The sequence below is a fragment of the Acetanaerobacterium sp. MSJ-12 genome (assembly GCF_018917875.1).
Taxonomy (GTDB): domain Bacteria; phylum Bacillota; class Clostridia; order Oscillospirales; family Ruminococcaceae; genus Bittarella; species Bittarella massiliensis.
This window is the reverse complement of the sequence record NZ_JAHLPK010000004.1, coordinates 114,183-229,525: the sequence shown is the minus strand read 5'-3', so window position 1 is coordinate 229,525 and position 115,343 is coordinate 114,183. Positions and strand designations below refer to the sequence as shown.

Annotated in this window: 101 protein-coding genes, 1 CRISPR repeat array and 1 riboswitch (1 of these 103 only partly in view); of the genes, 80 read left to right on the top strand and 21 right to left on the bottom strand. The window is 64.2% G+C overall.

What is annotated here, in order from left to right:
- Positions 1-649 carry the 5' portion of a flavodoxin family protein gene (locus tag KQI11_RS06395; RefSeq protein WP_216401513.1) on the bottom strand. It extends 26 nt beyond the left edge of the window, so 649 of the gene's 675 nt are visible here — the first part of the coding sequence; the start codon lies at positions 647-649; its stop codon lies off the left edge, out of view.
- A gap of 114 nt (positions 650-763) precedes the next feature.
- Here KQI11_RS06395 and KQI11_RS06390 point away from each other — a divergent pair, with 114 nt between their 5' ends.
- On the top strand, positions 764-1,111 hold the full coding sequence (locus KQI11_RS06390) for a winged helix-turn-helix transcriptional regulator (protein WP_216401512.1): 348 nt from the start codon (positions 764-766) through the stop codon (positions 1,109-1,111).
- A gap of 143 nt (positions 1,112-1,254) precedes the next feature.
- Here the strand turns inward: KQI11_RS06390 and KQI11_RS06385 are convergent, their stop codons facing one another.
- A complete protein-coding gene (locus tag KQI11_RS06385) occupies positions 1,255-2,859 on the bottom strand; it encodes an amidohydrolase (RefSeq protein ID WP_216401511.1) in 1,605 nt (534 codons plus the stop codon).
- Between the two features lies 1 nt (position 2,860).
- The gene (locus KQI11_RS06380; RefSeq protein ID WP_216401510.1) at positions 2,861-4,315 is read right to left on the bottom strand and encodes an APC family permease; all 1,455 of its coding nucleotides are present in this window, start codon (positions 4,313-4,315) and stop codon (positions 2,861-2,863) included.
- A 93-nt stretch (positions 4,316-4,408) separates the two neighbouring features.
- A riboswitch (Lysine riboswitch) is annotated at positions 4,409-4,575 on the bottom strand.
- Between the two features lie 202 nt (positions 4,576-4,777).
- On the opposite strand from KQI11_RS06380, the gene KQI11_RS06375 reads away from it, so the two are divergent.
- The 6 genes from KQI11_RS06375 to KQI11_RS06350 all read left to right on the top strand — a co-directional run bounded on the left by KQI11_RS06375 (position 4,778) and on the right by KQI11_RS06350 (position 12,058).
- Positions 4,778-5,617 (top strand): DUF4352 domain-containing protein, encoded by an 840-nt coding sequence (locus KQI11_RS06375; RefSeq protein WP_216401509.1) that lies wholly within the window; start codon positions 4,778-4,780, stop codon positions 5,615-5,617.
- An 11-nt stretch (positions 5,618-5,628) separates the two neighbouring features.
- Positions 5,629-6,264: an HAD family hydrolase gene (locus KQI11_RS06370; RefSeq protein WP_216401508.1), complete on the top strand. Its 636-nt coding sequence runs from the start codon at positions 5,629-5,631 to the stop codon at positions 6,262-6,264.
- Between the two features lie 416 nt (positions 6,265-6,680).
- Positions 6,681-7,382 (top strand): ABC transporter ATP-binding protein, encoded by a 702-nt coding sequence (locus KQI11_RS06365; RefSeq protein WP_044993101.1) that lies wholly within the window; start codon positions 6,681-6,683, stop codon positions 7,380-7,382.
- 3 nt (positions 7,383-7,385) lie between these two features.
- Entirely contained in the window at positions 7,386-10,553 is a 3,168-nt protein-coding gene (locus tag KQI11_RS13455; RefSeq protein ID WP_216401507.1) for an FtsX-like permease family protein, read from the top strand.
- A 147-nt stretch (positions 10,554-10,700) separates the two neighbouring features.
- Positions 10,701-11,120 carry a GtrA family protein gene (locus tag KQI11_RS06355; RefSeq protein WP_243164209.1) on the top strand — a complete coding sequence of 140 codons (420 nt, stop codon included), beginning with the start codon at positions 10,701-10,703 and terminating at the stop codon, positions 11,118-11,120.
- Complete coding sequence (locus KQI11_RS06350) at positions 11,117-12,058, top strand: glycosyltransferase family 2 protein (protein WP_216401506.1); 942 nt, start codon at positions 11,117-11,119, stop codon at positions 12,056-12,058. The genes KQI11_RS06355 and KQI11_RS06350 overlap by 4 nt, the downstream gene beginning before the upstream one ends.
- A gap of 312 nt (positions 12,059-12,370) precedes the next feature.
- On the opposite strand, the gene KQI11_RS06345 is transcribed toward KQI11_RS06350, so the two are convergent.
- The gene (locus KQI11_RS06345) at positions 12,371-12,721 is read right to left on the bottom strand and encodes a DUF2200 domain-containing protein (protein ID WP_216401505.1); all 351 of its coding nucleotides are present in this window, start codon (positions 12,719-12,721) and stop codon (positions 12,371-12,373) included.
- Positions 12,722-12,843: 122 nt separating this feature from the next.
- Positions 12,844-14,166 carry an amidohydrolase gene (locus tag KQI11_RS06340; protein WP_216401504.1) on the bottom strand — a complete coding sequence of 441 codons (1,323 nt, stop codon included), beginning with the start codon at positions 14,164-14,166 and terminating at the stop codon, positions 12,844-12,846.
- A 327-nt stretch (positions 14,167-14,493) separates the two neighbouring features.
- Here KQI11_RS06340 and KQI11_RS06335 point away from each other — a divergent pair, with 327 nt between their 5' ends.
- The 5 genes from KQI11_RS06335 to KQI11_RS06315 all read left to right on the top strand — a co-directional run bounded on the left by KQI11_RS06335 (position 14,494) and on the right by KQI11_RS06315 (position 18,138).
- Positions 14,494-15,051, top strand: a complete 558-nt coding sequence (locus KQI11_RS06335; protein WP_185914673.1) for a DUF5317 family protein — start codon at positions 14,494-14,496, stop codon at positions 15,049-15,051.
- On the top strand, positions 15,052-15,516 hold the full coding sequence (locus KQI11_RS06330) for a hypothetical protein (protein ID WP_216401503.1): 465 nt from the start codon (positions 15,052-15,054) through the stop codon (positions 15,514-15,516).
- Between the two features lie 3 nt (positions 15,517-15,519).
- Complete coding sequence (locus KQI11_RS06325; RefSeq protein WP_216401502.1) at positions 15,520-16,173, top strand: accessory gene regulator B family protein; 654 nt, start codon at positions 15,520-15,522, stop codon at positions 16,171-16,173.
- Entirely contained in the window at positions 16,170-16,295 is a 126-nt protein-coding gene (locus tag KQI11_RS06320) for a cyclic lactone autoinducer peptide (RefSeq protein ID WP_044993103.1), read from the top strand. The genes KQI11_RS06325 and KQI11_RS06320 overlap by 4 nt, the downstream gene beginning before the upstream one ends.
- Positions 16,296-16,473: 178 nt before the next feature.
- Complete coding sequence (locus KQI11_RS06315; protein WP_216401501.1) at positions 16,474-18,138, top strand: bifunctional diguanylate cyclase/phosphohydrolase; 1,665 nt, start codon at positions 16,474-16,476, stop codon at positions 18,136-18,138.
- A gap of 78 nt (positions 18,139-18,216) precedes the next feature.
- Here the strand turns inward: KQI11_RS06315 and KQI11_RS06310 are convergent, their stop codons facing one another.
- Both KQI11_RS06310 and KQI11_RS06305 read right to left on the bottom strand, forming a co-directional pair.
- Complete coding sequence (locus KQI11_RS06310) at positions 18,217-18,747, bottom strand: GNAT family N-acetyltransferase (protein ID WP_286172590.1); 531 nt, start codon at positions 18,745-18,747, stop codon at positions 18,217-18,219.
- Positions 18,748-19,026: 279 nt separating this feature from the next.
- Complete coding sequence (locus KQI11_RS06305) at positions 19,027-20,352, bottom strand: amidohydrolase (RefSeq protein WP_216401500.1); 1,326 nt, start codon at positions 20,350-20,352, stop codon at positions 19,027-19,029.
- A 308-nt stretch (positions 20,353-20,660) separates the two neighbouring features.
- Between KQI11_RS06305 and ispD the strand changes: the two genes are divergently transcribed.
- From ispD to KQI11_RS06195, 22 genes are all read left to right on the top strand, one after another.
- The gene (gene ispD / locus KQI11_RS06300) at positions 20,661-21,362 is read left to right on the top strand and encodes a 2-C-methyl-D-erythritol 4-phosphate cytidylyltransferase (protein ID WP_185914678.1); all 702 of its coding nucleotides are present in this window, start codon (positions 20,661-20,663) and stop codon (positions 21,360-21,362) included.
- Between the two features lie 2 nt (positions 21,363-21,364).
- On the top strand, positions 21,365-21,889 hold the full coding sequence (gene ispF, locus KQI11_RS06295) for a 2-C-methyl-D-erythritol 2,4-cyclodiphosphate synthase (RefSeq protein ID WP_207721183.1): 525 nt from the start codon (positions 21,365-21,367) through the stop codon (positions 21,887-21,889).
- Between the two features lie 37 nt (positions 21,890-21,926).
- Positions 21,927-22,802: a diadenylate cyclase CdaA gene (cdaA, locus tag KQI11_RS06290; protein ID WP_216401499.1), complete on the top strand. Its 876-nt coding sequence runs from the start codon at positions 21,927-21,929 to the stop codon at positions 22,800-22,802.
- Complete coding sequence (locus tag KQI11_RS06285) at positions 22,799-24,064, top strand: CdaR family protein (protein WP_185914680.1); 1,266 nt, start codon at positions 22,799-22,801, stop codon at positions 24,062-24,064. Before cdaA ends, KQI11_RS06285 begins: the two co-directional genes overlap by 4 nt.
- A 38-nt stretch (positions 24,065-24,102) precedes the next feature.
- Complete coding sequence (locus tag KQI11_RS06280) at positions 24,103-25,695, top strand: NAD(P)/FAD-dependent oxidoreductase (RefSeq protein ID WP_216401498.1); 1,593 nt, start codon at positions 24,103-24,105, stop codon at positions 25,693-25,695.
- 40 nt (positions 25,696-25,735) lie between these two features.
- Positions 25,736-27,004, top strand: coding sequence for a M16 family metallopeptidase (locus KQI11_RS06275; RefSeq protein ID WP_216401497.1), 1,269 nt, complete (start codon positions 25,736-25,738; stop codon positions 27,002-27,004).
- A 12-nt stretch (positions 27,005-27,016) separates the two neighbouring features.
- Entirely contained in the window at positions 27,017-28,339 is a 1,323-nt protein-coding gene (gene yfmH / locus KQI11_RS06270) for an EF-P 5-aminopentanol modification-associated protein YfmH (protein WP_185914683.1), read from the top strand.
- A gap of 48 nt (positions 28,340-28,387) precedes the next feature.
- A complete protein-coding gene (gene lgt, locus KQI11_RS06265; protein ID WP_216401496.1) occupies positions 28,388-29,392 on the top strand; it encodes a prolipoprotein diacylglyceryl transferase in 1,005 nt (334 codons plus the stop codon).
- Positions 29,389-30,237, top strand: a complete 849-nt coding sequence (gene folD / locus KQI11_RS06260) for a bifunctional methylenetetrahydrofolate dehydrogenase/methenyltetrahydrofolate cyclohydrolase FolD (protein WP_216401495.1) — start codon at positions 29,389-29,391, stop codon at positions 30,235-30,237. Before lgt ends, folD begins: the two co-directional genes overlap by 4 nt.
- A gap of 161 nt (positions 30,238-30,398) precedes the next feature.
- A complete protein-coding gene (gene rplU, locus KQI11_RS06255) occupies positions 30,399-30,710 on the top strand; it encodes a 50S ribosomal protein L21 (protein WP_021659952.1) in 312 nt (103 codons plus the stop codon).
- A gap of 4 nt (positions 30,711-30,714) precedes the next feature.
- Positions 30,715-31,029 (top strand): ribosomal-processing cysteine protease Prp, encoded by a 315-nt coding sequence (locus tag KQI11_RS06250; protein WP_216401494.1) that lies wholly within the window; start codon positions 30,715-30,717, stop codon positions 31,027-31,029.
- Between the two features lie 4 nt (positions 31,030-31,033).
- The gene (rpmA, locus tag KQI11_RS06245; protein ID WP_021659950.1) at positions 31,034-31,312 is read left to right on the top strand and encodes a 50S ribosomal protein L27; all 279 of its coding nucleotides are present in this window, start codon (positions 31,034-31,036) and stop codon (positions 31,310-31,312) included.
- A 208-nt stretch (positions 31,313-31,520) separates the two neighbouring features.
- Positions 31,521-32,792 carry a GTPase ObgE gene (gene obgE, locus KQI11_RS06240; protein WP_216401493.1) on the top strand — a complete coding sequence of 424 codons (1,272 nt, stop codon included), beginning with the start codon at positions 31,521-31,523 and terminating at the stop codon, positions 32,790-32,792.
- A gap of 15 nt (positions 32,793-32,807) precedes the next feature.
- Positions 32,808-33,230 carry a Mini-ribonuclease 3 gene (locus KQI11_RS06235; protein WP_243147926.1) on the top strand — a complete coding sequence of 141 codons (423 nt, stop codon included), beginning with the start codon at positions 32,808-32,810 and terminating at the stop codon, positions 33,228-33,230.
- A gap of 18 nt (positions 33,231-33,248) precedes the next feature.
- Positions 33,249-33,980, top strand: a complete 732-nt coding sequence (locus KQI11_RS06230; protein WP_021659946.1) for a YebC/PmpR family DNA-binding transcriptional regulator — start codon at positions 33,249-33,251, stop codon at positions 33,978-33,980.
- Positions 33,981-34,160: 180 nt separating this feature from the next.
- A complete protein-coding gene (locus KQI11_RS06225) occupies positions 34,161-34,940 on the top strand; it encodes a 4Fe-4S binding protein (protein ID WP_216401492.1) in 780 nt (259 codons plus the stop codon).
- Positions 34,941-35,743: 803 nt separating this feature from the next.
- A complete protein-coding gene (locus KQI11_RS06220) occupies positions 35,744-36,208 on the top strand; it encodes a helix-turn-helix domain-containing protein (protein ID WP_216401491.1) in 465 nt (154 codons plus the stop codon).
- Positions 36,205-36,939 (top strand): ABC transporter ATP-binding protein, encoded by a 735-nt coding sequence (locus KQI11_RS06215; RefSeq protein ID WP_216401490.1) that lies wholly within the window; start codon positions 36,205-36,207, stop codon positions 36,937-36,939. Before KQI11_RS06220 ends, KQI11_RS06215 begins: the two co-directional genes overlap by 4 nt.
- Entirely contained in the window at positions 36,936-37,667 is a 732-nt protein-coding gene (locus KQI11_RS06210) for an ABC transporter permease (RefSeq protein ID WP_216401489.1), read from the top strand. The genes KQI11_RS06215 and KQI11_RS06210 overlap by 4 nt, the downstream gene beginning before the upstream one ends.
- Positions 37,668-38,155: 488 nt before the next feature.
- The gene (locus KQI11_RS06205) at positions 38,156-38,818 is read left to right on the top strand and encodes a hypothetical protein (protein ID WP_216401488.1); all 663 of its coding nucleotides are present in this window, start codon (positions 38,156-38,158) and stop codon (positions 38,816-38,818) included.
- Positions 38,819-38,910: 92 nt separating this feature from the next.
- The gene (locus KQI11_RS06200) at positions 38,911-39,546 is read left to right on the top strand and encodes a GyrI-like domain-containing protein (RefSeq protein ID WP_216401487.1); all 636 of its coding nucleotides are present in this window, start codon (positions 38,911-38,913) and stop codon (positions 39,544-39,546) included.
- Between the two features lie 279 nt (positions 39,547-39,825).
- Positions 39,826-41,499: a PASTA domain-containing protein gene (locus tag KQI11_RS06195; RefSeq protein ID WP_216401486.1), complete on the top strand. Its 1,674-nt coding sequence runs from the start codon at positions 39,826-39,828 to the stop codon at positions 41,497-41,499.
- A 439-nt stretch (positions 41,500-41,938) separates the two neighbouring features.
- Here KQI11_RS06195 and KQI11_RS06190 read toward each other — a convergent pair whose 3' ends face one another.
- The 6 genes from KQI11_RS06190 to KQI11_RS06165 all read right to left on the bottom strand — a co-directional run bounded on the left by KQI11_RS06190 (position 41,939) and on the right by KQI11_RS06165 (position 48,466).
- Positions 41,939-44,128: a bifunctional metallophosphatase/5'-nucleotidase gene (locus KQI11_RS06190; protein WP_216401485.1), complete on the bottom strand. Its 2,190-nt coding sequence runs from the start codon at positions 44,126-44,128 to the stop codon at positions 41,939-41,941.
- Between the two features lie 1,183 nt (positions 44,129-45,311).
- Positions 45,312-45,650, bottom strand: coding sequence for a 30S ribosomal protein S18 (gene rpsR / locus KQI11_RS13560; protein WP_216401484.1), 339 nt, complete (start codon positions 45,648-45,650; stop codon positions 45,312-45,314).
- Between the two features lie 18 nt (positions 45,651-45,668).
- The gene (locus tag KQI11_RS06180) at positions 45,669-46,121 is read right to left on the bottom strand and encodes a single-stranded DNA-binding protein (RefSeq protein WP_021660837.1); all 453 of its coding nucleotides are present in this window, start codon (positions 46,119-46,121) and stop codon (positions 45,669-45,671) included.
- 19 nt (positions 46,122-46,140) lie between these two features.
- Positions 46,141-46,431, bottom strand: coding sequence for a 30S ribosomal protein S6 (rpsF, locus tag KQI11_RS06175; protein ID WP_021660836.1), 291 nt, complete (start codon positions 46,429-46,431; stop codon positions 46,141-46,143).
- Between the two features lie 168 nt (positions 46,432-46,599).
- Positions 46,600-47,475, bottom strand: a complete 876-nt coding sequence (galU, locus tag KQI11_RS06170) for a UTP--glucose-1-phosphate uridylyltransferase GalU (RefSeq protein WP_216401483.1) — start codon at positions 47,473-47,475, stop codon at positions 46,600-46,602.
- 49 nt (positions 47,476-47,524) lie between these two features.
- Positions 47,525-48,466: an RING finger protein gene (locus KQI11_RS06165; RefSeq protein WP_216401482.1), complete on the bottom strand. Its 942-nt coding sequence runs from the start codon at positions 48,464-48,466 to the stop codon at positions 47,525-47,527.
- A gap of 297 nt (positions 48,467-48,763) precedes the next feature.
- Between KQI11_RS06165 and prfB the strand changes: the two genes are divergently transcribed.
- Positions 48,764-49,885 carry a peptide chain release factor 2 gene (gene prfB, locus KQI11_RS06160; RefSeq protein ID WP_216401481.1) on the top strand — a complete coding sequence of 374 codons (1,122 nt, stop codon included), beginning with the start codon at positions 48,764-48,766 and terminating at the stop codon, positions 49,883-49,885.
- Positions 49,886-49,960: 75 nt separating this feature from the next.
- Here prfB and KQI11_RS06155 read toward each other — a convergent pair whose 3' ends face one another.
- Entirely contained in the window at positions 49,961-50,659 is a 699-nt protein-coding gene (locus KQI11_RS06155) for a 5'-methylthioadenosine/S-adenosylhomocysteine nucleosidase (RefSeq protein ID WP_216401480.1), read from the bottom strand.
- A 1,011-nt stretch (positions 50,660-51,670) separates the two neighbouring features.
- Here KQI11_RS06155 and KQI11_RS06150 point away from each other — a divergent pair.
- Together KQI11_RS06150 and KQI11_RS06145 are read left to right on the top strand one after the other, a co-directional pair.
- Positions 51,671-53,104 (top strand): hypothetical protein, encoded by a 1,434-nt coding sequence (locus tag KQI11_RS06150; RefSeq protein WP_216401479.1) that lies wholly within the window; start codon positions 51,671-51,673, stop codon positions 53,102-53,104.
- 66 nt (positions 53,105-53,170) lie between these two features.
- Complete coding sequence (locus KQI11_RS06145) at positions 53,171-53,671, top strand: phosphatase PAP2 family protein (protein ID WP_216401478.1); 501 nt, start codon at positions 53,171-53,173, stop codon at positions 53,669-53,671.
- 123 nt (positions 53,672-53,794) lie between these two features.
- Here KQI11_RS06145 and KQI11_RS06140 read toward each other — a convergent pair whose 3' ends face one another.
- The gene (locus tag KQI11_RS06140) at positions 53,795-55,591 is read right to left on the bottom strand and encodes a DUF885 domain-containing protein (RefSeq protein ID WP_216401477.1); all 1,797 of its coding nucleotides are present in this window, start codon (positions 55,589-55,591) and stop codon (positions 53,795-53,797) included.
- Between the two features lie 239 nt (positions 55,592-55,830).
- Here KQI11_RS06140 and KQI11_RS06135 point away from each other — a divergent pair, with 239 nt between their 5' ends.
- The 3 genes from KQI11_RS06135 (at position 55,831) to KQI11_RS06125 (ending at position 60,496) form a co-directional block, all read left to right on the top strand.
- A complete protein-coding gene (locus KQI11_RS06135; RefSeq protein WP_216401476.1) occupies positions 55,831-57,918 on the top strand; it encodes a PTS sugar transporter subunit IIC/EAL domain-containing protein in 2,088 nt (695 codons plus the stop codon).
- Positions 57,919-58,070: 152 nt separating this feature from the next.
- Positions 58,071-59,990, top strand: a complete 1,920-nt coding sequence (locus tag KQI11_RS06130; protein ID WP_216401475.1) for an NAD(+) synthase — start codon at positions 58,071-58,073, stop codon at positions 59,988-59,990.
- A gap of 74 nt (positions 59,991-60,064) precedes the next feature.
- On the top strand, positions 60,065-60,496 hold the full coding sequence (locus KQI11_RS06125; RefSeq protein WP_021659943.1) for a PH domain-containing protein: 432 nt from the start codon (positions 60,065-60,067) through the stop codon (positions 60,494-60,496).
- A gap of 223 nt (positions 60,497-60,719) precedes the next feature.
- On the opposite strand, the gene KQI11_RS06120 is transcribed toward KQI11_RS06125, so the two are convergent.
- Positions 60,720-61,781 carry a LacI family DNA-binding transcriptional regulator gene (locus KQI11_RS06120; protein WP_216401474.1) on the bottom strand — a complete coding sequence of 354 codons (1,062 nt, stop codon included), beginning with the start codon at positions 61,779-61,781 and terminating at the stop codon, positions 60,720-60,722.
- Between the two features lie 330 nt (positions 61,782-62,111).
- On the opposite strand from KQI11_RS06120, the gene KQI11_RS06115 reads away from it, so the two are divergent.
- From KQI11_RS06115 to KQI11_RS06040, 16 genes are all read left to right on the top strand, one after another.
- Positions 62,112-62,948, top strand: a complete 837-nt coding sequence (locus tag KQI11_RS06115; RefSeq protein WP_216401473.1) for a triose-phosphate isomerase — start codon at positions 62,112-62,114, stop codon at positions 62,946-62,948.
- The gene (locus tag KQI11_RS06110) at positions 62,945-64,384 is read left to right on the top strand and encodes a lactate racemase domain-containing protein (protein ID WP_216401472.1); all 1,440 of its coding nucleotides are present in this window, start codon (positions 62,945-62,947) and stop codon (positions 64,382-64,384) included. Before KQI11_RS06115 ends, KQI11_RS06110 begins: the two co-directional genes overlap by 4 nt.
- A 91-nt stretch (positions 64,385-64,475) precedes the next feature.
- On the top strand, positions 64,476-65,543 hold the full coding sequence (locus KQI11_RS06105) for a BMP family lipoprotein (RefSeq protein WP_216401471.1): 1,068 nt from the start codon (positions 64,476-64,478) through the stop codon (positions 65,541-65,543).
- A gap of 13 nt (positions 65,544-65,556) precedes the next feature.
- Positions 65,557-66,561 carry a nucleoside hydrolase gene (locus KQI11_RS06100; protein WP_216401470.1) on the top strand — a complete coding sequence of 335 codons (1,005 nt, stop codon included), beginning with the start codon at positions 65,557-65,559 and terminating at the stop codon, positions 66,559-66,561.
- A 77-nt stretch (positions 66,562-66,638) separates the two neighbouring features.
- The gene (locus tag KQI11_RS06095) at positions 66,639-67,628 is read left to right on the top strand and encodes a nucleoside hydrolase (protein ID WP_216401469.1); all 990 of its coding nucleotides are present in this window, start codon (positions 66,639-66,641) and stop codon (positions 67,626-67,628) included.
- A gap of 77 nt (positions 67,629-67,705) precedes the next feature.
- On the top strand, positions 67,706-68,770 hold the full coding sequence (locus KQI11_RS06090) for a BMP family lipoprotein (RefSeq protein WP_216401468.1): 1,065 nt from the start codon (positions 67,706-67,708) through the stop codon (positions 68,768-68,770).
- 68 nt (positions 68,771-68,838) lie between these two features.
- Complete coding sequence (locus KQI11_RS06085) at positions 68,839-70,386, top strand: ABC transporter ATP-binding protein (RefSeq protein ID WP_216401467.1); 1,548 nt, start codon at positions 68,839-68,841, stop codon at positions 70,384-70,386.
- Positions 70,367-71,500, top strand: a complete 1,134-nt coding sequence (locus KQI11_RS06080) for an ABC transporter permease (RefSeq protein ID WP_216401466.1) — start codon at positions 70,367-70,369, stop codon at positions 71,498-71,500. Before KQI11_RS06085 ends, KQI11_RS06080 begins: the two co-directional genes overlap by 20 nt.
- Positions 71,493-72,422: an ABC transporter permease gene (locus KQI11_RS06075; RefSeq protein ID WP_216401465.1), complete on the top strand. Its 930-nt coding sequence runs from the start codon at positions 71,493-71,495 to the stop codon at positions 72,420-72,422. Before KQI11_RS06080 ends, KQI11_RS06075 begins: the two co-directional genes overlap by 8 nt.
- Positions 72,423-72,440: 18 nt before the next feature.
- On the top strand, positions 72,441-73,109 hold the full coding sequence (locus KQI11_RS06070) for a ribulose-phosphate 3-epimerase (RefSeq protein ID WP_286172611.1): 669 nt from the start codon (positions 72,441-72,443) through the stop codon (positions 73,107-73,109).
- A gap of 685 nt (positions 73,110-73,794) precedes the next feature.
- Positions 73,795-75,315 carry a D-alanine--poly(phosphoribitol) ligase subunit DltA gene (dltA, locus tag KQI11_RS06065; RefSeq protein WP_216401463.1) on the top strand — a complete coding sequence of 507 codons (1,521 nt, stop codon included), beginning with the start codon at positions 73,795-73,797 and terminating at the stop codon, positions 75,313-75,315.
- Entirely contained in the window at positions 75,312-76,487 is a 1,176-nt protein-coding gene (dltB, locus tag KQI11_RS06060; protein ID WP_216401462.1) for a D-alanyl-lipoteichoic acid biosynthesis protein DltB, read from the top strand. The genes dltA and dltB overlap by 4 nt, the downstream gene beginning before the upstream one ends.
- A gap of 63 nt (positions 76,488-76,550) precedes the next feature.
- Complete coding sequence (dltC, locus tag KQI11_RS06055) at positions 76,551-76,790, top strand: D-alanine--poly(phosphoribitol) ligase subunit DltC (protein WP_216401461.1); 240 nt, start codon at positions 76,551-76,553, stop codon at positions 76,788-76,790.
- Entirely contained in the window at positions 76,787-77,995 is a 1,209-nt protein-coding gene (gene dltD / locus KQI11_RS06050) for a D-alanyl-lipoteichoic acid biosynthesis protein DltD (protein WP_216401460.1), read from the top strand. The genes dltC and dltD overlap by 4 nt, the downstream gene beginning before the upstream one ends.
- Positions 77,961-78,122, top strand: coding sequence for a hypothetical protein (locus KQI11_RS06045; RefSeq protein ID WP_021661028.1), 162 nt, complete (start codon positions 77,961-77,963; stop codon positions 78,120-78,122). The genes dltD and KQI11_RS06045 overlap by 35 nt, the downstream gene beginning before the upstream one ends.
- A gap of 178 nt (positions 78,123-78,300) precedes the next feature.
- Entirely contained in the window at positions 78,301-78,954 is a 654-nt protein-coding gene (locus KQI11_RS06040; RefSeq protein WP_216401459.1) for a hypothetical protein, read from the top strand.
- A gap of 154 nt (positions 78,955-79,108) precedes the next feature.
- Here the strand turns inward: KQI11_RS06040 and KQI11_RS06035 are convergent, their stop codons facing one another.
- On the bottom strand, positions 79,109-79,621 hold the full coding sequence (locus KQI11_RS06035) for a P-loop nucleotide/nucleoside kinase family protein (RefSeq protein ID WP_216401458.1): 513 nt from the start codon (positions 79,619-79,621) through the stop codon (positions 79,109-79,111).
- A gap of 59 nt (positions 79,622-79,680) precedes the next feature.
- Positions 79,681-81,057 (bottom strand): UDP-N-acetylmuramate--L-alanine ligase, encoded by a 1,377-nt coding sequence (murC, locus tag KQI11_RS06030; RefSeq protein WP_021661025.1) that lies wholly within the window; start codon positions 81,055-81,057, stop codon positions 79,681-79,683.
- 388 nt (positions 81,058-81,445) lie between these two features.
- Here murC and KQI11_RS06025 point away from each other — a divergent pair, with 388 nt between their 5' ends.
- From KQI11_RS06025 to KQI11_RS05945, 17 genes are all read left to right on the top strand, one after another.
- Positions 81,446-82,309: a MurR/RpiR family transcriptional regulator gene (locus tag KQI11_RS06025; protein ID WP_073261153.1), complete on the top strand. Its 864-nt coding sequence runs from the start codon at positions 81,446-81,448 to the stop codon at positions 82,307-82,309.
- A 9-nt stretch (positions 82,310-82,318) separates the two neighbouring features.
- Entirely contained in the window at positions 82,319-83,560 is a 1,242-nt protein-coding gene (locus KQI11_RS06020) for a BaiN/RdsA family NAD(P)/FAD-dependent oxidoreductase (protein WP_216401457.1), read from the top strand.
- A 91-nt stretch (positions 83,561-83,651) separates the two neighbouring features.
- Positions 83,652-84,326, top strand: coding sequence for a (d)CMP kinase (gene cmk, locus KQI11_RS06015; protein WP_216401456.1), 675 nt, complete (start codon positions 83,652-83,654; stop codon positions 84,324-84,326).
- Complete coding sequence (locus KQI11_RS06010) at positions 84,323-84,928, top strand: lysophospholipid acyltransferase family protein (protein WP_216401455.1); 606 nt, start codon at positions 84,323-84,325, stop codon at positions 84,926-84,928. Before cmk ends, KQI11_RS06010 begins: the two co-directional genes overlap by 4 nt.
- Entirely contained in the window at positions 84,919-86,943 is a 2,025-nt protein-coding gene (locus KQI11_RS06005; protein ID WP_216401454.1) for a bifunctional 4-hydroxy-3-methylbut-2-enyl diphosphate reductase/30S ribosomal protein S1, read from the top strand. The genes KQI11_RS06010 and KQI11_RS06005 overlap by 10 nt, the downstream gene beginning before the upstream one ends.
- Before the next feature lie 1,543 nt (positions 86,944-88,486).
- Entirely contained in the window at positions 88,487-89,716 is a 1,230-nt protein-coding gene (gene spoIVB / locus KQI11_RS06000; protein WP_216401453.1) for a SpoIVB peptidase, read from the top strand.
- 162 nt (positions 89,717-89,878) lie between these two features.
- On the top strand, positions 89,879-90,658 hold the full coding sequence (gene spo0A, locus KQI11_RS05995; RefSeq protein ID WP_216401452.1) for a sporulation transcription factor Spo0A: 780 nt from the start codon (positions 89,879-89,881) through the stop codon (positions 90,656-90,658).
- 487 nt (positions 90,659-91,145) lie between these two features.
- Positions 91,146-91,841 (top strand): nucleotide-binding protein, encoded by a 696-nt coding sequence (locus KQI11_RS05990; RefSeq protein ID WP_353653934.1) that lies wholly within the window; start codon positions 91,146-91,148, stop codon positions 91,839-91,841.
- Between the two features lie 53 nt (positions 91,842-91,894).
- Entirely contained in the window at positions 91,895-92,101 is a 207-nt protein-coding gene (locus tag KQI11_RS05985) for a 4Fe-4S dicluster domain-containing protein (protein WP_044992901.1), read from the top strand.
- Positions 92,102-92,113: 12 nt separating this feature from the next.
- The gene (locus KQI11_RS05980; RefSeq protein WP_021660020.1) at positions 92,114-93,178 is read left to right on the top strand and encodes a 3-methyl-2-oxobutanoate dehydrogenase subunit VorB; all 1,065 of its coding nucleotides are present in this window, start codon (positions 92,114-92,116) and stop codon (positions 93,176-93,178) included.
- Positions 93,178-93,933, top strand: coding sequence for a thiamine pyrophosphate-dependent enzyme (locus KQI11_RS05975; RefSeq protein ID WP_216401451.1), 756 nt, complete (start codon positions 93,178-93,180; stop codon positions 93,931-93,933). Before KQI11_RS05980 ends, KQI11_RS05975 begins: the two co-directional genes overlap by 1 nt.
- Before the next feature lies 1 nt (position 93,934).
- Complete coding sequence (locus tag KQI11_RS05970; RefSeq protein WP_216401450.1) at positions 93,935-94,465, top strand: 2-oxoacid:ferredoxin oxidoreductase subunit gamma family protein; 531 nt, start codon at positions 93,935-93,937, stop codon at positions 94,463-94,465.
- A gap of 224 nt (positions 94,466-94,689) precedes the next feature.
- On the top strand, positions 94,690-95,295 hold the full coding sequence (locus tag KQI11_RS05965; protein ID WP_216401449.1) for a cytidylate kinase-like family protein: 606 nt from the start codon (positions 94,690-94,692) through the stop codon (positions 95,293-95,295).
- Positions 95,296-95,420: 125 nt separating this feature from the next.
- The gene (locus KQI11_RS05960) at positions 95,421-95,690 is read left to right on the top strand and encodes a helix-turn-helix transcriptional regulator (RefSeq protein ID WP_216401448.1); all 270 of its coding nucleotides are present in this window, start codon (positions 95,421-95,423) and stop codon (positions 95,688-95,690) included.
- Between the two features lie 21 nt (positions 95,691-95,711).
- Complete coding sequence (def, locus tag KQI11_RS05955) at positions 95,712-96,191, top strand: peptide deformylase (protein ID WP_216401447.1); 480 nt, start codon at positions 95,712-95,714, stop codon at positions 96,189-96,191.
- Positions 96,192-96,970: 779 nt separating this feature from the next.
- Positions 96,971-98,026, top strand: a complete 1,056-nt coding sequence (locus tag KQI11_RS05950) for a DUF3592 domain-containing protein (RefSeq protein WP_216401446.1) — start codon at positions 96,971-96,973, stop codon at positions 98,024-98,026.
- 346 nt (positions 98,027-98,372) lie between these two features.
- Positions 98,373-101,120: a bacterial Ig-like domain-containing protein gene (locus KQI11_RS05945; RefSeq protein ID WP_286172608.1), complete on the top strand. Its 2,748-nt coding sequence runs from the start codon at positions 98,373-98,375 to the stop codon at positions 101,118-101,120.
- A gap of 136 nt (positions 101,121-101,256) precedes the next feature.
- On the opposite strand, the gene KQI11_RS05940 is transcribed toward KQI11_RS05945, so the two are convergent.
- Entirely contained in the window at positions 101,257-102,441 is a 1,185-nt protein-coding gene (locus KQI11_RS05940) for an amidohydrolase family protein (protein WP_216401444.1), read from the bottom strand.
- A gap of 133 nt (positions 102,442-102,574) precedes the next feature.
- Between KQI11_RS05940 and KQI11_RS05935 the strand changes: the two genes are divergently transcribed.
- The 7 genes from KQI11_RS05935 to KQI11_RS05905 all read left to right on the top strand — a co-directional run bounded on the left by KQI11_RS05935 (position 102,575) and on the right by KQI11_RS05905 (position 109,899).
- Positions 102,575-103,465, top strand: coding sequence for a LysR family transcriptional regulator (locus KQI11_RS05935; protein WP_216401443.1), 891 nt, complete (start codon positions 102,575-102,577; stop codon positions 103,463-103,465).
- A 583-nt stretch (positions 103,466-104,048) separates the two neighbouring features.
- Positions 104,049-105,209 carry an SIS domain-containing protein gene (locus KQI11_RS05930; RefSeq protein WP_216401442.1) on the top strand — a complete coding sequence of 387 codons (1,161 nt, stop codon included), beginning with the start codon at positions 104,049-104,051 and terminating at the stop codon, positions 105,207-105,209.
- 18 nt (positions 105,210-105,227) lie between these two features.
- Entirely contained in the window at positions 105,228-105,638 is a 411-nt protein-coding gene (locus KQI11_RS05925) for a secondary thiamine-phosphate synthase enzyme YjbQ (protein ID WP_256136435.1), read from the top strand.
- Positions 105,639-105,662: 24 nt separating this feature from the next.
- A complete protein-coding gene (locus KQI11_RS05920; protein ID WP_216401441.1) occupies positions 105,663-106,823 on the top strand; it encodes an SIS domain-containing protein in 1,161 nt (386 codons plus the stop codon).
- Positions 106,807-107,220 (top strand): secondary thiamine-phosphate synthase enzyme YjbQ, encoded by a 414-nt coding sequence (locus tag KQI11_RS05915; protein WP_216401440.1) that lies wholly within the window; start codon positions 106,807-106,809, stop codon positions 107,218-107,220. Before KQI11_RS05920 ends, KQI11_RS05915 begins: the two co-directional genes overlap by 17 nt.
- 13 nt (positions 107,221-107,233) lie before the next feature.
- Positions 107,234-107,638, top strand: a complete 405-nt coding sequence (locus KQI11_RS05910) for a secondary thiamine-phosphate synthase enzyme YjbQ (RefSeq protein WP_216401439.1) — start codon at positions 107,234-107,236, stop codon at positions 107,636-107,638.
- A gap of 392 nt (positions 107,639-108,030) precedes the next feature.
- Complete coding sequence (locus KQI11_RS05905) at positions 108,031-109,899, top strand: polysaccharide biosynthesis protein (protein WP_185914738.1); 1,869 nt, start codon at positions 108,031-108,033, stop codon at positions 109,897-109,899.
- A 252-nt stretch (positions 109,900-110,151) separates the two neighbouring features.
- Positions 110,152-110,448: a CRISPR direct-repeat array (repeat unit 33 nt; unit sequence GTCGCACCCCGCGCGGGTGCGTGGATTGAAATA).
- Between the two features lie 172 nt (positions 110,449-110,620).
- Here KQI11_RS05905 and KQI11_RS05900 read toward each other — a convergent pair.
- Positions 110,621-110,797: a hypothetical protein gene (locus KQI11_RS05900; protein ID WP_216401438.1), complete on the bottom strand. Its 177-nt coding sequence runs from the start codon at positions 110,795-110,797 to the stop codon at positions 110,621-110,623.
- On the bottom strand, positions 110,784-114,389 hold the full coding sequence (locus KQI11_RS05895; protein WP_216401437.1) for a hypothetical protein: 3,606 nt from the start codon (positions 114,387-114,389) through the stop codon (positions 110,784-110,786). The genes KQI11_RS05900 and KQI11_RS05895 overlap by 14 nt, the downstream gene beginning before the upstream one ends.
- Between the last annotated feature and the right edge of the window lie 954 nt (positions 114,390-115,343).

Sequence of the window (115,343 nt, the reverse complement as noted above, 5' to 3'; positions counted from 1 at the left end):
CGCGAACCATCTCCATCCCTGCCGCCCGCGCCGCCGCCAGGTCGTGGGGGAACTGCTCCTGTCGCCGCCGCCATTTGGCGGCCTCGTCCCAGATGCTGGCCTCATAGAGGCTGTAATCGGAAAATTCCCAGGTGTCGCAGGCGTAGAGGAGGGCGGGCGGATGGCCGAACGTGTAGGAGAAGTACCCCTCGGTGGTGGCCAGGTTTTGCGGATAGCCCGCGGCCCGCATCTCCTCTTCGGTCACATTCATGGTGTAGATCATGGCCGAGCGCAGCGGCTTGGGGGCAAGGGTGGTCTCCCCGGCCCGGAAGGAGTGAAAGGGGAAGAAGAGCCGCTCCAGCAGTCCCCGCAACTGGGCGGTGATGTCGTGAAAATAAATAGGGGAGCCGCATACGATCCCGTCGGCGGCAGCGAGGGCGGCCAGCAGCTCCCGCGCCCCGTCGGGGTAGGCGCAGCGGCCGTAGGAGGGACCGCCCTTTCGCTTGCAGGCAAAGCAGCTGCGGCAGCCGGTATAGGACAGGTCAAAGAGATGGACCAGCTCGGTCTCTGTTTCGGCGTCGGCGGCTCGGGCCCCCTCTAAAAAGGCCTCTAGCATCTGATGGGTGTTCCACCCTTTGCGGGGGCTGCCGTTCAGGGCAATGATCTTCATGGTGCTGTCTCCTCTCCGCCCCTTTACAGAGGCTGTGTTTTGAGTTTACAATGAAAGGTGAAAAAAAGGAAGTACGCACCGGTTGGATGGGTACTATCAGAAAGGATAGTGAAGATGGCGGACAGGCTGCCCAAGATCGCCGATTCGGAGGACACCTCCTTTGGCTACACCCTCTCCCTGCTCAACGGCAGGTGGAAGTTGCTGATCCTCTACAACCTGGGCAAGGGGGAAGTGATCCGATTTAACGAGTTGCAGCGGCTGTTGGGGAGGATCACCTACAAGACCCTCAGCGCCAGCTTGAAGGAGATGGAGGCCGATGGCCTGGTGTTCCGGCGCGCCTATCCCCAGATCCCGCCCAAGGTGGAGTATGGTCTCACCGAGCGGGGCCGCTCCCTGCTGCCGCTCCTGCGGGAGATGTGCCGCTGGGGAGAGACACACCGCCCTGCCGCCCCAGGACAATAGACGCGCCTGCCCCGGCCTGCGTGCAGGGGAAAGGCCTCCTTTCGCGCAAAGGGGACAGCGGACAAGCGAGCAGAAGAAAAAGAGCGCCGGAACAGGGAAGACGGCCCTGTTCCGGCGCTCTCTTTTTTGCGGGGAAGCGCGAGCTAGCGCTCGTAGACGAACTCGCCGCCGAGGACGGTGGCGTCCACCACGGTGGTGAGCAGCTCGTCGGTGGGGATGGTGAAGATGTCCTGGCTGAGGATGGCCAGGTCGCCGTAGTAGCCGGGCTTGATGCGGCCCTTCACGCCCTCTTCAAAGCTGGCGTAGGCGCTGCCGGCGGTGTAGCCATCCACGGCCTCGTAGATGTCCATGCACTCGTGGGGGTAGAAGCCGCCCTCCGGCTTTTTGTCCAGGTTTTTGCGGGCCACGGCGCAGTAGAGGTTGTTCATGGTGTTCAGGTCCTCCACCGGGCTGTCGGTGCCAAAGGAGGTGTGGATGCCCAGCTTGTTCATGGTGTGGAAGGCGTAGCTGGTAGAGGCCAGCTCCTTCCCGACCCGGCTCTCCAGCACCGTCATGTCGTAGTGCAGGAAGATGGGCTGGATGTAGGCGAGGATGTCGTTTTCGCAGAAGCGCTCGACCAGGGGGGCGTCGGTGATCTGGCAGTGGACCACCCCGTGGCGGTGGGGGTTTTTGCCGTAGCAGACGGTGTCGTAGCTGTTGAGCACCTGCTCGATGGCCGCGTCGCCGATGGCGTGGACCGCCACCTGGCAGCCGTTCTCGTCAGCCAGCTTGACCATGGCGTCGGTCTGCTCCTGGGTCAGGGTCTGGATCCCCTGGGTGGAGGGGTCGTCGGCGTAGGGCTTTCTCATGGTGGCGGTGCGGGCGCCCAGAGAGCCGTCCACAAACAGCTTCAGGGGGCCGATCTTGTTGTAGCTGTCGCCGGCGCCGGTCTTGTGTCCCTCGTCCAAAAAGGCCTGGTAGCTGGCGGGGTCCATGAAGTTGCACTGGTGGTAGACCCGCAGGGTGGGGTGGCTGGACTGGATGTTTTCATACGCTTGCAGGGTCTCGCGCCAGCCCCCGGGGCGGACGTCCATGGTCTGCACCGAGGTGATGCCCCACTCGGCGGCGTGGGCCATGGCGGTGCGCAGGGTGTGCTCGATCTCCTCCACGGTGGGCTCGTGCTGCAGGGCCATCACCATGTTGGCCGCGGTCTCGCGGAAGATGCCGGTGGGCTCGCCGTTTTCGTCCACGTCGAAGTGGGCCCCCTCGGGCTGGGGGGTGTCCTTGGTGATGCCGGCCATCTCGATGGCCAGGGAGTTGGCGCTGACCGCGTGGCCGCAGGCCCGCTCCAGCACCAGGGGGTACTCGGTGGTGATCTCGTCCAGGTCGTGGCGGTCCATCATCCGGGCCTCGTCGGTGAAGTAGTCCTGGTTCCAGCCCGAGCCGTGGAGGAAGGTCCCCTTGGGCGGTTGGGTGCGGGCGATGAAGTCGCGGGCGATCTTTTTGACCTCGGCCATGGAGGTGCAACCGTGCACGTCGATGGACTCCAGGTTCTCCCCCACGAAGTAGAGGTGCATGTGGCTGTCGTTGAAGCCGGGCACCACGGTGCGGCCCTGGGCGTCGTACTCCCGGGCGCCGGCGGGGGCGGCAGCCCGGCACTCCTCATTGGTGCCAACGGCCTTGATGATCCCGTTTTCGATGCAGACGGCCTGGGCGAAGGTCTCCCGCTCCAGGTAGACCTTTCCGTTGACGATGACGCAGCTGTCCATGTTACGCTTCCTCCTTGTTGTCGGTGGCTTGGGCCTCGGCTTCCGCCTGCTGGGCGGCCAGCACGGCCTCGCGGCTCTTTTTAAACACCAGCTCGTAGAGCAGCAGCCCCACGGCGGGTACAGACAGGCCGATGATGGAGGTGACCGGGGATTCCACCAGGGTGTTGATGAGCAGGCCGATGGTGATGAGGATGACCAGCACCACCATCACCGGGTAGCCCCACACCTTGTAGGGGCGCTCCAGATCGGGGTATTTTTTGCGCAGCCGGATGACCGCGTAGAAGGTCATGGTGTTGAAGAACATCCCGCAGAAGGCCACCAGGCTGGTGAGCTGGCTGAGGTTTTGCATGCACACCAGGACGATGGAGACCACCCCGGAGAGGACGATGGCAAAGACCGGGGTCTTATATTTGGGGTGCAGCTTGGCCGCGCTCTTGAAGAAGGCGCCGTCGCGGGCCATGGCGTAGTAGGTGCGGGGGAAGACCATGACGCAGCCGTTGAGGGCGCTGAAGATGGCCACGATCATGGTGGAGCCGACGATGATCTTGCCGGCGCTGCCGAAGAGGGTGTTGGCCGCCGCGGTGCCCAGGAAGAGGTCGCCGCTGGCGAGCATGGCGGTGATGGTCTCATAGGGCAGGGTGCGGTAGATGGCGAAATTGAAGAGGACGTAGATGAGCATCACCCCGACGATGGAGAGGATGATGGCCAGGGGCAGGTTGCGCTTGGGGTTTTTGATCTCCTCGCTGATGGTGTTCAGGTTGGTCCAGCCCTCGTAGGCCCAGAGGGTGGCCACCACCCCAAAGGCCACCATCCCGCAGATCTTGAAGAGGGAGGGGGTACCGGCGATGGCCGGGTCGGGCACCAGCGAGAGGTTGGGGGTCTGCTGGCCCATGAAGATGCCGCAGACGATGATGAGGACGATGGGCAGCAGCTTGAGGACCATGAAGAAGTTCTGGATCCGGCTGCCCAGCTTGATGCCGAAGAGGTTGATGGCGCTGAGGAGCACGATCATCCCGATGGCGATGGCCTTGCAGGCCAGGGGGGAGAGGGGGACCAGGCTGGCGATGGCCTCGGGGAAGGCCACGGCCAGGGCGGCGATGGAGCCCGAGGAGCCGAGGATAAAGTTGGAGAACCCGCTCATAAAGGCCACCCGCTCGCCGTAGGCCTCCCGCAGGTAGACGTAGCCGCCGCCGGCCTTGGGCATCATGGCCCCCAGCTCGGCATAGCAGATGCCGGAGAAGAGGACCACCAGCCCGCCCAGGGCCCAGACCAGCAGGGCCAGCCCCATGCTCATGCCGCTGCGCTGGAGCACGATGCTGCCCAGGTAGAAGATGCCCGAGCCGATCATGATCCCCCCCAGCACCGACACGCCGCCGAAGAGGCCGACCTCCCGCTTGAGCTCGGTCTTTTCAGAGGCCAGCGCCTGGGCCTTTGTGGTGTTTGGTGTTTGATTCATCTGTGTAACTCCTTTCGGTGTCGTCCCGCCCGCCGGGGCGGACAAAAAGAAAAAGTTGCACCCCATCAGTGCAACTTTCAAACGAGCAAAGTTATCACCGATAGCGCCTCTGTTAAAAAACAGGAGTCAGGGAGATCTTCTCCCCCTGCCCAACAGCGGGGCGCACCCGCCCAGCCGTTTCGGCGGTTTGGCCTTTTGCCGGGTTCCCAGGGTGTCCCCTCCCGCCGGCTACTCATCCGCACCGCGCCTCTATCAACTTTGTCCTCAGGATACCACACCGGGCCGGACTTGTCCACCTTCTCTTTACAATTTGTTGCGACTTTTTTCACAATTCGACGCCTGGGAAGACCGGGGCAAATGAGACCTTTTTCGTTGACAAACCGGGCCCCGGCCGATACACTAAAACAGAAGAGAGAGAAGGGCGGGCAGTCTTGCCGCCCCGACGATGAGGAGGAGTTCTCTATGAACGGCTACTACACCCCCCCGACCCAGCCCTACGGCACCACCAGCTGCCCCCAGTGCCGCAACCGGATCCCCGTCGGCAGCCCGGTCTGCCCCTGCTGCGGCTGCCCGGTGGCGGCGGTGCGGGAGCGAAAGTACAAAAACCTGCGCAACACCATCATCGCCGTGGCCTCGGTGGCGGTGGCGGCGGTGCTGGTGGTGTTTTTGTGCTACGGGGCGGCGATCGCGGCGGTCTTTCGCGCCGCCCGCAACGACGGCGGCAGCAACTACGGGAACGGCTACCACCACTACCAGGGGGGCTGGGACGACGGCGACAACTACGACGACTACGACTACGGCGACGAGGGAGACGGCGGGAGCTACTTTGACCAGCAGTCCCCCAGCGGCTGGAACAGCGGCGACCACCAAAACCGCCGGACCCCTGACGCCACCCACTACGCGGTGGGACAGACCGCCAGCTGGGAGGAGATGGAGTTCACCGTCACCGGGGTGCGCGACGGCAGCGAGTACGGCCTGACCCCCGACGAGGACGACGAGTACCTGGTGGTGCAGATCAAGATCACCAACCGCTCGGGGGAGGACCGGCTGCTCTGGCGGCCCGACTTCATCCTGCAGGGGGGCGACGACCTCTTTGAGTTCTCCGAGGACGACGACGCCTACATCACCGACAGCCAGGGCAATCGCCAGGAACTCTTCACCACCCAGACCTTGGCCGCCGGGCGGACCATCGAGACCACCCTCTGCTACGAGGTGCCCAAGGGCTCGCAGAACCTGGAGCTTACCTACGACAACGACGACTACCTCTACAATCCGCAGCTGCGCTTTGACCTGGGCAGATAGGGGGAGAGACAGTGCAAAAAGACGGCATCCTCTTTGATTTGGACGGCACCCTCTGGGACGCGGCGGCCCGGGTGGTGGAGTCCTGGAACCTGACCCTGCGGCACTTTCCCGAGGTGGGCCCCATCACCGAGGCCCAGATGAAGGGGGTCATGGGCAAGACCCTGCCCAAGATCGGCGAGGCCCTCTTCACCGGCGTATCGGTGGCGCGGGCCCACGAGATCGTGGCCCGCTGTTGCGACGAGGAGAACGCCTACCTCGAGCGGACCGGCGGCACCCTCTACCCCGGGCTGGAGGAGACCCTGGCCGCCCTCTCGGCGCGCTGGCCGCTCTATGTGGTCTCCAACTGCCAGGAGGGGTATATCGAGGCCTTCTACGCCGCCCACGGGCTGGGGCACTACTTTGCCGGCAGCGAGAACGCCGGCCACACCGGGCTGCCCAAGTGGGACAACATCTCCCTGGTGGCCCGGCGGGAGGGGCTCTCCCGGGTGCTCTACGTGGGGGACACGGAGATGGACTGCGACGCCGCCCACCGGGCGGGGGTGCCCTTCATCCACGCCCGCTACGGCTTTGGCCGGGCCCCTGAGGCCGACTACACCATCGACACGCTGGCAGAGCTGCCCGCCCTGGTGGCGCGCATCTGGCAGTAAACGGCGGCGGCGCCCCCGGCGAGAGGGGGGCGCCGCCGCTCGGCGTTCCCGCGGTGCTGTCGCCTCGAGGCGGTGCAGCGCGCCCGCGCCGGTCTGCGCTGGCTGCTCTCGCCGCTGCCCCTTCCCCTAGGGCCCTCTGGCCGCCGGTTTTGATGCCCCTGCCCCAAAGGGGGCGGTGCAGGCCGCCGAAGAGGGGATTTTGATGCCGGTGGGCGAGGGGGGCGTTTTGCCCGGGCAAAATTATTTCTGTTAACAATTTTGCTATCATCGGGGGCGAAATATGGTGTACAATAAATCCGAATGGATGGATCTGGGATAAGATGCATAGAGATGGGATCGCGGGTGTTTCGCCGTCGGGCGGCCCCGCTCCCTTTTTCAAAATACAGGGCGCGCTGGCGCCCGCTGGGGGCAGAGAGATGGCATTTGTCGAGTTTCAGGACGTGGTCAAGGAGTACCGGATGGGGGAGGTGACCATCCGCGCGGCGGACGGCATCACCTTTTCCATCGAGAAGGGGGAGTTCTGCGTCATCGTCGGGCCCAGCGGCGCGGGCAAGACCACCGTCCTCAACATCCTCGGGGGGATGGACAGCTGCGACGGCGGCAAGATCTGGGTGGACGGCAAGGAGGTGAGCGCCTACTCCCGCAAAGAGCTCATCACCTACCGCCGCTACGACATCGGCTTTGTCTTTCAGTTTTACAACCTGGTGCAAAACCTCACCGCCAAGGAGAATGTGGAGCTGGCCTCCCAGATCTGCCGGGAGCCGGAGGACGCCGAGGAGGTGCTGCGCCAGGTGGGGCTGGGGGAGCGGATGAAGAACTTTCCCGCCCAGCTCTCCGGCGGGGAGCAGCAGCGGGTGGCCATCGCCCGGGCCCTGGCCAAGCGGCCCAAGCTCCTGCTGTGCGACGAGCCCACCGGCGCGCTGGACTACGAGACCGGCAAGAGCATTTTGAAGCTGTTGCAGGACACCTGCCGCAACACCGGGACCACGGTGGTGGTCATCACCCACAACACCGCCCTCACCCCCATGGCGGACCGGGTCATCAAAATCAAAAACAGCCGGGTGCGGAGCATGGAGAAAAACGACGCCCCCACCCCGGTGGAAAGAATTGAGTGGTAGACGGTGAAGAGACAGCGCAAGACCGCCCTCTGGAAGGACGCCTTCCGGGAGGTGCGCAAGACCAAGAGCCGGTTTTTCTCCATCTTCTTGATCGTGGCCCTGGGGGCCGGCTTTTTTGCGGGGATCAAGGCCACCGGGCCGGACATGAAGCTCACCGGCGACGCCTATTTTGACGAGCAGGATTTGATGGACATCAAGGCCCTCTCCACCTACGGACTCAACGGGGACGACATCGCCGCCCTGGAGGCCGATGAGATGGTCAAGGCGGTGGAGCCGGCCCACTCGGTGGACACCCTGGTGCACGACGGCGAGAAATCCAGCGTCATCAAGGTGCTGGGGCTGCCGGGAGAGGGGGGGATCAACGCCCCCCGGCTGATGGAGGGGCGGCTGCCCGAGGCGGAGAACGAGTGCCTCATCCAGTACGGCGGCCACCTGAGCCGGCGGCTGCAGATCGGCGACACGGTGACCCTCTCCCCCGGCAAGGAGGGGGAGGCGCTGTCGGACACCCTGCGGGAGAGCAGCTACACGGTGGTGGGGGTCGCCCAGTGCCCCCTCTACATCACCTTCTCCATGGGCACCACCAGCATCGGCAGCGGCACGGTGGACGACCTGCTGCTCATCCCCGATGAGGCCTTTGTCCTCGACTACTACACCGAGGCCTACCTGACCCTCAAGGGGGCGGCGGAGCTGGACTGCTTTGGGGAGGAGTACGGCCAGCTGGTGGCCGACGCCAAGACCCGCCTCGAGGGGGTGGGGGAGGCCCGCGCCCAGGCCCGCTACGACGAGATCTACGAGGAGGCCGCGGGCAAACTCGACGACGCCCAGGCCGAACTGGACCAGGCCAGGGCCGACGGGCAGGCCGAACTGGACGCGGCCAAGAAGAAGCTCGACAGCGCCGCCGCCGAGCTGCAGAGCGCCAAGAGCACCCTGGACGCCAGCGAGAAAAAGCTGGCCGACGCCAAGAGCCAAATCGCGGCGGGGGAGGCGGCCATCCCCCAAAACCAGGCCGCCTTTGACGAGAAGGTCGCCGCCGGCCAGGCCGAACTGGAGCAATCCCGCAGCCAGCTGGCCCAGTTGGAGCAGGGGATCGCCGCCCTGCAGGGCCAACTGGCCGCCATGGGCGACCCCGCCCAGCTGCCGCCGGAACTGCAGGCGCAGTACCAGGCCCTGGCCGGGCGGATACAGGGGATGCAGGCCCAACTGGACGGGGGCCGCGCCCAACTGGCCAAGGGGGAGGCCGCCCTGGCCGCCGCCAAAAAGGACGGCCAGGCCCAACTCGACCAGGCCCGGGCCGACCTGACAAAGGCCAAGAGCGACTACCAGCAGGGCCTGGCGAAATACCAGACCGGGTTGGCCCAGTACCAGCAGGGCCAGCGGGAGTACCGCAGCGGCGCCGCCGAGTACGAGAGCGCCAAGGCGAGTTTTGCCACCCAGATCGCCGACGGGCAGGAGGAGATCGACGAGAACCGGGCCAAACTGGCGGACATCGCCCTGCCCAAGTGGTATCTCTACGACCGGGACGGGAACGTGGGCTACTCCGGCTTTGCCGACGACGCCGACCGCATCGACGCCATCTCCCTTGTCTTCCCGGTGTTTTTCTTCGCGGTGGCGGCCCTGGTCTGCCTGACCACCATGACCCGGATGGTGGAGGAGCAGCGCACCCAGGCGGGCACCGTCAAGGCCCTGGGGTACGGCAGCGGCGCGGTCATCTGCAAGTACCTGCTCTACGCCGTGACGGCGGCGGTGCTGGGGGCGGTCTTCGGCATCGTGGGGGGGCTGCTCCTCTTCCCCAACGTCATCTTCAACGCCTATGCCATCATGTACCGAATGACAAAGGTCATCGCCCCCATCCGCCTCGACTACCTCCTCTGGATCACCCTGGGGTCGGCGGCCTGTGCGGCCCTGGCAGTGCTCTACGCCTGCGTCAAGGAGCTGCGGGAGACTCCCTCCCAGCTGATGCGGCCCAAGGCCCCCAAGGCGGGCAAGCGGGTGCTGTTGGAGCGGGTGGGCTTTGTCTGGGACCGGCTGAGCTTCATCGGCAAGGTGACAGTGCGCAACCTCTTTCGCTACAAAAAGCGCATCGCCATGACGGTGCTGGGGATCGCCGGCTGCACCGCGCTGATGATGGCGGGCTTTGGGGTGAAGGACTCCATCTCCGACATCGTCAGCATCCAGTTCGGCGAACTGGATGTCTACGACGGGCAGGTGGTCTTTGACGAGGACACCCTCGCCGAGGACCGAGAGGACTTCGATGTCCTCCTGGCCGGGCAGTTGGGGCTGGGGGCGCACCAGTACGCCCGCGAGAAGTCGGTCACCGCCGGCAGCGACAGCCGCCAGCTGGAACTGACCCTGGTGGTGCCCGAGGAGCCGGAGCGGCTGGGCGAGCAGATCGTGCTGCGCACCCGCAAGGGGCACGAGCCCATCCCCCTCACCGACGAGGGGGCGGTCCTCAGCGAAAAGGCCGCCAACCTGATGGGGGTCTCGGCGGGGGACGAGATCTTCCTGGTGGCCGACTCGGGGGAGCAGCTCCCGGTCAAGGTGGCCGCGATCACCGAGAACTACGCCTTCCACTACCTCTACCTCTCCCCCGCCTACTACCGGCAGGTCTTTGGGGAGGAGATGCGCCCCAACACCCTGCTCTTGCAGATGGACGACCCAGGGCAGGAGGGGCAGGATGCCCTTTCCGGGGCGCTGTTGGAGCACGACGGGGTGCTGATGATCAGCTACACCAGCGGCATCAAAAACAGCTTTGGCGACACGGTGACCAGCCTCAACTACGTGGTGCTGGTGCTCATCGTCTCGGCCGGGGCGCTGGCCTTTGTGGTGCTCTACAACCTCACCAACATCAACGTGGCCGAGCGGCTGCGAGAGATCGCCACCATCAAGGTGCTGGGCTTTTACGACAAGGAGGTCTCGGCCTACATCTTCCGGGAGAATGTGGCCCTCACCCTCATGGGCACCGTGGCTGGGCTTTTGGGGGGCATCTGGCTGCACCGGTTTGTCATCACCACCGCCGAGATCGACACCATCATGTTCGGGCGGACGGTGGCCCCCCTCAGCTACCTCCTCTCGGCGGCGCTGACCATCCTCTTCGCGGTGCTGGTCAACCTGGCCATGCACTTTCACCTGAAAAAGGTGGATATGGTGGAGAGCCTCAAATCGGTGGAATAGGGTTTTCGGCAGGGAAAAGGCGGTTGTGGAAACCGCCTTTTTTTGGTATAATGAACAGAAATTCTGGGAAGGAAAAGGGGGAGGTGACTCCCTTTTGGTGCTGGCGGTGCGGCTGGCTTCAATGCTGCCAATGAGGGGGATACTTGATTGAAAGACCTGCTGAAAAAGTACAAAGACGTTCTGCTCTACCTGATTTTTGGCGCCCTCACCACCCTGGTGAACATCGTCACCTACGCGGCCTTTACCCGGCTGGTGGGGATGGGGGAGATGGGGAGCAACGTCTGGGCCTGGGTGCTGTCGGTCCTCTTTGCCTATGTGACCAACAAGCTCTGGGTCTTTGAAAACCGGGATTTCGGGGCCCGTCATCTGGCGCGGGAATTCGGCTCCTTTGTGGCGGCACGGCTCTTCTCCGGCGCCCTGGACATGGGGATCATGTGGCTGTTTGTCACCCGGCTGGCCTGCCCCGACCTGGTCGTGAAGATCGCCTCCAATGTGGTGGTGATCGTCCTCAACTACCTGTTCAGCAAGCTGTGGATTTTTAAAAAGAAGGATGGAGAGACAGCATGAGCGAGATCACCGTACTGGTTCCCTGTTACAACGAGCAGGAATCCCTGCCCTATTTTTACCCGGAAATCTGCAAGGTGGCCGGGCGGATGAAGGCCGCCTACGGGGTGGATTTCTCCTTTATCTTTGTGGACGACGGCTCCAAGGACGGCACCCTGGGGGTGCTCAAGGAGTTGGCGGCGGGGGACGAGCGGGTGCGCTACCTCTCCTTCTCCCGCAACTTTGGGAAGGAGGCGGCCATCTTCGCCGGGCTGCAGCACGCCACCGGCGACTACGTGGCCATGATGGACGCCGACTTGCAGGACCCGCCCCAGATGCTCGAGGAGATGTATCGCGGCATCGCCGAGGAGGGGTACGACTGCGTGGGCACCCGCCGGGTCACCCGCAAGGGGGAGCCCAAGGTGCGCTCCTTCTTCGCCCGGCTCTTCTACAAGCTCATCAACAAGATTTCCGACACCGAGATCGTGGACGGCGCCCGGGACTTTCGGCTGATGACCCGGCAGATGGTGGATGCCATCCTCTCCATGAGCGAGTATAACCGCTTCTCCAAGGGAATCTTCAGCTGGGTGGGTTTCTCCACCAAGTGGTTGGAGTACGAGAATGTGGAGCGGGTCGCAGGGGAGACCAAGTGGTCTTTCTGGAAACTGCTGCTTTACTCCATCGACGGCATCACCGCCTTCTCCACCGCCCCCCTGGCCATCGCCTCCCTCATGGGGGTCCTCTTCTGCTTTTTGGCGGCCATCCTGATCGTGGTGGTCATCGTCAAGACCCTGGTCTGGGGCGACCCGGTGGCGGGCTACCCCTCGATGATGTGCTTTATCTTCCTCATCGGCGGCATCCAGCTGCTCTGTCTGGGCATTCTGGGGCAGTACCTCTCCAAGACCTATCTGGAGACCAAGCGCCGGCCGGTCTACATCCTCAAAGAGGACAACAAGAAATAAAAAAGAGGGGCGACAGCAATTTGCTGTCGCCCCTCTTTTTTTATAGCTTTAGCGCCCCACTCCCCAGCCCTTCCGGGGAAGTCATATTGCTTTCGCAGAGGGCTTCCCGAAAAAAAGCGCGTGAAGACGCAACAGGAAAAGCGATTTTGGGTTATAGATGAAGCGAAATAGTCCCCGGGGCTGCCGGGCTGCCGGTGGCAGCGCGCGGAATGCGGGACTGGGATTTCGGCGCTCCTTGCGGGGCTGGGCCTGTGCGGTGCCCTTTGAGGGCTGATGCCACAGCAGAGCAGCTCTTTGCCGGTGAGGCCTCTATCATGCCCGCAAAACGGCGTCCAGGGGCCGGCCTTTGGTCAGTTCGTCCACCAGTTTGTCCAGGCGGCGGATCTCCTGCAGGAGGGGGTCCTCCACCGCCTCCACCCGCACGCCGCAGACGGTGCCGCTGATTTTTTCCCGGTTGGGGTTCATCCGGGGCGCGTTCTCGAAAAAGGCGGCATAGCTGCCCTCTCCTGCGGCCAGCGCGTCGATTTCCCCCTGGCTGTACCCGGTCAGCCAGCGGATGACCTCGTCCACCTCGCCCTTGGCGCGCCCCTTTCTCACCGCCTTGTTGACGAGCAGGGGATAAATTTTGGAAAAGGGCATCTGCGCCGCCGTCTGCCGTCCCATCTGCCGCCCTCCTTCAAGAAGTTTGCCTGTGTCCCTCTCAGTTTGTCCGGGCGGCTTGCCAGTCATTCCCGCTGGGGGAGCGCCGTTTTTTGCAGTTGCCCGGCTCTGCGGGAAGGTGCGCCTTACTCCCCCACAAACTCCCGCCAGAACTGGAGGTAGCTCTCCTTGGTGTACTTGGGGACGAAGTTCTCCTTGACCCGCAGGGCCTCTGCCGCCCCGTCCCAGAGCAGGTCGACGGCGGTGGCGGCCATCATCTTGGCGGGGAGGATGTAGGCCATCTCCTCGTCGCAGATGGCGAAGTCCTTGGCGTGGGCGCTGCCGCAAAATCCCCCCGCCACCGGGTGGATGGCCGGGATCACGTGGCTGAGATCCCCCATGTCCGACGAGCCGGCCCCCATCTTGGGGCCCACGGTGGCGTCGATGACGTGCTCCTCCCCCAGCAGGGCGCGGGCATTTTGCAGGAATACCCGGTCCAGGTCGGGGTTTTGGCGCATGGGCAGGTAGCCGGGCAGCTCCTTGATCTCGCACCGGGCCCCCACGGCGTAGGCCCCCGCCTCCAAAGCGCGGTTGACCTTGGCGCTGGCCGCCACCACCGCGTCGGTGTCCATCCCCCGCACGTAGGTCTCGATGCGCACGTCGGCGGGGACGATGTTGACCAGGTCGCCCCCCTTGGTGATGATGGGGTGCACCCGGATGCCGTCGTCGTCTTTAAAGGTCTCCCGCTGGGCGTTGACGGCCATCAGCCCCAGCATGGCGGCGTTGAGGGCGTTGACCCCGTTTTCCGGCTCCACCCCGGCGTGGGCCTCTTTGCCGGTGTACTGCACGATCTTCCCCACAAAGCCGGAGGAGGGGGCCCCCACCACCGAGGAGCGGACGTCGGGGGAGCAGTAGGAGTGGACCATCATCGCCATGTCCACGTCGTCAAAGGCGCCCTCGGCGATCAGCTGCTGCTTGCCGCCCGCAAATTCCACCTTGCCCTCGTCCCGCAGCTTCTGGCGGTACTCCAGCTCCACAAACTCCTCGGCGGGGACGGCCAGAAAGGCCAGGTCCCCGTCCAGCTGCTCCATCGCCCCCGAGAGGCAAAGGCCCATGGCCGCCCCCAACATGGCGGCGATCTGGGCGTTGTGGCCGCAGGCGTGGGCCGCGCCGGAGCGCTCGTCGGCAAAGGGGTGGGTGGGGGAGACCACTGCGTCCAGCTCCCCCAGCAGGGCCACGGTGGCCCGGTGCTCCCGCCCGGCGGCCCGGGCCTTGACCCCTGTGAGTCCCAGCCCGGTCTGGTAGGGGAGGCCCAGCTCGGAAAAGACCGTCTGCACCAGCTCGCTGGCAAAGTGCTCCTTATACCCCAGCTCGGGGTGGGCGAAGATGGCCCTGCCCGCGTCGATGATCCGCTCCCGGTTCTCGTCAATGGTTTGCAATACCCGCTCTTTCAGCGCCCTGTTGTCCATGGGTGCGCCCTCCTTGTTAAAGCGGCTGCCGCCGCAATCGATGTCCGCCTTTTGGCCCCTCTATGATACCGCGTTTTGCGGGCGGGGGCAAGCGGAAAGCCGCAGTAAAGAAAGGGGCGATAGAGTGCCGCCAATTGGATGAACTTTATCGCATTTTTGAGGGAAACAGCGAAAACCGGTGATTTTGAAATTTTATTTGAAGGGAATCCCCCAATTTGTCTCATAAAGGGGATATTCGGGGGATTTTTGTTGACGGGGGCCTGGGGGACCGATATAATGAGAGGGTGAGAAACAGGGCCGGCAGTGCCGGGGAAAGGCGGGTTGAACGTGATCGAGACCATTCTTCTCGCCGTTTGGTGGGCCCGGCGCAAGGGCTATTCCCCGGCCGGCCTCAGGCGGGCGAAGCTCCTCTACCCCGCCTATCTGCTGGAACTCTGCACCATCGCCTTTCAGGTCTGCGTCTTCTGCGGGGTCTACACCTTCATCCCCTACGCCCCCATCCTCAAGACCAGCTACATGCTGGCCCTGGCCCTCCCCCTTATCGGCTACCGGCTCTGGGACGCGGGTCTCCTGAGCGCAGGGTGCGTCTTTCTGGGCAGCTTTTTAAACAACCTGGTCATGGGCCTCAACGGGGGGAAGATGCCGGTTTTTCCCACCCTCTCCTACCTGACGGGGTATGTCAACAGCCGCAACCTCAACCTGGGCGGCGGCATCCACGTGCTGGGGGACAGCGGCACCCGCCTGAAGGTGCTCGCAGACTACATCGACATCGGCTACAGCGTTCTTAGCATCGGGGACGTGCTGGTGCGGGTGATGGGCTTTTTGGCCGTCTACGCGACCCTGCGCCACCTCTCGCAGAAGGCCGCTTCAAAGGAGTTGGGATAGATGATCTTTTTGGTGGAACTCTTGCTGCGCGACATCCCGGAGGTGCTGCTGCTCCTCTTCGGGCTCTATGTCTTTGCCGGCCAGCCGGTGGAGAGGCGGCAGTACTTCCTCTCCGCCGGGGTGCTGGTGATCACCACCATCATCACCCGGGCCCTTCCCCTGAACAACGGCGTCTACATCCTCCTCAACGTCATCGTCCTCATCTCCCTGGCCACCTATCTCTGCAAGATCGACCTGCTCACCTCCATCAAGTCCAGCCTGATCGTCACCCTGATTTTGGCCCTGTTGGAGGCGGTCAACGTCTTTCTCCTTCAGCTCTTCTTCCACGGCGATCTGGGGGTGGTCTTTGAAGACCGCCTCTACAAGACCGTCGCCGGCCTGCCCACCGTGCTGCTGTTGACGGCAGTGCTGCTGGGCGCTTACGGCCTCAAGAAAAAGCGGGCCGGGCGCGCCCGGCGGGACTGACCGGTGGGCTGGCTGGAAGGGGCCGCCCAGCGGGCGGCCGGGCGGGTGGGCAGCGCCCTGTCCTACCCGCAGGAGCGCGTCGAGGTGCTGGCCTACGGCTTTTTCGGCCTCTTTCAGACGGCGTTTCTCCTGCTGGCGGTGGGCGCGCTGGGCGGCTTGAGCGGCCGCCTGGGGGAAGCGCTGACCGCCCTGGTGGGCGGCTCCCTGCTGCGGCGGCTCTGCGGCGGCGCCCACGCGCCCAGCCCCTTTCTCTGCGGGGCGGTGAGCGCCCTCTCCTGCTGGGGGATGGGCCTCCTCTCCGGCTGGGCCCTGCCCCTGTCTTTGCCCCGCCCCCTCTGGCTGGCGGGGGTGGCGGCCCTCTCCCTCCTCTCCATCCTGGCGATTTCCCTCTGGGCGCCGGTGGATCACCCCAACAAGCGGCTGCGGGATGCGCGGCTGCGGGCCGCCTTTCGCAGGCGGGGGGTGGCCCTGGCCTCCCTTTTGGCGGCCCTCTCCCTGGCCGGCGGCTTTGCCGGCGGCGGGTGGAGGAGCTGCGGGGGCGCGCTCTGCCTGGCGATCTGCTGGCAGGCGGCCTCCCTCACCCCGGCCGCGGTGCGGCTGGCAAAGCGATTGGCGGGCGCTCCGGCGCCCGCCGGGAAAGGAGGTGACATGACGTGAAAGGGAAGAAGTGGTATGCAGCGCTGGCGGCGCTGGCAACTGCAGCCGCGGCCCTGATGGCCTCTTCGGCTTGCCTGTGGTTTTTCTACCAGCCGAAGGAACCCGATTGCCTGAACAAGTAAGATGGCAAGGACTGCGAACCGCAAAAAAGAGCCGAAAGGCTCTTTTTTGCAGAACATCTGTCCTTGACAGGAGCACGCATCGGCCATACAATCGAGAGAGCAGCGACAAAAAACGACGGATGCCCGGACGACCTGTGCGCCCGGGCAGAAAGGGGGGCTGATGACAAGGATGGCAAACATGACAAACAAAAAGACAGATCGCCTCAACATACAGGATTTTCTGTTCTCGGTCCGGCTTCTCTCCCTCTTCTTTGCCGCCATCGCCTTTTTGCAGTTTGCCTACTGGCAGGTGGATGCGGGGGCGGAGTTTGCATCCTACGTCTGGTATGTCCCCCTGGCGGCCATTGCCATCGCCGCGTCCATCTACCTCTGCCTCTTCAACCTGCGCCGGGCCACCAAGCGGCAGCAGCGCTGGGGCAAGGCGCTGGAGTGCGGGCTGATGCTGGGGGTGTTCTTCTTCGCCATCGCCGTCACCGGCCTCTGGGAGAGCCAGTACAAGATCCTCTTTCTCTTCCTCATCATCAGCTACACCTTCGAGTCGGGGATGCGCGTCGGCCTGGGGCTGGCGGCCTTTTGCTCCCTGGCGATCGTGGCCATCGACGCGATCTGGGCCCCCACCCAGGGCGGGGTCAACCTGCAGATGCAAAACGACCTGCTCCTCTGCGGGGCCTTCATCGTCACCGCCTGGGCGCTGGGCTTTTACTCCCAGATCCGGCAGGAGTACATCGCCAGCTTGGAGAAGCAGGTGCGGGTGGACGGGCTCACCGGCCTTCTCAACCACCGCAGCTTTTACGACGCGGTGCAGGCGAGTTTTGAGCGGGCGGTGAAAGAGGACCAGCCCCTCTCCCTCATCTTTGCCGACGTGGACTACTTCAAGACCTATAACGACTGCCACGGGCACCAGGCCGGCGACACGGCCCTGGCGGCCATGGCGGGGCTCTTCACCCAACTGCTGGGGGGCGGGGAGCAGATTTTTCGCTACGGCGGGGAGGAGTTCTCCCTCATCCTCCCGGGGGTGGGGGAGGAGGAAGCCCGCGCCCTGGCCGAGCGGCTTCGCGCCGCGGTGGAGGAGCACCCCTTCCCTGGGGAGGAGGTGCTGCCCGGCGGGCGGCTGACCATCTCCTGCGGGGTGGCTGCCCGCACCCCCCAGCAGGCGGACTACAAGGAGCTGGTGCACAGCGGGGACGACGCCCTCTACCGGGCCAAGTTCTTCCGCAAAAACCGGGTGGAGGTCTACGTCTCGCTGCTGGAGCAGTTCCCCCGGGAGGGGAGCGAGGGGGTGGAGGAGGCTCTGGCCTCCATCAGGGCCCTCATCGCCGTGGTCAACTCCAGGGACATGTACACCTTTGGCCACACCGAGCGGGTGGTCTACTACGCCGACATGATGGCCCGGCAGCTGGCCCTCCCGCCGGAGGAGGCGGGGCAGTTGGTCTACGCCGCCTACGTCCACGACGTGGGGAAGATCAACATCCCCAAAGAGGTGCTGCTCAAGCCCATCGGCCTCACCGACGAGGAGTGGGGGGAGATGAAGCGCCACCCCGAGGAGGGGGCCTACATCCTGCAAAACCTGCCCAGTTTGGCCTTCACCGCCGAACTGGTCCGCCACCACCACGAGCGCTATGACGGCAGCGGTTACCCCGACGGCCTGAAGGGGGAGGAGATCCCCTATCTGTCGCGGGTGCTCACCCTGGTGGACAGCTTTGACGCCATCCTCTCGGACCGGCCCTACAAAAAGGGGCGCACCTTTGAGGAGGGGATCGTGGAGCTGGCGCGCTGCCGGGGCACCCAGTTTGACCCGGTCCTCACCGACCAGTTCATCGAGGCCCTGCGCACCGTGCGCTGATGGGGGAGATGCGAAGATCGCCCAAAAGAGAGAGGGGGGACGACTGGTCCCCCCTCTCTCTTTTTCATTCTCTGCCCCTCACCCCTCCTGGGGCGGGCGGCAGACGGCGTAGAGGTAGTGCAGCCGCTCGCCGCTGTAATAGCGGGTGAGAAAGGCCCGCTCCCGCTCCATCCCCAGGGCGCGGGCCACCCGGATGGAGGGCAGGTTGTCGGCTTTGATGACGGCGTGCACCTTCTCGGCCCCCAGGACCGTGAAGGCGTAGTTGACACAGGCGGCGGCCGCCTCCCGGGCGTAGCCCTGGTGCCAGCACCGGCGCTTGAGGAGGTAGCCCACCTCCAGCACCTCTGTCCCCTCGCAGGGCTGCCACGTCAGCCCTGCCTGGCCCACCATCTCGCCGCTGTCCTTTCGGCAGGCCGCCCAGAGGCCGTAGCCGTACCGGGCGTAGCGGCCCCGCTGCCGGTCCAGCCAGTCCTGCACCTCCTCGGGGGTGAAATCGTGCTCGTAGGCCAGCATCCCCTGCGGGTCCTGAAGCATCTGGGCCAAGTCGTCGAGATCCCCCTGCTCCATCTCCCGCAAAACAAGCCGTTCGGTCTCCAAAACAATGGCCATCCACCGCTTCCCCCTTCCAGTTTTGTCCGCCTATTTTACCAGTTTTTTGGCGGAGGGGCAAGGGCGGGGTGGACTGCGCTTGTCGGTGGGCCCCTCTTTCTGGGGGGAGGAAAACGCCCCGAGACGGGTCTGCCGCGGCCTTCGGGGTGGCCCTGCGGGCAGGGGCTTTTTCCCTGGTCTGCCCGCGGGGTCCTTCCCGGATCCCTGTACGCGCCCAAAAAGGCGCCCGTCGCCCCCCGAAAAAAGGGGGGCGGCGGGCGCCAAAGGGCGTTGGATGTTTTACTGGGCCTTGACGAATTCCCGCCAGAAGGCGAGGTATGTCTCCTTGGTGTAGGTGGGCTTGTACTCGGCCTTGACCTGGCAGGCGGCCTCGGCCCCATTGCAGAGCAGGTCGACCACAGTGCAGGCCATCATCTTGGCGGGGTTGATGTAGGCCATCTCCTCGTCGCAGACCAAAAAGTCCATGGCGTGGGCGGTGCCGCTGAAGCCGCCGGCCACCGGCTGGATGGTGGGGATGACCAGGCTCAGATCCCCCACGTCGGAGCTGCCGCCCCCGGCGGGGATGGCGCTGGCGTCCACCACGTTTTTCTCCCCCACCAGCGCGGCGGCGTTTTGCATGAACAGGGCGTCCATCTGGTGGTTGGTGTCGATGGGCAGGTAGCCGGGCAGCTGCACGATCTCCACCTCGGCCCCCACGGCCATGGCCCCGCCCCGCAGGGCCCGGTCCACCTTTTTGCTGGCGTCGACGATGGCGTCGATCCCCCGGCCCCGCACATAGGTCTCGATGCGCACGTCGGCGGGGACGATGTTGACCAGGTCGCCCCCCTTGGTGATGATGGGGTGCACCCGGATGCCGTCCTCGTCCTTGAAGGTCTCCCGCTGGGCGTTGATCCCCATCAGCCCCAGGCAGGCGGCGTTGAGGGCGTTGATGCCGTCGTGGGGGGCGGCCCCGGCGTGGGCCTCCTTGCCGCGGTATTTCACCAGTTTGCCCACAAAGCCCGAACAGCCCGCGCCCACGGCGGTGAACTGGGGGGTGGGGGCCCCGGGCATCGAGTGGACCATCATCGCCATGTCCACGTCGTCAAAGGCGCCCTCGGCGATCAGCTGCTGCTTGCCGCCCAAAAATTCGATCTTGCCGTCGCGCAGCAGCTTCTCCCGGTACTCCAGCTCCACAAATTCCTCGGCGGGCACCGCCATGAAGACCGCGTCCCCGTCCAGCTGCTCCATCGCCCCCGAGAGGCAAAGGCCCATGGCCGCCCCCAACATGGTGGTGATCTGGGCGTTGTGGCCGCAGGCGTGGGCCGCGCCGGTCTGCTTGTCGGCGTTGGGGTGCAGGGGGGAGACCACCGCGTCCAATTCCCCCATCACCGCGACGGTGGCACGGTGGTCCCGCCCGGCGGCCCGAGCCTTGACCCCGGTGAGGGCCAACCCGTTTTGGTAGGGCAGCCCCAGCTCCTCAAACATCTGCTGCACCAGGGCGCTGGTGCGGGTCTCCTTATAGCCCAGCTCGGGGTGGGCGAAGATGTCCTTGCCCAGGGCGATGAGCTTGTCCCGGTTTTGGTCGATGGCCGCGCAGACGGCCGCCTTGATCTGCTGTTTGTCCATTTGTCACTCGCTCCTTCTATCGGGCCGGCGCACAGCCGGCGAAATGGTCGCACAACAACACTATATCCGCCCGCGGCGGGGGCTGGCAATGGGGGCTTTGGCCAAAGTTTCGCCCCCTTTTTTGGCGGCGGGGTCATTTCGCCCAAGGAAGGGCCGCCGCTTTTGTGAACTTTTGGCGAACAGGAAAAATCAGGGGTTTAAACGACAGGGGTTTTATAGTATACTGTTAGGCGTATAGGAGCGTTTTGAGCCGCCCTTTTGCAGCCGGTTGGGCGGCCTCTTTTTTTCGCTTAGAGGAGGGGTGCGCCGTGGGGGAGAAGCGGCCTTTTGTGTCGGCCATCGTGGTGGCCGCCGGCAGCGCCAGCCGGATGGAGGGGATCGACAAGCAGTTTGCCCCGGTGGGGGGGATCCCCTGTCTGGCCCGCGCCCTGCTGTGCTTTGAGGAGTGCCGGGAGATCGGCGAGATCGTGGTGGTCACCCGGGAGGAGTCGATCGCCAAGGTGGCCGACCTCTGCGCCCGCTGGCGGCTGGCGAAGGTGAGCCAGATCGTCCGCGGGGGGGAGAGCCGCCAGCAGTCGGCGGCCATCGGCCTTGCCTGTCTCGACGGGCGCTGCCAGTACCTGGCCGTCCACGACGGGGCCCGCCCCCTCTGCGACAAGGCCCTCATCCGCCGGGTGCTGCGCGACGCCATCGCCCACGGCGGGGCGGCGGCCGCCGTCCCGGTGAAGGACACCATCAAGGTGCGGGGGGAGGACGGCTTCATCGACTCCACCCCCGACCGGGCCACCCTGTTTGCCTGCCAGACCCCGCAGATCTTCGAGGTGGGGACCTACCGCCGCGCCATGGAGGAGGCCCTCGCCCAGGGGCGGGATTACACCGACGACTGCCAGCTCTTCGAGAGCGCCGGACGGCGCGTTTACCTCTCGCAGGGAAGCTATCAAAACATCAAGATCACCACGCCGGAAGACCTGGCTCTCTGCGAGCAGATCCTGGCCGTGAGGGGGGAGTAGAGATGCAAGCGATCCGCATCGGGCACGGGTACGACGTGCACGCCTTTTCGCCGGGGCGGCAGCTGATTTTGGGCGGGGTGGACGTGCCCTGCGACCAGGGGCTGCTGGGCCATTCCGACGCCGACGTGCTGCTGCACGCCGCCATGGACGCCATCCTGGGCGCCCTGGCGCTGGGGGACATCGGCGCCCACTTCCCCGACACCGACCCCATGTACAAGGGCGCCGACAGCCGCGCCCTGCTGCGGGCGGTGCGGGAGATGATGAAGGAGCGCGGCTACAAGCTGGGCAACCTGGACTGCACCGTCATCGCCCAGGCCCCCAAACTGGCCCCATACATAGAGCAGATGCGCCGCAACCTGGCCGGCGACCTGCAGACCGAACTGGAAAACATCAGCGTCAAGGCCACCACCGAGGAGCACCTGGGCTTCACCGGCCGCCGGGAGGGCATTGCCGCCCACAGCGTCTGCCTGCTGCTGCCCATCGAGACCCCTCCCTCCCCCGACAGGGCGGGGGGACCCGCCCTGTAAACACCCTGTAACCTTTGCCATAGAAGGGGGCTTATCCATGCAAGCCATCACCACGTTTTTCGACTCGCTGGTCAGCGTCATCAAGACCATCACCGTCATGGATGTTCTGGACGTGGCCATCGTCTCTTACATCGTCTACGTCGCCTTTATCCTGGTGCGGGAGACCCGGGCGGCCCAACTCCTCAAGGGGGTCATCGTCTTTTTGGTGGCCTATGTGCTGGCCTCCCAGCTGGGGCTGGAATCGCTGAAATTCCTCCTCAACGCCATCCTCCAATTCGGGGTGGTGACGCTGGTGGTGGTCTTTCAGCCCGAGATCCGCCGCGCGCTGGAGAAGGTGGGCCGCACCAAGCTGCGCAGCCTGCGGTTTTTTTCCTCCGGCTCCACGGTGGACGAAGCCACCCGCAGAAAGGTGGAGAAGGCCATCGTCGTGGTCTGTGACGCCGCCGACATCCTCTCGGGCAAAAAGACCGGCGCCCTCATCGTCATCGAGCGGAAGACCAAGCTGGGGGACATCATCTCCACCGGCACCGTGGTGGACGCCGAGCCCAGCGTCGAGCTCTTCGGCAACCTCTTCTTCGTCAACACCCCCCTGCACGACGGGGCGGTGGTGATGCGCGACGGCCGCGTCTGCGCGGCGGGCTGCTTCCTCCCCCTCTCCCAAAACTTTGAGATCAGCAAGGAGCTGGGCACCCGCCACCGGGCGGCCCTGGGGGTCTCTGAAAACTCCGACGCGGTGGTGGTGGTGGTCAGCGAGGAGACCGGCCTCATCTCGGTGGCCTGCGACGGCCACCTCCACCGGGGCATCGAGCGCGACTACCTGCAGCGGCTGCTCTCCAACGAGCTGCTGCCCCAGGCCCCCGCCGCCGAGCAGAAAAAACGCCGCTTCCCCTTTGGCAGGAGGGAACACAGATGAAGAAACTCGATTTTCAGCGGCTGATGGACGACAGCCGCTTCATGAAGGTGCTCTCGGTGGGGGTGGCCATCCTCTTTTGGTTCGTGGTGGCCTTCACCATCAGCCCCACCATCACCACCACCGTCTCCGACGTGCCCATCACCATCTCCGGCAGCAACGAGACCCTGTCCTCGGTGGGGCTGGACGTGGTGGACGGGCAAAACCGCACCGTCCGCGTCAAGGTGGAGGGCCGCCGCGAGGTGGTGGGCTCCCTCAAGCCCTCCGACATCGTGGTCTACCCGGTGCTCACCAGCGTCACCGAGGCGGGGAAGTACACCTGCTCCCTGCGGGCGGTAAAGGCCGACTCGGCGGCCGACTTCACCATCCTCTCGGTCTCCCCCGAGCAGGTGGAGCTGACCTTTGACCGGGTCAAGACCCTCAAGACCGAACTGTCCGTCGCCGTTTCCGGCTACACCGCGGAGGAGGGCTACATCCTCGGCTCCTCCGCCGCCAACCCCAAGGAGATCACCGTCAAGGGGCCCGAGTCGGCGGTGGACCAGGTGGCCAAGGCCGAGGTCCGGCTGGACGGCAAGGACACCAAGTTGGCAAAGACCGCCAAGGTGGAGGCGGAGGTCCGCCTCTACGCCGCCGACGGCAGCGAGATCGAGCTGGGCAGCACCCTCTCTGTCGACACCCCCAAGGTGCAGGTGACCATCCCGGTGCTGAAAAAGGCCACCCTGCCCCTGAAGGTGGCATTCACCAACCTGCCCAGCGGGCTGGACGGCAGCGCCCTGCAGTACGACCTGAGCGAGACCGCCATCCAGGTGGCCGGCCCCGCCGAGACGGTGGACCGGATGACCGCCATCACCCTGGGCTACGTCAACGTGCTGGATTTCGACTACAAAAACGGCTACACCTTCCAGGTGCAAGACCAGCTGCCCACCGGCTTTGTCAACCTGGACGACTTCGACTCGGTGGCCGTCAGCTTCGGCAGCCGCTACGACGGCGGCAGCTTCACCGTCTCCAACATCAACGTCATCAACGCCCCCGAGAACTACGACATCTCGGTGGTGACCCGCCGCCTCTACGGGGTGAAGTTCGTGGGGCTGCGCGGCGACATCGACGCCCTGGAGGGGACCGACATCGTCGCCGAGGTGGACGGCTCGTCCATCGAGCTGAAAAACGGCCAGTACAACGTGCCGGTGCAGCTCTCCACCACCAGCGGGGCCATGGTCTGGCCCACCGGCAGCTATGAAGTAGTGGTGAAGGTGAGCGCCAAATAGGAAGCCCACAAGAGATTTTTGAGAGAGGAGGCCGCCCCTTGGCCATCTTGGTGCAGAATATCCCCGTCCCCCTGGGGGAGGACCCGGCCACCGCCTGCCAGAAGGCGCTCCGCCGCCTGGGGCTGAGACCCGCCCAACTGGCGGAGAGCCACCTGGCCAAGGTCTCCCTCGACGCCCGCCGCCGCGACCGGGTGCGCTATGTCTGCAGCGCCGAGTTGGCGCTGCGCGACCCCGCCCTGGAAGAGCGCCTCGCCGCCCGGGAGCAGGGGGTGCGCCTGGTGCGGGAGACCCCGCCCGCCTTCGCCCCCGCCGGGGCGCCGCTGGCCCACCGGCCGGTGGTGGTGGGCCTGGGCCCGGCGGGGATGTTCTGCGCCCTGGCCCTGGCGAGGCAGGGATACCGCCCCCTGGTGCTGGAGCGGGGCGCCCCGGTGGAGCGCCGGGTGGTGGCGGTGGAGCGGTTTTGGCGCACCGGAGAGCTGGACCCGGCCTGCAACGTCCAGTTCGGGGAGGGGGGCGCCGGCACCTTCTCGGACGGCAAGCTCACCACTCGCATCGGGGACGAGCGCTGCGGCTGGGTGCTGCGGCAGTTGGCCGCCTTCGGCGCGCCGGAGGAGATCCTGCACCGGGCCAAGCCCCACATCGGCACCGACCGGCTGCGGCAGGTGGTGCGGAATGTGCGGGGGGAGATCCTCCGCCTGGGCGGCGAGATCCGCTTCGACACCCGCCTGGAAGAAATCGAGATCGCCGGGGGCCGGGTGGTCTCCTGCACCGCCGGGGGGGAGAAGATCCCCTGTTCCCGGCTGGTGCTGGCAGTGGGCCACAGCGCCCGGGACACCTTTGCGCTGCTCTTTGACAAGGGGCTGCCGGTGGCGCCCAAACCCTTTTCGGTGGGGGTCCGGGTCGAACACCTGCAGGGGGACATCGACCGGGGCCTCTACGGCGACCTGGCCGGGGACCCCCACCTGCCGGTGGGGGAGTACCAGCTCTCCCGCCGGGTGGACGGGCAGGGGGTCTACACCTTCTGCATGTGCCCGGGGGGAACGGTGGTCCCCGCCGCCTCCGAAGAGGGGGGCGTGGTGGTCAACGGGATGAGCGAGTACGCCCGCAGCGGCCCCAACGCCAACAGCGCCCTGGTGGCCGGGGTGGACAGCCGGGACTTCGGCCAGGACCCCCGGGCGGGCATCGCCTTTCAGCGCCAGCTGGAGCGGGCGGCCTTTGCCCTGGGGGGCGGCGGTTACCGGGCCCCCTGCCAGAGCGCCGACGCCTTTTTGGCCGGGCGGCCGGGGGCGAATTTTGGCCGGGTGGCCCCCAGCTACGCCCTGGGGGTCGCCCCGGCCGACTTCTCCCGCCTCTTCCCGCCCCGGGTGTACGGGATGCTTCAGTTAGGGCTGCGGGACTTCGGGCGCAAGCTGCCCGGCTTTGACGCGGCCGACACCCTCCTCACCGGGGTGGAGACCCGCACCTCCTCCCCGGTGCGCGTCCTGCGGGGGGAGGACCTCTGTTCCCCGGCGGCCTTCGGCCTCTACCCCTGCGGGGAGGGGGCGGGCTACGCCGGGGGGATCGTCTCGGCGGCGGTGGACGGGGTCCGGGTGGCCCAGGCCATCATGGGCAGCGGCAGCCCGGCCCGGTGAGCGAATGGATTTGAGAAAGACAACGGAAGGACTGTCATACATGGAACGAAAAACCCTTGCCGAGGGGATCTCCCTCACCACCCTGGGGGACGGGCGCTACGTCTGCAACCGCATCTCCGTCAACCTCTGCTTCCCCCGCAGCGAGGAGGCGTCGGCCCAGGGGGCGATGCTCTCCTACCTGCTGCGGCGGGGGAGCGAGCGCTACCCCGGCTTTGCCCCCCTCAACCGCAAGCTCTACGACCTCTACGGGGCCTACTACGACTGCACCCTCGCCACCCTGGGGGGCTGTCAGGTGTTGAGCCTGGCGGTGCAGACCATCGACGAGGCCTTTGCCTGGAAGCGGGAGAAGATCAACGGCGAACTGGCCGACTTCCTCTGCGACATGCTGCTGCGGCCCAACGCCCCCGGGGGCGCCTTCCTCCCCGACGAGGTGGCGGTGGAGCAGAAAAACCTCTGCGAGGAGATCGACAGCGAGATCAACAACAAGCGGGCCTACGCCCTGGGGCGCAGCCGGGAGATCCTCTATGCGGGGACCCCCCTGGCCGGCTCCCGCCTGGGCACCAAAGAGACGGTCCTGGCCCTGGACGGGGCGGCCCTCTACCGGGCCCTGCAGCGGCTGCTGGAGAGCGCCCAGGTGGAGATCCTCTGCAGCGGCCGGGGCGACTTCTCGGGCGCGGCCGAGGTCTTTGCCCGGCAGTTGGGCGGCCTGCCGCCCCGCCCCGCCGTCTTCTCCCTCCCCCCGCTGCCCTCGACCGAGGGCCCCAGGGAGGTGGAGGAGGCCCTCTCGGTCACCCAGTCCAAGCTGGCCCTGACCTTCCTGCCCGCCCGCCGGTTTGCCCCCGGGCAGTACGGGGCGGTGCGGGCGGCCGTCGCCATCTTCGGGGGGGCGCCCTTCTCCCGCCTCTTTGCCAACGTGCGGGAGAAGCAGAGCCTCTGCTACTACTGCGACGCCCGCTTCAACCGGGTGACCGGGGTGCTGACGGTGGACTGCGGGCTGGACGAGAAGGACGTCCCCCGCGCCGAGGAGAGCATCCGCCGCGAACTGGCGGAGCTGGCCGCCGGCAACTTTACCGACGAGGAGTTGCAGGACGCCAAGGCCTACCTGAAAAACAGCATGACCGCCATGGAGGACTCCCTGGCCGAGCTGGACCCCTGGTACCTGGGCCAGGTGCTGGAGGGGGACGCCCAGTCCCCCCAGGACGCGGCCGCCCAGATCGAGGCCGCCACCCGGGAAGAGGTCATGGCCGTCTGCGCCAGCTTCTCCCAGCGGCTCCGCTACCTGCTCAAGCCCCGGCAGCGGGCGCTCTAGGGGGGCGGCGAGATGGAAGACAAGCGACTGTTTGCGAGAGGAGACGGGATGGATTTGGTTCGCACCGAGACGATTCGCGCCAAGGGGTTTGCAGGCGGCTACCAGAAGGCGGTCATGCCCTCTGGGCTGACGGTCCTGCTCTACCCCACCGAGGGGCTCTCCACCGCCCACTGCCTGCTGGGGTGCAAGGTGGGCAGTCAGGACTGCGCCTTTTTCGACGGGGAGGAGGAAGTGCACATCCCCGCCGGGGTGGCCCACTTTTTGGAGCACAAGCTCTTTGAGAGCGAGGAGGGCGACCTCTTTTTGAAGTTCGCCAAGACCGGGGCCAGCGCCAACGCCTACACCAGTTTTGACCGCACCTGCTACCTCTTCACCGCCACCCAGAACGTGGCCCAGTCGGTGGACATCCTCCTGGGGCAGATCGGCGCGCCCTACCTGACCGACGAGAACGTGGAGAAGGAGAAGGGGATCATCGCCCAGGAGATCAAGATGTACGACGACGACCCGGACTGGCGCTCCACCTTCGACCTGCTGGGCTGCCTCTACCACAACGACCCGGTGAAGGAGGACATCGCCGGCACGGTGGACTCAATCCAAAAGATCGACCGCGCCACCCTGGAGCGGGTGCACCGCCTCTTCTACGACCCCCGCAACATGGTGTTGGCGGTGGCCGGCAACATCGACCCGGACGAGGTGCTGGAGGTCTGCCGGCAGCGCTGCAGTCAGGCCCCCGAGGGACCCTTCTCCCTGCGCCGCGAGCGGGTCTACGAGCCGCGGGAGATCGTCAAGACCTACGCCGAGGAGAGCTTGCAGATCGCCGTTCCCCTGGTGACGGTGGGCTTTAAGGAGGCCCCGGTGGAGAGCCCCTTTGACCGGGTGGTGGACACGGTGATCCTGGAACTGCTCACCGGCGAGACCAGCGACTTCTACCGCGAGATGTACGAGGCGGGGATCATCGGCCCCACCTTCGGCTACGACGTGTTCAGCGGCGACAGCTACCACGCCCTCCTCTTTTCCTGCGAGACCCAGAAGACCGGCGAGTTCTCCTACTGCCTCTACGCGGCCATCGAAAAGGCCCGGCGGGAGGGCCTCCCCCGGGAGGATTTCGAGCGGATCAAAAAGGGCATCTACGGCCGCTATATCCGCACCTTCGGCCGGCCCGAGGCCATTGCCACCGCCCTGGTGGGGGCCCATTTCCAGGGCTGCACCCTGTACGACAGCATCGACTTCATCAAGTCCCTTCGCTTTGCCACCGTGCAGGCCCGGTTTGCCGAGATCCTGCGCCAGGAGCGCAGCGCGGTCTCCATCATCTGGCCCAAGAAAGAGGAGAGATAGCCGCCCGCGGGGCGGACCCACCACCCGACAAACAAGGAGGATTTTGCAATGGAAGTGCGTTTTCCCGGATTGGGGCTCGACCTGAAAATCAACGACGTGGCCCTCAAGATCGGCAGCTTTGAAATCTACTGGTACGCCGTGGTCATCTGCTTGGGGCTGGTGCTGGCGGTGCTCTACTGCTACCGCCGCTCCAAGCTCTTCGGGGTGAAGGGCGACGACTTTTTGGACGTGGTCTTTTGGGGCTTTTTCGGCGGCATCATCGGCGCGCGGGCCTACTATGTGGCCTACGCCTTTGACCAGTTCAAGGACAACCTCTGGCAGATCTTCAACTTCCGCACCGGCGGGATGGCCATCTACGGCGGGCTCATCGGGGCCATCCTGGTGGGGGCCATCGCCTGCCGGGTCAAGAAGATGAAGGTGCTGCCGGTGCTGGACCTGGCGGGGATGGGCTTTTTCATCGGCCAGGCCCTGGGCCGCTGGGGCAACTTTTTCAACCAGGAGGCCTTCGGCTCCAACACCACCCTCCCCTGGGGGATGTACTCCCAAAACACCGAGGCCTACCTCTCCCGCCACGCCACCGCCCTGGCCGACCTGGGGGTGGCGGTAGACCCCACCATGCCGGTGCACCCCTGCTTTTTTTACGAGTTCCTCTGGTGTTTGGCGGGCTTTTTGATCCTCCACTTCTACACCAAACACCGCCGCTTTGACGGCGAGATGTTCCTTATCTACATTGGCTGGTACGGCCTGGGCCGCTTCTGGATCGAGGGGCTGCGCACCGACAGCCTGATGATTGGCCGGCTGCGGGTCTCCCAGCTGCTGGCCGGGGCCTGCGTCGTCGCCACTCTGATCACCTGGCTGATCGTCAAGGGCAAGATCCGCGCCGCCCACGACGAGAGCTACCTGCGCCCCCAGGCCTGGCAGTTGGCCCGCGCCTCGGCGGCCGCCGAGGGGGAGGGAGGACCTGGACCGTCCGCCCCGGAAGAGGGCGAGGCGGGCCCCGCCGACCCGGCGCCCGAGGCCCCCGACGCCCCCGACGGGGAGGACGGCCGTTGAGCGCCGCCCTCATCGACGGCAAGGCGGTGGCCGCAGCCGTCCGCGCCCGGGTCGCCGCCGGCTGCCGCGCCCTGCGGGAGGAGCGCGGCGTCATCCCCGGATTGGCGGTGCTGCTGGTGGGGGAGGACCCGGCCAGCCAGATCTATGTGCGCAACAAGGAGCGGGCCTGCGCCGAGGTGGGCATCTCCTCCCAAGTCTACCGCCTCCCGGCGCAGACCAGCCAGGAGGAGCTGCTGGCGCGCATCGCCGCCCTGGGCGGCGACGGGTCGGTGCACGGCATCCTGGTGCAGCTCCCCCTGCCGCCGCAGATCGACGAGCGGGCGGTCATCGAGGCCATCCCCCCCGACAAGGACGTGGACGGCTTTCACCCCCAGAGCGCCGGCCGGCTGCTGGTGGGGGAGCCCGGCTTTGTCCCCTGCACCCCCGCGGGGATATTGGAACTCATCGACTCCACCGGCGTCTCGGTGGAGGGCAAGCACTGCGTGGTCATCGGCCGCTCCAACATCGTGGGCAAGCCGACCGCCCTGCTGCTGTTGGGGCGAAACGGCACCGTCACCGTCTGCCACTCCCGCACCCAGGGCCTGCAGGAGATCGCCGCCCGGGCCGACATCCTGGTGGCGGCGGTGGGGCGGGCGGGCTTTGTCACCGGCGAGATGGTGAAGCCCGGCGCCCTGGTGATCGACGTGGGGATGAACCGGGACGCCGCCGGCAAACTCTGCGGGGACGTGGACTTTGCCGCCGCCGCCCAAAAGGCCGCCTACATTACCCCGGTCCCCGGCGGGGTGGGGCCGATGACCATCGCCATGCTCATGCAAAACACCCTGCGCGCCGCCGGGGGGAGATAGGGGCGCAAAAACCGCGAAAAACGGCTTTGTCATGGGGATTTTCCCTTGACAGGGCGGGAGAAATTTGCTAAACTAGGGAAGCCGCATGTTCTGGGCAAACACAAGAGCGGGTCCCCCGCCGCCTATGTATACAGCGAGTCTAATGTAAAGCAGGTGCAAATATGTACGCAGTTATCCAGACCGGCGGGAAGCAGTACAAGGTTTCCCAGGGCGATGTCGTCTACATCGAGAAGCTCGACGCAGAAGACGGCGCCGACTACACCTTCGAGCAGGTCGTGGCCATCTCCGGCGACGACGGGCTGAAGGTCGGCACCCCCTTTGTCGAGGGCGCCAACGTCACCGGCAAGATCGTCAAGTCCGGCAAGGGCAAAAAAATCACGGTATTCACCTACCGCCCCAAAAAGGACTCCAAGCGCAAGATGGGCCACCGGCAGCCCTACACCAAGGTAGAGATCACCGCCATCAACGCGTAAGGAAATGATTCGCATCCGCTTTTGCCGCCGCGGCGGCGAGATCGTCGGGTTTCGAGTCAAGGGCCACGCCGGCTTTGCCGAGAGCGGACAGGACATTGTCTGCGCCTCGGTCACCTCTGCGGTGCAGATGGCGGCGAACGGCCTGACGGAGTGCGCGGGGCTGCCCGCCGACCTCTCGGTACACGAGGGGGACATCTCCCTTCGCTGCGAAGGGGGGGACGAGGGCGCCAAGCTGCTCTTTGAAAGCCTGTACCTGCAGCTGTCGCTGCTGGCGCAGGACTATCCCAAAAACATTGTCATAACCGATACGGAGGTGTAGAGGAATGCTGAAACTCAATATCCAGTTTTTTGCCCATAAGAAAGGCGTCGGTTCCACCCGGAACGGCCGTGACTCCGAGTCCAAGCGCCTTGGCGTGAAGCGGGGCGACGGTCAGTTCGTGCTGGCCGGCAACATCCTGGTCCGCCAGCGCGGCACCCACATCCACCCGGGTGAGAACGTGGGCCGCGGGTCTGACGACACCCTGTTTGCCAAAGTCAGCGGCAAGGTGAAGTTCGAGCGTGTCGGCAAAGACCGCAAAAAGGTCAGCGTCTACGAGGCGTAGAAAAGCGACCCGGCGGTTTTTCGCCCTTTGCAGATGAGCCTTTTCGGAAATCCCGGGCGAAAGCTCGGGATTTCCTTTTGAAAAAAGGCCGCCGCTCCCCCGCCTGCCCGCATGGGCCCCGGCAAACCGGGAAAAGGTAAGGGGGAGAGGCAGGGCGGGAGAACGCTCTCCGAGAAAGGCGCGCCAGCGGGCGCGAACGGGTGAACCGATGTTTGTCGATGTAGTGAAAATCAAGGTCAAGGCCGGCGACGGGGGGGACGGGGCCGTCTCCTTCCGCCGGGAAAAATATGTGGCCGCGGGCGGCCCGGACGGCGGCGACGGCGGCCGGGGTGGCAATGTGGTCTTTCAGGTGGACACCAACCTCTCCACCCTGGTGGACTTTCGCTTCAAGCGCAAGTTCGCGGCCGAGCGGGGCGAAAACGGCTCCGGCGGCAATCGCAAGGGGAAGAGCGGGCAGGACATCCTCATCAAGGTCCCCAAGGGCACCCTGGTGAAGGAGGCCGGCACCGGCAAGGTGATGGCCGACTTGTCGGGGGACGAGCCGGTGGCCGTGGCCCTGGGCGGCCGGGGCGGCGCGGGGAACGCCCGCTTCGCCACCGCCACCCGCCAGGTGCCCCGCTTTGCCAAGCCTGGCCAGCCGGGGGAGGAGTTCGAGCTGGTGCTGGAACTCAAGCTGTTGGCGGACGTGGGGCTGGTGGGCTTCCCCAACGTGGGCAAGTCCACCCTCATCTCGGCGGTGAGCGCCGCCAAACCGAAGATCGCCAACTACCCCTTCACCACCCTCTCCCCGGTCTTGGGGGTGGTCTCGGTGGAGGAGGGGCACTCCTTCGTCATGGCCGACATCCCCGGCCTCATCGAGGGGGCCAGTGAGGGGGTCGGCCTGGGACACGACTTCCTGCGCCACGTGGACCGCTGCCGGCTGATCTTGCACGTGGTGGACGTCTCGGGCCTGGAGGGGCGCGACCCCTGCGAGGACTTTGCCGCCATCAACCGGGAGCTGGAAAACTTCAGCAGTGAGCTGGCCCAGCGGCCGCAGATCGTGGCCGCCAACAAGTGCGAGCTGGCCAGCGACGAGCAGATCGCGCGCTTTGGCGCCTTTGTCCGCGAGCAGGGCTACCCCTTCTATGTGGTTTCCGCCGCCACCCGCCAGGGCCTGCGGGACCTGGTGAACGCTGTCAGCCGCGCCCTGGAAGAGCTGCCCCCCATCGTCCGCTACGAGAGCGATTTCGTGCGGGAGGAGGTAAAGCCCCTCGACTACAGCCAGTTCACCGTCCGCCGGGCCGACGACGCGGCCTACGAGGTGGTCTGCGACTGGGCCGGGGCCCTGCTGGGCTCGGTCAATATGGACGACTACGAATCCCTTCAGTACTTCCAGCGGGTGCTGCGCCAGAGCGGCGTCATCGACCGGCTGGAGGAGATGGGCATCCAGGAAGGGGACACCGTGCGGGTGGGCGATTTCGAGTTCACCTTTGTCTACTAAAAGAGGGGGATGCCTTTGGAACACCCAAAACAGCTCAGCCCGCTGACCCTGGCCTTTCTCGGCGACGGGGTCTACGAGTTGGCGATCCGCCGCTACCTGGTGGAGGCGGGGGGGAGCATGCCCCCCAAAAAGCTCCACAACCTCTGTGTGCAGCACGTGCGCGCCTCGGCCCAGTGCCGGGCCGTGCGCTACATATACGACCGCCTCACCGAGGAGGAGCAGCAGATCTACAAGCGGGGGCGCAACGCCAGCGGGGTGACCGTCCCCAAAAACGCCAGCCCGGCGGAGTACCGGGCCGCCACTGGGCTGGAAGCCCTGGTGGGCTACCTGGACTTAAAGGGCGAGACGGCGCGGCTGAACGAGCTCATCGCCGCCATCTTAGAAATGGAAGAGCGGGAGGGCCCCTGTGACCCCACCCCGCCCGGCGAACCAAAATAGGAAAAAGGAGGACACACCATGTCGGGACATTCCAAGTGGAACAACATCAAGCGCAAGAAGGAGAAGACCGACGGCGCGAAGGCCAAGATCTTCACCAAGTGCGGCCGGGAGATCTCGGTCGCCGTCAAAGAGGGCGGGCCAGACCCCGCCTCCAACTCCAAGCTGCGCGACGCCATCGCCAATGCCAAGGCCAACAACGTGCCCAACGACAACATCGAGCGGGTCATCAAAAAGGCCATGGGCGAGGGCAAGGACACCTATGAAGAGATCCTCTACGAGGGATACGGCCCCGGCGGCACCGCCTTTTTGGTGGAGACCCTGTCGGACAACCGCAACCGCACCGCGGCCAACATCCGCCACTATTTTGACAAGTTCGGCGGCAACCTGGGCCAGTCGGGCTGTGTCTCCTTCCTCTTTACCCAGAAGGGGGTCATCGACCTGAACGCCGACGGGGTGGACGAGGAGGCCTTTATGGAGGACGCCCTGGAAGCCGGGGTGGAGGACTACACCTTTGAGGACGGGGTGATCGAGTGCACCGTCGCCCCCGAGGGCTTCTCCGCCGCGCGGGAGTACTTTGACAAAAAGGGATTTGTCTTCTACTCGGCCGAGGTGGCCTATCTCCCCAGCACCACCACCCACCTGGACGACCCCGACCAAATCAAGAAGATCGGCCTGCTCATCGACCACCTGGAAGAGGACGACGACGTGCAGGACATCTGGCACAACTGGGACGAGGAGGACGGCGAGTAGCCGTTTGCTCACCCTCACCCCCTGTCGCTGCCGTTTTGGGCCCGCTTCGGCCCCTCCCCGCCTTTTGCGCGGAGGAGGCGCCGGCGGGCCCTTTTTGCACCTGTGAAGCGGCCCCCACTTGACAGGCCGTTTTCTTTGGGGGATAGTGGAGAAAAACCGAGAGAGAAAGAGGAGAACCAAATGAAGATCAAAAGCGCCCAGCTCATCTACTTCAGCGCCGCCGGCACCACCGAGCAAACCGCCCGCCTCATCGGCGAGGGGCTCGCCCTCCCCACCCAGGGGCGCAACCTCCTGCGCCAGCCCCTGACGGAGGAGTGGGCCCTTCCCACCGACTGTCTGGCGGTGGTCTGCGCCCCGGTCTACGCCGGGCGGGTGCCTGCCCTCTGCGCCGAGAGCCTGCGCCGCCTGAAGGGGGAGGGCGGGCCCGCCCTGGCGGTGGCGGTCTACGGCAACCGCGACTTTGACGACTGCCTGGTGGAGCTCTCCGACCTGTTGGAGGCGGGGGGATTTCACACGGTAGGGGCGGCCGCGGCGGTGGCCCAGCACTCCATCTTCCCCACCGTGGGCCAAGGCCGCCCCGACGGGGAGGATGCGGCCTTTCTCGCTCGCTTTGCCGCCGAGGGGAAGGCGGCGGCCGAGGCCCTTGACCCCGCCGCGCCCCTGGCCCTCCACCTGCCGGGCGGCCGCCCGTACAGGGAGGCGGGGTCCGTCCCTCTCCACCCCTCCGGCGACCGCCGCTGCACCGGCTGCGGGGCCTGCGCGGCCGTCTGCCCGGCCGGGGCCATCGACCCCGCCGTCCCCAAAAAGACCGACGGGGAGCGGTGTATCTCCTGCGCCGCCTGCATCGCCGTCTGCCCCACCGGGGCCCGCGCCTTTCGGGGCCCTGCCTACCGGTTGGCCCGGAAGGGCTTTGAAAAGAAGTGCGCTGCCCGCCGGGAGCCGGTCGCCTTTTTCGGGTGATCGCAGTCCAGTGCGGGCGGCGGGAGCCGATTGCGTTTTTGCCGGGGGAGAGGAGCTGGACCGTCTTTCGCCGTCCATCGTCTGCCGGAAGGGCGCTCACTCCGCTCCGCCCCGCACAGAGGGGCACGGCTGCCGCCCTTTCCCCAGCGGCTGCTCTCGAACCCGCCGACTTGGTGCCGGGAGGGCGCTCACTCCGCCCTGCCCCGCACAGAGGGGCACGGCAGCCGCCCTTTCCCCAGCGGCCGCCCTCGAACTCGCCGACTTGGTGGCGGGAGGGCGCTCACTCCGCCTCGCCCCGCACAGAGGGACACGGCTGCCGCCCTTTCCCCAGCGGCTGCCCCCGAACCCGCCGACTTGGTGGCGGGAGGGCGCTCACTCCGCTCTGCCCCGCATAGAGGGGCACAGCTGCCGCCTTTTCCCCAGCGGCTGCCCCCGAACCCGCCGACTTGGTGCCGAGAGGGCGCTCACCCCGCCCCGCACAGAGGGGCACGGCAGCCGCCTTTTCCCCAGCGGCCGCCTCGGACCCGCTGACTTGGTGCCGGGAAGTTTGAAGTCGGCGGCGCGGAAAGCCTCCCCCTGGCCGCAATCGCCCCTCCGGCGGGGGAAGCGAACGGGGGGATCTCACCGCCTGATCGCCCGTCCAATATGACCGCCGGTGGGGCCTGTTCCCCGCGAAGACGGCGCGGTTGCCCCCTTTGGGAGCTGGGGGAGGGGCAACTGAAACGAACACCCCCTGTCAGCCGCAATTGGTGGTTTTGGCCGCTGTGGTGGGGTAGAATACAGCCATAGGAGGTGTGAAAAGTATGATTCATGAGAATTTGCAGTTTCTGCGCCGGGCCCACGGCTACTCCCAGGAGGAGGTGGCCGAGCGCATCGGGGTCTCCCGCCAGGCCGTCGCCAAGTGGGAGAGCGGCGAGACCATCCCCGACCTCCCCAACACCCAGGCCCTGGCCACCCTTTACAACATCACCCTGGACGAACTGGTCAACCACCACGACAGCCAGGGCGGGGCGCTGCTCACCCCGAAAGGCAAGCATCTCTTCGGCCTGGTGCGGGTGGGTGAGCGGGGGCAGATCGTCATCCCCAAGCGGGCCCGGGAGGTGTTCTCCATCTCCACCGGGGACCAGTTGCTGGTTTTGGGGGACGAGGAGCAGGGGATCGCCATCGTCAAGGCCGACCTGGTGCAGTCCTTCGCGCACGAGCTGATGAAGGCCGCCCAGCGAGAGAAGGCCCCACCCCGCAGCGAGAGAGGGGGCGAGGGGGAGTGAACGCCATTGAGACCAAGGCCCTCACCAAGCGCTACCGGGACAAACCGGCCCTGGACAGGCTGGACCTGTGCGTCGGGCAGGGAGAGCTGTTTGCCCTGCTGGGGGTCAACGGGGCGGGCAAATCCACCGCCATCAAGCTGCTCTCCTGCCTGATCGCCCCCACCGCGGGGGAGGCCTGGCTGATGGGCCACAGCATCCTCCGGGAGAAGGAGCGGGTCAAGGCGGTCATCAGCCTCTCCCCGCAGGAGACGGCGGTGGCCCCCAACCTCACCGTCCGCGAAAACCTGGAACTGATGGCTGGCATCGGCGGCTGCAGCAGGGGAGAGGCCCGCGCCAAGGCGGCCCAGTCCATTCGGGAGGGGGGCTTTGCCCAGGTGGAGAGGAAACAGGCCCGCACCCTCTCGGGCGGCTGGCAGCGGCGGTTGAGCATCGCCCTGGCCCTCATCACCGACCCCCAGGTCCTCTTTTTAGACGAGCCCACCCTGGGCCTGGACGTCCTTTCCCGGCGGGAGCTCTGGCGGGAGATCCAGCGCCTCAAGGGCCGGGTGACGGTGGTGCTGACCACCCACTACCTGGAGGAGGCGCAGGCTCTGTCCGACCGCATCGGCATCCTGGTCGAGGGGCGGCTGCGCACCGTCGGCACCGCCGGGGAGCTGATGGCCCAGGCAGGTGCGTCCAGCTTTGAAGACGCCTTTGTCGCCCTGGCGGGGGAGAGGGGGGCTGCCCTGTGAACCGGACCCTTGCCTTTGCGGGCAGGAACGCCAAGGAGATCGTCCGCGACCGCATCAACCTGCTGTTTGGGATGGGCTTCCCGGTCATTCTCCTGCTGCTGCTCACCGCCATTCAGAAAAATGTCCCCACCGAGCTCTTTCCCATTGCCCGGCTGGCCCCGGGCATCGCGGTCTTCGGCCTCTCCTTCATCTCCCTCTTCTCGGGGATGCTCATCGCCCGCGACCGCACCAGCGCCTTTGTCCAGCGGCTCTTCACCTCCCCCATGCGGGCGGGCGATTTCCTGCTGGGGTACATCCTCCCCCTCTTTCCCATGGCGCTGGCACAGGGGGCGGTCTGCTACCTGACGGCCCTCTGCCTGGGGCTCCCCGTCACGGCAAACCTGCTGCCGGCGCTGGCGGTGCTGCTGCCGACAGCCCTTTTATTCATCGCCATCGGGCTGCTCTGCGGCAGTCTCTTTACCGACCGGCAGGTGGGCGGGCTCTGCGGGGCCCTCCTCACCAACCTCTCCGCCTGGCTGTCGGACACCTGGTTCGACGTGAGCCTGGTGGGCGGCGCCTTTGAGCGGGTGGCGGATGCCCTCCCCTTCATCCACGCGGTCAAGGCGGGGAGGTCCGCCCTGGCAGGGGATTGGGGAGGCATCTTCCCCCACCTCTGGTGGGTGGTGGGCTACGCGGTGGCGGTGCTGGCGGTGGCCGTCTGGGTCTTTCGCCGCAGGATGCGCGGCTGATGAAAGCGGGCCCTGCTTCTACCAAGAGGAGCAGGGCCCGCTTTTTTGGTTGCCGCCGCAAAAAAGGAGCGCAGAGGGGCGGCGCCTTGGCCCGAAAAAGGCGGTGCCCGCCACGGCCGCCGCGCGGTGGGAAAATGCGGCTTGTCTGTCGGTGGAAGGGGGAAAATCCCCGTCTGCAAACGGGCCGTTGAAACCGCCGGACGGCCGATGTGGAGGCCGCCCGCGGAGAGGGGAGAAGAGCTTCCCCCTCCTCTTTGCGGATGGGGAGGAGGGGTCCACTGAGTCGGGCGCACCCCTTGCCTCCGGGGCGGCAAGGGGGTTCCAAAAGGGGGGGGGCGCAGCGCCAATTCGGCGCGGCGGGCGCAGGACCGGCAGGGTGGGAAAGCTGCCCAAAATTTCCCCGCAAAAGAGGGCAGGTGGACGAATGTGGGCGGTTTTCCTAGGCAGCGCCCTGCCCTTCGGTGTATGATGGCAGTGAGGTGATGGAGATGAAAAAAAGCGCAGAGAGATGGTCCGGCATCCCCCTGGGGATCGCTTCCCTGTCCCTCCTTGTCTGGGGGGGAGAGGTGGCCTACCAAACGGGGATCGCCCGGGACGAATACGCCTTTTGGTACCAGGACAGCCTGCTGCGGAACGGGCTTCTCTACGCCCTTGTCCTCCTGCTGGCGGCAGCGGCCCTGGCCGCCGGCGCGGTGCAGTTTCTGCGCCGCAGGGGGCTGGGGCGCGGAGGGGTGGCCGCTCTGGCGGTCCTCTCCGGGGCCGCCCTGGCGGTGGTCGCCTACAGCGCCCACTACAATCGCACCCTCATCCGGGATCACCGGCCCGACGGCCCCTTCTCCCCCATTTCGGCAGAGGAGGTGGAGGCGCGGCTCCTCACCGCCGAGGGGAAGGGGGACCTCCTCCTCTACATTGCGGACGAGGGGGCCGGCGATGCGGCCGTAACGGCGGCCCTGCGCTCCTATTTGGAGGAACGGGACGCCCGGATTTTTCGCTACACCCCGCAGGGGGACGAGAGGGACACGGCCCTGCTGGCCAAACTGGGCGTCGAGGAGACGCCGGTGCTGCTGCGGGGGAGCAGCCTCAAACAGCAGTACAGGGGAGAGGAGATTTTGCGGGAGTTGATTGCGGGGGACCGGCTCCTGGCCGGGTGACGCGGCGTTTCCCCCATACCTGACAGACTGCTGTCCAGTTCTCCTTGCTATCCTGTAAAAAAAGAGAACACCCTTTACAGGAGGAATGAAACATGGCTGCACTGGACTACAAAAAAGCAGAGAGATCCCTTTATCTCCCCGGCGAGACGCCGTCCCTCATCGAGGTGCCGCCCCTCCCCTTTGTGGCGGTGGAGGGGCGGGGCGACCCCAACGAGGAGGGCGGCGAATTCTCCCGGGCGGTGTCCGTCCTCTACGCCGTCTCCTACACCATCCGCATGAGCGAGAAGGGCGGGCACCCCATCGATGGGTTCTTTGCGTACGTCGTTCCCCCGCTGGAGGGCTGGTGGTGGAGCGAGGGGGGCGCAGACACCGACTTTGGCGACAAGTCCTCCTTCTGCTGGCGGGCGGCCATCCGCCTGCCCGACTTTGTCACCGACCAGGTTTTTGCCTGGGCGAGGGAGGAAGCCGCCCGCAAGAAAAAGCTGGACACCAGCGCCGCTTTTCGGCTGACAGTGGACGAGGGGCTCTGCGTCCAGTGCCTGCACTGGGGCAGTTACGACGACGAGCCCCAGACCCTGGCCAGGATGCACGCCTACCTGGCAAAGGAGGGGTACCGCCCCGACTTGAGCGAGGGGCGCCGCCACCACGAAATCTACCTGGGCGACCCCCGCAAGACCCCGGTGGACAAGCAGAAGACCGTTCTGCGGCTGCCGGTGGCGCCCCTCTGACAGCACCCCTGTTTTGCCGGGGGCGGCCCTTCCCGCGGGGAGGGGCCGCCCCTTTTTCGTGTCCGGGAGGGGGTGGAAAAAATCTCCGCCTATTGGGGGGACAAAATGGGGGATCCAGCCCCCTCTGGCGCTTGCAACTGGGCGGGAAAAAGGGTATGATAAGATGAATGGCCGAGGGGGAAAAGCGCCCTGCGGGCCGCCCACCTCGGCAGAATTTGTCGATTTTGATCCATCTGTTTGCGCCCAGCGCCATCACACCACAGTAGGAGAGAACGCCAGATGAACATAGATACCAACCGCTGTATCCACTGCATGACCCCGCTGGAAGAGGGTCGCTGCCCCCGCTGCCACATCGACCAGAACACCCCTAACCCCCACCCGGCCCTGCCGGTCCACACGGTGGTGGCCGGCCGCTTTTTGCTGGGCCAGGTCATCCACATGGACGGCGAGGGGATCGACTACCAGGGCTATGATTGCCAGGAGGAGCGCCGCGTCACCGTGCGGGAGCTGTTCCCCACCGGTCTGGTGGACCGGGAGTTCAACGGTTCCGCCGGGGTGGCCGTGGGGGAGAGCATGCACTTTAAGACGGTGGTCGAATCCTTTGTCGACCTCTACAAGTCCCTCGCCCACATCGAGGCGGCCGAGGCCCTCTGCCAGGTCTACGGCGTCTGGAAGGACCGGGGCACCGTCTACGCCGTGACCGAGCACTTTGACGGCATCTCCCTCTCGGTGGTGCTCTCCCGCACCATCGGCGAGATCGACAGCGCCGCCACCCTCAACATCCTCAAGCCCTTTTTCAAGACCCTGCGGGAGATCCACAAGCTGGGGATGGTGCACGGCGGCATCTGCCCCGACAACATCCTGGTCAACGGGGAGGGGGAGGTCCGGCTGGTGGGCTTTGCCACCTCCGCCCTGCGCACCAAGGGCTCGGAACTGCAGTGCGAACTCTTTCCCGGCTACTCGGCGCCCGAGCAGTACAGCGTCACCGGCTGGCAGGGCTCCTGGACCGACATCTACGCCGTGGGGGCCACCATCTACCGCTGCATCACCGGCACCCGCCCCCAGAGTGCGGACGAGCGGCTCACCGCCGACGCCCTGCTCCCCCCGATAGAGGTCAACCACACGGTGGACAGCCGCCTCTCCCAGGCGGTGGCCGCCGCCCTGGTGCTCCCCTCCAAGGGGCGCATCCGCACCATTGAGGAGTTTGCCACCGCCCTGCTGCCCCGGCAAGTCCCCACCCCGTCGGAGGCCCCCACCAAGGAGGCAGTCCGCATCACCGACGAGGAGGAGTCCCGCCCCGCCGCCCAGTCACCCAAGAAGGGCGGGAAGGACTCCGGCGGCAACAAGAAGTTTATCTGGATGATTGCGGGGATCGCCGCTGCCCTGGTGATTGTCGGCGCGGCCATTGCCGTCTGGCTCTACACCCGGCCCACCGAAGACCCGGCGGGTGGCTCCTCGTCGCAGACCTCCTCCCAGTCCTCCTCCAGCGGGGAGAGCTCCTCTGCCGGCAGCTCCTCCGGGACCGCTTCCTCCAGCGGGTCGCAGGTGGGCGAGGTCAAAGTCCCCAGCGCGGTGGGCAAACCCCTCTCCGACTTCCAGAAGGACCATGCCGACATCCCCTACCGGGTGGTCACCGCCTACAGCAGCGAGTATGACAAGGATGTCATCTGCGATCTCTCCCCCAAGGCGGGCGAGACCCTCAAGGCGGGCGAAGTGCTCACCATCACCGTCAGCAAGGGCCCCGAAGATGTGGAGATGCCCAACATCGTCGGCAAGAGCTGGGCCAGTGTGAAGGGCGATTTGGATGCAAAGAAAATCAAGTACAATGTGATCCATGTCTATGAGGGGGAGGGCGCCAATGGTACCGTTCTCGCCACCGACCCCTCGGCCGGCACCAAGGTCACCCCCGGCAGCACGGTGGTCACTGTGCGGGTGCTGCAAAAACAGAGCTAGTCGATTTGAAACAGGATTGGTTGCAAAAAGGCGAAGGGAGCCATCCCCTCGCCTTTTTTGGTGTGTGGAGAAGGCGCTTTCGACAGTTTGCCGGGCGCCCCTTCGATTGGGTTGCCGAGGAAGGAGAGGGGGACGTTGACAGAGGATTCTCCTCCTGCCCTCTATGTATCGCCCTGTCTGGCGAAGGCGTGCAGAGACTGAGGAGAGAGCTTTACCGTGTATGGGGCACCAGTTTCAGTATAATTTGATATAAAATATACAAATTGGAAAGAATGAGAAGGGAAACCGGTTGAAAAAGATGAAGGTCCAGCCGGTATTTGCCGCTTTGCGGGGGAGCACCTCCTCGGGAAAAAAGCAAAAGATCAGAAAAAGGGAGCGCAGTCAGTCTGACTGCGCTCCCTCATCTTTTGGGAAAGGAGAGGCTTTGGTTAGGGGAAAACTAGTGTTTCCGCTTTTTCAGGGACAGGGCCGCCAGGCCGGAGATGGCCAGCGCCGAGAAGGCGATCAGGGAACCGGTGCTGTCGCCGGTATTGACCGAGTCGCCCTTTTCCTTGCCGTCGTCAGGGGTGGTGACGTCGGGGTCGGGGTTGGTGTCAGAGCCGCCGCCCTGGTTGACCACAGTGTAGTTGGCCTGCAGGGTGATGGACTTGTGGCCGGCGTAGTCGCTGACATAGTCGGCGGCGCGGCTGCCGTCCTCGGCGATGGCGCAGAGGTCGTGCAGGCCGTTGTCGATGCCGGGCACGGTGATGACGCCGTTCTCGTCGGCCGTGTACTCGCCAAAGGCCTTGCCGTCGATCTCCACCTTGGCCCAGGCGCCGGCGGCGGGGTTGCCCTCTTTGTCCAGCAGGCTGACGGTGGCGTCGTACTTGGTGGCGGTGTAGCCGGTGTTGATGGCCTTGATCCGCCCGGTCTCGCTGAGAACGCAGATGCCGTCCTCGTTCCCAGGTTGGCCCATCAGGTACTTGATGTAGTTGGTCAGGAAGACGTCGTTGGAGGTGTCGGCCCCCACCACGCTGACCTGCCCGTCGTTATAGTAAGCGGGGTCGCACATGTAGTAGCCGTCGCCGCCGCCCACTTCGTAGGAGCCGGTCATGATCAAAACGTACTTGTCGGTGGCGTTTTTGTCGATGGCGGTGCCGTCGTCCAGGGTGATCTTGGTGACCCGGTTGCCCATCTTCTTGGCTTCCGAATCGGTGGCGGTCTTGGTCGGGTCGTACTCGTAGCTAAAGCCGGAGGGGATGAAGAACCGGCCCTTGTTGCCGAAGATCTCGCCGGTGTTGGCGGTGTCCGCCCCCTCGGCGTTGACGGAGATCAGGCTGACGCCGTTCTCCACCATCTCCCACAGGGCTTTGTGGCTCATCTTCAGGTAGCGGGTCTCGCCGCCGAAGGGCAGCACGGTGATGATGTCCTTCTTGGTGATGTCCCCGGCGGGGATGGAGGCGCGCACGCCGCCACCGCCGGTGAAGCCGACGACCGGCAGGTTTTTCAGCTCATCCGGGGCGGTCTTCTGCCACTGCAGGGTCTGCCAGCGGTTGGCGTCGGCCACCAGGTCGGCCATGTTGCTCTCGGCGCGGCGGCAGATGGGGGTCCCGCCGTAGAGGCCGATCTTGGTCTTGCCGATGACCTCGGCGTACTTCTCGTTGACCTCTTTGGCGACTGCGTCGGCCACCGTCTTGACGGCGGGGTCGGGGGTGTAGCCGTTCTTCATCGACTCATTGGTGATGCCCTCGGACTTGATGTCCACAGTGCCGTCTTTTTTGACGGTGATGGTCACTTTGCCCACAAAGGCCAGGGCGGTGCCGGTGGAGACGATGGTGGTGTTGCCCTGTTTGATGGCGCCCTTGTTGTTCTTATCGTACTGGCCGGCAGTGCCCATCCGCTCCAGGTGGTCGTGGCCGTCCACGATCAGGTCGATGCCGGTGACATTTTTCGCCAGGTCGACAGAGGTCCACTTGTTGGAGGACTCGCCCAGGTGGCAGAGGGCGATGACCACGTCACAGCCCTGGTTGTTTTTCAGGTCGTTGACGGTGTTCCGGGCAACGGTTTCCAGGTCGCTGCCGTGGAAGTTGAGTTTGCCCACCTTGGCGGGCTGGCTCAACTCAAAGGTCTCGGGGGTGTCCAGCGCAAAGACGCCCACCTTGACGTTGTCGTAATTGAAGACCTTGGTCTTTTTCAGCTTGTTCAGCCCGTCGACGATGTTCTCGGGGTCGTCGATGTTGGTGTTGAGGATGTCGAACTTGGCTGCCTTGATGTTGGCGGAGATCTCGGCCAGGGAATAGTCAAACTCGTGGTTGCCCAGGGCGGCGGCGTCATAGCCGACCTCGTTCATGATTTTGATGGCGCTCTGTCCCTTGGAGTCGGCCACAAAGGGCGTCCCCTGGGAGTAGTCGCCGGCGTCCACCAGCAGCACCTTCTGGCCGCCAGCTTCCATGGCCTTTTTCATGCCGGCCAGGTAGTCCAGCCCGGCATGGGAATCGTCGCTCACCACAGCGCCGTGGACGTCGTTGGTGTGCAGTACAGTGATGACGGTATCCTCTGCGTTGGGGGTTGCAAACGCGGTAGCCGCCATGCTCACCGTCAGGGCCGCTGCCAAAACGGCAGAAAGTCCCTTCTTGAAAAGCGGTTTCATCGTGTGTTTTCCTCCTTCTTTCATTTCCAGAGCCACAGGATGCGGCCCTCCAATCGGAAAATCGCCCCGCTTCGGCCCGCTCCCTGCGGCCTTTCCCAATCCGCAGGTCCAGAAGAGCAGGGGGGAATAACAGTTCGATCCCCAGTCGAAACGGGAAACAATTTCCATATAGGTATTATACAACATTTACATATTTGTACAACAAAAAAAAAAAAAATGGATGCTTTGACGAATAACCAAAGTTTCTGTAAAAATTATGTAAAGTGTAGTGAAAGACAGAGAAATCAGGGGCAAGTGAGGGGGAGATTTTTCATCTTCCTTTAGAAACTGCAGGTTTTGACAGATTTTTTATGGGCTGGTTTCCACCGGGAGAGGGGAGGGAGCTGCTCCCTCTTTTTGCCAGCTGAAGAGCTGTGTCCGCCCGGTGGAGGAGAGGGGGCAAACACAGAGATTGCCTGCTGAACCGCTCCGGTCAAAGAAGCCAGGGGGAAAGGGCATTTGGCCGGGCAGTAGCTCATTTCGCGGCGCCGAGGCGGGGCAGCTCCTTGTTGCCTCTTTTTCCAGGCGCTGCTTCCGGGCGATTTTTGGAGAGAGAGGGGTGCAGCCGCCTTTTTTGCCAGGCGCTGCCGGGCCTGTCTGTGCGGGGAGCGCCCTTTTTGCAGCAAAGGGTCTCCGCCATGACGAGATGTAGGCAAGTCCGAGAAAAAGCGCCATTTGGCAGCGGCTGGGGCAAGTCTCGCCGGCCGCCCTTTTCGGGGCAGAGAGTATTTGCCGGCCGGAGAGAGGGGACCACCGCTGCTTTTTTGACCTGTTCCGGCCGTTTGATTGGCGGGGAGCGTCCACAGCGGCGGAGGGGAGATAGGTACAACCGCCGACAAAGCCGATGCCCTGATTCGGCCCTATGGGGGCTTGGCGCCGGCAGACGACCCAGGGCACACTGAAAAATTTTTTCGCCTGCCCTGCGGCTCGCAAACCGGCAAACTTGCCTTTCTGATCGTGTCCCCTCCTGACAGCAACTCCGCTGCCGACAGCTCGCCCTGTTCGATGGTCCCGGCGAAAATTTTTTCGGGGCGCTCCCCCCGGCAGGAGCGGAGAGAGGGGCGCTGACAACAAAAAGAGCGCCGACCCCCAAAAGGGTCGGCGCTCTTGACAGAGACAAGCAAAGTCCGGCTGCCTGATCAGTTTAGTCGTTGGTGTAGGGCAGCAGGGCCAGGTGACGGGCGCGCTTGATGGCGGTCGTCAGGGCGCGCTGGTGGAACGCGCAGGTGCCGGTCACGCGGCGGGGGACGATCTTTCCCCGGTCGGACAGGTACCGTCTGAGCTTGCTGATGTCTTTGTAGTCGATGGTCTCGGCCTTGTCGGCGCAGAAAGCGCAGACCTTGCGGCGGCCGCGTTTGCCGCCGCGGAACCCGCCGCCTCTCCGGTCGCGGTTGTACTCCCGGGGCTCGCGGTTCTCGCGGAGGGCCGGAGCGGTGCTGGAAGCAGCGGCAGGGGCCGCTGCGGTGGTGGTTTTCTCTTCCACGGTCGTTTCCTCCTTGTGTTAGAATGGGAGATCGTCGTCGCTGGCGATCTCTTCAAAGTCACCGGTGCTGCCCGACGAAAAGCTCATAACGTCGCTCTGGGGGGGCTGCTGCGGCATGGAGAAGGTCGTCCCGCCGCTCTGAGAAGCGGAGGATTTGCTCTCACAAAAATGCACGTTGTCGGCCACGATCTCAAAGGCAGTGCGGTTGTTGCCGTCGCGGTCCTGGTACTTGCGGGTCTGGATCGACCCGTTGACGGCGATCATATTTCCCTTTTTGAAGTAGCGGCAGACAAATTCGGCGGTGCTGCGCCAGGCCACAACGTTGATGAAATCGGTCTCGCGCTCCTGCCCTTGGCGGACAAAGGAGCGGGCCACCGCCACCGAAAAGCTGGTGACGGGCACGTTGTTGGGGGTGTGGCGAAGCTCCGGGTCGGCTGTCAATCTGCCCATGATGGCTGCGATGTTCAACATAAGCCGTTCCCCTTTCCGCTTACTGCTCTTTTTTGATGATCAGTGTGCGCAGGATGCCGCTGGTGATCTTGTAGACGCGGTCGAGTTCGGCGGGGAACTCGGGCTCGCAGCTGAAGTTGATCAGCACGTAGTAGCCCTCGTTCTCGTGGTCGATCTCGTAAGCCAGGCGGCGTTTGCCCCACTCGTCCACCGAGTCAACGGTACCGTTTTGAGCGATCAGGGTCTGGAATTTCTCGACGAGGGCTTTGATCCCCTCTTCCCCCTGTTTGGTGCTCAGCACGATCACGGTCTCGTAATTTACCTTTGCCATTTTGAATGCACCTCCTTTTGGACATTAGGTCCCCGCGAAGGGGACAAGGATGTTGCGAAGCGCAACAAAATAATTATACCAGAAAAAACCGCAAAGTCAACGGCGGGCTCGGTAGATCGCGCAAAAAAGCCGCGGAAAATCGGCGTTTCCACGGCTTTTGGGCGAGTTTTACAGCCGGCCGGCAAAGTCCTTGAGGTAGGCGCGGAAGTCCTCTCCGATCTCGGGGTGGTCGATCCCCACCTCGACGATGGCCTTTAGGACCCCCAGCTTGTTGCCCATGTCGTAGCGGGTGCCCACATAGTCGACCCCCACCATCCCTTCCGAGAGGGCCAGTTCCCGCATGGCGTCGGTCAGCTGAATCTCGCCGCCAGCCCCGGGGGCGGTGTGCTCGAGGATGTCGAAGATGTCGGGGGTGAGGACGCAGCGCCCGAGGATCGAGAAGAGGGAGAGCACCTCCGCCTCGGTCTGAGGCTTCTCCACCATGTTGTCGATGGCGTAGAGGTTCCCCTCCAGCGGCTTCACCGCCAGGGAGGAGTACTTGGAGATGTCGGCTGCCGGCACCTCTTTGATGCCCACGCAGGCCTTGCCGTAGGTCTCATAGGCCCGCATCAACTGGCCGCAGACCGGGTCTTTGGAGACGATGACGTCGTCGCCGTAGAGGACGGCGAAGGGCTCGTCCCCCACAAAGTTTTTGGCCTGCAGGATGGCGTGGCCCAACCCCTTTTGCTCCTTCTGGCGCAGGTAGGTGATGTTGGCGATCTCGGCGATGGAGACCACCTGGTCGTAGAGGGCCTTCTTCCCGCCGTCAAGGAGTTTCTGCTCCAGCACGGGGGAGCGGTCGAAGTGGTCCTCCATCACCCCTTTGCCCCGGGAGGTGATGATGAGGATCTCCTCGATGCCGGCGGCGGCCGCCTCCTCCACAATGTACTGGATGGCGGGCTTGTCCACAATGGGGAGCATCTCTTTGGGCATGGCCTTGGTCGCGGGCAGCACCCGGGTGCCCAGGCCGGCGGCGGGGATGACGGCTTTGCGAATTTTTTGCATCGTCTTTAGCACTCCTATCGTCGGTATGGTTGGTGTGTGGTCGGTGAAATCAGAACCCGGCGGCGGTCAACAGGGTGCCGACCAGGCTAGAAATCATCAGCAGCAGGCCCACGGTGAGGACCGCCCAGCGGCAGACCCCGCCCTTTTTGTGGTAGAGGCGCAGCGTCTCGGTGCGGTCGAGCCCCATGGCCTGGATCCGCTTGATCTTTTTGACCACCGAGCGCCGGTAGATGGCGTTGGCGAAGAGGCCGAAGAAGATCTGCACGGCCATCATCAGCAGGCTGGTGATGGTGTAGGCCACGGCAAAGGGGCCGGTGAGGAGGGTGTTGATTTGGGATTCAGGGGTCAAAAAGAAGATGATGCCGGGGATGTTGAGGGTGATGTTGAGCAGGATGGAGAGCAGGGCCACCGGCCAGACCTTGCGAAAGAGCATGTAGAGGGGGGTGATGAAGAACCCCGACCAGGAGAAGGAGAGCTTGCGCCCCCGCATGTCCATGTTTTTGAACTGGTAGAGGTAGTAGCCCGAGCTGGGGCCGATGAATTCGGCCATGTCCTCCACCCGGATGCCGTCGATGGTGTCTTCGGGGTTGACCCCGCCGTACTTGATGTTTTGCTGGTTCGCGGCCATCGGCCCAAACCCCGGCCCGGCGGCGTATTGCTGCTGCTGGCTCTCCAGCGGCTTGCCGCAGGAGATGCAGAAGAGGGCGCCCGGCGGGTTGGCGGCGTGGCAGTGGGGGCAGGGGCGGGAGAAGCCGTCCCCCTCCTGCCCGGGGGCCGCGCCCCCCTCGATCCCCGGCGCAGCGGCCGGGGCCTTTTTCTCCGGCTGCCAGGCAAAGTCCTTGCCGTGGTGCTCGGCATTGGCGCAGTGGCCGAGCTGAAAGTAGCAGTCCCGGTGGTGGGGGGTGCCGCACTCCGGGCAGACGACGATCTGGTCGCCGTCTGCAAACGCCTTGTGACAAACCGGGCATAATTCGCCCTTGTATGAAGCCAAGAAAGGTTCACCTCCGTAAAAAAGGGGCGGACGGCGACCGTCCGCCCCTCGGCCGCTGCCGGGGTGTAAAGGCCCGCCGGCGCGGCGTCTTTTTGCCCCGAAAGGGCAAAAAGAGATTCTTCTATATTATATCGCACCGCCCCCAAAAATCCAATAGATTGTGTGAAAGAATTGAAAACAGAGGGAAAATGAGGGGGCGCGGCGGTTGAAAAGCCGGGCGGCGGGTGGTAGAATACCCAGAGGACAGCGGCCATCGCCGCGCCCGCTCCACACTTGTTTTTTCGGAAGGGGACACCAATGTTATTGCAGATAGAAGAGCTCAAACAGCGCTTGGAGGGGCTGGAAACCCCTCTGAAAGAACTGGGGGTCTCCCTGGACTTGGAGGGGAAGGCCGCCGAACTGGCCCGGCTGGAGAGCCAGTCCGCCGACCCCGCCTTCTGGGAGGACATGAAGGCCTCCCAAAAGATCCTCAAGCAAATCAGCGACATCAAGGACGTGCTGGCCCGCTATCAAAAGCTGCAGGGCGCCTATGAGGACGCCGCCACCCTCATCGAGATCGCCCTGGAAGAGGGCGACGAGTCGATGACCGAGGAGATCTCCGCCGCCGTCGCCCAGGTGGAGGAGGAGCTGCAGAGCCAGCGGCTGTCCACCCTCCTCTCGGGCGAGTTTGACGGCAACAACGCCATCCTCACCTTTCACGCCGGGGCCGGCGGCACCGAGGCGCAGGACTGGGCCGAGATGCTCTACCGGATGTACGGCCGCTACGCCCAGCGCCACGGCTTCAAGGTCAAGGTGCTGGACTACCTGGACGGGGAGGAGGCCGGCCTCAAATCCGCCTCCATCCTCATCGAAGGGCAGAATGCCTACGGCTATTTGAAGGGGGAGAACGGGGTGCACCGGCTGGTGCGGGTCTCGCCCTTTGACTCCTCCGGCCGCCGCCACACCTCCTTTGCCTCGCTGGAGGTGGTGCCCGAGATCGCCGACGACCTGGACGTGCAGATCCGGGACGAGGACCTGCGGGTGGACACCTACCGCTCCAGCGGTGCGGGCGGCCAGCACGTCAACAAGACCGAGTCGGCCATCCGCATCACCCACCTGCCCACCGGCATCGTGGTGGCCTGCCAGAACGAGCGCAGCCAGCACCAGAACCGGGAGGTGGCCATGAAGATGCTCCTCTCCAAGCTGGTGAAAATCAAGGAGCAGGAGAATTTCGAGCGCATCGAGGACATCAAGGGCGACCAGAAGGAGATCGGCTGGGGCTCCCAGATCCGCTCCTACGTCTTCATGCCCTACACCATGGTCAAGGACCACCGCACCGGCTTTGAGGTGGGCAACGTGGGCGCGGTGATGGACGGCGACCTGGACGGGTTCATCAACGCCTATCTCACCGCCGCCAGCCTGGGCAAACTGGCCAAATAGCGCGTTTTGAAAAGAGAGGGCCGCACGTCAGGGTGCGGCCCTCTCTCTTTTGCGCCCTTGCGGGGCGAGGCGGGGTCAGAGACAGGCGATCTGCCCGAGCAGCCAGCGCTGCAGGTCGCCGGCCACCAAGTCGGTGAAGGGCTCGCCGGTGAGCTCGTTGTTGGAGATGACGCGCACCCCGATGCAGGGGACCCCGAAGCGGCGGCAGCACTCATAGGTGCCCACGCTCTCCATCTCCTCGCAGAGTTCGCCCTTTTTCTCCTGCATCCAGCGGATGCGGTCGATCTCCCGGCTGAAGAGGTCACCGCTCCCCAGCACCCCTGCCACCGCGCGGCCGTGCGGCCAGGGGACCTGGGTGAAGTGGCGCAGCAGTGCCTCGTCCGAGGGGATGGGCACCGAGCGGGGGTCAAAGACCCAGTCGAAGGGGGCGCAGCCCTCTCCCGCGGCCCGGGCGGGGCTCTGCATCCCGTGCAGGGCCACGGTGGCGGTGCCCACCACCAAATCGCCCACCGCCAGCTCCTCCACGTGGGCCCCGGCCAGCCCCTGGTTGATGACGGCCCGGGGGGCGTAGGCGCCAATGCCCACGGCGGTGGACAGGGCGGCGTTGAGGGTGCCGATCTGGGTCTCGCTCACCACCAGGGGGTGGCCCTCCACCGTCCCGGTGGAGAAGGAGAACCCGTGCAGGGTCTGGTCCTCCCGCCCCTCCAGGGCCTCGCGCAGGGCCGCTACCTCCACCGGCATGGCCCCCTGGATCAAAATGGGTTGCTGCTGCATCTCGTCTGCCTCCTTTTTTGCATTCCTGATTTTCCCCTCCCGCAAAGCGAAAGGAAAAACAGTATACGGCGGCGGCCGCCCGACTGTCAAGGGCGGCGGGAAACATTGTGCAATCCGGCAAAAAGAGGGCATGGATTTTGTCGAAAAGGCGGGCTTTATTTGATAAAAGGGGCGCAAACCGTGTCGATTTTCGCCCGGCGGTGATATAATAAAAAGCACAGGTAAACGAAAAGGCGAAGGGGGGCATTTTTCGCCCCTTTGCGCATTGTGGCACTTTCTCTCTCCTTTGCGCACCGCGGCACCCGGTGATAGAGAACGCGTGCGGACAGGAAAAGCAGAGGAGACGTTTTCCTCCCTTTGCGCACTGTGGCGCTCGGGGATAGAAAACGTGCACGGGCAGAAAAAATAGAGGAAGTGCTTTCTCTCCTCTTCGCACACCATGGCGCTTGGGGATAGAAAATGCGCGCGGATAGAAAAGATAGAGGAGGCGCTTTCTCTCCCCTTTCGCGCACTGTGGTGCTCGGGGATAGAGAACGCGTGCGGACAGGAAAAGCAGAGGGGACGTTTTCCTCCCCTTCGCATACTGTGGCGCTCGGAGATAGAGAGCGTGCACGGGCAGAAAAAATAGAGGAAGTACTTTCTCTCATCTTCGCGCACTGTGGCGTTTGGGGATAGAAAATGCGCGCGGATAGAAAAGATAGAGGAGGCGCTTTCTCCCCCCCTTTGCGCACTGTGGTGCCCGGGGATGAAAAGAGCGCCGTGCCATGGCGGACAGCGACCTCTGCGGGGGAGGGGCGGCCCCACTTTCGGGCGGGCAGCGGCAGGGGTGGAGAAAGCCGCCTTACAGGTTGCCGGGGGAGGGCCTCCTCCGCAGAGGTCTTTTAGAGGAGTGGCCAGGGGCCCACTGGCCGCGCTGGATTTTTGCGGGATGGGTCTCCCTCCCCTTTGCTCCCCTCTGCGAGGGGGCAAAAGAGAGCGGCCCTGCCCGGTGAAAAGAGAGGAGCACATCTCATGGAAAAGATCACCTGCCGCTACCCCCTGACACGGGAACTGCTCTGCCGGGCTTCTGACGTCCGCTACCGGGCGCGGGGAAGGTGGGTGCGGCTGGCCTGCGCCGCGGTGGGGGGGCTGGCGGGACTCTATCTGGCCCTCAGCGCCGCCGGATCCTTTCGCACCTACTTCTGGCAGCCCCCGCTGGCGACGGCCCTCCTGATTGGCGGGCTGACGGCGGCCCTCTGGGGCAACCGGCTCTTTCTCTGGCAGGGGATGCGGGGGCTGCGCCGCCCCTGCCGCCGGGGGGCGGAGGCGACCCTTACCCTCTCCCCCCAGGGGCTGGTGTGGAGCGCCCCCGGCCTGCAGGTGGAGGTGGGCCCGGGCGGGTGGCAGGTGCTGGAGACAGGGGAGCTGCTGGCCTTTTTGGTCGGCCGCCGCTGTATCCCCCTCCCCAAAGACGCCCTGCCCGCCCCACCGGAAGAGGCGTTGACCCGGCTGCGGCAGTGGAGCGGCGGCCGGTGGCGCAGATGCCCGGCCGCCCCCTGTCCCGCCCTCTGGCGGCGGTGGGAGGAGGGGTGGAGCCGCCGCTTTCCCCCGGGGGAGCCGCCGCCCTGGCGGGCTGCCCAGTTGCGTCCCTACGGCCGGGTGTTTCTCTGGGCTGCGCTGGTGCTGGGCGGGGGGCAGCTCTGCTACTATGCCGCCGTAGTGGGGGAGCGGGGGTGCCGCTATCTCTGGCCCTGGCTGGCCCCCCTCCTCAACGGGCTGACCTTGTTGGCGGCTCTGGGGGCCGCTCTCTGCCTGGCGCGGCGCAGCCGCCTCGGCCGGGCGCTGCTGGCCGCCTTTTTTGGGGCCCTGTTGGGGGTCAACGCGGTCTGTGTGGCGGCCGACGCCCTCACCACCCACCGGCTCATCGCCCCTTCGCCCGACTTTCGACAGGTGGCGGTCCTGCGGAGAAACACCGCCTCGGGGCGGATGATTTTTTACCGCTCGGTGGGGGGCGTTTTCATCCGCCCGGAAACCAGTTTGCAGGGCTGGCTGGAGGGGGGAGAAGTCAAGCTTCGGTGGCTGCGGGACGACGTCTGCGCGGTCAGCTACCGGGGGGAGGACCGCCAGCCCCACGCGGCCGTCTTCCTCTTTGGAGGGCGGGAGGGTCGCCCCCTCCTGGAGCGGCTGGAGGGCCGCTGGCAGAGCGATTCGGGCAAGTTTCACCTCACCTACGAGAGGGGGGTCTTTCAGCTTCGCCGGGGCGGAGGGGTCGAGACCTATTCCATCGCCAGCTGCAAAAAGATCGACCGGACGGCGGTGGCCCTTTTTGACGACAAGGGAGTTCCCCACTGGATCGTTCTCCCCCAAACCCCCGCCGACACGGGAGAGGGCCGGGCGGATGCCCTTCTCCTCTACCAGGTGGCCCTGGACGAGACGGAGCCGGTGGCCCTGTCGCCCCGGCCCTAGGGTTGCGCCCCCGCCCCCTCCTGTGGTAGGATGGAGACGCCGACAGGGAGAAGGGGGGATTTGGTTGTGACAGCGCCGCAGTACGAGCGGGTCCGCCGCTGGTTTTTGGCCCGGCCCGGCCGCCTGGCCGCCCTCAAAGCGGCCAACCGCTGGCTGCCCCGGCTGGTCTACTGCGCCTACCCCCTGGGTCTTTTGGCCCTGGTTTGGCGGCGGGATGCCCGCTTTTGGAAGGTGCTCTGGGTGCCGGCGGCCGGCTTTTTGCTGGTGAGTGTCTTTCGGCGGCTCCACAACGCCCCCCGCCCCTACGAGGCTCTGCCCATCGCCCCCCTCATCGGGCGGGAGAAGGCGGGCCGCTCCTTCCCCAGCCGGCATGTGGCTTCGGCCTTTTTGATCGGCTGCGCCTTCTGGTACCTCTCCCCCTGGCTGGGGCTGCCGGTCTTTCTCGCCGGGGCGGGGATGGCGGTGGTCCGCCCCCTGGCGGGGGTCCACTTTCCGCGGGACACCGTCGCTGGGGCGGCCTTCGGGCTCCTCTTTGGCTTTGCCTGTCTCTACGGCCTGCCGCTTTAGGCGGGCCTTTTTTGTTTGCCGCAGAAAAGAGAGGGCCGACCCCACAGGGGCCGGCCCTCTCTTTTGCGGGGCAGGGGGAAAGCGTTTGGGCAGGGGCGGTGTAAAGGAGGGCAGAGGAGAAAGTCAGGCCGCCTTCTGCGCCCCGCCCTTGGCGGTTTTGACGTAGCTGTCCACCTGCTGCTGCAGGATGTCCAGGCTGGCGGGCCCGGTCTCCAGCAGCACCCGGTTGAATTCCACCGGGGAGAAGCGCTCCCCCAGCTGTTCTTCCGCGCCGTCATACAGGTCCTGGTAGGCCATGCCAGTCAGGTAGTACTGCAGGTAGTTGGTGGGGGTCTCCAGGTTGAGGTAGAACTGGGAGCGGAGGACCTCGTCGTCCATCTCGTCGCCGAAATAGGTCTTTAAAAAGGCGGCAAACTGGTCGTAATTCCACCCGTCGTAGTGCAGCCCGATGTCCGCCAGGGTGATGACGCACTGGGTGTAGCGGTCGTTGTAGGAATAGAGCTCGGCCAGCTCCCGGTCCTCGGTGGCGTATTTGTAGCTGCTGTTTTCCACATAGGTGGCCCACCCCTCGGAGTAGCCGTTGTAGTCGATCATATAGCGGATGGTGGGCAGCTGCAGGTTTTGAAAATAGGTGTTTTGGTACATGTGGCCGGGGTAGCCCTCGTGGGCGATGGTGGAGAAGAGGTCGGTGCTGTATTCGCCGTTGATGTAGATCATCTGGGGGCTGCCCAGGGGCTTGTCGATCCGGCTTTTCAGGTAGGCGGCAGGGGAGAAGTTGTCCTTCATCGACTCGTCCACCGGGCGGATCTGGTAGGTGAGGTTTTCGGTGGCGGGAAAGTCCTGCAACATGGCCTCCCCCAGGTAGTCCAGCGTCTCCTCCACCGACGAGAAGCGGGAGTAGGCGGGGGTGGCCCCCTCCATCAGCTCCCGGTAGATGGCGGGGTCGCTCTTTTGCAATTCCTGCATCCGCTTGCCCATGTCGGTGGCGGCCTGGGCCATGTGGGTGTGCAGGAAGGTCTTGACTTCATCCATCTCCCAGTCGATGCCGGTGGTCTTTTGCAGCAGCGCCAGGTAGTAGTCCTTGCCGCCGGGCTGGTGGGCGAGGCCCAGCTCCTCCTCGGGGGCGTCGATCTGCGAGAGCTCCTCCGCCAGCTGGCGGTAGGCGGCCATCAGCTCCCCCTCCAGCAGCCGGCGGCTGGTGGCCTTGGCCTCGGCCTTCTCCCCCTCGCTCAAAAAGGCGCAGCCGTCGATCTTCTCGTCCATGATGGGCACCAGGTAGGGGGTCTCCTGGGCGGCGAAGGTCTCGCACTGCTCGATGACCTTGTCGAGGATGCTCTGGCACATGCCGCAGCCGTTTTCCTGGCGCGCCCGCTCGTTCTCGGCGTAGAGGTGGAAGGTCTCCCCGCAGGTGCGCAGGATATTAAAGTAGCTGTCCAGGTCGTTTTGCCGCTCGAAGTAGAAGTTTTCCAGCAGCATGGGCAGCTGTGCCTGAAAGCCGAGGAAGCTTCCCAGGTAGTTGTTGTCCAGGTAATAGTCGTCCAGGGTGAGGAGATTGCGCTGAAAGGAGTCCTTGAGGATCTGCAGCGTCAGCCGGGAGGAGGGGTCCAGCGACTGCTCGTCAAAGCCCTGCAGGGCCTTTAGGATCTCCTGGCAGGTGGCCTTGCTCTCCCGGTAGTCCTCGGCGTCGGCGTAGGGCAGCTGCAGCAGTTCCAGGGAGAAGCCGTGGGCCTCCGGGTCCTGAAACAGGTAGTTGACATCGAGGGAATCGCTGTCCAAGATGGCGGTGGGCAGGGTGGAGAGGTACTGGTCAAACCGGGCCTGCTCCCCCTTTTTGACGCAGCCGGAAAGGGAGAGGGCCAGGCCCAGGGCCAGTACCCCCGCCACAGCTCTGCGGGCCAGATGGCGACTTGTTTTTCTCACGGCAAAGAACTCCTTTTCACAGTGACTTGGCAGGGCGGTGACCCCCGAGGGGTGGGCGCCCTGCCCTTCAGTATACCACATCCCCCGCCCGGTGAGACCAAATTGCAGGAAAAGGCTGGAAATCTTCCCTTTTTGCGGCCAATGACCCGCCGCTTGTATTGTAAGTACCCATTCGGATATGTTACAATAATGACAAATTCCCTTTCTCCGCTAGGGAAGAAACGAGGGAACCGACCGCCATGGGAAAACGCGCAATGCGGGCGCTGTACGCGCTGGAGCAAAATCGGGTGCTCTCCTCCATCAAAAAGGGGTTTATCACCCTTGTCCCCCTGCTGATGGTGGGGGCTTTTGCGCTGCTCCTGCGCAGTTTTCCCCTGCCCGCGTTTCAGGCGGCCCTGCCCACCCTCTGGGGCGGCGCGCTGGACCGGTTCCTCGCCTGCGTGGGGGAGAGCACCTTCGGTCTGCTCTCCATCTTCGTGGCGGGGGCGGTGGGCTTTCACTACGCCGGTGCCTGCCGGGAGGGGGACCTGTTCACCCAGGTGACGGCCATGGCCCTCTCGGTGGCCTGCTTTGTGGCCACCTTCGGCCAGTCCGCCCCGGCGGAGCGGCTGGCGGGCTTTGGCTCCACCGGGGTGTTCACCGCCCTGCTGTGCGCGGTGGCGGGCACCAGGCTCTTTGTATTTTTGGGCGAGCACGCCCCCCGGCGCTTTCGCTTCTCCACCGCCGGGGCGGACGAGGGCTTTCGCGCCGCCATGGGGGGGATCGCCCCCGCCCTGCTCTGCGTGGCCGTCTTTGCCGCGGGCAACCTGGCGCTGGACTGGCTGGCCGGGGTGGCCAGCCTCAACGAGCTCATCACCGCCGGGGCCAGCGCCCTCTTCTCCCGCGCGGGCAACGACCTGTCCGGCGGCATCCTCTTCACCGCCCTGCAGGGCACCCTCTGGATGTTCGGCATCCACGGCGGCAACGCCCTTGACCAGGTGGCGACCCGGCTCTTTGTCCCCGCCAACGCCGACCCCACCGCCGTCGTCTGCAAGTCCTTCCTCGACAACTTCGCCCTCATCGGCGGCTGCGGCGCCACCATCTGCCTGCTGCTGGCGCTGCTGCTCTTCTCCCGCTCCAAGGACGACCGCCGCCTGGCCGGGGCCTCGCTGCCCTTCGGCCTCTTCGGCATCAACGAGATCTTGGTCTATGGCCTGCCGGTCATCTTGAACCCCATCTACCTCATCCCCTTTATCCTGGTGCCCATCTGCTCGCTGTGCATCGCCTATTTCGCCACCTGGGTGGGCTTTCTGCCGGTGGTGACCAAGACCGTCGCCTGGACCACCCCGGTCCTCTTCAGCGGCTACATCGCGGTGGACTCCTGGCGGGGGGCGGCGGTGCAGCTGGTGATCGTGGCGGTGGGCACCGCCATCTACGCCCCCTTTGTCAAGCTCTCCGACCGGGTGCGCTCCGGCCGCGAGCAGGAGATGCTGCGCGCCCTCACCGACGCCTTTCAGGCGGGGGAGCGGGCGGGGGAGCGGCCCCGCTTCCTCGACCGGGGCGGGCAGCTGGGGGCGGCGGCCAAACAGCTGGCCTCCCGCCTGCGGGCAGACTTACAGTCCGGCGCGGTCCCCTTTTGGTACCAGCCCCAGGTGGACGCCGACGGCCACGCCTTTGGCGCCGAGAGCCTGCTGCGCTGGCGCTTTGGCGGGCAGCTGGTCTACCCGCCCCTGGCCATCTCCCTGGCGCAGGAGGAGGGGGTCTACGGCCAGCTCACCGAGTTGGCGCTGCAGCGGGCCTGCCGCGCCGCCGGGGCCTTTCGGGCGGCGCTGGGGCGGCCCTTCTCGGTCTCGGTCAACCTGACGGCCACCCAGCTGGACGACCCGGCCCTGGTCGAGCAGATCATCGCCATGGCCCAGGGCGCGGGGGTGCGGCCCGGCGGCCTGGGGCTGGAGGTCACCGAGGAGACCACCCTCATCGACCGCGAGCACGTGTCGGAAAACATCGGCCGCCTCTGGGCGGCGGGGATCCCCGTCTCGGTGGACGACTTCAGCATGGGGCACACCTCCCTGCGCTATCTGCAGGAAAACCCCTTCCGCTACGTCAAACTGGACGGCTCCCTGGTGCGCCAGGTGACCGAGAACGCCCGCAGCCGGGAGATCGTCTCCTCCCTGGTGTCCCTGGGGACGGGGCTCTCCTTCGACACGGTGGCCGAACAGGTGGAGACCGCGCAGGTGCGCGACGCCCTCATCGCCCTGGGGTGCACCCGGTTTCAGGGCTACCTCTACAGCCCGGCGGTCCCCCTGGAGGAGTGCCTCGCCTTCTGCCGGGAGGAACCCTGGCGCTAGGTCTTGCAGACCGCTCTGCTCAGGAGTATAATATCAGCGAAAAGAGACAAAGACGTCTCGGAGAAAACCCTCTCCGAGACGCCTTTTTTCTCGCTGTTTGGCATCTGCCAGCTGCCCCCGGGGCAGACTGGCAGAGAGGGGAGTGAGGGATCTTGAGAGACGGATTTTTAAAGGTGGCGGTGGGCAGCCCCGACCTGCGGGTGGCCGACTGCGCCTACAACGCCGCGGCCAGTGTCCAGCTTCTGCGAGAGGCGGCGGCCCAGGGGGCCAAACTGCTGGTGCTGCCCGAACTGGGACTCACCGGCTACAGCTGTGGCGACCTCTTTTTGCAGCCGACCCTGCTCCAGGGGGCCGAGGCCGCCCTGGGGCGTCTGCTGCGGGCGAGCGGGGAGCTGGGCGACCTGGTGGCGGTGGTGGGGCTGCCGGTGCGGGCGGGGGGCAAGCTCTACAACTGCGCCGCCGTCTTGCAGGGGGGGCGGCTGCTGGGGGTGGTGCCCAAGCGAAACCTCCCCAACTACGGCGAGTTTTACGAGGGGCGCCAGTTCACCCCCGGCCCGTTTGGCGGGGAGGACCTCTCCCTCTGCGGGCAGCGGGTCCCCTTTGGGGCCGACCTGCTCTTTTGCTGCCGGGAGCTGCCCGACTGGGTGCTGGGGGTGGAGATCTGTGAGGACCTGTGGGTCCCCCTCCCGCCCTCGGTGGGACTGGCCCTGGCCGGGGCCACCGTCCTCGCCAACCTCTCGGCCAGCAATGAGGTGGCGGGGAAGGCCGCCTACCGCCGCCGGCTGGTGGTCGGGCAGTCTGCCCGCCTGCTGGCGGGCTACCTCTACGCCTCGGCCGGGGCGGGGGAGTCCACCGCCGATTTGGTCTTTGCCGGGCACAACCTCATCGCCGAAAACGGCGTTCTCCTGGCCGAGAGCCCGCTGCTCCAGGGCGGGCTTACCTGCGGCGAGCTGGATCTGCAGCGCCTGGCCTTTGCGCGCAGCCGGAGGGACGCCTTCCCCGCGCCGGAGAGGGGATACCGGCGGATCCCCTTTTCTGTTCAGACAGAGGAGACCGCCCTCACCCGCCCGGTGGAGCGGGAGCCCTTTGTCCCCGCCCCCGGGCCGGGGCGGGAGGAGCGGTGCGGGGAGATCCTCGCCCTGCAGGTGGCGGGGCTGGCGGGGCGGTTGCGCCACACCGGCTGCCGTCCGGTGCTGGGGGTCTCGGGGGGACTGGACTCCGCCCTGGCCCTGCTGGTCTGCGCCGGGACAGCCGACGCCCTGGGCCGCCCCCGCGCAGACATTTTGGCGGTGGGCATGCCCGGCTTTGGCACCACCCCCCGCACCCGGGGAAACGCCCGCAAACTGGCCCTCTCTCTGGGGGCCTCCTTTCGGGAGATCTCCATCTCCCGGGCGGTGGAGGGGCACCTGGCCGACATCGGCCACCCCCAGGGGCGCACCGATACCACCTACGAAAACGCCCAGGCGAGGGAGCGCACCCAGGTGCTGATGGACCTGTCCAACGCCGAGGGCGGCTTGGTGGTGGGCACCGGCGACCTGTCGGAACTGGCCCTGGGCTGGGCCACCTACGGCGGCGACCAGCTCTCGATGTACGCCGTCAACGCCTCGGTGCCCAAGACCCTGGTGCGCCACCTCGTCGCCTTTGCCGCCGACCGGGCGGGAGGGGAGTGCGCCGCCGCCCTGCGGGATATACTGGCCACCCCGGTCAGCCCCGAACTGCTCCCCGCAGAGGCCGGGGGCGAGATCGCCCAGCGCACCGAGTCGCTGGTGGGCCCCTACCAGCTGCACGACTTCTTTCTCTACCATGCCCTCCGCTGTGGCGAGCCGCCCCGCAAGGTCTACCGGCTGGCCTGTATCGCCTTTGCCGGGGCCTTTTCGACGGGGGAGATCCTGCGCTGGCTGCGCCTGTTCTACCGCCGCTTTTTCGCCCAGCAGTTCAAGCGCTCGGCCCTTCCCGATGGGCCCAAGGTGGGCGCGCTCTCCCTCTCCCCCCGGGGGGACTGGCGGATGCCCAGCGATTCCAGCGCCGCCCTCTGGCTGGAGCAGCTGGAGGGGTTGGAGGGCCGGGACTGAGCCCAGGTAAGGCGATTGCGTTTTTGCCCCTGCCCTGGTACAATGGAGAAAAGCCAGCCAAGGAGGACTGCCAGATGGTCAGTGAAGTGCCAATCGTTTGGAAAGACCGCAAGCGCATTTTGGGGATGCCCATCACCTTTACCCGCTACTCCATGTCCGAGGACCGCCTCTTTTTGGAGACCGGCCTCCTCAACACCCGGCAGGAGGAGGTGCTCCTCTACCGGGTGCGGGACATCAGTTTAAAGATCACCCTGGGACAGCGCATCTTCGGGGTGGGCTCGGTGCTGGTCCAGTCCTCGGACAAGACCATGCCGGTGCTGGAACTGAAAAACATCCGCCGCCCCCGCGAGGTCAAGGAGACCCTCCACCAGCAGGTGGAGAAGATGAAGCTCTCCCGCAAGATCCGGGTGGGCGAGCTGCTGGACGACGGCGGCCACGCCTGCGACGACGACTTTCACGACGGCGAGCAGACAGACGGGGAGGACTGGGAGGACGAGCGCCTCTAGCCCTGTTCCCCTGCCAAAACCGCGGGGCCCATCTCGCGGCATCGCCCCCTCCAACCAGAGGGAAGAGAAGCCCCTGGCGCGCCGGGGGCTTTTTTGCCGCCCTTTTGCGCCGCGCCCCTGCCCCAGGGATGCGCCCCGCCGCTCTACAGCCAAAAGCGCCCCCGGAGACCGCGGTCTCCGGGGGCGCTTTTGGTTTGCCGCCTGCGCGGCGGAAAGAGGGCAGCTACTCCCGCTCCCCCTTTTCCAGGGGGCGGCAGCTCTCCCGCACGATCAGCTTGCAGGGCAGTTCCACCTTCAGGGGCAGGGTGTGGCCCTTTTCGATGCGGTCGAGCAGCAGCTTTACCGCCACCTTCCCCAGCTCGTTTTTGGGCACGTCCACGGTGGTGAGGGAGGGGGTGGTGAACTGGCTCATGGCGATGTTGTCGATGGAGATGACCGAGATGTCCTGGGGGATGTGCAGCCCGAACTCCCGGATGGCCTTCACCGCCCCGATGGCGCTGATGTCGTTGGCGCAGAAGACCGCCGTGGGCAGCCGGGGGGAGGCGAACATCCGCTTGATGCCGAAATAGCCGTTTTCCATGGTCAGGGCCGACTCGTAGATGTACTCCTCTGAAAAGGGGAGCTCCCGCTCCAACATGAAGTCCATGTAGGCGTCAAAGCGCACCTCGTTTTTCACCTCACCCAGGTAGCCGATGCGCCGGTGCCCCTGCCGGTAGAGGTATTCGAGCACCTGGATGGCGGCCTTGTACCCGTCGCAGATGACCTGGTCGAAGTCGGCCCCGCCGGCGGCCAGCCCCACCACAATGACGTTGCGCAGCTTTTGCAGCCGCCCCAGCAGCTCCTTGCGGGGGCGGCCCAGCACCACCACGCCCCCCTTGTCCAGATTTTCCAGCATCCGGTCGGTCTTGAAGTCGCTTAGGTTGACCGCCGAGAAGGAAAAGCCCAGGGAGCAGCCCTGCACCATGGCTTCCTTCTCCACCGCCCGCAAGATCTCGGCGAAGAACTGGTCCGAGGGCATCATCTGGTCCTGAAACTGGCGGGAGAACATCTCGGTGCGGGCGAACACGCAGGAGATGGTCCGCCCCGCTGGCCGGGGGTCGGGCCCCCGGTCCCGGCTCTTGAGGGCCTTGGCCGCTTCGTTGGGGGTGTAGCCGGTGCGGCGGACGATCTCCCACACCCGCTCGGCGGCCTCGGGTGCGGCGGTGCGGTGGTTGGGGTCGTTGATGATCCGGGAGACGGTGGAGATGGAGACCCCTGCCTCCCGGGCGATTTCTTTGAGTGTCATGGCCGGTCACCTGTTTTGGGGCGTCCTGTGACAAGTGAGTGAAAACGATTGCAATATCTTTTTGAAAAACAGCCGCCAAACCTCTCTCGATTTTTTCTAAATTGTACACCGGTGGAACTGCATTTGCAAGATTAAGCAGAAGAAAAGAGGAATATTTTCCCTATATCCCGCTTTTATAGCAAGATGTACAATGAAAATCGGGAATTATAGGCAGGATAACGATGTGAAAACGTTTGCAAACATTTTTCTTTACAAACCCTGAAAATCGGCTATGATGTGGGTAGAAATTGGGCGGGATGCCCGAGAAGCAACAAGAGGGGGAGAGGGGATTTGACCCAGTACCTATTCGTCAACCTAAAGCGATTCGACATTCCTCGCGCGCTGGGGGGGATCAACGCCCAGTGCCCGCCGGCCCAGTGGGGCGAGACCCTGGTTCGCCAGAGCCGGGCCGCCCTGGCCGAGCGCCCGGGGGTGGAGACGGTCTTTTTCCTGCCGGAGGCCCACCTCCTCCCAGCGGCGGACGCGGCGACCGGGCCGGGGCCAGCGGTGGCCGTGGGCTGCCAGGGGGTCTACCGAAAGGACGTGGCCCCCGGGGGCAACTTCGGGGCCTTCACCACCTTTCGCACCGCCGCCGCCGCCCGCGCCCTGGGCTGCACCTGGGCCCTCATCGGCCACAGCGAGGAGCGGGCCGACAAGTTGGCCCTCACCGGCGACGCCGACGCGGTGGACGCCCTCCTCTGCGACGAGGTGCGCTGCGCCCTGGCAGCCGGGCTCAAGGTGCTCTTCTGCATCGGCGAGACCGCCGAGGAGATCCCGCTGCGCGAGGCCGTCCTCCGCCGCCAGCTCCGCCAGGGGCTGCCCGGGGTGGACGGGGCGCCCAACATCGTGTTGGGGTATGAGCCCATCTGGTCCATCGGCCCGGGCAAGCCGGTGCCCACCGCCGAGGAGGTGGGGCGGATCGCCGCCCTCATCAAGGGGATCGTCCGGCTGCCGGTGGTCTACGGCGGGGGGCTGAAGGCCGAGAACGCCGCCGCCTTCGGGGCCCTGCCCAACCTGGACGGCGGGCTGGTGGGGCTCACCCGCTTTGCCGGGGAGATCGGCTTCTACCCGGACGAGTTCGCCCAGATCGCTGCAGAGTACTTTGACGCCAAGGAGGAGATCGCATGAAACTGGAATTTGAGTACGGACAGGGGATGATGAGCGCCCAGCTGCCCGACGACACCGACGTCTTTACCCCCGGGGAGACGGTCCCCGACCCACCCTGCATCCCCGAGGAAAAGTTGGTGGAGGCGACCCGGGAATCCATCCTCCACCCCATGGGGATGCCCCCCCTCTCCCAGCTGGCCCACAAGGGCTCCAAGGTGGTCATCGTCTTCCCCGACCGGGTCAAGGGGGGCGAGCAGCCCACCGCCCACCGCAAGGTGTCCATCCCCATCATCCTGGAGGAGCTCTATAAAGCCGGCGTGGAGAAAAAAGACATCCTGCTGCTGTGCTCCAACGGGCTGCACCGCAAGAACACCGAGGAGGAGATCCACCGGGTGTTGGGGGATGAGCTCTTCTCCCAGTTCTGGCCCACCGGGCAGATCCGCAACCACGACAGCGAGGACTACGAGCACCTGGTGGATCTGGGCACCACCCCGCGGGGCGACCCGGTGCTGGTGAACAAATACGTCTACGACGCCGACGTGGCCGTCCTCATCGGCCACACCCAGGGCAACCCCTACGGGGGTTACTCGGGGGGCTACAAGCACTGCGCCACCGGCATCACCCACTGGCGCTCCATCGCCTCCCACCACGTGCCGGCGGTGATGCACCGGCCCGACTTCACCCCGGTGAGCAGCCACTCCCTCATGCGCCAGAAATTCGACGAGATCGGCCAGTACATGGAGGAGCGGATGGGCAAGAAGTTCTTCTGCTGCGACGCGGTGCTGGATACCCGCTCCCGCCAGATCGAGATCAACAGCGGCTGGGCCAAGGTGATGCAGCCAAAGAGCTGGGAGACCGCCGACCGGCGCACCTACGTCCACTGGGCCGAGAAGAAGTACGACGTGCTGGTCTTCGGCATGCCCCAGTTCTTCCACTACGGCGACGGGATGGGCACCAACCCCATCATGATGATGCAGGCCATCTCGGCCGAGATCATCCGCCACAAGCGGGTGCTCAGCGACCGCTGCGTGGTCATCTGCTCCTCCACCTGTAACGGCTACTTCCACGACGAGCTCTTCACCGGCTACCGCGAGATCTACGAGCTCTTTCAAAAAGACCACATGAACACCCTGCGGGACGTCAACCGCTACGGCGAGTACTTCGCCACCAACGAGGAGTACATCCGCCGCTACCGCTACTGCAACGGCTTTCACCCCTTCCACGGCTTCTCGATGATCAGCTGCGGCCACATCGCCGAGATGAACACCGCCGCCATCTACATCGTGGGGGCTGAACAGCCCGGCTACGCCCGGGGGATGGGGATGAAGACCCGGGCCACCTTTGAGGAGGCCCTGGCCGACGCCCAGAAGAAATATCTGGGAGAGCACCCCAACATCCTCGCCCTCCCCAAGGCGTTCACCACCGCGGCGGTGCACCTGTGCATGAAGGGGGAGTGAGCAGTCGGGGGAAGTTCGATTTCAACTGAACGGATTGCTGCGCGTTCCTTTGCCGCGCCTACACAGACCAATTTTTAAGGAGGGATCTCACATGTTCACAGGTAAATCGATCAAACGGATTCTGGCCGCCCTTCTCGCGGGCTGCCTCTGCCTCACCGCCTTCGCCGGCTGCGGCGACAAAAAGGAAGGGGGGGACGCAGGTAAAAAGGGGAGCGACATCAAGGCCGCCATCATCATCTCGGGCAGCTTCGGCACCCAGAGCTTTCAGGACGTGGCCCTCGCCGGCTGCCAGAAGGCTGCCGACGAGTTCGGGTTTGAGCTGACCAAGGTCGAGAATGTAAATTCCTCCGACGCCAGCAACACCATCCGCTCCCTCATCGGCCAGGGGGTCAACATGATCATCTCCCCCAACGACTTCTTCAACGACGCCATCGAGGAGCTGGCCCCCGAAAACCCCGATGTCTGCTTCATCAGCGGCGACGCGGCGGTTCCCGATCTGGAAAACGTGGCCTCCGCCTACTACCGGGAACAGGAGGCGGCCTTCCTGCTGGGCGCCCTGGCGGGGATGCTCACCGAGTCGAACAAGGTGGCCTTCATCGGCCACACCTCCAACGTGGTCATGGACCGGTTTGAGTACGGCTACCGGACCGGCGCTAGGTACGTCAACCCCAACGCCAGCGTCATCTCGATGTACACCGGCAGTGTCTCCGACGTCAACAAGGGCAAGGAGATGGCAGACCTGCTCTACAGCCAGGGGGTCGACTACATCGCCCCCGCCGCCGCGGCCTGTAACACCGGCGTCTTCCAGTCCTCCAAAGAGCACGGGGGCAACTGCTGGACCTTTGGTGCCGCCGACGGCCAGTTTCACCTGATGCCCGACCGCATCCTCGCCAGCCAGGTCAAGCGCATCGACAACGTCTGCTACCAGTTCCTCAAGGATGCGGTAGAGGGCAACTGGAAGGGCGGTCAGCCCCAGGAGATGGGCCTCAAAGAGGGGGGCGTCGACCTGCTCTACACCACCAACGAAGAGCTGGCGGCCACCATCCCTCAGGACGTGAAGGACCGGGTGGAGGAGCTGCGCCAGAAGGTCGTCAGCGGGGAACTCAAAATCCCTGCGACCAAGGACGAGTTCGCGGCCTTCTCCTTCCCCAGCAAATAGGGAGGGCGGCCAGTTGAGACAGATACCTGTGCTGCTGGACGTGGACACCGGCATCGACGACGCCTACGCCCTGATCATGGCCTGCGCCAGCGAGGCGCTGGACATCCGGGCGGTGACCACAGCGGCGGGCAACGCCTCCCTCTACCACACCACCCGCAACACCTGCAACCTCCTGCACCTGCTGGGCCGGGACGACATCCCGGTCTCCCAGGGGCTGCCGGCTCCCCTCCAGCGCCCGCTGTTGCGGGCCCCCGAGGTGCACGGGGAGAACGGCCTGCGGGGCTATCAGTTCCAGGGGGAGCACCTGGAGGCCCTCTCCCCCCTCACCGCCCAACAGCAGATGGCCCGGGCCCTCACCGAGAGCGAGGAGCCGGTGACCATTGTCGCCCTGGGCCCGGCCACCAACGTGGCGGCCTTTCTCCAGCAGTACCCCGAGCTTAAATCCCGCATCCGCCGCATCCTCTTCATGGGGGCCTCCTACCGCTGCGGCAACCCGACCATCGTCTCCACCTTCAACGTGCTGGTGGACCCCGAGGCCTTTGACATCCTTTTAAAGAGCGGGGTCGAGCTGCACACCCTCCCCCTGGACACCACCAGAAACGCCACCCTCACCCCCGAGGAATGCCGGCAGATCGCCGGCATTCCCGGCCCGGTGGCGAAGATGGTCTCCCGCACCCTGGCCGGCTACGGCGACCGCATCGGCCAGAAGGGGGGCTGCCTGGCCCAGAAGGACGGGGAGCGGGACTGGAACCAGGAGGGGCTGGCCCACCTGCCCGACCCGGCGGTGGTGGCCTACCTGCTGCGGCCCGACTACTTCACCCGCCAGAAATACTTCTGCCAGGTGGAGTGCAAGGGGGAACTCACCACCGGCTTCACCATCATCGACATGGAGGACTACTACGGCAAGTCGATGGAGGAGCGCAACCTCTGGTATGTGGACTCCATCGACCGGGCCGGTTTTGCCCAGCTGTTTCTCGAGAGCGTCCGCCACTTTTCCCCTGACTTGGCAAAGGGGTGAAAAAGTCGGCGTTCCCTGCAATCGGGATCAACGCCTAGCGTGTTTGGGAGGAAATGAAAGAAATAGGAGGAGAGATGATGAAGAAAATACCTGTGCTGATTGACGTGGACACCGGCATCGACGACGCCATGGCCCTCGTGATCGCCTGCGCGTCCGACAAGCTCGACATTCTGGGGGTCACCACGGTGGCGGGCAACGTGGCCCTCTGCCACACCACCCCCAACACCTGTAATGTGCTGCACCTGCTGGGCAGAGGGGACATCCCGGTGGCCCGGGGGGAGGAAAAGCCCCTGGAGCGCGAACTGGTGGACGCCGCCTATGTCCATGGGGACGACGGACTGCGGGGTTGGACCTTTGATCAGCTGCACGACGAGGCCCTTGTGGCCGCCCCCGCCTGGGAGTTCCTGCGGGATAAATTGCTCCAGAGCGAGGAGAAGGCCGCCATTTTGGCCCTGGGCCCGGTGACCAACATCGCCCTGCTGCTGCGCCGCTGCCCGGAGATCAAGGAAAAAATCGACAAGATCGTCTTTATGGGCACCAGTTACCGCACGGGAAACCCCATCCCCATCACCACTTTCAACGTCCTGGTGGATCCGGAGGGGTTCCGGGAACTGCTCTTTTCGGGGATCCCCATCTACGCCTGCCCGCTGGACACCACGAGGGAGGCCTATCTGCTCGCCGAGGAGGTGGAGGAGATCGCCCGCATCGACAACCCGGCGGCCAGAATGACCACCGCCATCCTCGGCGGGTACGGCAGAAACGCCAAGTCCGAGGGGCAGTCCGAATCCGCCCAGCAGGAACTCAAGGCCGGCCGCCGCTTCAAGGGGGTGGCCCGGCTGCACGATCCGGCCACCGTGGCCTATCTGACCGACCCCCAGCTCTTCACCGCCACCAAGTACTATTGCGATGTGGAGTGCAAGGGGGAAATCACCACCGGCTTTACCGTCATCGACATGGAAAACTACTACGGCAAGAGCGAGGAGGAGCGCAACCTCTGGTTTGTCGACTCCGTTGACAGGGAGGGGTTTGTGCAGCTCTTCCTCGACAGCCTGCGCAGTTATTCCTAGGGCTATTTTGTTCATCTTTTCAGTGATGGAGAGCGCTCAGCGCGCGATCTGTCCGCAAAAATAAGGAGGAAACTGAGATGAAAAATTGGGAATTGGGGAAGCGCATTCTCGCAGCTTCTCTGGCGGGCCTTCTCTGCTTGAGTGGCCTGACTGGCTGCGGAGGCGGCGAGGAGGCCAAGGGAGACGAGGAGAAGAAGGTTCAAATCAAGGCGGCCATCGTCGTCTCGGGCGGCTTTGGCACCCAGAGCTTCTCCGACGTGGCGCTGGCGGGCTGCCAGAAGGCGGCCGACGAGTTTGGCTTTGAGCTCAACAAGATCGAAAAAGTGTCGGCGGCCGACGCGGCCAACACCGCCCGCTCCCTCATCAGCCAGGGGATCAACGTCATCATCTTCCCGGCCGACACCTATCAGGACACCATCAAGGAACTGGCGCCGGAGTACCCGGACGTCTACTTTGTCAGCCCGGACTGCGCCATCCCCGACCTGGAAAATGTGGCGTCCGCCTTTTACCGGGAGCAGGAAGCGGCTTTCCTGCTGGGCGCCCTGGGAGGCAAATTGACCAAGAGCAACAAGCTGGCTTTCATCGGCTCCAACTCCAACGTCATCATGAACCGCTTTGACTACGGGTTCCAGGCTGGCGTCAAGTACGTCAATTCCAAAGCCACCGTCACCTCTACCCAGACCGGCAGCTACACCGACGTCAACAAGGGCAAGGAGATCGCCAACATGCTCTATGACCAGGGGGTCGACTACATCGCCCCGGCGGCTGCGGCCTGCAACGTGGGCGTCTTCCAGGCCTCTTCTGAGCGCGGCGGAAACTGCTGGACCTTCGGCGCTGCCGACGGGCAGTTCCATCTGATGCCCGACCGCATCGTCGCCAGCCAGGTCAAACGGGTGGACAACACCTGTTACCGCTTCCTCAAAGAGATTGCCGAGGGCAACTTCAAGGGCGGTACCCCGGTGGAGATGGGCCTGAAAGAGGAGGGCGTGGACCTGCTCTACACCACCAACGAGACCCTGAAGGCGACCATCCCCCAGGAGGCCATCGACCAGGTAGAGGCCCTGCGCAAGGATGTCATCGACGGCAAGATCAAAGTTCCGGCCACCAAGGAAGACTTTGACAGCTTCCAGTTCCCGGCGTAAATAGAACGGCGGACGGCGGCCTCGAAAAGGGCCGCCGTCCGGCTGCACAGAAAGGGCGTGAACCAGAGGTGCGGGAGAAGATCATCGAGCTAAAGGGAATCACCAAAATCTACCCCGGCGTGATTGCGAACGACCACATTTCGCTCGACATCGAACAGGGGGAGATCCACTCCCTGGCGGGGGAGAACGGGGCGGGCAAATCCACCCTGATGGGCATTCTCTACGGACTCAACCAACCTGACGAGGGGAGCATCTATCTGCGGGGCAAAGAGGTTCGCTTTCACTCCCCCAAAGACTCCATCGCCAGCGGGCTGGGCATGGTGCACCAACACTTTATGCTCATCCCCAAATTCACCGTCACCCAGAACATCATTCTGGGAATGGAAGTGGGCAGCCGGTTGAAAATCGACTACCCCAAAGCGGAGAGGGAGGTACGCCAACTCTCCGAACAGTACGGGCTGGGCATCGACCCCAGCGCAAAGGTCAGCGAGTTGTCGGTCACCATGCAGCAGCGGGTGGAAATTTTGAAGATCCTCTACCGCAAGGCAGAGATCCTCATCTTCGACGAGCCCACTGCCGTCCTCACCCCCCAGGAGATCGACGAGTTCTGCGACATCCTCATGCGGCTGCGGGACAGCGGCAAGACCATCATCTTCATCAGCCACAAGCTGGCCGAGGTGGAGAAGATATCCGACCGGGTCACCGTCATCCGCCGCGGCAAGGTGGTCTGCACCAAAGCCATGGCCGAAGTAAACCAGGCGGAACTGGCGCGGCTGATGGTCGGCCGAGAGGTGATCATGGGTGGCGGCGAGCGCGCCCAGGTGGACAACAGCGAGGTGCTGCTGGACCTGAAAAATCTCTCTTACAAGACCCGCCAGGGGGTTCAAAAACTCCATCAAATCGACCTGCAACTGCACCGGGGCGAGATCCTCGGCATTGCGGGGGTGGACGGCAATGGCCAGGAGGAGTTGGAGAACATCATCTGCGGCAAGCTGCACCCCAGCGAGGGAAGCCTCACCTTTAAGGGGGAGGACATCTCCCAGATGGGGGTCAAGGAAATCAAGAAAAAAGGGGTGGGGGTCATCTTCGAGGACCGGCACAAGGACGGCCTGGTGCTGGATTTCTCGGTCAAAGAAAACCTGGTTCTCGGGTTTCAAGACCAGCGCCGCTTCCTCAAGTACGGGGCCTTTCTAGACCGCAAAAAGGTCGACCAGAACGCCCAGAAGCTCCAGGAGGATTTTGACATCCGCTGCGGCAGCCTGGACGATCCCGCCGGCAAGCTCTCCGGCGGCAATCAGCAAAAGATCATCATTGCCCGGGAGATGAGCGCCAACCCCGAGATGATCATGGCCATTCAGCCCACCCGCGGCCTGGACATGGGGGCCATCTCCTTTGTGCAGGAAAAATTGGTAGAGGCGCGAAACGCCGGAAAAGGGGTTCTCCTTTTCTCCCTTGAACTCGATGAGATCCTCCAGGTCAGCGACCGCATTGCCGTCCTCTTTAAAGGGCGGGTCGTCAAGGTGCTGAAAAACAAAGGGATCACCAAAGAGCTCCTGGGGCAGTACATGCTGGGTGTAGACGGAGAGGAGGACATCGATGAAGCAGTCAACCGCTGAGCGGCCCCCTTCTTTGACAGGGAAGGAGAAACCCGCCAAAAAATTTAAGAAACCGAGCTCGGAAAAGCTGCGCGCAATGGGGTTGGAGTGCTCCATCTCCCTCATCGCCTTTGCGCTCTCCATTGTCACCGGCGGTATCATTCTGGCCATTTTGGGGGTCAATCCCCTCACCGCTTACGCCTCCCTCTTCAAGGGGGCGCTGGGTACCCCCAGCGCCATAGCGGGCACCGTCAACAGGATGATCCCCATCATCCTGGCCGGTCTGGCCATTGCCGTGGGCAGAAAGGGCTCGGTCTTCAACATCGGCGTTGAGGGCCAGCTCATCATTGGTGCCCTGCTGGGCTGCCTGGCGGGCATCTACCTCAAGCTGCCGGCGATCATCCACCTGCCGGTCTGTCTGCTCTGTGGCATGCTGGGCGGTATGGCCTGGGCCTTTATCCCCGCCTGGCTGCGGCTGAAAAAGAATGTGGGCGTGGTCTTTACCACCATCATGTTCAACTACATCGCCAAGTTCCTGCTGACCTATCTGGTCATCAGCGTCTTTGTCACCTCGGGGGGCCAGCTCTCGGCCACCGAGAAGATGCAGGACACCGCCCGCCTGCCCGCCCTCATCGGGCGGCCCTACAACATCAACTCCGGCATCCTGGTCGCCATCCTCGCTGTGATTGTCGTCTATATCTTTATCAATAAAACCAAGTGGGGCTATGAGATGCGGGCCACCGGCATCAACAAAGACGCCTCCGGCTCTGCCGGCATCAATGTCGACCGCAACATGTTCTTGGCCCTCCTCATCTCCGGCGCCCTCGCCGGACTCGGGGGCAGCTTGGAGATCCACGGCTCGGTTTTCCGGGTGTTTGCCGATTACTCGCCCGGCTACGGCCCCACCGGCATCGCCGTGGCCCTGCTGGCCAAGAGCAACCCCATCGCCGTTTTGCTCACCGCCTTTCTCTTTGGCGCCATGCGCAACGGCGCGGCGCTGATGCAGATGAGCACTGGCGTCTCCTCCGAATTCGTCTCCATCGTCCAGGGGCTGATCATCATCTTTGTCTGCTCCGAAAACTTTATCCGCTACCTCATGAAAAAAGCACAGAAGAGAGGTGTGGCACATGCTTAGCGCCCTGTCTTACATCGTTTTGGCCACCATTCGTCTGGGCACCCCCATCGCCATCACCGCCATGGGGGCCACCATCTCCGAGCGAACGGGCATCCTCAACATCGGCCTCGAGGGCATTATGAGTATGGGCGCCTTCCTGGCGGTGCTGGGCTCCTACTGGACCGGCAACCCCTGGTTTGGCGTTCTCCTGGCCGTCCTTGTCGGCGTGGTCATCTCGGCCATCCACGGCTTTGTCTCCATCGTCTGCGGCGGGGCGCAGGGGGTCTCCTCCCAGGCCCTGGTGCTGCTGGCCACCGGCTTTTGCTCGGTGGGGCTGCAGGCCATCTTCGGGCAAAAGGGTATGTCCCCCACCGTCAATACCATTGCCACCACCGAGTTTCTGCGCCCCATCCCCCTAGTGGGGAACATCCTGGCCGACTTTTCCCCCATCGTCTACATCGCCCTCATCCTGCTATTTGTCTGCAACTTTGTCCTCTTTAAAACCCCGCTGGGTCTGCGGATGTGCGCCTGCGGCGAACACCCCCGGGCGGCCGAGACCGCCGGCATCAACGTGGGGGCCATGCGCTTTCTGGGCGTTTTGATCTCCGGTTTCCTGGGTGGACTGGCCGGGGCCTTCCTCTCGGTGGGGCAGATGAACCTGTTCCAAGAGGGGATGGTGGCAGGCCGTGGCTACCTGGCCATGGGCGCCATCATCATGGGCCGCTGGACCCCCACCGGGGCCTTTGCCGCGGCCATGTGCTTTGGCTTTTTCGACGCGGTGCAGCTCTACATTCAAATCATCCCCAACTCCCCCATCCCCCACGAGTTCGTGCAGATGATCCCCTATGTGGCCAGCCTGATTGTTTTGGCCCTCACCATCAAGGGAGCCACCGGCCCTGCCGCCTCGGGGCAGCCCTACTCGAAGATCTCGGGCACCCGCTAGAAAGGGAGGGTGAACAGAATGGGTATCCTCACCGCCACTCTGGCCTGCGCCGACTGGCTCCACCTGGGCGACGACCTGCGCGCCCTGGAGCGGGGCGGCTGCGACTGGTATCACCTGGACATTATGGACGGCCACTACGTCCCCAACCTCTGCCTCAATTTTGACCTCATCCGGGCGGTCCGCGCCGCCTCGCCCCTGCCGGTGGACTGCCACCTGATGGTGGAAAACCCGGGGGACTACCTCTCCCAACTGGCCCAAAACCGGGTGGAGCGGGCGGCCTTTCACCTGGGCTGCCCGGTGGACACCGCCTCCCTCTTAAAGGAGCTGCGCCGGGTGGGGATCGCCCCCGGCCTGGCCCTGAACCCCGACGAGCCGGTGGGGGCCCTGAGCCCCTACCTGGAGCTCTGCGACTGGGTGCTCCTGATGGGGGTGAAACCCGGCTTTTCGGGGCAGAGCTTTCTACCCGGAACGGTGGAGCGGGTGGCCCGTTTGGCCGCTCTCCGCCGCACCCTGGGCCGCCCCCTCCTCATCGAGGTGGACGGGGGGATCGGCCCGGAAAACGGGTGCGCCTGCGCCGACGCCGGGGCCGACGCCCTGGTGGCTGGGGCCTTTGCAGTCTTCTCCCAGCCCGACGGCGTCGAGGCCGCCTGCCGCCGCTTTCGCGCGGCAGCCTTCCCCGGCGCATAGGCACCCATACCGATGGGGCGGGGGACGCCACCCCTCTTCCTGTCGGGCATACAATCTCCTCCCCATTTTCAAAAGGGCGCCGGTACATCCGGCGCCCTTTTGGCGGGTGCAGAGCAAAGGGAGGGGAGAGACCCGGCCTCCTCTCGGGCCGGCGCTTTTTGACCGCCCCGTCCAAAGCGGCGGGAAGGGCGGCTGCACGGATTGATGGGCTGCCCTCTTTGCGCTGCGCGCCAAAACGGGCGGGGGGACAGGCAAAACCACCTGCGCCGCAGAGCAGCTGAAAAAGGGGCGGGGACTGCAAATCGGCGCACCGGACAGAGCTGTGAGGGAAAAAACTGCTCCGTGCGCGGCACAAAAGGGGACACAGGCAGGGCAGTTTCGCCCATTTTTATGACGTGCAGCCCCGGAAACTGCTGAAGATTTTATGAATTTCTCGCCCCTCCTTTGGGGCGGGAAATTCGCCCTCTCCCCGCCGCGCCCCACCGCGGTGGGATTTGTCCCCCCAAAAATGGCGCTCGTATCCCATTTTTGCCCGCTCTCTCGCCGGTTGACAGGAAATTATCGCCATCCTATAATGGGAGACAACACCAGTGAAAAACAGCGGCCATCCCGCTGTTTTTCTGTGTTTTTGGGCTCTGCAATCGCTCGATAGCCAATTGCAGGGCCTGAGGAAGGGGAATCGCCGATGAACTTGTTGGACGCCATTGCCAGCCACGCCGCCGCCCGGCCGGAGGCCCTGGCCTACCGCTCTCCCCAGGGGGAGCTGACCTACCGCCAGCTGTGGGAGGGGGCGGGCCGACTGGCCGCCGCGCTGGATCGCCGCCTGGGGGAAAACCGCGCTCCCCTGGTGGTCTACGGGCACAAGGGCCCTCTGGTGCCCCTGTGCTTTTTGGCCTGCGCCCGCTCGGGCCGGGGCTACTGCCCGGTGGACACCTCCCTTCCCCCCGAGCGGGTGGCCCGCACCGTCGAGGCAGCCGACCCGCCGCTGGTGCTGACCGCCGAGCCGCTGGCCGACCCCTGCGGCCGCCCAGTGCTGGCCGCCGCTGAGCTGGCCGCCCTGGCCGAGGGTGGAGAGCCCCCTGTCGCTCTCCACCCGGTGGAGGGGGAGGACCTCTTTTACATCCTCTTCACCTCCGGCAGCACCGGCACCCCCAAGGGGGTGCAGATCACCGCCGACTGCCTCGACCACTTTTTGGACTGGTCCTCCCAGCTGGGGGAGGGCTTCCCGGCAGAGGCGCCCCGGGTCTTTCTCAACCAGGCCCCCTTCTCCTTTGACCTGTCGGTGATGGACCTCTACACCGCCTTTTACACCGGTGGCACCCTCTGGACCCTGCCCAAAGAGGTGCAGCAGGATGCGGCGGCCCTCTTTTCCTCTCTGGAGCGGTCGGGGGCCCAGGTCTGGGTCTCCACCCCCTCCTTTGCCGAGGTCTGCCTGGCCGACCGGCGCTTTGACAGCGCCCTGCTGCCCGACATGAAGCTCTTCCTCTTCTGCGGGGAGACGCTGCAAAACGCCACCGCCCAAAAGCTGCACAGCCGCTTTCCCGGGGCCAAGGTCATCAACACCTACGGCCCCACCGAGTCCACCGTGGCCGTCACCCAGGTGGAGATCACCCCCGCCCTGGCGGCCGCCGACGAACCCCTGCCGGTGGGGGCCCCCAAGCCGGGCACCTGGCTCTTGATTGCCGGCCCGGAAGGGGAGGACCTGCCCGAGGGGGAGCGGGGGGAGATCGTCATCGTGGGGGACACGGTGAGCAGCGGCTACTTCGGCCGCCCCGACCTGACCGTGCGCGCCTTTGGCACCCGGCGGGTGGCGGGGGGCGAGTACCGCCTCTACCGCACCGGGGACAAGGGCTATCTGCGGGGCGGGCAGCTGCACTACTGCGGCCGGCTGGACCTGCAGATCAAGCTGCACGGCTACCGCATTGAACTGGAGGACATCGAGCAGAACATCTGCCGGCTGCCGGGCGTTCGGGGGGCGGTGGTGCTGCCCCAGGAGCGGGACGGCGCCATCCGCAGCCTGACGGCCTACGTGGCGGCGGACTGGCCGGGGGAGCGGGGCTTTGCCGCCTCTCAGCGGGCCAGGGGGGAGCTGGCCCGGTTCCTCCCCGCCTACATGATCCCCAAGAAATTCGTCTTTCTGGACGCCCTCCCCATGACCGCCAACGGCAAGGTGGACCGCAAGGCGCTGGGAGGGCTGGCAAGGTGAGTTTTTACGGCGACCTGCGCTTCTTTTTGGCGCTGGCGGCGGCCCTGGTGCCGGCGGCGGTGTTGGGGCTGCGAGAAAAAACCCTCAAGGGGTACAGCTTCGCCCTCTCGCTGCTCTTCATCTGGCTGGTGTACGGCGGGCAGCCGGCGCAGCTGCTCTGGCTGGCGGGCTTTTACCTGCTGGAACTGCACGCCGTCAAGGGCTACCTGCTGCTGCGCCGCAAGTTCGGCCGCAACAGCGTGATCTACGGCCACTTCGTGGCCCTGGCCCTGGCGCCGCTTCTGCTCTACAAGTTCTCCGGCCTCTTTGGCAAGAGCGTGTTCGGCTTTTTGGGCATCAGCTACTTGAGCTTTAAGGTGCTGCAGGTCATCATCGAGATATACGACGGGGTCATCAAGGAGATGGGCGGGCTGGAGCTCTCCAGCTTCCTCCTCTTCTTCCCGGCCATCAGCTCGGGCCCCATCGACCGCAGCCGCCGCTTTCTGGCGGACTGGCACACCGTCTATCCCCGGGCGGAGTACCGCAAACTGCTGGGGACGGGGCTGCAGAAGATCGCCCTGGGGCTCTTTTACAAGTACGCCCTCTCCCAGCTGTTTTACCAGGTGATGGGCCGCTTTGCCCACCGCTACCGCCCCCTGCCGCTGGCGGGGTACGGGTACAGCTACGGCTTCTACCTCTTTTTCGACTTTGCCGGCTACAGCCTGATGGCCATCGGCGTCAGCTACATCCTGGGCATCCGCACCCCGGAGAACTTCGACAAGCCCTTTTTGAGCGTGGACATAAAGGACTTCTGGAACCGCTGGCACATCACCCTCTCCCACTGGTTCCGGGACTTTCTCTTCTCCCGCTTTATGATGAACGCCATCCGCAAAAAGTGGTTTTCCAGCCGCCTGAACGGGGCGGCGGCGGGGCTGATCGTGAACATGCTGGTGATGGGCCTCTGGCACGGGTTCACCGGCTGCTACATCGCCTACGGCCTCTACCACGGGGTGCTGTTGGCCCTCACCGAGATCTACCAGAAGAAGTCGGCCTTTTACAAGAGAAACCGGGACAAGGGGTGGTACAAGGCCCTCTCCTGGTTTGTCACCCTGCAGCTGGTGATGGTGGGGTTCCTCATCTTCTCGGGGGCCATGGCCGAGGCGGGAAGGGCCGTGTTGGCAAAACTCATCTGACCCCCGGGGGCAAAACCGCGCATCGCGCCGCTGGGGCGGCCATTATAGAAAGGAGCAACTGCAATGGAAGAAAACGTTTTGGAGATGTTGGTGAAACTCTGTGACGACGAGGTGGTGCGGGAGGACCTGGACGTGGAGCTCTTTGAGACCGGGCTCATCGACTCCCTGGGCTTTACCGAGCTGCTGGTGGACATTGAGGACCGCTTTGGGGTCGTCATCTCCCCCTCCGAGTTGGAGCGGGAAGAGATGAACACCCCCCGCAAGATCATCGCCCTCATCGCCCAGAGGAGCGCCCAGGCGTGAAGAGGGCAGCCGCCGCCCTGTTGGCCCTGGTGCTGGCCCTGGGCTGCGTCTGGGGGTCGGGGCGCTACTTCCGCGGCCAGTTGGAGGGCGACTTGCGGCGCCAGCTCATCTACGACACCAGCCTGGAGAAAAACTATTCGCCAAATGCCTTTTCCGCCCTTCGGGACGAGAGCAGTCTGTTGGTGCTGGGCTCGTCGGAACTGACGCTACACGAGGAGAGCACCCACCCCCAGCTGGTGTTTGGCAGCGGCAACTCCGACTTCAACACGGTGCTGCTGGGGGTGCCGGGGACCCAGAGCCTCAACCAGGCCATCAATCTGGCGGCCCTGTCGGATCAGATGGCCAACAAAAAGGCGGTCTTTATCCTCTCCCCTCAGTGGTTTTACAAACAGGGGGTCTACCCCGAGACCTTCGCCAGCCGGTTTTACCTGCAGATGTTTGACGCCTTCATGAAAAACGAGCGGGTGACAGACGAGACCAAGCGAAAGATCTTGCGCCGGTGCAAGGGGCTCCTCGTCAAGGACCCCGAGCGCAAAAAGCAGGTGGAGACCTACGAGAAGATCTACCTCACCGGGGATCTCGACCCCCTGGACTACCTGCAGCTGGGGGTGGGAAATCTCTTTTCGGGGCTGCAGTCGGACTACAATGTCTGGCGCACCCAGACATACCCCCACCAGCAGGCGGAACACCGCTATACCCCCTTTATCGCCTCGGTCAAGCCCAGCGAGACGACGGTCCGCGCCGGGGAGATCGACTGGGCAGCCCTGCGCCAGCAGGGGGAGGAGCAGGGAAAGAGCCTCTGCACCAACAACTCCTTTTACATGGAAGACGGGTATTACCAGGACCTGATTCGCGCCCGGGGCTACACCGCCCGCAACTCTGAACGGGATTCCAGCTTCAAGGTGTCCCCGGAGTACGACGACCTGCGGCTGTTCTTGCAGGTGGCCAAGGAGCTGGGGATCGAAATCATGCTGGTGAGCGTGCCGGTCAACGGCTACTGGTACGACTACACCGGGTTCCCCCAAGAGGACAGAAAGCAGTACTACCAAAACATCCGCAACATCGCCGAGCAAAACGGGGTGCGGTTGGTCGACTACTCCGACCGGGAATACGAGCCCTATTTTTTGAGAGACATCATGCACCTGGGCTGGAAGGGATGGGCGTATCTAGATGAACAGATTTACCAGTTTTATCAGGCGGATTAAGGGCAACCCCTGGCTCTCCTTCCTGGGGTGGACGGCCTTTTTCTTCCTCCTCTTCATAGGCATCTACATCGGGCTCCTCTGCACCGACTTCTCCACCGCCCCACAGTTCCTCTACAATCAGTTTTAAAAGGGGTGCTTTGCCGTCCGCGGCATTCGCCCTATTTCGACAGATTTCCCTTGTGCGAAGCGCTGCTTTTTGATCCCCTTTTTCGACAGACAGCACAAGAAGTGTGTTGCCCCCTGTTCCTTTTTCCGCCCTTCGACTATACTAGAGGGGGAAATTGGGCGGAAAGGGGGCGGTCTCTGTGAAGCGGATGGGACGGGTGTTGGCGGTGGCGCTGCTGTGCGCCCTTTTGGCGGGCTGTGCCCCCGCTGCCCCCAACCGGGCGGAGAGCAGTTCCGCCCCGGCGGGGGAGAGCTACTTTCCCGCCGATCTCAGCGAGAGCCAGGTGATCGATGTCTACCTGGACCGCTGCCGCTGGCTGGCGGCCGAGGCGCCCGACTGGACCAGCGCGGACCAGCTGTCCCCCGATACCCTGGTGGTGCTGGGCTACTACCTTCCCCTTTACCCCGACAACCGGGCGCCAGACCGCCCCTATTACAACTACGGGGCCGCGTCGGCGGACGAGCTCTCCGGCTACCTCTTTCCCCAGGACGAGGTGGAGGGGGTTTGCCAGCGCTACTTTGGGGTGCCGCCCCAGTGGGTGCGGGAGAGCGGGCGCTACCTGCCCGAGCGGGAGAGTTACGCCCTCATCTACCGCCCCGTTCCCCGCGAATACCTGTTTGCGCTGGACGACTGGCAGGTGGGCGGGTCGCTGATGAGCCTTTCGGTGAGCGTCTACGAGCGGACGGTGGACGGCGAGCGAGGGTCCCTCCTGCGCCGGCGGCGCATCTCCATCGAGGGGACCGGGGACGGGGACTTTCACTACGTGGGGGTCACCACCCTGCCCACCCAGTGACGGGGCCCTTGACCGGCAGAGCGAGATGCTAAGAACAAAGGCCCGGAAGGCGCTGCAGAGGCTGCTTTCCGGGCGCTTTTTTGCCTCTCCCGGTGGGGGGAGGCAGACGGAGAGGAAGGCCCGGCAGATCCTTCTGCCGGGCCTTCCTCTCCCTTTACCCGATGCAGTCGGGCAGCTTGTCGCCGGGGTGGATCACCCAGTCGGCCTCCCCCTCGGCGAGGGGTTCGAAACGGCTGTCGAAGAGGGCCTGCATCTCGGGGTCGATGCGGTATTCCCGCCCCTGGGCGGCGGCGTTTCGCCGCGCCAGCCGCCGGGCGCGCAGCTCGGCGGGGGCGGTGAAGAGGAGCAGCTTGACCGGCACCCCTGCTCTGGCGAACCGGGCCCGGGTCTCGGCCCGCTCCGCCGCGCTCCAAAAGCCAAAGTCCAGCAGCACGTCCGCCCCGGCCAGGGCGATCTCCTCCGCCCTCGCCAGCAGGTAGGTGCGGCACCGCTCCCAGACCGCCCGGTGGGCCTCCCCCAGGTACTCGGGGAAGAGGGCGAGCATCAGCTCGTCCACCGAGAGCAGGGCGGCCCCCCGCTCGGCCTGCCAGGTCCGGGCAAAGGTGCTCTTGCCGCTGCCGGTCTTGCCGCAGAGCAGGTAGACGGTGCCGGTGGGCTTTCCCTCCATCAAACTTCCTCCCTCCCATCAAAAAAGGCGCCCAGCAGCTGCTGCCGGGCGCCCCTCTGTCAGTTCTTTTTCTCTCCCAGCAGCAACTTGTCGATCTTGTAGACGTCGCCGCAGCCCAGGGTGAGCACCAGGTCGCCCGGCTCCACGTGTGCCAGCAGGTAGTCGGCCACCTCGGGGAAGGTGTCCAGCTGCACGCTGCCGGGCACCTTGTCGGCCAGGTCCTTGGCGTGGATACCGTAGGTGTTGATCTCCCTCGCGCCCATGATGGCGGTGATCACCGCCCGATCGGCGATCTGCAAGACCCGCGCAAAGTCGTCCAGCAGGATCGAGGTGCGGGAGAAGGTGAAGGGCTGAAAGACCGCCCACACCTTGTTGTAGCCCATCTGGGTGGCCACCTTGAGGGTCGCCTCCAGCTCGGCGGGGTGGTGGGCGTAGTCGTCGGCCACGGTGAAGCCGTTCACCTCCCCCAAAAACTCAAACCGGCGGCCCGCCCCGCCGAAGTGGGGCAAGTGCTCCTCCAGCTGGGCGGGGGTGACCCCGCACTGCAGCGCCGCCACGCAGACGGCTAGGGAGTTGAGGACGTTGTGCCGCCCCGGCACCCCCAGCCGGATCCGGCAGAGGGTCTCGCCCCGGTGGCAGAGGTCGTACTGGTAAAAGACCCCCCGCTCCACGGCGATGTTCTCGGCGGTGTAGTCGAGCCCCTCCTTGGTGCCGAAGGTGAGGATGGGTACCGTCACCCCGTCCAGGGATCTCATGGAGTTCTCGTCGTCCCCGTTGACGATGACCATCTTGCTGGCCATCTTGTTGAAGGCGTTGAAGGAGCGGATGATGTTCTCGAGATTTTTGAAGTACTCCAGGTGGTCCCGGTCGATGTTGAGGACCACCGAGACGTCGGGGCTGAGCTTTAAGAAGGTGTCCACGTACTCGCAGGACTCGCAGACAAAGGTCTCGCTCTTCCCCACCCGGCCGTTGCCGCCGATGCTGCGCAGCTTGCCGCCGATGACCGCCGTGGGGTCGGCCCCGCAGTCCAGCAGCAGCTGGGTGAGCATGGCGGTGGAGGTGGTCTTGCCGTGGGTGCCGCAGATGCAGACGGCGTTTGGATACTGGCGGGAGATGACCCCCAGCAGCACCGAGCGCTCGATGACGGTGGCGTTGGAGGCCTTGGCCGCCAGCAGCTCGGGATTGTCCTTCATGATGGCCGCGGTGTAGACCACCAAGTCGGCCCCCTCGATGTTTTTGGGGTCGTGGCCCAGGTGCACCGGGATCCCCAGCCCCCGCACCAGGGCAAGGGTGTCGGTCTCGTTGTTGTCCGAGCCGGTGATGAAATAGCCCTTGTCGTGCAAGATCTGGGCCAGGGGGAACATCCCCGACCCGCCGATGCCGATGAAATGAACGTGCTGTTTGCCCTTGAGCAAGTCCTCGTAGATAACTGCCATGTTGCGCACACCTCGAATATAGTCTCAGGGATGGGGGCGCAGGCCCCCGCGAAATAGGATGGGCGATGAGTTCCCATAGAATATACCACATTTCCCCTGCAAAATCCACGCCTTTGCCGGTTTTGCCGCCATTTTTGACAGTTCGCCCGGCTGCGGACGGCATTTTGCAAGAAGCTGCCATCATTTCCTGCAAAAAAGGGGGAGAAGGGGCAAAAATTCCTTGCAATTTTGGCCCCGCGACGATACACTGATAGTGTTGACAAGTTCGGTAAAAAACAGCCGCTTTCCCAGCGGCGTCCATTCCATTATACGCCGAGTGGCAGACGCCCATGCGCGGACGCCCGCCTTTTTTGTGGCCGGCGCGGGGCAGAGAGGCAGGGAGAGGATTTTGAGCAGTTTGCTACACACCATCGAGGAGAAGATGGGCCAGTTTTCCAAGGGGCAGAAGAAGATTGCCCGCTACATCTTTGAAAACTACGACAAGGCCGCCTTTATGACCGCCTCCAAGCTGGGGCGGGAGGTGGGGGTCAGCGAGTCCACCGTGGTCCGCTTTGCCATGGAGGTGGGCTTTGAGGGCTACCCCCAGTTCCAGCGCTCCCTCAAAGAGCTCATCAAGAGAAACCTCAGCGCCGTGCAGCGGATGCGGGTCACCTCCGAGCAGATCGGCGACCGGGACGTCCTCTCCCGGGTGCTGGAGCTGGACATCGCCACCGTCCGCAAGACCGAGCAGGCCGTCTCCAGCGAGGACTTCAATCGCGCCGTCGAGACCCTGCTGGAGGCCCGGCGCATCTACATCGTGGGAATGCGGGGGGCCTCCTCCCTCTCCTCCTTCACCGCCTACTACTTCAATATGATCTTTGAAAACGTCCACCTCGTCAGCGAGGACAAGGGCTCCGACGTCTTTGAGCAGATCGTCCGCATCGGCGAGGGGGACGTGATCCTGGGCATCAGCTTCCCCCGCTACTCCAAAAAGACGGTGCGGGCGTTGACCTGCGCGGCCAAGAGCGGGGCCAAGGTCATCTCCATCACCGACAGCGAAAAGTCCCCCATCGCCGCCATGGCCGACACCGTCCTCTACGCCAAGAGCGAGATGATCTCCTTTGTGGACTCGCTGGTGGCCCCCCTCAGCCTCATCAACGCCCTGATCGTGGCCCTGGGCCAGCGCAAGCAGACCGAGGTGTTTGCCACCCTGGGCAAGCTGGAGACCATGTGGAACGAGGACCAGGTCTACGAGAACATCGGCGAGGTGTGAGGAGTGGAGATGGAGAGAGTGTACAGCGCCGCGGTGATCGGCGGCGGCCCCGCGGGGCTGATGGCGGCCGGACTGCTTGGGCAGGGGGGACTGCCGGTCCTCCTGCTGGAAAAAAACGACCAGCCCGGCAAAAAGCTGCGCATCACCGGCAAGGGCCGGTGCAACCTGACCAACAACTGCGAGGTGGAGGACTTTCTGCGAAACGTCCCCCGCAACCCCCGCTTTCTCTACTCGGCCCTCTACGGCTTCTCCCCGCAGGACACCATGGCCTTTTTTGAGGGGCTGGGGGTCCCCCTCAAGACCGAGCGGGGGAACCGGGTCTTCCCCCAGAGCGACCGGGCCGGCGACGTGGTGGACGCCCTGACAAACTGGTGCCGGGCCCAGGGGGTGGAATTTCGCCAGGGCGAGGTGGAGGCGGTCGCCCCCGGCGCGCCCTTCTCGCTGTCCCTCAAAGAGGGGGGCGCCGTCTCCGCCCACCGGGTGGTGGTGGCCACCGGCGGCCTCTCCTACCCGCAGACCGGCAGCACCGGCGACGGCTACCGCTTCGCCCGCCAGCTGGGCCACACCGTCACCCCGCCGGGGCCCTCCCTGGTGCCCTTGCGCTGCGGCGAGCAGTGGTGCAAAAACTGCCAGGGCCTCTCCCTGAAAAACGTCACCCTCACGGTGGAGGAGGTGGGGAAGAAGCGCCCGGTCTTCAGCGAGCTGGGGGAGATGCTCTTCACCCACTTCGGGGTATCGGGGCCGCTGGTCCTCTCCGCCTCCTGCCACATGGAGGACGCGCCCGGGCGCTACCGGCTGCACATCGACCTAAAGCCCGGGCTCACCCACGAGGCACTGGACCGCCGGCTGCTGCGGGACTTTGAGGAGTACCGGAACAAAAACCTGCAAAACGCCCTGGGCAAACTGCTGCCGCAAAAGCTCATCGGTAGCTATGTGGCCCTCACCGGCATCCCCGGCGAGAAGAAGGTCAACCAGCTCACCCAGGCCGAGCGGGGGGAGATGGTGCGGGTGATGAAGGATCTGCCCCTCACCGTCTCCGGCTTCCGCCCCGCGGCCGAGGGGATCATCACCCGCGGCGGCGTCTCGGTGCGGGAGGTGGACCCCGGCTCCTGCCAGTCCAGGCGCTGCCCGGGCGCCTACTTTGTGGGCGAGGTGCTGGACGTGGACGGCTACACCGGCGGCTTCAACTTGCAGATCGCCTTTTCCACCGCCGTGGCCGCGGCCCGGGACATCCTGGCCCAGCCCCGGTGACCCTTCCGTTTCCCTACCGGCCGCTCTCCGGAGCGGCTTTTGCCCCCGAGAGGGGCGCCATTACCACCGATTTCGAGGAGGACGAACAGATATGTTATCCATTGCCATTGACGGGCCCGCCGGTGCGGGCAAGAGCACCATCGCCCGCACGGCGGCCGGGGCGCTGCACTTTATCTACGTGGACACCGGGGCCCTGTACCGGGCCATCGGCTATCACGGCCTGCAGGTGGGGGCTGACCTGACAGACACGGCGGCCATCAAGGCCCTGCTGCCGGAGCTGCAGGTGGACCTGCGCTTTGTCGAGGGCCAGCAGCGGGTCTTTGTCGGCGGCGAGGACGTGAGCGACTTCATCCGCTCCCCCCAGGTGAGCAAGGCCGCCTCCCAGGTCTCGGCGGTGCAGGAGGTGCGGGATTTCCTGATGGAGACCCAGCGCTCCCTGGCCCGCAAGAACAGCGTCATCATGGACGGGCGGGACATCGGCACCGTGGTGCTGCCCGACGCCGATTTGAAAATCTTCCTCACCGCCTCCCCCGAGGCCCGGGCCCAGCGCCGCTGCAAGGAGCTGGAGGAGAAGGGGAGCCCTGTCCCCTATGAGGAGGTGCTGCGGGACATCCAGCAGCGCGACTACGACGACAGCCACCGGGAGGCCGCCCCCCTCAAACAGGCTGCGGACGCGGTGCTGGTGGACACCAGCGAGCTGAATTTGGCGGAGAGCGTGGACGCGGTCTGCGCCCTTATCCGCCAGCGTCTGGGGGACCGGCTATGAGTTTTTACCGCTTTGCCCACGGGGTGGTCAACGTGATCTTTCGCGCCCTCTACCGGGTGCATTACGAGGGGCGGGAGAACCTGCCCCCCCAGGGCGGCTACGTCTTCTGCTCCAACCACATCAGCGACCTGGACCCCATCTTTGTGGCCCTGCCGGTGCGCCAACAGATCTGCTACATGGCCAAGATCGAGCTCTTTAAGGGCCGCTTCACCGGCAGACTGCTGCGGGCCCTAGGGGCCTTCCCGGTGGATCGGGGCAAGGGGGACACCTCCGCCTTGGACCGGGCCAAAGAGGTGGTGAAGGAGGGGAAGATCCTCGGCGTCTTTCCCGAGGGGACCCGCTCCAAGACCGGCAAGCTGCTCAAGCTCAAGTCGGGGGCCATCGTGGTCTCGGCCCAGACCGGGGCCGACATCCTGCCGGTGGCCATCTGCGCCCCCAAGGGGATGCACCCCTTTGCCCCCGTCTATGTGCGCTACGGTGCCCTCATCCGCAATGAGGAGCTGGGGCTGACCGACATGAAGGCCGCCTCCCAGCTCAAGGGGGCCAAGGCCCTGCTCACCGAGCGGATGGCGACCCTGCTGGAGGAATTGTCATGCCGGTGATTTTGGCGAAGACCGCGGGTTTTTGCTTTGGGGTGGACCGGGCGGTCAAACAGGTCTATGACCTGCTGGAACAGGGGAAGCGGGTGTGCACCCTGGGGCCCATCATCCACAACACCCACCTGGTGGCCGACCTGGAGCGTCGCGGGGTGCGCACGGTCACTTCCCCCGCCGAGGTGGGGGAGGGGGAGACCCTGGTCATCCGCTCCCACGGGGTCCCCGCCTCGGTCTATGCGCAGATCGAGGCGGCGGGGATCGACTGGGTGGACGCCACCTGCCCCTTTGTGGCAAAGATCCATCAGATCGTGAGGGAGCGCTCAGAGGCGGGGGACCTGGTCTTGGTCGCCGGGGACCCCGATCACCCCGAGGTGGTGGGGATCGTCGGCCACTGCCCCGGCGAGGTGCGGGTCTTCTCCACCGCCGGGGAGCTGCGCCGCCTGGCAAAGGAGGGGGACTTCTCCGGCCGCCCGGTGTCGATGGTCAGCCAGACCACCTTCAACGTGGCCCTCTGGAAAGAGGCGGTGGCCGAGGCCGAGGCCCTCTTTCCCGGCCTCTCGGTCTTCTCCACCATCTGCTCGGCCACGGCCAGCCGGCAGCAGGAAGCCGAGGCCCTCTCCAAGGAGAGCGGGCTGATGGTGGTGGTGGGGGACCGAAAAAGCTCCAACACCGCCAAATTGAGGGAGGTTTGCGAAAAAAATTGCCCCACAATCCTGGTAGAAACTGCGGATGAACTGTTGCAACAGCGCGGTTTGTATGCTAAAATAATAGGAGTTACCGCTGGTGCTTCGACTCCGGCGTGTATAATCAAGGAGGTACTACATACAATGAGTGAACTGCAAAACGACGTTCAAGGCGAAGACTTCAGCTTTGAAGAAGCACTGGAGGAGAGCCTCAAGCCAATATATACCGGCCAGCGCCTCAAGGGCGTAGTCACCAGCATCGCCCCCAATGAGGTGACCGTCGATATTGGCACCAAGCACACCGGTTTTGTCGCCCTGAGCGAGCTCACCAACGATCCCAACGCGTCGGCGGACGACATCGTCAAAAAAGGCGATGAGATCAACGTGATCGTTTTGCGGGTCAACGATCAGGAAGGCACCGTCCAGCTGTCCAAAAAGCGCTACGACGCCATCGAGGGCTTCGACAAGATCGTCAAGGCCCAGGAGGAGGACGCCATCCTCACCGGCACCGTGACCGACGTCATCAAAGGCGGCGTGCTGGTCAGCTGCTACGGCATCAAGGTGTTCGTCCCCGCCTCCCTGGCGACCCTCCGCCGCAACGACGACCTCAACGCCCTCAAGGGCACCGAGGCCGAATTCAAGGTCATTGAGATCAACGAGCGCCGGGCCCGCGCCATCGGCTCCATCAAAGCCGTTCTGGCCGAGCGCAACAAGGCCGTTGCCGAGGCCTTCTGGCAGTCCGTTGAAATCGGCAAGCACTACACCGGCACCGTCAAGAGCCTGACTTCCTACGGCGCCTTCATCGACCTGGGCGGTGTGGACGGCATGGTCCACATCAGCGAGCTGAGCTGGAAGCGCATCAAGCACCCCAGCGAGGTGGTCAAGGTCGGCGACACCGTCGAGGTCTACGTCAAGGACGTGGACTTTGAGAACAAGAAGATCTCCCTGGGCTACAAGAAGACTGAGGACAACCCCTGGGTCATCTTCCAGAGAGACTACCATGTCGGCGATGTCATCAAGGTGCAGATCGTCTCCATCACCTCCTTTGGCGCCTTTGCCCGGATCATCGACGGGGTGGACGGCCTGATCCACATCAGCCAGATCTCCAACGAGCGGGTCGAGAAGGTGGCCGACGCCCTGCAGGTCGGACAGGAGGTCGAGGTGAAGATCACCGAGGCCGACATCGACCGCAAGCGGGTCAGTCTGTCCATCCGCGCCCTGCTGGACAGCCCCAAGCGGGAGGAGCGGGATGACGACTACGGCTTCTCTTCCAGCGAGAACAACGTGGTCTACTCCACCGAAGAGGCCGATGCCCTGAAAGAGAGCGAAGGGGAGTAATCCACCCCTTTTGAAAAAGCGCCCTGGAGCGAGCCTGAACGGCTCCCTCCAGGGCGCTTTTCTCTAGTGTGGAAGGGGGGCGTCCGCGTCGCCCGCCCCTTTTCGCCCGCCGCCCTCTGTCTATTGGGGTGCAAAGGCGCGATTGCCGCCCCGCTGTCTATTCTTTTGTCCGCGCTGGGGAAGGGGAGAAGGAGGCGGCTGTACTGCCACCCCTCCTTCCCCGCCGTCCCCCCTGTTCATCGGAGTGCAAAATACGGTTGTCGCCCCGTTGCCCGCCCCTTTTGCCGCATCGCAGAAAAAATGGGGGGAGCGACCGTGTCATCTGCCCCTTTTCCGCCGCTTCCTGTCCATTGGGGTGCAAGAACGCGATTGCTGCCCTGTCGCCCCGCCTTTTGTCTGCGCCGCAGAGGGGGGAAGGTGTGTTGCCTCCTCCTTTTTGCCTGCCGTCCACTGCCTATTTGGGCGCAAAGACGCGATTGCTGCCCTCGCCCATTCCTCTGCCCACACTGGTGGAAGGGGAGAGGGTGTGTCGTTTGTCCCTTCCTGCGCGCTGCTCCCCTTCTATTTGGGGCAAAGGCGCGATTGCCGCCCTGCTGCCTGCTCTTTTGTCCGCGCAGGGAAAGAGGGAGCGAGCGCATTGTTTCTCCCTTCCCGCCTGCCGTTCCCTGTCTATTGGGAGCAGAGACGCGCTTGCCGCCCCACAGCCCACCCCTTTGTCCGCACCGGAGAAGGGAGAGCAGCTGTGCTGCGTCCTTTCCGCCTACTTATCCCCCTGCCCATTGAGGCGAAACGGTGCGACTACCGCCCTGCTGTCTATTCTTTTGTCCGCGCTGGGGAGGGGGTGCGCCGTACTGCGCCCCTTTCCGCTTGCCTCCCTGCCCATTGGGGCAAAAAGGTGCGACTAGCGCCCTGCTGCCCACTCCTTTGTCCACGCAGGGGAAGGGGGAGCGCTGTACTTATTCCTTTCCACCTTTTCCCCTGCCCATTGGGGCGCAAAAGCGCGATCGTCGCTCTTCTATCCACTCCTCTGGCTGCGCCGGGAAAGAGGAAACAGCCGTGTTGTCCGTGCCATCTGGCCGCAGCCCCTGCCATTGGAGCGCAGAACACGGTTGTCGTCCCGTCATCTGTTCCTTTATCCGCGCCGGGGAAGAGGAGAGCGGGTGTGTCATCTGCCCCTTTCCGCCTGTCATTCCCTGTCTATTGGAAGCAGAGGCGCGATTGCCGCCCACCGCTCGCCCCTTTGTCCGCACTGTGGGAGGGGGGCGGCTGTGTTACCGCCCTTCCCGCTCGCCATCCCCTGCCAAATGGGATGCAAAATCGCGCCTGCCCCGTCTTCGCCACTCCGCCGTCCTTCGCCGGGCAGGCGACAGCTCCTCCGCCTTCCCCTTCTTTTTGACCAGTTTTTTACAAAAAAATCGACTGCGCGCCGCTAGACTGGTGAGAGGCAGTTTGACCGCTTCTGCCCCCGCTGCCGCGAATTTTTTCCTTTTATAATTGTGGGTGAGCGGGCAAACAGTAAGGAGGTAAAGGCAGGCGATTTGCGTTGAAAAAACAGATTCAAAAAATATGCGGGCTGGCGGCGGCCCTCTGGGCGGCCTTCTCCCTCTCCTCGCTGGGAGCGGTGGCCTACTATCAAAAGACCCTTCCCGACCAGTTCTACGTCTCCTCGGCCGATGCAGTCTCCTTCTCCGGGGCCACCCCCTTCTCCTTTGCCACTGGCACCGACGAGCGGGCGCGGGAGGCGGCGGCCTCTGTGGGGGGAAGTCAGAACTTCTTTACCGACCTCAACCTCTTTGGCCTCATCCCGGTCAAGGACGTCCACGTCTCGGTGGCGGACAAGCCGGTGGTCACCGTCTCCGGCCGCCCCTTTGGGGTGAAGATGTACACCGACGGGGCGGTGGTGGTGGGCATCTCCCCGGTCAAGACCAAAGACGGCGCCAAGACCCCGGGCGAAGAGGCGGGGCTGCAGGTGGGGGACGTCATCGTCACCCTGGGCGGCCGGCCGATCAAGAGCTACACCGACATCACCGCCCAGGCCAAGGCCGGGCAGCCCCTGGTCTGTGAGTACATGCGGGGCGGTTCCCGCTGCTCCACCACCGTCACCCCGGCCCTCTCCAGCGAGGGGGGATACAAGTTGGGGGTCTGGGTGCGGGACTCCTCGGCGGGCATCGGCACCATGACCTTTGTGGCCGGCAGTGGGGACAACCTGATTTTTGCCGGGCTGGGCCACGGCATCAGCGATGTGGACACCAAGGACATCATGCCCCTGGCCACCGGCGAGATCGTCTCGGCCAGGATCAGCGGGGTACAGAGGGGGGAGAGCGGCACCCCGGGCGAACTCAAGGGCCTTTTTACCAGCGAAAAGGCGCTGGGCACCCTGCGCCAAAACGGCGAGACCGGGGTCTACGGCCTCTTTCACCAGGCCCCGCAGGGCACCACCATGCCGGTGGCCTATAAGCAGGAGGTCAAGGAGGGGGCGGCCCAGATCCTCTGTACCCTGGAGGGGGACACCCCCAAGCTCTACAACATCGACATCGAGAGGGTCAACCTCAACGACAGGGAGCGCAGCAAAAACCTGCTCATCCGCGTCACCGACAGCGAACTGCTGGAAAAGGCAGGGGGGATCGTCCAGGGGATGAGCGGTAGCCCCATCATCCAGAACAACCAGCTGGTGGGGGCGGTCACCCATGTGCTGGTCAACGACCCCACCCGCGGTTACGGCATTTTCGCGGAAAATATGTGGGAATCCACCAAAACCGTCTCCGTTTCCTGAGGATGTTGCCCCAATTTCCGCTATTTTTGATTCTTTTGATATTTATTACAAATTTTCCCAGACAAACCCATTGACAATCTTACAGAAACTGGTAAAATATAGGTGTGTGATGACTTTAGATAAGGGAAAAGCAAATTTTATTGTATCAGGAGGAGATTGACAATGAATACAAAGGTCAAGGTATTGGTGGCTGACAACAGCGCGGAGTTTGGGGAGCCCTGCGCCGAGGTGCTGAAAAAGCACGGCTATGCAGTCACCACCATCGCCAGCGACGGCAATCTGTGCGTGGAGGCCATCTGCAAACAAAAGCCGGCGGTGGTGATTTTGAACGCCTTCATGGCCAATCTGGACGCCATTGAGGTGATGACCCAGACCCGCGAAAAGGGGATCACCCCCATCTACGTGGCCATGTTGGGTTTTGACAACTACAATATCGAGTCCGCCCTCATGCAGGCCGGCGCCAGCTATTACGCCATTCAGCCCTTTGACTTTGAGGTGCTGGCAAAGCGGGTGGCCACCCTGCTGGGCAAGGTGGAAGAACCCGCCGGCGAGACGGTGGTCCCCATGAGCCAGACCGACTTGGAGATCGCCATTACCGAGACGCTGCACCTGATCGGCGTGCCCGCCCACATCAAGGGCTACCACTACATCCGCGACGCCATCTCCCTGTGCATCCAAAACAGCGAGATGCTGGGCTCGGTCACCAAGATGCTCTACCCCACGGTGGCCAGGATGCACGGCACCACCGCCTCCCGGGTGGAGCGGGCCATCCGCCACGCCATTGAGGTGGCCTGGGACCGGGGCGATATCGAGGTGCTCAACAGCTATTTCGGCTACACCGTCAACGCCCTGCGCGGCAAGCCCACCAACTCCGAATTCATTGCTATGATTGCCGACCGGATGTCTCTCTCCATGAAAAAGAGCGGCGGCGTACACGCCTAACACCCCCTTCTCGCGTCCCCTGGTACTGTTTGATTTCCCCATTTGCGCCGGCAGCCTTCCCACTGGCGGCGCATCCCCAAAAGTGTGAAAAGAGAGCGCGCCCGGCCAAAATCGGGCGCGCTCTTTTGGGGTCGGGGACCTGGGGGCGGTTGCCGCCTCCCTCCCGATGGGAGAGAGGCGTGTCTCCAAGGAGCGGGCGACGACCCAACAGGGGGGAGTTCTGCCCCAGCTTCTCCTCCTGCCTTTTCCCCATTCCTGCCGTCCCAAAGAGGGAGAACAGGACCTATAACCCCTGGCAATTTGGTAGTTTGCCCAAATAATTCCTTTTCCTTTTGCCCTTTATGCCCGAAATTACCACGGTTTCGCATTTGTGGTGCGCCGGCAAAAATGATATAATATTTCTTACATCCACCTGCTGCAAGTGCACGGGCTGGATTTATTTTGGAATACATCATCGCTTTAAAGCGAAGAAAGGCGGTGAGCTGGTATCGAATTTCAGCACAAGAGGATCGCGGTCACCGGCCATTACGGCAGCGGCAAGACAAACTTTGTGGCCAACCTGGCCTTCGCCATGGCCAGAGAGGGCAAAAAGGTGACGGTGGTGGACCTGGATGTGGTCAACCCCTATTTCCGCACCACCGACTTCAAGGACGAGTTCGCGCAGGCGGGCATCGACATCATCTCCCCCACCTACGCCAACTCCAACCTGGACATCCCCGCCCTGGGGGCCCAGGTGCAGTCGGTCTTCTGCGACGACGAGGGCTACGCCCTCTTCGACGTGGGGGGGGACGACGCGGGGGCGGCGGCCATGGGCCGCTACTCGGCCCTCTTCAAAGAGGGGGGGTACGAGCACCTGAGCGTCTTCAACTGCTACCGCTACCTGACCCGCTCGCCGGAGGAGTCGCTGGAGATCATCCGCGAGATCGAGACGGCCTCCCGGCTGCCGGTCACCGGCCTGGTCAACGCCTCCAACCTGGGCTTTGAGACGGGGGAGGAGACCATTCTCGACAGCCTCCCCTACGCCGGGGAGCTGGCCGCCCAGACCGGCCTGCCGGTGCGCTGCACCCTGGTGCGCGAGGAGCTCTACCCCGCGCTGAAGGGGCGGCTGCCCGCCCCCTTCCCGGTGAAGATCTTGGTTCGTCAGCCCTGGCAAAAAGAGCTGCCCCGCCAGGGGCAGGAGTAGCGGCGGCGAGTACACGCAAACCCAATTGGCAATGAGATATGAGGAGGGAAATCATGCCCAAAATCACAGTGAACGAGGACATCTGCAAGGGCTGCGGTCTCTGCACCGCCAACTGTCCCAAAAAGATCGTCCGGCTGGCCAAAGACCGGCTCAACAAAAAAGGGTATCACCCGGCGGAGTGCTTTGAACCCGAGGCCTGCATCGGCTGCGCCATGTGCGCCACCATGTGCCCCGACTGCGCCATCACGGTAGAAAGGTAGGGATACGGCAATATGACAGACAGAGTGTTAATGAAGGGCAACGAAGCCCTGGCGGAGGCGGCCATCCGCGCCGGCTGCCGCCACTTCTTCGGCTACCCCATCACCCCCCAGACCGAGGTGTCGGCCTACATGGCCAAGAGGATGCCGAAGATCGGCGGCACCTACCTGCAGGCCGAGAGCGAGATCGCGGCCATCAACATGGTGCTGGGCGCTGCCTCCGCCGGGGTGCGGGCCATGACCTCCTCCTCCTCCCCCGGCATCAGCCTCAAGAGCGAGGGGATCTCCTACATAGCCGGCAGCGACCTGCCCTGCCTCATTATCAACGTCATGCGCGGCGGCCCCGGCCTGGGGGGCATCCAGCCCTCTCAGGCGGACTATTGGCAGGCCACCCGCGCCTCCGGCCACGGCGACTTTCAGAACATCGTCTTTGCCCCCTCCACCGTGCAGGAGATGGTGGACCTGACCTTCCAGGCCTTTGATCTGGCCGACAAGTATCGGATGCCCGCCATGATGCTGGCCGACGGGATGCTGGGCCAGATGATGGAGCCGGTGAGCTTCCCCGAGGACTACACCCCCATCCAGGCCGACAAGTCCTGGGCCACAAACGGCCACCAGAACAAGCGCCCCCACAACATCGTCAACTCCCTCTACCTGCAGGCCGACGAGCTGGAGCAGCTGGTGGTCGACCGGTTTGCCCGCTACGAGCAGGTCAAGCAAAACGAGGTGCTGGTGGAGTGCGAGAACACCGAGGACGCCGACTACATCGTGGTCGCCTACGGCGCCACCGCCCGCATCGCCAAGGCCGCCGTCAAGGCCGCCCGCGAGAAGGGGCTGAAGATCGGCTGCATCCGCCCCATCACCGTCTGGCCCTTCCCCACCGAGGAGATCGCCGCCGCAGCCGAGGGCTGCAAGGGCTTCCTCTGCGTGGAGATGAGCATGGGGCAGATGGTCGACGACGTCCGCCTGGCCGTCAACGGGAAGGTGCCGGTCTCCTTCTTCGGGCGCACCGGCGGCGTCATCCCCACCCCGGCAGAGGTGCTGGGCGAAATTGAAAAAATGGCAGGAGGTGACCGGTAATGGCAATCGTCTTTGAAAAACCCAAGGCCCTGACCGACGCAGTGCTCCACTACTGCCCCGGCTGTACCCACGGCATCATCCACCGGCTGGTGGCGGAGGCCATCGACGAGCTGGGCATCGAGGGCAGGACCATCGGCGTCGCGCCGGTGGGCTGCGCGGTCATGGCGTACAACTACTTTGCCTGCGACATGGTCGAGGCCGCCCACGGCCGCGCCCCCGCAGTGGCCACCGGGCTGCGCCGGGCCCTCCCCGACAGCGTGGTCTTCACCTACCAGGGCGACGGCGACCTGGCCGCCATCGGCACCGCCGAGACGGTGCACGCCGCCACCCGGGGCGAGAACATCACCGTCATCTTCGTCAACAACTGCATCTACGGCATGACCGGCGGGCAGATGGCCCCCACCACCCTGCCGGGGCAGATCACCCAGACCACCCCCTATGGGCGGGACACCGCCACCGCCGGTTTCCCCATCCGCATGTGCGAGATGCTCGCCACCCTCGACGGGGTCGCCCTGGCCCAGCGGGTCACGGTGGACAGCGTCCCCCACGTGAAAGAGGCCAAAAAGGCCATTCAGAAGGCCTTCCAGAACCAGCTGGACCACAAGGGCTTCTCGATCGTCGAAGTCCTCTCCACCTGCCCCACCAACTGGGGCCTCACCCCGATCGAGGCCATGCAGTGGCTGCGGGACAACATGATCCCCTACTACCCGCTGGGGGTTTACAAGGACAAAGACGCGCAAAAGGAGGAGAAGTAGTATGACCCAAAACATCCTGCTGGCCGGCTTCGGCGGCCAGGGCATCCTCTTTGCGGGCAAGGTGGCGGCCTACTCCGGCCTGATGGACGGCAAGGAGGTCTCCTGGCTGCCCTCCTACGGCCCCGAGATGCGGGGTGGCACCGCCAACTGCTCGGTCTGCATCAGCGACGACCCCATCTGCTCCCCCCTGATCCTCAACCCCGACGCCCTGCTGGTGATGAACAAGCCCTCCTACGACAAGTTTATCCACAAGGTCCAGCCCGGCGGGGTGGCGGTCGTCGACGCCACCCTCATCAGCGACCGGGAGGAGATCGAAGGGGTCAAGACCTGCTATGTCGAAGCCACCCGCCTGGCTGAGGAGAACGACCTGCAGGGGCTGGCCAACATCATCCTCCTGGGCAAGGTGCTCAAAGAGTGCGGCTTTGCCTCCCTCGAGGCGGTGAAGAAGGGGATCGAGAAGAGCGTCCCCGCCCGCAAGCAGCACCTGGTCGAACCCAACTTCCGCGCCATTGAGTTGGGGATGAGCCTGTAAAACATCCTGACTGTCTCCTGCCCTTGGCAGGGGCTGTCCGCTCCAAAGTCGCCTCTGTTGGCCGCGCCGGTCGCGGTCAGAGGGGCGGCTTTTTTGCGCCTGTCCCCCTCTTGTAAGGGGGCAGTTTTTTCTGTTTTGCAGAGGATTTTTCTTACCCAGGGGGGCGGCGTTTTGGTATAATGAGGATAGAGGTCGGCTGTCCGGCCCGAAAGGAGCGTGGCAACATGCGCAGACAGATCATCACCATCAGCAGAGAGTTCGGCAGCGGCGGCAGGACCATCGGCAAAGAGGTGGCCCAGCGCCTGGGTGTTCCCTGTTACGACAAGGAGCTGGTCAAACAGGTGGCGACCGAGACCGGCCTGGACGAGGGATATGTGGAGCAGAAGGGAGAGGACGCCCCCGGCTCCAGTTGGCTGGCCTGTGCCTTCTCGGCCCGGGGCGGCCAGGTAGGGCCAAACGGCCTGTCGGTGGACGACTTTCTCTGGGCGGTGCAGCACCGGGTGATCCGGGAGCTGGCCGAGAAGGGGCCCTGTGTCTTTGTGGGCCGCTGCGCCGACTACATCTTGCGGGAGCGGCAGGACTGCCTGCACGTCTTTGTCCATGCCGGCCCGGAGGTGCGGGCAGACCGGATCGTCCGCCTCTATGGCGAGAGCGAGAAGAAGCCCGCCAAGCGCTTGGAGGAAAAGGACAAGAAGCGCCGCACCTACTACAAGTATTACACCGGCCAGGAGTGGGGGATGTCGCAGAACTACCACCTCTGTCTGGACAGCGGCGCCCTGGGGCTGGACACCTGTGTGGACCTAATCGTCGGCCTGGCGGAAAAAGAGTGAGAAGAGGCCCCCGGACCCTCTCGGGTCCGGGGGCCTTTTGCCGTGCGAATGGGAAAGTTGACTTGACAGTTGTGGACCGAGCTGGTACCGTAAAGGAAAGTTGACTTGACAGAGGAGGGGGCGCGTTGAAGAATCGCATCCGCCTGCTGCGGCGGGAGAAGGGGCTTTCCCAGCAGGCGCTGGGAGAGCGGGTGGGGGTTTCCCGCCAGACCATCAGCGCCCTGGAGGCGGGGCGGTACGAGCCCTCCATCTGGCTGGCGCACGACATTGCGCGGGTGTTTGGCCTGCCCATTGAAGAGGTCTTTTTGTTTGCGGAGAGCCCCCGCAAGAGCCGTGCCGAGAGCAGCCGCACGGGGGCGAAAAGACAGCAGAGAGAAAGAGAAGCTCTGCTGTAAAGGAGAGAGGGAGGCGCCAACATGGCTTTGCGTGAAATCAGGAAGAAGGGGGACCCACTGCTCAAAAAGCCCTGCCGGGAGGTGGGGGAGGTCGACGGGCGGACCCGGCAACTGCTGGAGGACATGGAGGAGACGCTGCGGCAGGTGGGCGGCGCAGGGATAGCCGCCCCTCAGGTGGGGGTGTTGCGGCGGCTGGTGGTGATCCTCCCCTGGGAGGAGTCGGGCCTTGAACAGCCGCTGTTTTTGGTAAACCCCCGCCTGACTTTGGCAGAGGGAGAGCAGGAGTGTGTGGAGGGCTGTCTGAGCAACCCCGGCTGGTGGGGAAAGACCATTCGCCCCCAGCGGGTGCGGGTAGAGGCGCTCGACCGGGAGGGAACCCCCATCTCTATCGAGGGGGAGGGGGCGCTTGCTAAATGCCTCTGCCATGAGCTAGACCACCTGGACGGGGTGGTCTTTTGGGAAAAGGCCATCTGCCAGGTCTTTCCCCAGGAGCAAGAATAAAGGGGCGACTTGCCGCCGGTATGGGGCCGGGTTGTGAAATAGGTAGAAATGGCTTAAAAACACCCCTTCTGCTTTTTGGAATGGGTTGCGGAGGACTCGCAGAAACGGGTCTCTTCCGCGCCGGCCTCTCTCTTTTTAATTGACATACCCTATTCTGATTGGCTTTTTTGCGAAAAAGCTTATCGGAAATGGAGGAAAGAAAAGGGGGAGAGGCCGCCCTTAAAATATCGCAGCTTTTACCGCCTTTGGGGGCGGTGCGAACCCCAAGTGGACGGGAATTCCCCGCTAGGTTCGCACTGAGAAATGGCAGGATAAACGGACGGGGCAAAAAAGAAGAGAGGACAACAGCCAAAAAATTGACAAGCGTTTGTCGAGAAGGTATATTGAAAGCACAAACAACAGCGTACTTTTGTGTAAGTTTGCGGTCGCACCCCGCGCGGGTGCGTGGATTGAAATTCGGCAGACAACGCCGTCCTCCCCCTGTTCGATGGTCGCACCCCGCGCGGGTGCGTGGATTGAAATAAATGAATGGAACATATTTGCGAGGCGAGATATAGTCACACCCCTCGCGGGTGCACATGTTACTCCTCCCCCCCTTTGCGGAGTTGAAATTTGTGCCCATATCACAGCTGTGCGCAGTGCAGCGCAAAACGGCGCGGCAAGTGGTGGCCGCGCATTTGCAAAAAACTTTCTGCCACAAGCGCACCGATGGCCGATGGCCACCGGCAGGAAAACCATTGACAGGCCAATGGGCAAATGAGAAAAAAGGAGGCAGATGTGTGAGGAAGAGAGGCTACTTGCTGGTGAGGGCCATTCCCATTTTGTTTACCGCACTGTTTTTGGCGGGGGCGATAATCAAGGCGCAGAATGTTTCAAGCAGGCTCATGATCCTTCCCTTTTTGATTTGCAGTGTTACAGAGCTTTTGCGAACGATGTTTTTGGCGGCGGGCTGGGAGAAGGCGGCAAAGCTGCTCAACAAGGTGTACGCCGTCAGCTTTTTGCTCTACGTATTTGGCTTCTTGGGCGTTTGGTGCTATGTGAACATCGCCAATCAAGCGTATCTGCCGCTGCTGTTCTCGCTGCCGTTTTGGCTTGTTGGAGCCTATCTGGTATACAGGGTATTTTTTAGAAAAAAGGATCAGCCGGTCAAGGCCGATTCCAAGAGGCGGTCTATCCACCTGAACGTCGACTTCAGGGTGGTCGTGACCTGCTTTTTGGTGGGGGTGTGCCTGCTGTCCGGCATCGTCATTCTGTTTTTAGGGGTGAAGGACACCATCCAGTTGAGCCAGAGAGCAGGGGGTTACACTGCCACCGAGGGGTATTTTGTCGACTATGAGGTCTACCGGAGCGACAGGGAGGGAACGACCTATCGCCTGATTTATGAGTATGAGGTAAACGGCGCCCCGTACCGTGTCTCCACGGACTACGGGACCAATGCGATCCCCGCGCGAAATAGCACCCGAACGGTAAAATATGATCCTGCTAACCCTCAAAAATCAGTTCTGGCGGGGAGCAACAGCGCAAATTGGATGGTTTTTATGGGTCTTTTCTTTGTTCTCGGCTCCACCGTGTTCATCCTGGCTTGGCTCACCGGGAAGGGGTGCTTTGACAGGTGCAAAGTCAGTGTATTGGGCGTCTACATTGGAATCGTGTTCGCCTTTGTGGGAGCTGGCAGTATCCTCTTGCGAATGGGGGAGACGGGCTCGTGGCTCTCCTGCTTCCAATCGTTTGGGCTCTGGATTTTGGTCCCGCTGCTGATGATCGCGGCAGGCGTCTTTCAGACGGTCAAATGCCTGCTTCCCGCCCGCAACAAAAAGGGGGAGAGAGGGCAGTAGGCGCGTTGCGGCCTGCTGCTGCGCCATTGCCGCCAAGGCGGAAGAAAAGGGCGAAGGGCAAACGCTCTCGTGCGCCTGCCGGCCCGCCAACTCTGCAGTGAATTGGCCGGAATGCCGTTTCCCCCTTTTCTCCTCAGCAAAAAATGCGATCCTGTTCCCGCCTTTTTGGCCGCCTCAAAAGGCGGCTTTTTTGTTTCCCTGTCCGGAATGCCAAAAGAGCCCCTTTTTCTTTGGCTGAAATGTCACTGGTTCTCCTTTGCAACTATTGGTATAATTTTCCTAACAACTTCGACAAATTAACTGTTTTTTCGACAATTTGCAAATGGGGAAAGGGGACGTGGAAAAGATGTGTATCTGCGGGAAGAGAGGGGTGGCGGCCCTGCTCGCCACCCTGCTGGTGGGCGGGGTGTTCCTGCCCGCTGCTACTGCACTGGCTGCACCCGCTCCCTCGCTGTCGGCCACTGCCGACAAGAGCGAGGTCGCCCCGGGGGAGGGTGTTCCCATCCACCTCTCCCTCTCGACTGGGGGGTGCCAGGTGGCAATTGTCCAACTGGTACTAAATGTCCCCCAGACAGGTTGGTCCTGGGCGGCAGACGGGGCAGACAGGTGGGTTTCCCCCTCCGCCGCGGCCGCCGTCGACGAGCAGCCAAATGCCGGGAGCCACGAGTGCTTTATCACCCCAGCCGACGGATCGGCCTATTTTGGGTCGACAGCTGAGCTGGGCGTTTTGGAGGCACTGGCGGGGGAGGGGGCGCCGGCGGGCGCTCCCCTTGCAGCCGACCTGCACTATACCCTTTTGGATGAGAACTTTGCCCCTTTGGGGGAGGAGGACCGCCCCCTCGTCCTGCCCGATGTCTCCGTCTTCGCCCCTGCGCCGCCGGCAGTCACCGGCCTTTCGGTGGAAAAAATGCCCGACAAGACCCTCTATCTGCCGGGAGAACAGCTGGACTTGGCAGGCGGTCTCCTGCGGGTAGACTATGGGGACGGCACCAGTGCCCAGTTGCCGATGGCCGAGGCCGACTGCGATGTCGGCGCGGTGGGGGAGGGGCCGCAGCAGCAGATCGCCCTCACCTACCAGGGGCAGTCGGTCTCCCTCTCCGTCGGGGTGCGCCAACCCCAGGGCCTGACCGTGCAGGCGCTGCCCGACAAGACCCGCTACGCGGTGGGGGAAGGGCTGGACCTCACCGGCGGCCTGCTCTCGGTCGACTACGGCGACGGGATCTCCCGCCCGGTTCAGATGGCGGTGGCCACCCCCAGCGGCTATGATGCCACCCGGGTGGGAGAGCAGGAGGTCGCCCTTCGGTGGAAGGGTTTTGATGTCTCCTTTTCCGTGACGGTGGACGGGGGCGACCTTCGGTCCATCGCCCTTGCCGCCCTGCCCGACAAAACGGTCTACCAGGTGGGGGAGGCGTTCGACCCCGCCGGCGGCGTCTTGCGGCTGGAATACGCCGGTGGCGGCTGGGCGGAGCGGCCTTTGACGGCAGACCTCTGCCAGGCAGCTGCCCTTGACAGCCCCGGCGAAAAGAGCATTTTGGTCTCCCTCGGGGGGAAGACCACCACCTTTGTGGTGGCGGTGGCGGACAACCCGGTCGCCGGGCTGGTTCTCCTCTCGCCGCCGCAGCGCCTAGCATACCAGCTGGGGGAGGAGCTGGAGGTGGCCGGCGGGCGGTTGCAGGTCTGCTACCAAAACGGCGACAGCAGCGAGATGGAGTTGACCCTTGCCCTCTGCAGTCCCACCCGCTTTACCCAGCCGGGCAGTCAGACGGTCACCGTCTCCTACCTGGGACAGAGCGCCGCCTTCACCGTGCAGGTGGCACCGCGGCGGCTGACAGGCATCGCCCTCGCCACCCTGCCGGCCAAGACTGTCTACCGGGTGGGGGAACCCTTTGACCCCGCCGGCGGCAGAGTCACCCTCACCTACAGCGATGGCAGCGAGGAGGTGATCCCCCTCGCCTCCGAACTGGTCAGTGGCTTTGACAGCGCCACACTGGGCGAGCAGACACTGACGGTGTCCGTCGAGGGCCAGACCGCCGCCTTTTCGGTGCAGGTGCTCCCCGAAGAGCAGCTGTGGGGCCTCTCCTTCGCCATTCTCCCCAACAAGTCAAGCTACCTGCAGGGCCAGCCCCTGGACCCCTCTGGGGGCGTTCTCCTCCTTTCGCGTGGGGAGGAGCAGCGCCGCATTCCCCTTACAGTCGAGATGTGCTCCCGCTACCGCCCCCAGCTGTTGGGCGTGCAGATGGTGAGCGTTGCCTATGAGGGTGGGCGGGTCGATTGGCCGGTCACCGTGCTCTCCCGGGCGCGGGTGGACGCCCTCAACGCCCAGATGGAAGGGATTTCGCTGGAGGATGTCCTCCCTGAGGAGGAAGGGGCGCTGCGGGCACTCTTCGAACAGGTAGAGGCGCTGTCCCCGCTGGAGAGAGAGGAGCTCTCCACCCCGGGTCTGACCCGGCTCAAGCAGGCCATCGACCGGGCCGCCGCCCTCGCCGCCCCCGAGCGGGTGGAGCACTTTGACCAAAATCGCCTCACCGTCCGCGCCCCACAAGGGGCCCTCTCCTGGCTGTGCGAGCTGTCGGTGCGGGAGAAGGCGGTCGATGACCCCCTCACCCAGGCGGTCCAGCGCCTGCGCGGGGAGAGGGCCAAGGTCTGGCGCTACTACCAGCTGGAGGTGGAGAGCGCCGCCCGCGCCTCCGGCGGCTTTGCCGCCCCGCTGGAGGTGCGCATCAGCCTGGATGACCTGGCAGACCCCGCCACCGCTGCGGTCTTTTTGGTGGCGGAGGACGGCGCCCTCTCCCAGTGCCCACTGCAAATCGAAGGGGAGTGGGGCACCTTTGTCGCCCCCGCCCCAGGCAGCTACGCCCTGGTGGGGGAGCGAGAGGAGGAAGAAGAGCCAGGTGACGGGGAGAAAGGAGAGGCGGACCCCTCCACCGCCCCTGGGGGAGAGGGAGCGGGCTCCCCTGGCAGCTCTTTGGGCGGCAGCGCCAAGACAGGAGAGGGAGGCAACCCCATCCTGCCGCTGGCCCTGCTCCTGCCTGCGGGGCTCGCCCTCTCCCTGACCCGGCGAAGAGGCGGGCTCGACGATCCGGACAAGCGCTAGGGCGCGGCCCTTGAAAAGATGGGCGCTCCAAGGGCCCACAGCGTCGATTGACAAAAAACGCCTGCCCGCGGCGGTCCGCCGCAGGCAGGGGAAAAGAGGGCGGGGACACAGTCGCGGTGTCCCCGCCCCTCTGTATTTACGCCCTTGTGTACAGGATCTCGCCGTTTTTGACCGTCATAAAGCAGCTTTCCAGTGCGTGGATGTCGTTCAGCGGATTCTCGTCAAACACCGCCAGATGGGCCTTTTTGCCCACGGTGATGGAACCCAGCTCATCCTCCACATCCAACATCTTGGCGCTGTTGATCGTCCCGATCGCCAGGGCCTCTGCCGGCGTCAGGTCGCATTTTTCCACCATTGTGACCATCTCGCTGGCGGTGTCGTCGAATTCGCAGAAGCTGGAACCGGCGTCGTTGCCGCAGGCACAGGGGATGCCCGCCCGGTACGCCTTTTTGAAGGAGGCGTACGCGGCATGCTCCAGCCGCAGCGCCTTTTCGCGCACCTCGGGGATCAACCGGTCGGCATGTCTTGCGATGTTGTACAGCGCCGACACCGTGGGGTCGAGCCAGGTACCCTGGGCCAGCATCATCTCAACGGACTCGTCGTCGAGGCCGATACCGTGCTCGATGTGGTCCACGCCGGCAATCACCGCGTTCTTGATGCTCTGGGCGTTCTGGGCATGGCAGCAGGTCTTTTTGGCGGCGTCGTGCGCCACCTTTACACAGGCCGTCAGCTCCTCGACGGTGAGCTGCGGACTGTTGGGGTCCATGCCCGCGGTCAGCACGCTGCCGCTGGAGTAGAGTTTGATGAAATCCGCCCCCTCGCGCAGCTGCAACCTGGTCGCCTTCATGCACTCGTCCACGCCGTCCGCCTGACAGGCGCCGACATTCCAGGTCGCCCCGCCGGTCATGCAGATGGCGGAGGCCACGACCTGCAGGTCTGGGGCCATTCGGATGGTCCCGCCAAGGATGTTCTTCTTCAGCTCGCAGGCGGCCCTGTTGGAGGTCCCCACATCCCTCACAAAGGTGACGCCGGTTTTGATCAGTTTCTCGCAGTTGAGAATGGAGAACAGCGCCTTGTCAAACTCTGTCATCTTTAACAGGTCTGTCTGCACCGGCGTGCTGTTTGACCACAGGTGCACGTGGCAGTTAAACAGCCCCGGTGTCATGTACTTCCCGGCGAGGTCGATCACCTCGCTGCCGGCCGTGTCAACGCCCTGCCCGATCTCGACGATTTTGCCGTCCTCGACCAGGACAGTGCAGTCGGCCAGCACCTTGTGCGCCAAGACGTCCACTGCGTTCACATGGGTAAAAGCCCGTTTCACAAAATCCCCTCCTAACGGTGTGTGTTGAGAGAAGTGTAGCGCAGACGCCGCGGAAAGAAAAGCACGAAAAAAATTGTTTTCATCAACAAATGCGTTGATATATACTGTCCTTAGACAGACGGGAGGGATGTTTGTGAATGAGCGAAGTCTGGTGGTCTTTCTGGAAGTGTATCGGGAGAGGAGCATGCGGGCGGCCGCGCTGAACCTATATGTCAGCCCCCAGAGTGTGAGCAAAACCATTCTCGACCTCGAAGCAGAGGTGCGGGAAACGCTTTTTGTGCGGGAACAAAAACACCTTGTCCCCACCGACTATGCGATCGAGCTGAAAAAGCACGCGGAGAAAATCCTGTCTGAGTACAGCTTGATCAGAGGGCACTCCCTGGGCCAGCCCCCGCCGAGGCAACTGCTGAAGATTTTTTGCACCTACGGGGTGACAGAGCTTTTGGGCGCGCAGTTTGTCAGGGATTTTAACCGGGTGCACAAGCACATATTGCTCTATCTGGCGGAGATCCCAGACGGCCGCGCGCTGGAACTCCTGCAAAAAAACGAGGGGGCGGCGGCGATCCTGTCGGACCCCAGCAACGGGAACCTCTTTACCTCCCGCCACATATACACGTCCGAGTACTGCTTTGTCGTCGGCAAACAGCACCCGTTGAGCGGGGCAAAGTCAATTGGAATACGGGATTTGGACGCGGTTGACATTGTGACAAAGGGCGGAGAATTTCAGCTGTACATCAACCAGATGGCGGGCTTTTTAGACGCTGACGTGCACCCGAACGTCGTGCTGGAGACGACAAGCTACCACCTGTCCCTGCAGATGGCCGCCGAGAATATCGCAGTTGCGTTCATACCGAAGTACATGGCCCAGCGGTATCACCCGGACAACGCGGTCATCATCCCCTCTGGTCGCTATGACTGCTGCAAGCCGTTTTACTTTGTGACCAAAAACAGCGGGGAGATCGGCGAAGAGACCAAGCGGTTTCGGGACTTTTTGACACTCTGGGTCGACGCCAATATCAAGTGACGCCCTGCCGGAAAGCACCGTCTCGCCGGCAGGTGAGCGGAGGGCGCGTCCCGATGGCCCGGGGCAGTGTGGAGGGATCTCCCCGAAAAGCCAGAGGGGAGGTCTGGGCAGGTTGGCCCGGAAGAGAGGGCGCCGCCGCGCGGGGAGATCGCGCGGGCCGTCGGGGAGCGGGTCTGGAGGGAGGAAGGGGGGAGGCGCTCAGCCCCCCCCCTCCCAAGAGACCGAGACCCCGTATGGGCCCCCTCGGCCCGCCGCCCCAGTGGCCAGCTGTTTGCCGCCCCTGCCTCTGGGTGCAGCCCGTCAGGTCTCACAGGCCCCCCGGCAGGAGCTGGGGGGGCCTGTCGCCCCCAGGGCGCCGCCGGTGGTCCCCTTTTGGTGGAGCAAGCGTACAGTTTATACGGCTTTGCCCTCTGGGTGTCCTGCGGATTTTGGCCGGGTGGGAGAAAAGCGGAGAAAATAGAGATTTTGTTTGGGAACAATTGACTTTGACCTGGACGCCCTATACAATATTTTATGGAAAGCAATTTTTAGAATATACAAATTGCCCAAAAAACATGTCCTATTTTTGTCGGGAGGTAAAACCATGAAAAAACTGGACTGCAACAATGCCCTGCGGATGGAGACCTTTGACCTGCCGGTCATGGCCCGCCCCTTCGCCGAGGCAAACGACAAGCCCTTGCGAATGGCCCTCACCACCCCCCAACTCTTCTCGCCCCGCAGCTGCCTGCTGGTGGGCTGCGGCGACTCCTACTGCGCCGGGGTGGCGGCCAAACCGCTGTTCGAGCAGTTGGGCGGCATCCGCACCGAGGCCCTCTCGGCCATGGAGGCGTCCCGCCACTGGCCGAAGGGGAGGATCGGGAACGAGCCCTGCAACCCCCTGCTCTACGTCATCTCCGCCTCGGGCAATGTCTCCCGCAACATCGAGGTCTGCCAGCGGGCAGCCGCCTGCGGGGTGGGGGCCCTGACGGTGGCGGTCACCGCCCACCCGGACTCCCCCATGGCCAAGGCCAGCCAGGCGGTGCTCCCCATCTCCCCCACCCCCTTTGACAGCGGTTTTGACGAGCACTCCCCCGGGCTGCGCAGCTACTACGCCTCCCTCTACGCCCTCTGCTCCTCGGCCATCCGCATGGGCGAGGTGAGGATGCGCTTTCCCATGAGCCAGGCCGACGACTACCGCCGCGCCATGGTGGAGTACGCCGAGTCCTTCGGCGGCGAGGTGATGGAGCAAATCGACGACGCCATGTTTGCGCTGGCCCAGCAGTGGCAGGAATTTGACAGCTTTGAGTTTTTGGGCAGCGGCGCCCAGATGGCGACCGCCTGGTTTGACGCGGCCAAGATCTACGAGGCGACCGGCGACGTGGCCACCTACGAGGACATGGAGAACTGGTGCCATGTCAACTACTTTGCCCGCGATCACCGCCGGGTGGGGACGGTGCTGAGCATCTCCAAGGACTCCCCGGCCATGGTCCGCGCCCTGGAGGTGGCCGAGGTGCTGGCCCGGCTGCGGCCCACCCTCATCGTCACCGATGCCGACACCGCCCTCTTCCCCAAAGAGGCGACGGTCTGCCAGCTGCCCAGCCCCCGCTACGGCTTCCTGGCCCCGCTGATGGACTACGTGCCGGTGGCCCTCCTCTCGGGGTACCTGGCCCGGCTGAAGGGGGTCTCCCTCTTCCGGGGCGGAGAGCCGGCCTTCCAGAGCCAACCCACCCACTTTTTGAAAACCAGCCAGATCGAGATCGTATAGGAGAGGGGAGGAACCACCGTGCATTTTTACGAGACCAAGATCGAGTGCCCCAAGGACGGGGTGGTGCAGCTGACCGAGTGGCTGCGCCAGTGCGTGCGGGAGAGCGGGGTGCAGTCGGGCATCGCCGTCCTCTCGGCCCCCCACACCACCTCGGGCATCTCCTTTAACCCCTACATGCTAAAGCCCGAGGACCACCAGGACATCCAGCAGGCCCTGGACAGGCTCATCCCCATGCGCATCGACTACGCCCACCAATTTGACAACCCGGCCGACGCGGCGGGGCACAACAAGTCCGCCCTCATGGGCACCAACACCACCTTCATCGTCGAGGGGGGCGAACTGGTGCTGGGCGGTTCCCAGGGCGTGTTTTTCTTCGAGTTCGACGGTCCCCGCACCCAGCGGTGCCAGCTGGCCGTGTACAGCGACTAGCCTTTTGCAAGGAGGAATGATTGGATGAACAGCGCAATGGAAAATCCGGCCGTCCGGCAATCGCTGGGACTGGTCGACTGCACAAAACCCCTCTGCGACGACCTGCAAAAAAAGATCGAGACCCTCTACACCGACGAGGAGATCCGCAACTTCTGCGAGGTGCTCCTCACCGGCTGCGGCGACTCCTATGTGGCCGGGCTGGCGGTACAGCCGGCCTTTGAGGCGTTGAGCGGGATGCGGGTCAAGGCCCTCTCCACCACCGAGCTCTGCTTTCACTATCCGCTGCCCAGCGGCGACTACGGCCCCGCCCTGGCGGTGGGGGTGAGCATCTCCGGCAAGGCCGCCGACACCGCTGCCGCCATGCAGGCGGTGAAAAATGCCGGCGGCTGGACCCTGGGGGTCACCGAGAGCCGCACCACCGCCCTGGCCCAGACGGCCGACCGCATCTTGAAACACGACTCGATGGAGGCGGAGCTGGCCCCCGGCACCAAGACCTATTTTACCAGCCTTCTCTCCCTGCTCCTGCTGGCCGTCCACTTCGGGGTGGCCAGGGGGCACATCACCGCCGACGAGGCGGCCGCCGTGCGCGCCGACATCGAGGGGTACACCGAGGCGTTTCGCCCGGTCATCCCCGCCCTGACCGAGCAGTGCATGGCCCTGGCGGAACTGCTCAAGGACTGCCGGCACTTTGAGACGGTGGGGTCGGGGACGGACTACGCCACCGCCGCCTTTGTGCGGGAGAAGATCTACGAGGCGGTGGGCAAGGTCACCGCGGTGGAAAATACCGAGGACTGGCTCCACGTCAACTACTACGCCAGAAAGCCCGCCGAGATCGGCACCCTTCTCTTTGCCGCCGGAGACAGCCCGGCCAAGAGCCGCTACCTGGAGGCCGCCTGGGCGATGGACTTCATCGGCCGGCCCTATGTGGTGGTCACCGACCTGGACGCCGGAGAATTCCCCCCTTCTGCCAAGGTCATCACCCTCCCCAAGGCGCCCCGCCTCTGGCTGACGCCGCTGATGCAGTTCATGCCCATGACCATGCTCTTTGGCTTCATGCAGGAACTGCTGGGAGAAAAGCCCTTGCGGGGGCTCGAGGGCGTGTGGGGCGGCAAAAACGCCATCTACGCCGACCAGAGCGGCATCCTCGACTACTTTAAAGAGAAGGGGGATGAAAGCCGTGTTTGAGACCATCCAGCTGCAGACCCAGCGACACAAGGCCTATGACATCACCGCACAGGTGAAGGAGATCGTCGAGAGAAGCGGGGTCAAAGACGGCATCTGCACCGTCTTCTGCCCCGAGACCACGGCGGGCATCTGCATCCACTCCTTTTGGGACCCCCTGGGGTGGGACGACATGATGGACGACATCCAGCGGGCCTTCCCCGCCACGGTGGACTACCGGCAGCGCACCCCCTCCGCCTACACTGCCGCCGCTGCCACCAAGGCCAGCTTGATGGGCGGGGTGCAGAGCCTGATCGTCCGGGACGGGGCGCTGGCCTTTGGCTCCTCCCAGGGCATTTTGCTGGCCGAATTCGACGGGCCCAGCCGCTGCCGGCGGGTCTGCGTCAACGTGATGGAATAGGGAGGACAGAGCCATGTATCAGACCATACAGCTGACCACCGGCCCCATGCAGGCACTGGACATCACCGAAAAGGTGCGCGCCTGCGTGCGGGAGAGCGGGGTGCAAAACGGCATCTGCGTCCTCTTTGTCCCCCACACCACCGCCGCCATCTCCCTTGGCAAAAGGGACGCCGAGGGCAAGGTGGGAGAGGACTTTCAGGGGGAACTGGACCGGGTGATCCCCCTGCGGGCCAACACCATCCACGTGGAGACCCCCTTTGACGCGGCGGGACACATCAAGTCCAGCATCGTCGGGGTGGACATCACCCCGCCCATCTGTGATGGGGAACTGGTCCTGGGGGATGACCAGGCCGTCTATTTCTACGAGTTCGACGGCCCCCGGCCCCGCAAGGTGCTGGTGAAGTGCTACGGAAAATAGAGCGCAATTCCCCTTTTGCATGAAAGAGGGCGGCCCGTGTTCCCCGAGGGGAGCGCAGGCCGCCCTTTGCCGCGTGTTAGGGGGGAGGCGCGAGGGTGCAGGGACCGGGACGATGGATGTCAGAGCCCGTCTTTGAGAATCTCTTCAGCTGCAATCGCCCCGAAAAAGGCGGCCATTTCTGTGAGCTTGCAGCGGGGTTTCAGTTGGTGTATAATGGGGTAACAACCGATGAGGTTGTCAAAACCGGAGCGCAGCCGCACGATCTCCCCCAAAAAAGAGGGGCGGTGATGCGGCTTCTCAATTGGGCGGGCGAAGGCCCCTGGCGGCCTCTCCTCGCCCATTCGCCTGTTGGGGCCCGGTTGTGATCCGCTGCAAAAAAGGATGGATTCGCTATGAACAGTCTATACAATGCCCTGCTCAAGGCCAAGCGGTATGTGCTCCTCCCCTTTGACCTGGTTCTCTGGGGGTCGGCCTACTACTTTGCCTACGCCATTCTCCACAGCTCCTTCTCTCTCAAGGGCTATGAAGAGGAATTTTTGGCCACCTTCTTTCTCTACCTCATCTGTGGCACCGCGGTGTTTTTGCTCTTTCGCATCTACAACAAGATGTGGCAGTACGCCGACATTGTCGAGTACCTCTACATCGGCACGGCCTGCGTGGTGGGGAACGCCGCCTTCGTCATCTCCTCCCTTCTCTTGGATCTGCCGGTGGGGATCCGAGCCTATGTGTTGGCCGCCATCCTCAGCACCTTTTTCATCTTCCTCTTCCGCTTTGTCTACAAGATGAACAAGGTCATCGACGCCAAGTACAATTTCCCCACCGCCCGCAAGAAGAAGCGGCTGCTCATCGTCGGCGGCGGCGAGGCCTGCGCCATGATCCTCAGCGAGCTCAAGCGCAACCCCCAAAACAGCTTTGAACCGGTCTGCATCGTGGACGACGACACCACCAAGTTCAAGCGCACCATCCAGGGTGTCCCCATCATGGGCACCACCGACGACGTGGCGCGGCTGTGCGACCAGTACAGTGTGGACGCCATCCTCTTTGCCATTGCCAACATCTCGCTGAAGGAGAAAAACCGCATCATCAACCTCTGCGCCGCCACCAAGAAGGAGGTCAACATCATCCCCGACCTCTACAAGGTGATGACCGGGCAGGAGGTGCCGGTGGGCACCATCCGCCAGGTGGAGGTGGAGGACCTGCTGGGCCGCGAACCCATTGTGCTGGACATGAAGCCGGTGGCCAAGTATGTCGCCGGGCGCCGGGTGATGGTGACCGGGGGCGGGGGGACCATCGGCTCCGAGCTCTGCCGCCAGGTGGCCAAATTTGCCCCCCAGCAGCTGGTGATCGTGGACATCTATGAGAACAACGCCTACGAGATCCAGCAGGAGCTGCTGCGCAGCTACGGCAAGGCCCTCAACCTCTCGGTGGAGATCGCCTCCATCCGCGACCGGGACAAGATGGACGTCCTCTTCTCCCGCTACCGGCCGGAGATCATCTTCCACGCGGCGGCGCACAAGCACGTGCCGCTGATGGAGCCGGTGCCCGAGGAGGCGGTGAAGAACAACGTCTTTGGCACCCTGAACCTGGCCCAGTTGGCGGACAAGTACGGCGTCAAGCGGTTTGTGCAGATTTCCACCGACAAGGCGGTGAACCCCACCAGCGTGATGGGCACCACCAAGCGCATCTGCGAGATGATCATGCAGTCGATGGACCAAATCAGCGAGACCGAGTTTGTGGCGGTCCGCTTCGGCAATGTGCTGGGCTCCAACGGCTCGGTCATCCCCCTCTTTAAAGAGCAGATCCGCAAGGGCGGGCCGGTGACGGTGACCCACCCCGACATCATCCGCTACTTCATGACCATCCCCGAGGCGGTGAGCCTGGTACTGACGGCCGGTTCGCTGGCCAAGGGCGGCGAGATCTTTGTTCTCGATATGGGCCAGCCGGTGCACATCCGCGACCTGGCGGAGAACCTCATCCGCCTCTCCGGCTTCCGCCCGAATGAGGACATCAAGATCGAGTACACCGGCTTGCGACCGGGCGAGAAGCTCTATGAGGAACTGCTGATGGACGAAGAGGGGATGAAAGAGACCCCCTACGAAAAAATTTTCATCGGCCGGCCGATCGACATCTGTCCCGACGACCTCTGGCGCTCCCTCGACGAGATGCGCCCCCTGGCGTACAGCAACCAGCCGGACAAGGTGATTGCCGAGCTGCAAAAGATCGTGCCCACCTTCACCCCCACCCCCAACCAACACAGTTGAGAGAAGAGCGGCTTGCCGAAGAGATGTCGGCAAGCCGCTCTTTTGCGTCTGGGTGGAGAGCCGGGAGATGTGGAGGCTTTGGTGCGAACCCCAAGCGCACAGGGATTTGCCGGGAGGTTCGCACCAAAAAATGTCCGCATATTGCCGGGGAAAAGGAGAAGACGGCGGACAGAGAAGATTGATTTGACATGGTTTTGTGAAAAGAGGTATAGTAGAAGTGCAGATTGACGCAGGTTTTTGTGCCAATTTGCTGTCGCACCCCGCGCGGGTGCGTGGATTGAAATAATTTTCGGTCCACCCAGCCTACTGAGTACCCCGCGTCGCACCCCGCGCGGGTGCGTGGATTGAAATACAAACATTTCGGTGAAAAACCCGTGGGGATTGTCGCACCCCGCGCGGGTGCGTGGATTGAAATAACCTCACGGGGGCCGGGGGCAACCCGCACTACATCGTCGCACCCCGCGCGGGTGCGTGGATTGAAATGCTTTTCCGGGTTCCCCGAGAGGAATACCCGGGGTCGCACCCCGCGCGGGTGCGTGAATTAGAATTCCTCGAACTGCCATGTCGTCAGCTCGGAGGATGTAGCTATATCCCGTTTGGGTGCGCATGACAATAGCAAATTATCTCTATGTAACTGCCCGCTTTTCCCCATCCCTAAAAAAGAGAGCCTCTAGGTATTCCCAGAGGCTCTCTTTTTCACTCTATGCCCTCTAAAAGGCAGTTATCCCTCTCCGCCATTCTGTTTTCGGGTGCGGTGGATGAGATAGATGGCGGACAGCAGCAAGCTAACCCCCAGCAGGAGGAGCGCTGCCAAGTCCCAGGAACAGGCGGTGTGGACGGCGCAGAAAACGGCCGCAGCCGCCAAAGCGGTGAGGACAGCAAAATCACAAGTTTTCACGGGTACTTTCCTCCTCTCTATCCAGTTGGCACTTGCGCGCCAGGAGATAGGCCAGGGCGATTGCCGTCAGCGCCAGCGCGAGCCAGTGCACCCAGCAATCTGCCGGCTGCCGGTGGCCGCGGCCACCCGGTTCGCCGGTATAGGGCCCATTGCCGGCAGAGCTTTGCCCGCTGTCGGTGCCGTCGGAGACGATGTCGCCTCCCTCCACCTGCCGCTCGGTGAGGTTGTAGGTAAAGGCGAGAGAGGAGGAGTTGCCGTACTCGTCGACGACCCGGTAGAGGATGAGGCAGGAACCGAACCGGTCGGTGGCAAAGCCCTGGTCGGTGATGTCCCGCCCATCTTGGTAGAGGGCAACGCTCTCTTTCAGGTGGGTCCCGGTGCCCGGGGCGATCTGGTACTGCCCCCGCATCCAGTCCAGCGCCTCCTGGGCGGAGAGGGTCCCGCCAAAGGCGGGGGGATAGGCCACCAGTTCGGTGATGCCATCCTGATAGCTGCGGTGGACGGTGGCGTCGGGATCCACCGCCTCCTCCGGCTCGGGCAGGGGGCGCTCCGGGTCGGCCGGCTCAATGACTGGCGGGTCGTACCGCTCCACATACTCGTAGGTCAGCTCCAAGGTGGTGGAGTTCCCCTGGACGTCGGTCACGGTGTAGACCCCCACGCAGGAGCCGGGGACGGTGGAGGGCAGGCTGTCCGACGTCATGGCGAAGGAGACTTCCCCCGGGCCGAAGCTGTAGCGCTCCTCAATGATTTGCCGCAACTTTTCCGGGGTGAGGGTTCCGCTGAACTGGGGCGGGTCGGTGATGGGGACGACGATCTTGTCCTGATAGGTGTGGTGGATGAGGCCGTCCCTGTCCACCTCTTCCTCTGGGCCCTGGGGCGGTCGCTCCGGGTCGACGGGGTCGATGGCGGGGGGCTCCACCCGCTCCTTGAAGATGTAGGTCAGCTCCAGGGTGGTGGAGTTGCCGTCCCGGTCGGTGACCGTGTAGGTGATGAGACAGGAACCCGGCGCGGCGGAGGAGATCTCCACCACCGGGTGGCCGCCCTGCTCCATTGTCAGGGCGTGGCCCACCAGGCTGGCGCTGCCGGCGGCAAAGTCGTAGTGGTCGCGGAGGTAGCCCAGGGCGTCGCCGAGGGTGAAGTGGCCGCCGTAGGCGGGAGGATCGGAGATGAGTTCGACGACTGTGTCGGTGTAGCGGTGGTGGACGGTGTTGTCGGGGGCGACGGTCTCCTCCGGCCCCTGGGGCGGGCGATCGGGGTCGTCGGGGAGGATGGCCGGGGGCTCTGACTTCTCGATGAAGGTGTAGGTCAACTCCAGGGTGGTGGAGTTGCCGTCCCCGTCGGTGACGGTGTAGCGCCCCAGGCAAGAGCCGGGGACGGTGCTGGGCAGCCCGGCAGCGGAGATGTCGGCCCCGTTTTGGGTCATGGCATAGGTGACGGTGCCCGCGCCGAAGGCATAGCGCCCCTCGATGACGGCCTTCAGGTCGTCCGCCGTGAGGGTGCCGCCAAATGCGGGCGGGTCGGTGATGATCTGGACGATCTGCTCCCGGTAGGTCTGGTGGACCAGGCCGCTCTTGTCCACCTCTTCCTCGGGCTCCGGCATGGGGGTGTCCGGATCCACCGGGTCGATGGCGGGGGGCTCCACCCGCTCCCTGAAGGTGTAGGTCAGTTCAAGAGTGGCGGTGTTGCCGTCCCCATCTGCCACTGTGTAGGTGATGAGACAGGAGCCGGGGATGGAAGAGTCAAGGCCGGTGGCGGAGATGTCCACCCCGTTTTGGGTCATGGTGGAGGACTCGCCCAGGGTGCTGCCCGTCTGGGCGGCAAAGGTGTAGTGGCCCTTGATATAGGCCAGGGCGTCCGCCGCGGTAAAGGTCCCGCCGTAAGCCGGCGGGTCGGAGATGAGCTCCACCACCTGGGCGGTGTAGCGGTGGTGCACCCGGTTCTCCTGGGGGCCGACGGTCTCCTCCGGCCCCACAAGGGGGTTGTCCGGCTCGTTCGGCTCGACGGTGGGGGGCAGGGGCTTGTCGATGAAGGAGTAGGTGAGGTTCAGGGTGGCGGTGTTGCCGTCCTGGTCGGTGATTCGATAGACGGCCTGGCAGGAGCCGGGGGTGGAGGAGTCAAGGCCGGTGGCGGAGATGTCCGCCCCACTTTGGGTCGTGGACACCAGCTGCCCGGAGAGGGCCCCCGAGTGGGAGGTGAACTGGTAGCGGCCCTCGATGATGGATTGCAGGTCGCTGCCGGTGAGGGCGCCACCGTAGGCGGGCGGGTCGGAGATGATCTCCTCGATGGTGTCGGTGTAGACGGCGTGGACGAGGCCCGCTTCGTCGGCAGAGGCGGTGGGACCCTGGGGGTTGTGGTGGTTCGGCTCGTCCTTCACCTCTATTTCGGGCGGGTCGTTGACGGTGATGGGGATGCTGGCGGCCGAGGGGTTGCCCGCTGCATCTACCGCCCGGTAGACCCCGTTTTGGGTGGGGGTGAAGGTCTGGGAGGCGGAGCCGTTGCCGGAGGAACTGAGAGAAAAGGTCTTGGCTGCCGACCAGGTCCCTGTGATAGGGTCCTGCCGCTCCAACTTCCAGACGCCCGAGAGGCTGTCTACCGCAGTGAGGGTGTTGCCGGAGGCCGTCAGGGTGGGTGGAGTACCATCGATTTTCACCGTGTCGTTGACGGTGGAGGAGAGCTTGCCGTTTGCCGTGTTGACGGCCTGGTAGGTGAGGGGGATGCCGGAGGTCTCTGCCGTGTAGCTTTTGACCGCGTCGCCCCGTTGCAGGGTGGCTTCCACTGCGTTCCCCTTTTTGATGTGAAACTGGTCGAAGGTGCCCTCGTAAAAGACGAGGTCCACCTGAGAATTGTTCCAGCCGTTTTCGTTGGCCGGGGTGCGGGTGTAGTGGTAGTCGGTGCCGGGGACGGGCTGGGGCTGGCTGGGGTCGGGGGTGGCGTCCGGGTCTTCAGGCACCAGGGGGATGGCGGGGACCAGTTCGGCCTTGGAGTAGCGGTGGGACTGGAAGAAGTCGTCGGCAATGGTCTGGCCCACGGTGACCGCTGCCCCGGTGGGGTTGACGATCTTCGCCTTGTAGGTGATGGTGTTGTCCCCCGCGCCGGTCATCTTGAAGGGGATGCCGCTGCCTACGATGTCGGTGCCCCCGTCCACCGTTTGGCCGTTGGCGACGATCTGCTGTCCCTGGGCCTTGGTGAGGGGGACGATGCCCGCGGTGGGGTAGTCCTTGTTCCCCTGCAACAGCTTGAGGGTGCAGGGAATGGCCTGAGAGCTCGCCTTTTTGTTGATGTTTTTGACCTTGGCCTGGACGATGACGGTGTCTCCATTTTTGGGGATCTCTCCGGTGGCAAAGGCAGAGCCGTTTGCCTTGAGCAGCTTGGTCTCCACGAACTCCGGGTAGTAACTGGTATAGGCCGCGGTGGTAAAGGTCCCCCCGGCCTTGGAGCCGGTGGGCACTGCGGCTGTCTTCTCCCAGGTCACCTCCCCTGTAATCAGGAGGTAGAGCTTTTCTACCCCGGGATAAAAATCGTCTACTCGAGAAGAGAGGGTGTAACTGCCATAGGTGAAATAGAGCTTTTTTTCGCTACAGCTGTAGCGCACCGAAAAGGGCCTGCTGCCGCTGAAATAGGTACTCGGCAGGTCTTTGCGATCCACGTAATCGTTTATGACTGGAAGACTGTAATCTGCCCTGTTGATTAAAAGACCCAGTATATCATTTGCCTTGCCTACGCTCAAATAGATGAATCTTTGAGTGTTATTGGCATCTTGTGTCAGACAGATGGCGGCATTGGAGAGAACAGGCAAGGGGGCGTGTATTGAGATGTCAAAGGTGCCAGAAAGCTCCCAATCGGCCTCAAGAGAAATCTCTACTTTGCTTACTAGAGAGCTACTTGCATAATTTAAGGTAGCAACTCCTGGATAGGGGGTATAGGAACTGGTGTCTACCAAAAAGTAGCGGTTACCGAAAATGCCGTGGGTGCTGGGGCTGAAATTGGTGGTGTTCTGCCAGTTGAAAACATCCACCAAGTTGTTTGTCCCAATATAGTCGTCGGTGGAGGCTGCGTGGGCCGTTCCGGCCCCTTGCAGCTGGGGAAAGGAGCCCAGGCAGAGCAGCACGGCCAGACAGAGGCCGAGCCCCCGCCCCCGCTTTCTGGCACTGCCTCTCTTCTGCTTGTACATAAAATCAACTTCCTCTTCTTTTATTTTTTGAAAGGTTGGCGGGCCGCCGTTTAAGCTGCTTCCGCGGACAGAGTCGGACTTTTGAAATCCTGCCCCCACAAATGCGGGCGAAAGGGGGAAAAGACCTTTCCACTGGGGCGGGAAGAGAGTCGCGCTGCCGTCTAAAAGGGGGCTGTCTTTCTGTCAGCGGGAGAGAGGGGAGGCCGGGCTGGTGGAAGGCAAAGTCCCACCATCTTCTATATGAGTACGGAGAAAGGAAAAACAGAACAGTTATTTGACATTTTTCGCGCATTTTTCCAAATTGTATCTACACGACTTTTTCCCTTGCAGAAGGTGCGCTTTTTATAGTAAACTACCCTTTAAAGAGTCGCAAGG

Bases quoted from the DNA above. Each gene is read 5' to 3' on its own strand.
- KQI11_RS06390 (WP_216401512.1), top strand. From the start codon at position 764: ATGGCGGACAGGCTGCCCAAGATCGCCGATTCGGAGGACACCTCCTTT.
- KQI11_RS06385 (WP_216401511.1), bottom strand. From the start codon at position 2,859: ATGGACAGCTGCGTCATCGTCAACGGAAAGGTCTACCTGGAGCGGGAG.
- KQI11_RS06380 (WP_216401510.1), bottom strand. From the start codon at position 4,315: ATGAATCAAACACCAAACACCACAAAGGCCCAGGCGCTGGCCTCTGAA.
- KQI11_RS06375 (WP_216401509.1), top strand. From the start codon at position 4,778: ATGAACGGCTACTACACCCCCCCGACCCAGCCCTACGGCACCACCAGC.
- KQI11_RS06365 (WP_044993101.1), top strand. From the start codon at position 6,681: ATGGCATTTGTCGAGTTTCAGGACGTGGTCAAGGAGTACCGGATGGGG.
- KQI11_RS06350 (WP_216401506.1), top strand. From the start codon at position 11,117: ATGAGCGAGATCACCGTACTGGTTCCCTGTTACAACGAGCAGGAATCC.
- KQI11_RS06345 (WP_216401505.1), bottom strand. From the start codon at position 12,721: ATGGGACGGCAGACGGCGGCGCAGATGCCCTTTTCCAAAATTTATCCC.
- KQI11_RS06340 (WP_216401504.1), bottom strand. From the start codon at position 14,166: ATGGACAACAGGGCGCTGAAAGAGCGGGTATTGCAAACCATTGACGAG.
- KQI11_RS06330 (WP_216401503.1), top strand. From the start codon at position 15,052: ATGATCTTTTTGGTGGAACTCTTGCTGCGCGACATCCCGGAGGTGCTG.
- KQI11_RS06315 (WP_216401501.1), top strand. From the start codon at position 16,474: ATGACAAACAAAAAGACAGATCGCCTCAACATACAGGATTTTCTGTTC.
- KQI11_RS06310 (WP_286172590.1), bottom strand. From the start codon at position 18,747: ATGGCCATTGTTTTGGAGACCGAACGGCTTGTTTTGCGGGAGATGGAG.
- KQI11_RS06305 (WP_216401500.1), bottom strand. From the start codon at position 20,352: ATGGACAAACAGCAGATCAAGGCGGCCGTCTGCGCGGCCATCGACCAA.
- ispF (WP_207721183.1), top strand. From the start codon at position 21,365: ATGCAAGCGATCCGCATCGGGCACGGGTACGACGTGCACGCCTTTTCG.
- cdaA (WP_216401499.1), top strand. From the start codon at position 21,927: ATGCAAGCCATCACCACGTTTTTCGACTCGCTGGTCAGCGTCATCAAG.
- KQI11_RS06285 (WP_185914680.1), top strand. From the start codon at position 22,799: ATGAAGAAACTCGATTTTCAGCGGCTGATGGACGACAGCCGCTTCATG.
- KQI11_RS06275 (WP_216401497.1), top strand. From the start codon at position 25,736: ATGGAACGAAAAACCCTTGCCGAGGGGATCTCCCTCACCACCCTGGGG.
- yfmH (WP_185914683.1), top strand. From the start codon at position 27,017: ATGGAAGACAAGCGACTGTTTGCGAGAGGAGACGGGATGGATTTGGTT.
- lgt (WP_216401496.1), top strand. From the start codon at position 28,388: ATGGAAGTGCGTTTTCCCGGATTGGGGCTCGACCTGAAAATCAACGAC.
- rplU (WP_021659952.1), top strand. From the start codon at position 30,399: ATGTACGCAGTTATCCAGACCGGCGGGAAGCAGTACAAGGTTTCCCAG.
- KQI11_RS06250 (WP_216401494.1), top strand. From the start codon at position 30,715: ATGATTCGCATCCGCTTTTGCCGCCGCGGCGGCGAGATCGTCGGGTTT.
- rpmA (WP_021659950.1), top strand. From the start codon at position 31,034: ATGCTGAAACTCAATATCCAGTTTTTTGCCCATAAGAAAGGCGTCGGT.
- obgE (WP_216401493.1), top strand. From the start codon at position 31,521: ATGTTTGTCGATGTAGTGAAAATCAAGGTCAAGGCCGGCGACGGGGGG.
- KQI11_RS06230 (WP_021659946.1), top strand. From the start codon at position 33,249: ATGTCGGGACATTCCAAGTGGAACAACATCAAGCGCAAGAAGGAGAAG.
- KQI11_RS06225 (WP_216401492.1), top strand. From the start codon at position 34,161: ATGAAGATCAAAAGCGCCCAGCTCATCTACTTCAGCGCCGCCGGCACC.
- KQI11_RS06220 (WP_216401491.1), top strand. From the start codon at position 35,744: ATGATTCATGAGAATTTGCAGTTTCTGCGCCGGGCCCACGGCTACTCC.
- KQI11_RS06205 (WP_216401488.1), top strand. From the start codon at position 38,156: ATGAAAAAAAGCGCAGAGAGATGGTCCGGCATCCCCCTGGGGATCGCT.
- KQI11_RS06200 (WP_216401487.1), top strand. From the start codon at position 38,911: ATGGCTGCACTGGACTACAAAAAAGCAGAGAGATCCCTTTATCTCCCC.
- KQI11_RS06195 (WP_216401486.1), top strand. From the start codon at position 39,826: ATGAACATAGATACCAACCGCTGTATCCACTGCATGACCCCGCTGGAA.
- KQI11_RS06190 (WP_216401485.1), bottom strand. From the start codon at position 44,128: ATGAAACCGCTTTTCAAGAAGGGACTTTCTGCCGTTTTGGCAGCGGCC.
- KQI11_RS06180 (WP_021660837.1), bottom strand. From the start codon at position 46,121: ATGTTGAACATCGCAGCCATCATGGGCAGATTGACAGCCGACCCGGAG.
- rpsF (WP_021660836.1), bottom strand. From the start codon at position 46,431: ATGGCAAAGGTAAATTACGAGACCGTGATCGTGCTGAGCACCAAACAG.
- galU (WP_216401483.1), bottom strand. From the start codon at position 47,475: ATGCAAAAAATTCGCAAAGCCGTCATCCCCGCCGCCGGCCTGGGCACC.
- prfB (WP_216401481.1), top strand. From the start codon at position 48,764: ATGTTATTGCAGATAGAAGAGCTCAAACAGCGCTTGGAGGGGCTGGAA.
- KQI11_RS06155 (WP_216401480.1), bottom strand. From the start codon at position 50,659: ATGCAGCAGCAACCCATTTTGATCCAGGGGGCCATGCCGGTGGAGGTA.
- KQI11_RS06150 (WP_216401479.1), top strand. From the start codon at position 51,671: ATGGAAAAGATCACCTGCCGCTACCCCCTGACACGGGAACTGCTCTGC.
- KQI11_RS06135 (WP_216401476.1), top strand. From the start codon at position 55,831: ATGGGAAAACGCGCAATGCGGGCGCTGTACGCGCTGGAGCAAAATCGG.
- KQI11_RS06125 (WP_021659943.1), top strand. From the start codon at position 60,065: ATGGTCAGTGAAGTGCCAATCGTTTGGAAAGACCGCAAGCGCATTTTG.
- KQI11_RS06120 (WP_216401474.1), bottom strand. From the start codon at position 61,781: ATGACACTCAAAGAAATCGCCCGGGAGGCAGGGGTCTCCATCTCCACC.
- KQI11_RS06110 (WP_216401472.1), top strand. From the start codon at position 62,945: ATGAAACTGGAATTTGAGTACGGACAGGGGATGATGAGCGCCCAGCTG.
- KQI11_RS06105 (WP_216401471.1), top strand. From the start codon at position 64,476: ATGTTCACAGGTAAATCGATCAAACGGATTCTGGCCGCCCTTCTCGCG.
- KQI11_RS06095 (WP_216401469.1), top strand. From the start codon at position 66,639: ATGAAGAAAATACCTGTGCTGATTGACGTGGACACCGGCATCGACGAC.
- KQI11_RS06090 (WP_216401468.1), top strand. From the start codon at position 67,706: ATGAAAAATTGGGAATTGGGGAAGCGCATTCTCGCAGCTTCTCTGGCG.
- KQI11_RS06080 (WP_216401466.1), top strand. From the start codon at position 70,367: ATGAAGCAGTCAACCGCTGAGCGGCCCCCTTCTTTGACAGGGAAGGAG.
- KQI11_RS06075 (WP_216401465.1), top strand. From the start codon at position 71,493: ATGCTTAGCGCCCTGTCTTACATCGTTTTGGCCACCATTCGTCTGGGC.
- KQI11_RS06070 (WP_286172611.1), top strand. From the start codon at position 72,441: ATGGGTATCCTCACCGCCACTCTGGCCTGCGCCGACTGGCTCCACCTG.
- dltA (WP_216401463.1), top strand. From the start codon at position 73,795: ATGAACTTGTTGGACGCCATTGCCAGCCACGCCGCCGCCCGGCCGGAG.
- dltC (WP_216401461.1), top strand. From the start codon at position 76,551: ATGGAAGAAAACGTTTTGGAGATGTTGGTGAAACTCTGTGACGACGAG.
- KQI11_RS06045 (WP_021661028.1), top strand. From the start codon at position 77,961: ATGAACAGATTTACCAGTTTTATCAGGCGGATTAAGGGCAACCCCTGG.
- KQI11_RS06035 (WP_216401458.1), bottom strand. From the start codon at position 79,621: ATGGAGGGAAAGCCCACCGGCACCGTCTACCTGCTCTGCGGCAAGACC.
- murC (WP_021661025.1), bottom strand. From the start codon at position 81,057: ATGGCAGTTATCTACGAGGACTTGCTCAAGGGCAAACAGCACGTTCAT.
- KQI11_RS06020 (WP_216401457.1), top strand. From the start codon at position 82,319: ATGGAGAGAGTGTACAGCGCCGCGGTGATCGGCGGCGGCCCCGCGGGG.
- cmk (WP_216401456.1), top strand. From the start codon at position 83,652: ATGTTATCCATTGCCATTGACGGGCCCGCCGGTGCGGGCAAGAGCACC.
- KQI11_RS06010 (WP_216401455.1), top strand. From the start codon at position 84,323: ATGAGTTTTTACCGCTTTGCCCACGGGGTGGTCAACGTGATCTTTCGC.
- KQI11_RS06005 (WP_216401454.1), top strand. From the start codon at position 84,919: ATGCCGGTGATTTTGGCGAAGACCGCGGGTTTTTGCTTTGGGGTGGAC.
- spo0A (WP_216401452.1), top strand. From the start codon at position 89,879: ATGAATACAAAGGTCAAGGTATTGGTGGCTGACAACAGCGCGGAGTTT.
- KQI11_RS05985 (WP_044992901.1), top strand. From the start codon at position 91,895: ATGCCCAAAATCACAGTGAACGAGGACATCTGCAAGGGCTGCGGTCTC.
- KQI11_RS05980 (WP_021660020.1), top strand. From the start codon at position 92,114: ATGACAGACAGAGTGTTAATGAAGGGCAACGAAGCCCTGGCGGAGGCG.
- KQI11_RS05975 (WP_216401451.1), top strand. From the start codon at position 93,178: ATGGCAATCGTCTTTGAAAAACCCAAGGCCCTGACCGACGCAGTGCTC.
- KQI11_RS05970 (WP_216401450.1), top strand. From the start codon at position 93,935: ATGACCCAAAACATCCTGCTGGCCGGCTTCGGCGGCCAGGGCATCCTC.
- KQI11_RS05965 (WP_216401449.1), top strand. From the start codon at position 94,690: ATGCGCAGACAGATCATCACCATCAGCAGAGAGTTCGGCAGCGGCGGC.
- def (WP_216401447.1), top strand. From the start codon at position 95,712: ATGGCTTTGCGTGAAATCAGGAAGAAGGGGGACCCACTGCTCAAAAAG.
- KQI11_RS05945 (WP_286172608.1), top strand. From the start codon at position 98,373: ATGTGTATCTGCGGGAAGAGAGGGGTGGCGGCCCTGCTCGCCACCCTG.
- KQI11_RS05930 (WP_216401442.1), top strand. From the start codon at position 104,049: ATGAAAAAACTGGACTGCAACAATGCCCTGCGGATGGAGACCTTTGAC.
- KQI11_RS05920 (WP_216401441.1), top strand. From the start codon at position 105,663: ATGAACAGCGCAATGGAAAATCCGGCCGTCCGGCAATCGCTGGGACTG.
- KQI11_RS05915 (WP_216401440.1), top strand. From the start codon at position 106,807: ATGAAAGCCGTGTTTGAGACCATCCAGCTGCAGACCCAGCGACACAAG.
- KQI11_RS05910 (WP_216401439.1), top strand. From the start codon at position 107,234: ATGTATCAGACCATACAGCTGACCACCGGCCCCATGCAGGCACTGGAC.
- KQI11_RS05905 (WP_185914738.1), top strand. From the start codon at position 108,031: ATGAACAGTCTATACAATGCCCTGCTCAAGGCCAAGCGGTATGTGCTC.